Annotated in this window: 105 protein-coding genes, 1 tRNA gene, 1 other RNA gene and 1 riboswitch (1 of these 108 only partly in view); of the genes, 51 read left to right on the top strand and 56 right to left on the bottom strand. The window is 72.6% G+C overall.

Translation table 11 applies throughout. From position 1 onward, the window contains the following. Window positions 1–469: 469 nt before the first annotated feature. The gene (locus tag ABVB68_RS05825; RefSeq protein WP_353599774.1) at window positions 470–1651 is read right to left on the bottom strand and encodes a serine hydrolase domain-containing protein; all 1182 of its coding nucleotides are present in this window, start codon (window positions 1649–1651) and stop codon (window positions 470–472) included. After that, complete coding sequence (locus ABVB68_RS05830; RefSeq protein ID WP_353599775.1) at window positions 1591–3030, bottom strand: multidrug effflux MFS transporter; 1440 nt, start codon at window positions 3028–3030, stop codon at window positions 1591–1593. The genes ABVB68_RS05825 and ABVB68_RS05830 overlap by 61 nt, the downstream gene beginning before the upstream one ends. Before the next feature lie 85 nt (window positions 3031–3115). Between ABVB68_RS05830 and ABVB68_RS05835 the strand changes: the two genes are divergently transcribed. Together ABVB68_RS05835 and ABVB68_RS05840 are read left to right on the top strand one after the other, a co-directional pair. After that, a complete protein-coding gene (locus tag ABVB68_RS05835; RefSeq protein ID WP_353599776.1) occupies window positions 3116–4138 on the top strand; it encodes a Gfo/Idh/MocA family protein in 1023 nt (340 codons plus the stop codon). A 245-nt stretch (window positions 4139–4383) separates the two neighbouring features. Further along, a complete protein-coding gene (locus ABVB68_RS05840) occupies window positions 4384–5289 on the top strand; it encodes an SDR family oxidoreductase (protein WP_353599777.1) in 906 nt (301 codons plus the stop codon). A 305-nt stretch (window positions 5290–5594) separates the two neighbouring features. Here the strand turns inward: ABVB68_RS05840 and ABVB68_RS05845 are convergent, their stop codons facing one another. Then, window positions 5595–6911: a D-alanyl-D-alanine carboxypeptidase family protein gene (locus ABVB68_RS05845; protein ID WP_353599778.1), complete on the bottom strand. Its 1317-nt coding sequence runs from the start codon at window positions 6909–6911 to the stop codon at window positions 5595–5597. A gap of 387 nt (window positions 6912–7298) precedes the next feature. Continuing rightward, complete coding sequence (locus tag ABVB68_RS05850) at window positions 7299–7625, bottom strand: nuclear transport factor 2 family protein (protein WP_353599779.1); 327 nt, start codon at window positions 7623–7625, stop codon at window positions 7299–7301. 147 nt (window positions 7626–7772) lie between these two features. Here ABVB68_RS05850 and ABVB68_RS05855 point away from each other — a divergent pair, with 147 nt between their 5' ends. Both ABVB68_RS05855 and ABVB68_RS36855 read left to right on the top strand, forming a co-directional pair. Further along, a complete protein-coding gene (locus ABVB68_RS05855; protein ID WP_353599780.1) occupies window positions 7773–8327 on the top strand; it encodes a DoxX family protein in 555 nt (184 codons plus the stop codon). A 285-nt stretch (window positions 8328–8612) separates the two neighbouring features. Further along, on the top strand, window positions 8613–9095 hold the full coding sequence (locus ABVB68_RS36855; RefSeq protein ID WP_503006021.1) for a MazG-like family protein: 483 nt from the start codon (window positions 8613–8615) through the stop codon (window positions 9093–9095). Window positions 9096–9104: 9 nt separating this feature from the next. Here the strand turns inward: ABVB68_RS36855 and ABVB68_RS05865 are convergent, their stop codons facing one another. From ABVB68_RS05865 to ABVB68_RS05875, 3 genes are all read right to left on the bottom strand, one after another. Continuing rightward, entirely contained in the window at window positions 9105–9695 is a 591-nt protein-coding gene (locus ABVB68_RS05865; protein ID WP_353599781.1) for a DsbA family protein, read from the bottom strand. 228 nt (window positions 9696–9923) lie between these two features. Beyond that, the gene (locus tag ABVB68_RS05870) at window positions 9924–10286 is read right to left on the bottom strand and encodes a DUF2267 domain-containing protein (RefSeq protein ID WP_353599782.1); all 363 of its coding nucleotides are present in this window, start codon (window positions 10284–10286) and stop codon (window positions 9924–9926) included. A 104-nt stretch (window positions 10287–10390) separates the two neighbouring features. Further along, a complete protein-coding gene (locus tag ABVB68_RS05875; RefSeq protein WP_353599783.1) occupies window positions 10391–10603 on the bottom strand; it encodes a hypothetical protein in 213 nt (70 codons plus the stop codon). A 462-nt stretch (window positions 10604–11065) separates the two neighbouring features. Here ABVB68_RS05875 and ABVB68_RS05880 point away from each other — a divergent pair, with 462 nt between their 5' ends. After that, entirely contained in the window at window positions 11066–11317 is a 252-nt protein-coding gene (locus tag ABVB68_RS05880) for a hypothetical protein (protein ID WP_353599784.1), read from the top strand. A 26-nt stretch (window positions 11318–11343) separates the two neighbouring features. Here ABVB68_RS05880 and rnpB read toward each other — a convergent pair. Both rnpB and ABVB68_RS05890 read right to left on the bottom strand, forming a co-directional pair. After that, window positions 11344–11748, bottom strand: an RNA gene (rnpB, locus tag ABVB68_RS05885) — RNase P RNA component class A. An 88-nt stretch (window positions 11749–11836) separates the two neighbouring features. Beyond that, the gene (locus ABVB68_RS05890; RefSeq protein WP_503006022.1) at window positions 11837–11998 is read right to left on the bottom strand and encodes a hypothetical protein; all 162 of its coding nucleotides are present in this window, start codon (window positions 11996–11998) and stop codon (window positions 11837–11839) included. A gap of 223 nt (window positions 11999–12221) precedes the next feature. On the opposite strand from ABVB68_RS05890, the gene yaaA reads away from it, so the two are divergent. Both yaaA and eda read left to right on the top strand, forming a co-directional pair. Further along, window positions 12222–13004: a peroxide stress protein YaaA gene (yaaA, locus tag ABVB68_RS05895; protein WP_353599785.1), complete on the top strand. Its 783-nt coding sequence runs from the start codon at window positions 12222–12224 to the stop codon at window positions 13002–13004. 75 nt (window positions 13005–13079) lie between these two features. Next, window positions 13080–13739, top strand: coding sequence for a bifunctional 4-hydroxy-2-oxoglutarate aldolase/2-dehydro-3-deoxy-phosphogluconate aldolase (eda, locus tag ABVB68_RS05900; RefSeq protein WP_353599786.1), 660 nt, complete (start codon window positions 13080–13082; stop codon window positions 13737–13739). Between the two features lie 123 nt (window positions 13740–13862). Here the strand turns inward: eda and ABVB68_RS05905 are convergent, their stop codons facing one another. Genes ABVB68_RS05905 through ABVB68_RS05915 form a run of 3 tightly spaced genes read right to left on the bottom strand, consistent with a single transcriptional unit; the run spans window position 13863 to window position 16988 of the window. Continuing rightward, window positions 13863–15377 (bottom strand): bifunctional RNase H/acid phosphatase, encoded by a 1515-nt coding sequence (locus tag ABVB68_RS05905; RefSeq protein ID WP_353599787.1) that lies wholly within the window; start codon window positions 15375–15377, stop codon window positions 13863–13865. Window positions 15378–15390: 13 nt separating this feature from the next. Continuing rightward, the gene (locus tag ABVB68_RS05910; protein WP_353600038.1) at window positions 15391–16134 is read right to left on the bottom strand and encodes a zinc ribbon domain-containing protein; all 744 of its coding nucleotides are present in this window, start codon (window positions 16132–16134) and stop codon (window positions 15391–15393) included. Continuing rightward, a complete protein-coding gene (locus tag ABVB68_RS05915) occupies window positions 16131–16988 on the bottom strand; it encodes a Nif3-like dinuclear metal center hexameric protein (protein ID WP_353599788.1) in 858 nt (285 codons plus the stop codon). Before ABVB68_RS05915 ends, ABVB68_RS05910 begins: the two co-directional genes overlap by 4 nt. A gap of 265 nt (window positions 16989–17253) precedes the next feature. Between ABVB68_RS05915 and ABVB68_RS05920 the strand changes: the two genes are divergently transcribed. After that, window positions 17254–18633 carry a hypothetical protein gene (locus ABVB68_RS05920; protein WP_353599789.1) on the top strand — a complete coding sequence of 460 codons (1380 nt, stop codon included), beginning with the start codon at window positions 17254–17256 and terminating at the stop codon, window positions 18631–18633. Window positions 18634–18729: 96 nt separating this feature from the next. Next, window positions 18730–18897 carry a hypothetical protein gene (locus tag ABVB68_RS05925; RefSeq protein ID WP_353599790.1) on the top strand — a complete coding sequence of 56 codons (168 nt, stop codon included), beginning with the start codon at window positions 18730–18732 and terminating at the stop codon, window positions 18895–18897. Window positions 18898–19110: 213 nt separating this feature from the next. Here ABVB68_RS05925 and ABVB68_RS05930 read toward each other — a convergent pair whose 3' ends face one another. The 4 genes from ABVB68_RS05930 to ABVB68_RS05945 form a co-directional block, all read right to left on the bottom strand. Next, entirely contained in the window at window positions 19111–20049 is a 939-nt protein-coding gene (locus ABVB68_RS05930) for a 3-oxoacyl-ACP reductase (protein ID WP_353599791.1), read from the bottom strand. Window positions 20050–20059: 10 nt separating this feature from the next. Continuing rightward, on the bottom strand, window positions 20060–21136 hold the full coding sequence (locus ABVB68_RS05935) for a Zn-dependent alcohol dehydrogenase (RefSeq protein ID WP_353599792.1): 1077 nt from the start codon (window positions 21134–21136) through the stop codon (window positions 20060–20062). Window positions 21137–21167: 31 nt separating this feature from the next. Then, a complete protein-coding gene (chsH3, locus tag ABVB68_RS05940; protein WP_353599793.1) occupies window positions 21168–22025 on the bottom strand; it encodes an enoyl-CoA hydratase ChsH3 in 858 nt (285 codons plus the stop codon). Window positions 22026–22304: 279 nt separating this feature from the next. Then, window positions 22305–23174, bottom strand: a complete 870-nt coding sequence (locus tag ABVB68_RS05945; RefSeq protein ID WP_353599794.1) for an alpha/beta fold hydrolase — start codon at window positions 23172–23174, stop codon at window positions 22305–22307. A gap of 611 nt (window positions 23175–23785) precedes the next feature. Between ABVB68_RS05945 and ABVB68_RS05950 the strand changes: the two genes are divergently transcribed. The 5 genes from ABVB68_RS05950 (at window position 23786) to ABVB68_RS05970 (ending at window position 30060) form a co-directional block, all read left to right on the top strand. Further along, window positions 23786–25528, top strand: coding sequence for an MFS transporter (locus ABVB68_RS05950; protein ID WP_353599795.1), 1743 nt, complete (start codon window positions 23786–23788; stop codon window positions 25526–25528). A gap of 549 nt (window positions 25529–26077) precedes the next feature. Then, window positions 26078–26764 carry a class I SAM-dependent methyltransferase gene (locus ABVB68_RS05955; RefSeq protein ID WP_353599796.1) on the top strand — a complete coding sequence of 229 codons (687 nt, stop codon included), beginning with the start codon at window positions 26078–26080 and terminating at the stop codon, window positions 26762–26764. A gap of 343 nt (window positions 26765–27107) precedes the next feature. Then, entirely contained in the window at window positions 27108–28049 is a 942-nt protein-coding gene (locus ABVB68_RS05960) for an N-acetylmuramoyl-L-alanine amidase (RefSeq protein ID WP_353599797.1), read from the top strand. Between the two features lie 83 nt (window positions 28050–28132). Further along, window positions 28133–28945, top strand: a complete 813-nt coding sequence (locus tag ABVB68_RS05965; protein WP_353599798.1) for a DUF5336 domain-containing protein — start codon at window positions 28133–28135, stop codon at window positions 28943–28945. A 104-nt stretch (window positions 28946–29049) separates the two neighbouring features. Then, complete coding sequence (locus tag ABVB68_RS05970; RefSeq protein ID WP_353599799.1) at window positions 29050–30060, top strand: LLM class F420-dependent oxidoreductase; 1011 nt, start codon at window positions 29050–29052, stop codon at window positions 30058–30060. Here ABVB68_RS05970 and ABVB68_RS05975 read toward each other — a convergent pair. Beyond that, window positions 30057–30632 (bottom strand): hypothetical protein, encoded by a 576-nt coding sequence (locus tag ABVB68_RS05975; RefSeq protein ID WP_353599800.1) that lies wholly within the window; start codon window positions 30630–30632, stop codon window positions 30057–30059. The two genes, ABVB68_RS05970 and ABVB68_RS05975, sit on opposite strands and share 4 nt — an antisense overlap. 171 nt (window positions 30633–30803) lie before the next feature. Here ABVB68_RS05975 and ABVB68_RS05980 point away from each other — a divergent pair, with 171 nt between their 5' ends. Continuing rightward, a complete protein-coding gene (locus tag ABVB68_RS05980; protein WP_345046988.1) occupies window positions 30804–31094 on the top strand; it encodes a hypothetical protein in 291 nt (96 codons plus the stop codon). Window positions 31095–31143: 49 nt separating this feature from the next. On the opposite strand, the gene ABVB68_RS05985 is transcribed toward ABVB68_RS05980, so the two are convergent. The 3 genes from ABVB68_RS05985 to ABVB68_RS05995 are packed head-to-tail and all read right to left on the bottom strand — an operon-like array spanning window position 31144 to window position 34444. Continuing rightward, a complete protein-coding gene (locus ABVB68_RS05985) occupies window positions 31144–32214 on the bottom strand; it encodes a prenyltransferase/squalene oxidase repeat-containing protein (protein WP_353599801.1) in 1071 nt (356 codons plus the stop codon). Further along, entirely contained in the window at window positions 32211–32990 is a 780-nt protein-coding gene (locus tag ABVB68_RS05990; RefSeq protein ID WP_353599802.1) for a class I SAM-dependent methyltransferase, read from the bottom strand. The genes ABVB68_RS05985 and ABVB68_RS05990 overlap by 4 nt, the downstream gene beginning before the upstream one ends. Further along, window positions 32984–34444, bottom strand: coding sequence for a glycosyltransferase family 4 protein (locus ABVB68_RS05995; RefSeq protein ID WP_353599803.1), 1461 nt, complete (start codon window positions 34442–34444; stop codon window positions 32984–32986). The genes ABVB68_RS05990 and ABVB68_RS05995 overlap by 7 nt, the downstream gene beginning before the upstream one ends. A gap of 220 nt (window positions 34445–34664) precedes the next feature. Between ABVB68_RS05995 and ABVB68_RS06000 the strand changes: the two genes are divergently transcribed. Then, window positions 34665–35306: a TetR family transcriptional regulator gene (locus ABVB68_RS06000; protein WP_353599804.1), complete on the top strand. Its 642-nt coding sequence runs from the start codon at window positions 34665–34667 to the stop codon at window positions 35304–35306. Between the two features lie 286 nt (window positions 35307–35592). On the opposite strand, the gene ABVB68_RS06005 is transcribed toward ABVB68_RS06000, so the two are convergent. Both ABVB68_RS06005 and ABVB68_RS06010 read right to left on the bottom strand, forming a co-directional pair. Continuing rightward, on the bottom strand, window positions 35593–35826 hold the full coding sequence (locus tag ABVB68_RS06005; protein ID WP_353599805.1) for a ferredoxin: 234 nt from the start codon (window positions 35824–35826) through the stop codon (window positions 35593–35595). Window positions 35827–35828: 2 nt separating this feature from the next. Beyond that, entirely contained in the window at window positions 35829–37280 is a 1452-nt protein-coding gene (locus ABVB68_RS06010) for an aldehyde dehydrogenase (RefSeq protein ID WP_353599806.1), read from the bottom strand. Between the two features lie 808 nt (window positions 37281–38088). Between ABVB68_RS06010 and ABVB68_RS06020 the strand changes: the two genes are divergently transcribed. The 7 genes from ABVB68_RS06020 (at window position 38089) to ABVB68_RS06050 (ending at window position 45821) form a co-directional block, all read left to right on the top strand. Beyond that, entirely contained in the window at window positions 38089–38358 is a 270-nt protein-coding gene (locus ABVB68_RS06020) for an acyl carrier protein (RefSeq protein ID WP_353599807.1), read from the top strand. After that, entirely contained in the window at window positions 38348–39571 is a 1224-nt protein-coding gene (locus tag ABVB68_RS06025) for a beta-ketoacyl-[acyl-carrier-protein] synthase family protein (RefSeq protein ID WP_353599808.1), read from the top strand. The genes ABVB68_RS06020 and ABVB68_RS06025 overlap by 11 nt, the downstream gene beginning before the upstream one ends. A gap of 47 nt (window positions 39572–39618) precedes the next feature. Then, window positions 39619–41730 carry an MMPL family transporter gene (locus ABVB68_RS06030; protein ID WP_353599809.1) on the top strand — a complete coding sequence of 704 codons (2112 nt, stop codon included), beginning with the start codon at window positions 39619–39621 and terminating at the stop codon, window positions 41728–41730. 5 nt (window positions 41731–41735) lie between these two features. After that, the gene (locus tag ABVB68_RS06035) at window positions 41736–42848 is read left to right on the top strand and encodes a type III polyketide synthase (RefSeq protein WP_353599810.1); all 1113 of its coding nucleotides are present in this window, start codon (window positions 41736–41738) and stop codon (window positions 42846–42848) included. Between the two features lie 55 nt (window positions 42849–42903). Further along, window positions 42904–43836 carry an acyl-ACP desaturase gene (locus tag ABVB68_RS06040; protein ID WP_353599811.1) on the top strand — a complete coding sequence of 311 codons (933 nt, stop codon included), beginning with the start codon at window positions 42904–42906 and terminating at the stop codon, window positions 43834–43836. A 41-nt stretch (window positions 43837–43877) separates the two neighbouring features. Further along, window positions 43878–44507, top strand: a complete 630-nt coding sequence (locus ABVB68_RS06045; RefSeq protein WP_353599812.1) for an isoprenylcysteine carboxyl methyltransferase family protein — start codon at window positions 43878–43880, stop codon at window positions 44505–44507. Window positions 44508–44792: 285 nt separating this feature from the next. Then, window positions 44793–45821 carry a Strvi_7410 family MBL fold metallo-hydrolase gene (locus ABVB68_RS06050; protein WP_353599813.1) on the top strand — a complete coding sequence of 343 codons (1029 nt, stop codon included), beginning with the start codon at window positions 44793–44795 and terminating at the stop codon, window positions 45819–45821. 320 nt (window positions 45822–46141) lie between these two features. Here the strand turns inward: ABVB68_RS06050 and ABVB68_RS06055 are convergent, their stop codons facing one another. Genes ABVB68_RS06055 through ABVB68_RS06070 form a run of 4 tightly spaced genes read right to left on the bottom strand, consistent with a single transcriptional unit; the run spans window position 46142 to window position 50503 of the window. After that, complete coding sequence (locus ABVB68_RS06055) at window positions 46142–47590, bottom strand: FAD-dependent oxidoreductase (protein WP_353599814.1); 1449 nt, start codon at window positions 47588–47590, stop codon at window positions 46142–46144. A gap of 15 nt (window positions 47591–47605) precedes the next feature. Continuing rightward, the gene (locus ABVB68_RS06060; RefSeq protein WP_353599815.1) at window positions 47606–48787 is read right to left on the bottom strand and encodes an MAB_1171c family putative transporter; all 1182 of its coding nucleotides are present in this window, start codon (window positions 48785–48787) and stop codon (window positions 47606–47608) included. Between the two features lie 16 nt (window positions 48788–48803). Further along, window positions 48804–49955, bottom strand: coding sequence for a DUF6545 domain-containing protein (locus tag ABVB68_RS06065; RefSeq protein WP_353599816.1), 1152 nt, complete (start codon window positions 49953–49955; stop codon window positions 48804–48806). Further along, on the bottom strand, window positions 49952–50503 hold the full coding sequence (locus ABVB68_RS06070) for a toxin (protein WP_503006023.1): 552 nt from the start codon (window positions 50501–50503) through the stop codon (window positions 49952–49954). Before ABVB68_RS06070 ends, ABVB68_RS06065 begins: the two co-directional genes overlap by 4 nt. 676 nt (window positions 50504–51179) lie before the next feature. Then, window positions 51180–51335, top strand: a riboswitch (cobalamin riboswitch). Window positions 51336–51450: 115 nt separating this feature from the next. On the opposite strand from ABVB68_RS06070, the gene ABVB68_RS06075 reads away from it, so the two are divergent. The 7 genes from ABVB68_RS06075 to ABVB68_RS06105 all read left to right on the top strand — a co-directional run bounded on the left by ABVB68_RS06075 (window position 51451) and on the right by ABVB68_RS06105 (window position 58954). After that, window positions 51451–52662 (top strand): SCO2321 family membrane protein, encoded by a 1212-nt coding sequence (locus tag ABVB68_RS06075; RefSeq protein ID WP_353599817.1) that lies wholly within the window; start codon window positions 51451–51453, stop codon window positions 52660–52662. Further along, entirely contained in the window at window positions 52659–53306 is a 648-nt protein-coding gene (locus ABVB68_RS06080) for an SCO2322 family protein (protein ID WP_353599818.1), read from the top strand. The genes ABVB68_RS06075 and ABVB68_RS06080 overlap by 4 nt, the downstream gene beginning before the upstream one ends. 223 nt (window positions 53307–53529) lie before the next feature. Beyond that, window positions 53530–54681, top strand: coding sequence for an energy-coupling factor transporter transmembrane component T (locus tag ABVB68_RS06085; protein WP_353600040.1), 1152 nt, complete (start codon window positions 53530–53532; stop codon window positions 54679–54681). After that, window positions 54678–56483 carry an ABC transporter ATP-binding protein gene (locus tag ABVB68_RS06090; protein WP_353599819.1) on the top strand — a complete coding sequence of 602 codons (1806 nt, stop codon included), beginning with the start codon at window positions 54678–54680 and terminating at the stop codon, window positions 56481–56483. The genes ABVB68_RS06085 and ABVB68_RS06090 overlap by 4 nt, the downstream gene beginning before the upstream one ends. Next, window positions 56480–57349, top strand: a complete 870-nt coding sequence (locus ABVB68_RS06095; RefSeq protein WP_353599820.1) for an ECF transporter S component — start codon at window positions 56480–56482, stop codon at window positions 57347–57349. Before ABVB68_RS06090 ends, ABVB68_RS06095 begins: the two co-directional genes overlap by 4 nt. Before the next feature lie 365 nt (window positions 57350–57714). Then, window positions 57715–58128: an aggregation-promoting factor C-terminal-like domain-containing protein gene (locus ABVB68_RS06100; RefSeq protein ID WP_353599821.1), complete on the top strand. Its 414-nt coding sequence runs from the start codon at window positions 57715–57717 to the stop codon at window positions 58126–58128. Window positions 58129–58258: 130 nt separating this feature from the next. Further along, the gene (locus ABVB68_RS06105; RefSeq protein WP_353600041.1) at window positions 58259–58954 is read left to right on the top strand and encodes a YoaK family protein; all 696 of its coding nucleotides are present in this window, start codon (window positions 58259–58261) and stop codon (window positions 58952–58954) included. Between the two features lie 27 nt (window positions 58955–58981). Here ABVB68_RS06105 and ABVB68_RS06110 read toward each other — a convergent pair whose 3' ends face one another. Beyond that, complete coding sequence (locus ABVB68_RS06110; RefSeq protein ID WP_353599822.1) at window positions 58982–60217, bottom strand: cytochrome P450; 1236 nt, start codon at window positions 60215–60217, stop codon at window positions 58982–58984. A 230-nt stretch (window positions 60218–60447) separates the two neighbouring features. Between ABVB68_RS06110 and ABVB68_RS06115 the strand changes: the two genes are divergently transcribed. After that, on the top strand, window positions 60448–61617 hold the full coding sequence (locus ABVB68_RS06115; protein WP_353599823.1) for a steroid 3-ketoacyl-CoA thiolase: 1170 nt from the start codon (window positions 60448–60450) through the stop codon (window positions 61615–61617). Here ABVB68_RS06115 and ABVB68_RS06120 read toward each other — a convergent pair. Next, entirely contained in the window at window positions 61601–61861 is a 261-nt protein-coding gene (locus ABVB68_RS06120) for a DUF397 domain-containing protein (protein WP_353599824.1), read from the bottom strand. The two genes, ABVB68_RS06115 and ABVB68_RS06120, sit on opposite strands and share 17 nt — an antisense overlap. Next, on the bottom strand, window positions 61842–62669 hold the full coding sequence (locus ABVB68_RS06125) for a helix-turn-helix domain-containing protein (RefSeq protein ID WP_353599825.1): 828 nt from the start codon (window positions 62667–62669) through the stop codon (window positions 61842–61844). Before ABVB68_RS06125 ends, ABVB68_RS06120 begins: the two co-directional genes overlap by 20 nt. A gap of 92 nt (window positions 62670–62761) precedes the next feature. Between ABVB68_RS06125 and ABVB68_RS06130 the strand changes: the two genes are divergently transcribed. After that, entirely contained in the window at window positions 62762–63160 is a 399-nt protein-coding gene (locus ABVB68_RS06130) for an ATP-binding protein (RefSeq protein WP_353599826.1), read from the top strand. 63 nt (window positions 63161–63223) lie between these two features. On the opposite strand, the gene ABVB68_RS06135 is transcribed toward ABVB68_RS06130, so the two are convergent. After that, entirely contained in the window at window positions 63224–65254 is a 2031-nt protein-coding gene (locus tag ABVB68_RS06135; protein WP_353599827.1) for a bifunctional glycosyltransferase 87/phosphatase PAP2 family protein, read from the bottom strand. Window positions 65255–65645: 391 nt separating this feature from the next. Between ABVB68_RS06135 and proP the strand changes: the two genes are divergently transcribed. Both proP and ABVB68_RS06145 read left to right on the top strand, forming a co-directional pair. Then, complete coding sequence (gene proP, locus ABVB68_RS06140; RefSeq protein ID WP_353599828.1) at window positions 65646–67016, top strand: glycine betaine/L-proline transporter ProP; 1371 nt, start codon at window positions 65646–65648, stop codon at window positions 67014–67016. 296 nt (window positions 67017–67312) lie between these two features. Next, the gene (locus ABVB68_RS06145; RefSeq protein ID WP_353599829.1) at window positions 67313–67984 is read left to right on the top strand and encodes an O-methyltransferase; all 672 of its coding nucleotides are present in this window, start codon (window positions 67313–67315) and stop codon (window positions 67982–67984) included. Window positions 67985–68138: 154 nt separating this feature from the next. Here the strand turns inward: ABVB68_RS06145 and ABVB68_RS06150 are convergent, their stop codons facing one another. After that, window positions 68139–68531 (bottom strand): hypothetical protein, encoded by a 393-nt coding sequence (locus ABVB68_RS06150; protein ID WP_353599830.1) that lies wholly within the window; start codon window positions 68529–68531, stop codon window positions 68139–68141. Between the two features lie 121 nt (window positions 68532–68652). Here ABVB68_RS06150 and ABVB68_RS06155 point away from each other — a divergent pair, with 121 nt between their 5' ends. Further along, window positions 68653–69087 carry a DnaJ family domain-containing protein gene (locus tag ABVB68_RS06155; RefSeq protein WP_353599831.1) on the top strand — a complete coding sequence of 145 codons (435 nt, stop codon included), beginning with the start codon at window positions 68653–68655 and terminating at the stop codon, window positions 69085–69087. Here ABVB68_RS06155 and ABVB68_RS36860 read toward each other — a convergent pair. After that, the gene (locus ABVB68_RS36860) at window positions 69076–70263 is read right to left on the bottom strand and encodes a hypothetical protein (protein ID WP_503006024.1); all 1188 of its coding nucleotides are present in this window, start codon (window positions 70261–70263) and stop codon (window positions 69076–69078) included. The genes ABVB68_RS06155 and ABVB68_RS36860 overlap by 12 nt on opposite strands. Before the next feature lie 4 nt (window positions 70264–70267). Next, entirely contained in the window at window positions 70268–70975 is a 708-nt protein-coding gene (locus ABVB68_RS06165) for a hypothetical protein (protein WP_353599832.1), read from the bottom strand. A 156-nt stretch (window positions 70976–71131) separates the two neighbouring features. On the opposite strand from ABVB68_RS06165, the gene ABVB68_RS06170 reads away from it, so the two are divergent. Beyond that, window positions 71132–71650, top strand: coding sequence for a GNAT family N-acetyltransferase (locus ABVB68_RS06170; protein ID WP_353599833.1), 519 nt, complete (start codon window positions 71132–71134; stop codon window positions 71648–71650). Here ABVB68_RS06170 and ABVB68_RS06175 read toward each other — a convergent pair. Next, the gene (locus ABVB68_RS06175) at window positions 71634–73673 is read right to left on the bottom strand and encodes an MFS transporter (protein ID WP_503006030.1); all 2040 of its coding nucleotides are present in this window, start codon (window positions 73671–73673) and stop codon (window positions 71634–71636) included. The genes ABVB68_RS06170 and ABVB68_RS06175 overlap by 17 nt on opposite strands. Window positions 73674–74713: 1040 nt before the next feature. Between ABVB68_RS06175 and ABVB68_RS06180 the strand changes: the two genes are divergently transcribed. Further along, on the top strand, window positions 74714–75352 hold the full coding sequence (locus ABVB68_RS06180; protein ID WP_353599835.1) for a peptidoglycan-binding domain-containing protein: 639 nt from the start codon (window positions 74714–74716) through the stop codon (window positions 75350–75352). 297 nt (window positions 75353–75649) lie between these two features. On the opposite strand, the gene ABVB68_RS06185 is transcribed toward ABVB68_RS06180, so the two are convergent. Together ABVB68_RS06185 and ABVB68_RS06190 are read right to left on the bottom strand one after the other, a co-directional pair. Beyond that, on the bottom strand, window positions 75650–76315 hold the full coding sequence (locus ABVB68_RS06185; RefSeq protein ID WP_353599836.1) for an HAD-IA family hydrolase: 666 nt from the start codon (window positions 76313–76315) through the stop codon (window positions 75650–75652). A 169-nt stretch (window positions 76316–76484) separates the two neighbouring features. After that, window positions 76485–77066 (bottom strand): TMEM165/GDT1 family protein, encoded by a 582-nt coding sequence (locus ABVB68_RS06190; RefSeq protein ID WP_353599837.1) that lies wholly within the window; start codon window positions 77064–77066, stop codon window positions 76485–76487. Between the two features lie 384 nt (window positions 77067–77450). Between ABVB68_RS06190 and ABVB68_RS06195 the strand changes: the two genes are divergently transcribed. Beyond that, window positions 77451–78095: an HNH endonuclease family protein gene (locus tag ABVB68_RS06195; protein WP_353599838.1), complete on the top strand. Its 645-nt coding sequence runs from the start codon at window positions 77451–77453 to the stop codon at window positions 78093–78095. Window positions 78096–78736: 641 nt separating this feature from the next. Here ABVB68_RS06195 and ABVB68_RS06200 read toward each other — a convergent pair. From ABVB68_RS06200 to ABVB68_RS06210, 3 genes are all read right to left on the bottom strand, one after another. Next, window positions 78737–79348: a DedA family protein gene (locus ABVB68_RS06200; RefSeq protein ID WP_353599839.1), complete on the bottom strand. Its 612-nt coding sequence runs from the start codon at window positions 79346–79348 to the stop codon at window positions 78737–78739. A gap of 368 nt (window positions 79349–79716) precedes the next feature. Then, window positions 79717–80061, bottom strand: a complete 345-nt coding sequence (locus ABVB68_RS06205; protein WP_353599840.1) for a DUF8825 domain-containing protein — start codon at window positions 80059–80061, stop codon at window positions 79717–79719. A 129-nt stretch (window positions 80062–80190) separates the two neighbouring features. Beyond that, the gene (locus ABVB68_RS06210; RefSeq protein ID WP_353599841.1) at window positions 80191–81102 is read right to left on the bottom strand and encodes a ketopantoate reductase family protein; all 912 of its coding nucleotides are present in this window, start codon (window positions 81100–81102) and stop codon (window positions 80191–80193) included. Between the two features lie 93 nt (window positions 81103–81195). Here ABVB68_RS06210 and ABVB68_RS06215 point away from each other — a divergent pair, with 93 nt between their 5' ends. Beyond that, window positions 81196–81438 carry a DUF2277 domain-containing protein gene (locus ABVB68_RS06215; RefSeq protein WP_353599842.1) on the top strand — a complete coding sequence of 81 codons (243 nt, stop codon included), beginning with the start codon at window positions 81196–81198 and terminating at the stop codon, window positions 81436–81438. A gap of 371 nt (window positions 81439–81809) precedes the next feature. Then, a complete protein-coding gene (locus ABVB68_RS06220) occupies window positions 81810–82265 on the top strand; it encodes a DoxX family protein (protein ID WP_353599843.1) in 456 nt (151 codons plus the stop codon). An 80-nt stretch (window positions 82266–82345) separates the two neighbouring features. On the opposite strand, the gene ABVB68_RS06225 is transcribed toward ABVB68_RS06220, so the two are convergent. Beyond that, window positions 82346–82417, bottom strand: a tRNA-Val gene (locus tag ABVB68_RS06225). A 229-nt stretch (window positions 82418–82646) separates the two neighbouring features. On the opposite strand from ABVB68_RS06225, the gene ABVB68_RS06230 reads away from it, so the two are divergent. After that, window positions 82647–84041, top strand: a complete 1395-nt coding sequence (locus tag ABVB68_RS06230) for a hypothetical protein (RefSeq protein WP_353599844.1) — start codon at window positions 82647–82649, stop codon at window positions 84039–84041. Between the two features lie 131 nt (window positions 84042–84172). Continuing rightward, window positions 84173–84745, top strand: a complete 573-nt coding sequence (locus ABVB68_RS06235; protein WP_353599845.1) for a DUF4383 domain-containing protein — start codon at window positions 84173–84175, stop codon at window positions 84743–84745. Here ABVB68_RS06235 and ABVB68_RS06240 read toward each other — a convergent pair. From ABVB68_RS06240 to ABVB68_RS06250, 3 genes are all read right to left on the bottom strand, one after another. After that, window positions 84733–85845 (bottom strand): amidase domain-containing protein, encoded by a 1113-nt coding sequence (locus ABVB68_RS06240; RefSeq protein WP_353600043.1) that lies wholly within the window; start codon window positions 85843–85845, stop codon window positions 84733–84735. The genes ABVB68_RS06235 and ABVB68_RS06240 overlap by 13 nt on opposite strands. A gap of 174 nt (window positions 85846–86019) precedes the next feature. Next, the gene (locus tag ABVB68_RS06245; protein WP_353599846.1) at window positions 86020–87309 is read right to left on the bottom strand and encodes a polysaccharide deacetylase family protein; all 1290 of its coding nucleotides are present in this window, start codon (window positions 87307–87309) and stop codon (window positions 86020–86022) included. A 47-nt stretch (window positions 87310–87356) separates the two neighbouring features. Further along, window positions 87357–89456 (bottom strand): transglycosylase domain-containing protein, encoded by a 2100-nt coding sequence (locus ABVB68_RS06250; RefSeq protein WP_353600044.1) that lies wholly within the window; start codon window positions 89454–89456, stop codon window positions 87357–87359. A gap of 297 nt (window positions 89457–89753) precedes the next feature. Here ABVB68_RS06250 and ABVB68_RS06255 point away from each other — a divergent pair, with 297 nt between their 5' ends. Beyond that, a complete protein-coding gene (locus ABVB68_RS06255) occupies window positions 89754–89975 on the top strand; it encodes an FmdB family zinc ribbon protein (RefSeq protein WP_353599847.1) in 222 nt (73 codons plus the stop codon). Between the two features lies 1 nt (window position 89976). Here ABVB68_RS06255 and ABVB68_RS06260 read toward each other — a convergent pair whose 3' ends face one another. Genes ABVB68_RS06260 through ABVB68_RS06270 form a run of 3 tightly spaced genes read right to left on the bottom strand, consistent with a single transcriptional unit; the run spans window position 89977 to window position 94537 of the window. Further along, a complete protein-coding gene (locus ABVB68_RS06260) occupies window positions 89977–90807 on the bottom strand; it encodes an HAD family hydrolase (protein ID WP_353599848.1) in 831 nt (276 codons plus the stop codon). Next, on the bottom strand, window positions 90807–93326 hold the full coding sequence (locus tag ABVB68_RS06265) for a phosphoribosyltransferase (RefSeq protein ID WP_353599849.1): 2520 nt from the start codon (window positions 93324–93326) through the stop codon (window positions 90807–90809). The genes ABVB68_RS06260 and ABVB68_RS06265 overlap by 1 nt, the downstream gene beginning before the upstream one ends. A gap of 44 nt (window positions 93327–93370) precedes the next feature. Continuing rightward, a complete protein-coding gene (locus tag ABVB68_RS06270; RefSeq protein ID WP_353599850.1) occupies window positions 93371–94537 on the bottom strand; it encodes an HpcH/HpaI aldolase/citrate lyase family protein in 1167 nt (388 codons plus the stop codon). A gap of 173 nt (window positions 94538–94710) precedes the next feature. On the opposite strand from ABVB68_RS06270, the gene ABVB68_RS06275 reads away from it, so the two are divergent. Further along, window positions 94711–95520, top strand: coding sequence for a TerD family protein (locus ABVB68_RS06275; protein ID WP_353599851.1), 810 nt, complete (start codon window positions 94711–94713; stop codon window positions 95518–95520). A 42-nt stretch (window positions 95521–95562) separates the two neighbouring features. Here ABVB68_RS06275 and ABVB68_RS06280 read toward each other — a convergent pair whose 3' ends face one another. The 6 genes from ABVB68_RS06280 to ABVB68_RS06305 all read right to left on the bottom strand — a co-directional run bounded on the left by ABVB68_RS06280 (window position 95563) and on the right by ABVB68_RS06305 (window position 100209). Beyond that, window positions 95563–96300: a TerD family protein gene (locus tag ABVB68_RS06280; protein WP_353599852.1), complete on the bottom strand. Its 738-nt coding sequence runs from the start codon at window positions 96298–96300 to the stop codon at window positions 95563–95565. A 147-nt stretch (window positions 96301–96447) separates the two neighbouring features. Further along, on the bottom strand, window positions 96448–97593 hold the full coding sequence (locus tag ABVB68_RS06285) for a DUF475 domain-containing protein (protein WP_353599853.1): 1146 nt from the start codon (window positions 97591–97593) through the stop codon (window positions 96448–96450). Between the two features lie 181 nt (window positions 97594–97774). Continuing rightward, entirely contained in the window at window positions 97775–98353 is a 579-nt protein-coding gene (locus tag ABVB68_RS06290; protein ID WP_353599854.1) for a TerD family protein, read from the bottom strand. 106 nt (window positions 98354–98459) lie between these two features. Continuing rightward, on the bottom strand, window positions 98460–99035 hold the full coding sequence (locus ABVB68_RS06295; protein WP_353599855.1) for a TerD family protein: 576 nt from the start codon (window positions 99033–99035) through the stop codon (window positions 98460–98462). A 138-nt stretch (window positions 99036–99173) separates the two neighbouring features. Continuing rightward, window positions 99174–99632: a peroxiredoxin gene (locus tag ABVB68_RS06300; protein WP_353599856.1), complete on the bottom strand. Its 459-nt coding sequence runs from the start codon at window positions 99630–99632 to the stop codon at window positions 99174–99176. A 136-nt stretch (window positions 99633–99768) separates the two neighbouring features. Then, window positions 99769–100209, bottom strand: a complete 441-nt coding sequence (locus tag ABVB68_RS06305) for a DUF3052 domain-containing protein (protein WP_353599857.1) — start codon at window positions 100207–100209, stop codon at window positions 99769–99771. Window positions 100210–100616: 407 nt separating this feature from the next. Here ABVB68_RS06305 and aceE point away from each other — a divergent pair, with 407 nt between their 5' ends. Together aceE and ABVB68_RS06315 are read left to right on the top strand one after the other, a co-directional pair. Then, entirely contained in the window at window positions 100617–103364 is a 2748-nt protein-coding gene (aceE, locus tag ABVB68_RS06310; protein ID WP_353599858.1) for a pyruvate dehydrogenase (acetyl-transferring), homodimeric type, read from the top strand. 646 nt (window positions 103365–104010) lie between these two features. After that, window positions 104011–104754, top strand: a complete 744-nt coding sequence (locus ABVB68_RS06315) for a potassium channel family protein (RefSeq protein WP_353599859.1) — start codon at window positions 104011–104013, stop codon at window positions 104752–104754. A 403-nt stretch (window positions 104755–105157) separates the two neighbouring features. On the opposite strand, the gene ABVB68_RS06320 is transcribed toward ABVB68_RS06315, so the two are convergent. Next, window positions 105158–105463, bottom strand: a complete 306-nt coding sequence (locus ABVB68_RS06320; RefSeq protein WP_353600045.1) for a small hydrophobic protein — start codon at window positions 105461–105463, stop codon at window positions 105158–105160. A 235-nt stretch (window positions 105464–105698) separates the two neighbouring features. Next, entirely contained in the window at window positions 105699–107318 is a 1620-nt protein-coding gene (locus tag ABVB68_RS06325) for an MFS transporter (RefSeq protein ID WP_353599860.1), read from the bottom strand. 114 nt (window positions 107319–107432) lie between these two features. Here ABVB68_RS06325 and ABVB68_RS06330 point away from each other — a divergent pair, with 114 nt between their 5' ends. The 3 genes from ABVB68_RS06330 to ABVB68_RS06340 all read left to right on the top strand — a co-directional run bounded on the left by ABVB68_RS06330 (window position 107433) and on the right by ABVB68_RS06340 (window position 110331). Then, entirely contained in the window at window positions 107433–108059 is a 627-nt protein-coding gene (locus ABVB68_RS06330; protein ID WP_353599861.1) for a TetR family transcriptional regulator, read from the top strand. Window positions 108060–108198: 139 nt separating this feature from the next. Further along, window positions 108199–109416 carry an alpha/beta hydrolase gene (locus tag ABVB68_RS06335; RefSeq protein ID WP_353599862.1) on the top strand — a complete coding sequence of 406 codons (1218 nt, stop codon included), beginning with the start codon at window positions 108199–108201 and terminating at the stop codon, window positions 109414–109416. 66 nt (window positions 109417–109482) lie between these two features. Continuing rightward, entirely contained in the window at window positions 109483–110331 is an 849-nt protein-coding gene (locus ABVB68_RS06340) for a DUF4429 domain-containing protein (RefSeq protein ID WP_353599863.1), read from the top strand. Between the two features lie 80 nt (window positions 110332–110411). Here ABVB68_RS06340 and ABVB68_RS06345 read toward each other — a convergent pair whose 3' ends face one another. Further along, window positions 110412–110873, bottom strand: a complete 462-nt coding sequence (locus ABVB68_RS06345; RefSeq protein ID WP_353599864.1) for a MerR family transcriptional regulator — start codon at window positions 110871–110873, stop codon at window positions 110412–110414. 95 nt (window positions 110874–110968) lie between these two features. Here ABVB68_RS06345 and ABVB68_RS06350 point away from each other — a divergent pair, with 95 nt between their 5' ends. Together ABVB68_RS06350 and ABVB68_RS06355 are read left to right on the top strand one after the other, a co-directional pair. Then, a complete protein-coding gene (locus tag ABVB68_RS06350) occupies window positions 110969–111445 on the top strand; it encodes a GNAT family N-acetyltransferase (protein ID WP_353599865.1) in 477 nt (158 codons plus the stop codon). A gap of 19 nt (window positions 111446–111464) precedes the next feature. Further along, the gene (locus ABVB68_RS06355) at window positions 111465–112292 is read left to right on the top strand and encodes a serine hydrolase domain-containing protein (protein WP_353599866.1); all 828 of its coding nucleotides are present in this window, start codon (window positions 111465–111467) and stop codon (window positions 112290–112292) included. Between the two features lie 66 nt (window positions 112293–112358). Here ABVB68_RS06355 and ABVB68_RS06360 read toward each other — a convergent pair whose 3' ends face one another. Then, window positions 112359–112734: the 3' portion of a pirin family protein gene (locus ABVB68_RS06360; protein WP_353600046.1), read on the bottom strand. It continues 278 nt past the right edge of the window; only the last 376 of its 654 coding nucleotides appear in the window; its start codon lies beyond the right edge, outside the window — the gene reads right to left on this strand; its stop codon occupies window positions 112359–112361.

Here is a 112734-nt window from a genome sequence, read left to right on the forward strand (position 1 = left end):
CGTGGCTGAACTTCTACAACACTCGACGCCGACACACCGCGCTCGCAGGCCAGCCCCCGATCAGCCGACTGTCACCAACGTCATGACCGAGTACATCTAGGTCCTGGCGCCGGCCCCGCCCCCGCCTGCCCCGGCCCGTTCCCGGCCGCCCGGCCGGGTCGGCCGGGTTCGGCCGGGTCGGCCGGGTTCGGCCCGGTCGGCCAGGTTGGCCCGGTCGGCCAGGTTGGCCCGGTCGGCCTCTGGGGAGAGCACCGGCCTGGGACGGGGTCGGCCGGTGGGACGGGGTCAGGCGGTGGGACGGGGGCGGGGTCGGCCGGTGGGACGGGGTCAGGCGGTGGGACGGGGCGGGGTCGACCGGTGGGACCGGGTCAGGCGGGGGGACGGCGCGGGTCGGCCAGTGGAACGGGGTCGGCCGCTGGGACAGGGTCAGCCGGTGGGACGGGAGGACGGGGTCGGCCGGTGGGGCGGGTCAGATCACCGCCCTCGCCAGATGGGTGGCCAGGGCCGCCCTGGGACCGCTGTCCGGTGGCCGGCGTCTGGGGTGGACGGTGTTGGCCAGCAGGATGAGGAAGGTGTCCGTGGCGGGGTCCAGGACCAGCGAGGTACCGGTGAAGCCGGTGTGGCCGGCGGCGCCCCGGCCCGCCAGCTCCCCCATGAACCAGGGCTGGTCCACGGCGAAGCCGAGCCCCGGCGGGGTGAGCAGCAGCTCCACGAAGTCGGGGCCGAGGATGCGCGCGGGGCCGTAGGAGCCGCCCGCGAGCAGCGCCCGGCAGAAGACCGCCAGGTCGGGCGCGGTGGAGAAGAGGCCGGCGTGCCCGGCGACCCCGCCGAGCGCCCAGGCGTTCTCGTCGTGGACCACGCCGCGCAGCATGCCCCGGTGGGCCTTGGCCCAGGGCCGCCGCTGGTCCTCGGTGGCCGCCGCGCCCGGACAGGGCCCGAAGGTGGTGGCGGTCATGCCGAGCGGCCGGGTGATGCCTTCCTGGACGAGGAGGTCGAGGGTGCGGCCGGTGATGCGCTCCAGCACGAACTGCAGCAGGATCATGTTCAGGTCCGAGTACCGGTGGGCGCCCGGTTCCGCGGTCGGCGCCTCCGCCCGCAGCATGGCCAGTGCGGCCCGGTCGTCCGGGCAGTCGTACAGGGGGAGGTCGGGGCGCAGCCCGGAGGTGTGGGTGAGCAGCTGCCGCACGGTGACGCCGTGGGCGGCCGCGGCGCGGAAGTCGGGCAGGTAGTCACCGATCCGGGCGTCCATGCCGAGGGTGCCGCGCTCGATCTGCTGCACGGCGGCGACCGCCGTGAACAGCTTGGTGAGCGAGGCCAGGTCGAAGGGCGTGCCGACGGTGGCCGGGACCCGGGCGGCGGCCGGCAGTTCGGCGCCGGAGTCGGTCTCGGGGTCGTAGGAGGCGTAGCGCACCGCCCAGCCCGCGGCCTCGGCCACGGCGATCACGGGGCCGCGGCCGGCCACCGCGACGGCCCCGGCCGCCCAGGGGCGGTCCGAGGAGGTGAGGGCGTGCACCGCGCCGGCCAGATGACCGAGTTCCACCGGGTCGAGTCCGGCCCGTTCCGGTGTGTCGGCGCGCAGTCTCGGTGCGCTCAGTTCCCGTCTCCCTCCGACCGCGCACGTGTGTTCCCGCGCGTACTCCAGGGACGGCACATTCCCACGAAGCAGGCCGCCGCGACCAGTGATCCGGAAAGTTGGACGACGGCCATGGGTACGGCGGTGTCCTCGCCGGCGATGCCGACCAGCGGGGAGGCGACCGCGCCGACGAGGAAGGAGCAGGTGCCGAGCAGCGCGGAGGCGGATCCTGCGGCCTGCCGGGTGCGCAGCAGGGCGAGCGACTGGGCGTTGGGCAGGGTGACGCCCATCGCGGACATCAGGACGAAGAGGGCGGCGGCGACCGGCGGGAGTCCGACCTCGCCGAAGGCACCGGCGGTCATCAGCAGCAGGGCGGCCGCGGCGAGGACGGTCACCGCGAGGCCCGCGGCGAGCACCTTGTCCAGGCCGACCCGGCCGACCAGCACCTTGCCGTTGAGCTGCCCGGCGGCGACCAGGCCGACGGAGTTGAGGCCGAACAGCAGGCTGAAGGTCTGCGGGGAGGCGCCGTAGATCTCCTGGACGACGAACGGGGAGGCGGCCACGTAGGCGAACAGCGCGGCGAAGGCGAAGCCGCCGGCCAGCATGTAGCCGGTGAAGGGCAGGTCGGCGAGGAGGCCGCGCATGGCGCGCAGGGTCTGGGCCGTTCCCCCGCTGTGCCGTGCGGCGGGCGGCAGCGTCTCCGGCAGCCGCACCCAGACCAGGGCGGCGAGTACGGCACCGACGACCGTGAGGACGACGAAGACCCCCCGCCAGTCCGTGACCCGCAGGATCTGCCCGCCGACGAGCGGCGCCACGATGGGGGCGGCCCCCGAGATCAGCATCAGCGTGGAGAAGAAGCGGGCCATGGCGACCCCGTCGTACAGGTCGCGTACGACGGCCCGGGCGATGACGACGCCGGCCGCGCCGGCGAGGCCCTGCACGAGCCGGCAGGCGATCAGGGTCTCGACGGTGGGCGCGAGGGCGCACAGGGCGGTGGCGGTGAGGTAGCCGGCCAGGCCCGCGAGCAGCGGGCGGCGGCGGCCCCAGCCGTCGCTGAGGGGGCCCACGATCAGCTGTCCGAGCGCCAGTCCGGCCATGCAGGCGGTGAGGGTGAGCTGGACGGCGGCGGCGGGGGCGTCCAGGGCCCGCGTGACCTGAGGGAGGGACGGGAGGTACATGTCCATCGCGAGCGGGGTCGTCGCGGTGAGGCAGCCCAGCAGCAGGGTGACGAGGGGGCCGGTGCGGTACGCGGGCCGGCCCGCCGCCGGTGCGGGTTCCGACCTCGGTGACGGAACCGCCGACGGCGCTGCGGAGGACACCCGCTCCGACCCCGGTGCCGGAACCGCCGACGGCACTGCGGAGGACACCCGCTCCGACCCCGGTGCCGGAACCGCCGACGGCGCTGCGGAGGACGCCCGCTCCGGCCTCGGTGGCGGTGCCGCCGCGTGCTCGGGCATGTGCCCCTCCCTCTCCCGCTGAACCGCCACCTATGCTCTCAGCTCGTACGGGCTGCCGGGGAACACTTGAGCGAGGGGGGGCGGGATGGCGGAGCGGAGCGTGCGCTGGGGGATCCTGGCGACGGGCGGGATCGCGGCGGCGTTCGCGGCCGACCTGGTCGATCTGCCGGACGCGGAGATCGTGGCGGTGGCCTCGCGCCGGCCGGAGTCGGCGCGGGCGTTCGCGGAGCGGTTCGGGGCGGAGCGTGCCTACGGGGACTGGGAGTCGCTGGCGGCGGACGCGGAGGTCGACGTCGTCTACGTGGCCACCCCCCACTCGGCGCACCGGGCCGCGGCCGGACTGTGCCTGACGGCCGGGCGGAACGTGCTGTGCGAGAAGGCGTTCACGCTCAACGCCCGTGAGGCCGCGGAACTGGTGGCGCTGGCCGAGGAGCACGACCGCTTCCTGATGGAGGCGATGTGGATGTACTGCAATCCGCTGATCCGGCGGCTGAAGGCGCTGGTCGAGGACGGGGCGATCGGCGAGGTGCGGACCGTGCAGGCGGACTTCGGGCTCGCCGGGCCGTTCCCGCCCGCACACCGGCTGCGGGATCCGGCGCTGGGCGGCGGGGCGCTGCTGGACCTCGGGGTCTACCCGGTGTCGTTCGCACAGCTGCTGCTGGGTGAGCCGGACGGCGTCGCGGCGCACGCGGTGCTCTCGGCGGAGGGCGTCGACCTGCAGACGGGAGCACTGCTGTCCTGGGCGAGCGGGGCGCTGGCCTCGGTGCACTGCTCGATCGTCGGCGGTACGGCGGTGACCGCGTCGGTGACGGGCTCGCGCGGCCGGATCGACATCCCCGCCGGCTTCTTCCACCCGGACCGGTTCGTGCTGCACCGCGACGGCCGGGACCCCGAGGAGTTCGCAGCCCGCCCCGCCGACGGGCCGCGCACCACGCTGCGGCACGAGGCCGTCGAGGTGATGCGGGCCCTGCGGGCGGGCGAGAGGCAGTCCCCGCTGGTCCCGCTGGAGGGCACCCTGGCCGTGATGCGGACGCTCGACGCGATCCGGGACCGTGTCGGCGTCCGCTACCCCGGTGACCTGGGCGAGCCGCGGCTCACCCCGGCTTGAGCCCCGGCTCCCCGGCCTCCGTCGCGAAGGACGCGGCCGTGGCGAGCGGCGCCCCGGGCCTGGTCGCACGGAGTTCGGGGGGCCGCCGTGACGGTCGGGTGCCGGAAGTCATCCGGCCCTCCCCGCCTCGTGGACGCGCAGGCGACGGGAGCGGCCGGGGAAGGCTGCCCGGTTGGCGTGTACGCAATGTCCGGATGGCGGATGAGTGAGTTCCGGATGCTGGACCCCCCGTACGCTGCCGGTCCATGAACGCCATGCGAACTGCCAGGGATTCGAGGGTCGCGGTGGTGACCGGTGCCGGTTCCGGCATCGGACGGGCCGTCGCCGTGGAACTGCTGCGCGCCGGCTGGTCGGTGGTCCTGGCCGGCCGGCACACCGAGACGCTGGAGGAGACGGCGGCACTGGCACCACGGGGCGCCGCGGCCGGGCCGGAGGAGACGGCGGCGCGGAAAGCGCAGGGTGCCGCGCCCGGGGTGGAGGAGACGGCGGCGCGGAAAGCGCAGGGTGCCGCGCCCGGGGTGGAGGAGACGGCGGTGCGGGCGTCGCCGGGTGCCGCGCTCGCCGTGCGCACCGACGTGTCCCGGCCCGAGGACGTGGAGGCGCTGTTCACCGCGACCGTGGAGCGGTTCGGGCGGGTGGATCTGCTGTTCAACAACGCGGGGACGTTCGGCCCGGGCGGGGTGGCCGTCGAGGACCTGTCCTACGACGCCTGGCGGCATGTGGTGGACACCAACCTCAACGGGGCGTTCCTGTGCGCCCAGGCGGCCTACCGGAGGATGAAGGAGCAGGAGCCGCGCGGCGGCCGGATCATCAACAACGGTTCCATCTCGGCGCACACCCCCCGCCCCCACTCGGTCGCCTACACCGCGACCAAGCACGCGCTGACCGGCCTGACCAAGTCACTGTCGCTGGACGGGCGCCGGTACGGCATCGCGGTCGGCCAGATCGACATCGGCAACGCGGCCACCGACATGACGGCCCGGATGCAGACCGGCGCGCTGCAGGCGAACGGCGAGGTGGCCCCGGAACCGGTGATGGACGTGGCCGACGTGGCACGCACCGTACGGCACATGGCGGAACTGCCGCTGGAGGCGAACGTGCAGTTCGCGACGGTGCTGGCGACGGCGATGCCGTACATCGGGCGGGGCTGACCCGACTCTCACATACGGAATTCAGGCATCCGCGGTATTGCGGCCGGTCGGACGCATATGCTCAACTCTCCTCCACGAGAGCTTCACAGTTGGAGCACATGCGTCCCATGGCCACACCGAGGGGGGAGGCGGCGGCTGTTCCACCGGACCGGAGTCAGGGGTGTACCTCGCGCAAGCCCGCGAGGCACACACGGCCCGGCGGAACGGCCGCCGCACCACTCAACTCCGCCGCCTGCCACCAAGCTCCGCACGCTCGCGCAAGCCCGTGGGGCACACACGGCCCGGCGGAACGGTCGCCGCACCCCTCAGCGCCGCCGCCTGCCACCGGGCGCCGCGCGCTCCGGCCGCGTCTCGGGCGGGCCGGCCGGCCTGCCCGTGCCGGCCCCACCCGGCTTCCCGCCCGCATCGGCCGCATCCGCCGCCTTGCCGAGTCCGGGCGTACCGGGTGCCTTGCCCGGTCCCGGCGTACCCGTCGCGCCCGCCGCGCCGGTCGCCCTGCGCCGCCGGCGTAGCGCCCAGGCCCCGGCTCCGAGGAGTGCGAGCGTCCCGGCGGCGCCCTCCGCGAGGTGCCATGGCGAGTCGCGTTCGGACGCCGAGCCCGCGGGACCGGCCGCTGCCCGGGCCTCCCTGTGCCCAGGCGCCGGGCTCGCGCCCGCGCCGCCCTCGCTGAGCGGATCGACGAGCTGCCCCACGGCCTGTGCCGAACGCCCCGCCCCGAAGCCCCAGTCGAGCAGCGCGGCGGCCTGCTCGTAGACGGCGTTGCTGCCGTCGGCCGGATGCATCACGGTGACCAGCAGGGTGCGTCCGCCCCGGACGGCCGCACCGGTGTAGGTGTTGCCGGCGTGGCTGGTGTAACCGTTCTTGACGCCGATGAGGCCGTCGTACGCCTTCAGGCCCCACGCCCCGGTCAGCAGGCGGTCGGTGTTCTGGATCTGGAAGGTCTTCTTGCCGTCCGCCGGGAAGTCGGCGGTCCGCGTGGCGCAGTAGCCGCGGAAGTCGGCGTCCTTCAGGCCGTGCCGGGCGAAGAGCGTGAGGTCGTACGCCGAGGAGATCTGCCCCTTGTGGTCGAAGCCGTCGGGGCTCACCACCTGGGTGTCCAGGGCCTGCAGGTCCTGCGCCATGGCCTGCATCTCGGCGACCGTCCGGGCGATGCCGCCGTTCATGTGGGACAGCACGTGCACGGCGTCGTTGCCGGAGCGCAGGAACACCCCCTGCCACAACTGCTCGACGGTGTAGGTGATGCCGGGCTTGATGCCGACGAGGCTGGAGCCGGCCGGGATGTCGGCGAGGTCGGCGTCGGTGACCGTGTACCGCTCGGTGCGGCCGAACTTCTTCAGCACCGTGTCCGCGAAGAGCATCTTCAGCGTGGAAGCGGGCGCCAGGCGCCGGTGCGCGCCGAACGAGGCGAGAACCTCGCCGCTCGCCCAGTCGGCGACCAGCCAGGAGCGGGCGGTGAGTTGCTTGGGCAGTCCGGAGGCGCCGCGCACCTGGACGCCGCTGCGGGCCAGACGCTCGCCACCGATCACCGTCGCCGCGGAGGCGTCGGTGGCCGTGGACAGGGAAAGGGCGGCTGCCGTCAACCCGAGGGCGGCACGCCGGCTGATCCGGGAACATTCACGCACCCGGGGACCGTACACCGCTTCAAGCTGCGGTTTCCTTATCGCAGGGCAGGCACGGGTCGGAATTTGCCGCGTTATGAAAATCCGATGAACCGGTGGGGTTTCTGTGGCCGACGCCCACGCGTGAGGCGCTCGGCCGGGCCGCGGAGTGGGGGGGCGGTCGTACTCGTCCGAGGGCGCGGGTGGTGGGGCGGTCGTGCTCGTCCGGGCCGCGGGTGGTGGGGTGGTCGTACTGGGCTGGGCCGCCAAAGACCCCGTGACGGCCGTACTCGTCGGGGCCGCAGGGTGCCGGATGTCGTACTCGTCCGGGCCGCAGGGGGCCTGTGACGGCCGTACTCGTCACGGCCGCGCGCGGGGTGCCGGAACGGCCGTACCGGGTGCCGGAACGGTTCAGGCCTGGCTGGTCTCGAAGCGGGAGATCCGGCCGTCGTCCTCGACGGTGAAGCGCCACTTGGTGCGCATCTCGCCCCAGGTGTCGTTGCTGTAGCGGGCGAGGAGGACACGGCCGCCGCCGGACTCGTTGTCGACCTCCATGTGACCGTGGGACGAGAAGATCTCCCGGTCGGCCCAGTCGGCGAGGTCGCGGTCGGAGCCGTCGTCGGACATGGTCGCGCCGGGTGTGAGGAGCGACATGAACTCCTCGCGGTCGTGGGCGTTGACGGCGCCGACGAAGGCCCGGACGGCCGGGTCGCTGAGCTTGGCTGGCTGGATCGTCATGGCGTCAGGCTCACACCGCCGTCCCGCACCCGCCACCCGAACGCCCGCCAGGACGGGCCCGGTGGTGTCAGAGCTGCGACGGTGGAACGGCGGAGGGAACCGTTCGTCCGTCCGCATGTCCTCGCACATGTCTGCTTGGGAGCCGCCGTGACGTGTTACGACCGACGTGATCTGGGCCTACTGCTACTCCGGCTGTCGACCGGCGGGGTGCTGGCCGCGCACGGTGCGCAGAAGCTGTTCGGCTGGTTCGGCGGACACGGCCTGGAGGGAACCGGCCAGTTCATGGAGTCCGTCGGCTATGTGCCCGGCAAGGTGAGCGCCGCGGCGGCCGGTCTCGCGGAGATGGGCGGCGGCACGCTGCTGGCGCTGGGCCTGGCGACCCCGGCGGCGGGCGCGGCGGCGGCCGGCGCGATGGCCGGGGCGGCGGCGGTACACGCCCCCAACGGCTTCTTCGCCCAGGAGGGCGGCTACGAGCACCCGGCGACCATGGGCCTGACCGCGGCCGGCCTCGCCGTCACCGGCCCCGGCCGGCTCTCCCTCGACCAGGCCCTCGGCAACGTCCTCAACCGCGACTGGATGGTCCCGGCGGCACTGGGGGTCGCCGCGGTGGCCACGGCACTGGTCGTGGGGGCGCGGAACCGACGGGTGCGGCGGGGGATGGAGGGTGAACAGGAGGCCCTGTTCGAGGAGTTCGACGAGTAGCCGGTACGCGGTCGCTGTCACGGGCGCGGTGCGCGGGGGCTCTCACGGGCCTGGTGCGCGGGCGCGGTTCGGGCCCGGTGCGCGGTCGCCGTCACGGGCGTGCGCGGACGCTGTCACGGGCGCGGTGCACGGGGGGAGCTGTCACGGGTGTGGTGCGGGCACGGTCCGGACCCAGTGCGTGGGCGCCGCCACGGTTCTTCTGCGCGGGCGCGGTCCCGGCCCGGTGCGCGGGCGCTGTCACGGGCCCGGTGCGCGGGCGCCGTAGGCCGTGGCAGGCTGCGCTGCATGACCGACCACCCCGACCGGAGCGACCACGACGACCGGACCGACCGGACCGACCGGACCGACCGGCCCGAGCAGAGCCACCGGACCGCCCAGAACGCCACCACCGCCACTACGGCCAGCGCCGCCACCGCCACCGCTTCCAGTGCCCGCACCGCCGCCGACCTCTGGCCCGCCATCGACGAGCTCTTCTCCCGCCTGGAGGCGGCCCGCACCCACACCGGCACCGAGGGCGTCCTGCTGCGCGTCCTCAAACTGTCGGAGGAGGTCGGCGAGGTCGCGGAGGCGATCATCGGGGCCACGGGGCAGAACCCGCGCAAGGGCGTCACCCACAGCTGGGAGGACGTCCAGGCGGAACTGTGCGACGTGGCCGTCACCGCACTGGTGGCCCTGCGGACACTCACACCGCGGGCACAGGAGGTCTTCGACCGGCACGTGACGAGAGTGCGCGCCCGCCCCCTCGAACCGGGGCCGGTCCAGGGCTGACCGGGCGCCTCACCCTCCGACGCCGGCGAGGGCGGCACGGACCGCGGCGAGGATGGTCGCGGGGTTGGCCGGCACCGCGACCCCCTGGACCGCCACGGTCGGTGTTCCGCCCACGCCCCGCTGGATGGCCGTCGCCGTCACGTAGGCGCTCCAGTCCAGGTAGACGCCCTGCCGGACGCACTCGGCGAACGAGCTGTCCGTCAGTCCCACCGCGCGGCCGAGTTCGATCAGTTCGTCATCGGACAGGCCCGGCCCGCCCTCGGGGGGCTGGTTGGCGAACAACGCGTACAGGTACTCCATGAAGTGACCGCCGTCGGACGCGCAGCCGGAGGCCGCCGAGGCGCGGGAGGAGTACCGGGTGGTGGACAGGTCGTCGAGGAAGCCCATCGGGTGGTAGACGAGACTGATCGCCTTGTCGGCCACCAGCTCGTCGAGGAGTGGCCCGCTCTTCCCTTCGAACTGCTTGCAGAACGGGCACAGAAAGTCGATGAAGGCATCGACCTGTACCGGGCCGGCTCCGACGACGATGCCGTCCCCCGTCGGCGAGGCGCCGGCCGGAACCCGGGAGGGCGAGCTGATGTGGGGCGTCTGAGAACTCATGCCAGGTCCCCTGTCGTAAAGTCGATGGAATTCGCGTCATCACACGTGACTGGCATGGCGAACCGGCCACGTGCGCCGGGCCCTCGAATGCGGCACCGGAAAGGCCCACATGCCGCGCCACCGCTTCTTCCAAGCCTCCCACCGGCCCGGTGGATGTCAAAACAAGCGCTTGCGAGCGATTCTCATGGCGTGCGCGCAGCCGTGTTCCGGGCGCCGGGATGTCCGACGCTAGATGTTCTGGAACTCGTTGGGCAGTTGCGCCATCAGATCCTCGAACTCCGTGCCGGGGACGGCTTCTCTCAGAGTCATGAAAACCGCCGCAACGCCCCTGCGCGCCACGGTCTCGTCGACGCCCGCACGCTCGCTCACCCGCCGGACGAACTCGGCAACGCCGAATTTCTGGGCGACATCCTCGGGTGGGACCAGGGGCGGCGCGATCTCGGCGGGCAGGACACCGGCCAAGTGCCTGGCCTCGCCGCCGGTGATCCGCTCGGCCAGCGTCAGCATCGTGGTCCGGGTCAGCTCCCTGGCCTGCTCCTCGGGCACGTGGGCCCGCTGGCTGACGAGCCGGATGAACTCGTCGCTGTCCATGGCGCCTCCAATCCGGCAGCCCATCACGGATACCGCGCATGCACTGCCCCAAACGGTGATCGAAATGCCGGGGCGAATCCGGCGGCCGGTGCCGAAAGCGCCGGTCACCGACCGTTCTCTTCGCCTTCCTCGGTAAAGGGGCGCGCCGCCTCCAGCAGGGCCCTCAACGCGCCGGTGAGTGCCCCGACCTCGGCGAGGCACCGGGCGTAGGGATCCTCCGGGTACTGCCGCTCCGCCTGCTCGGCGGCGTTCGCCAGAATCTGCTCGGCGGCCTGAACCGCGGCGCGCAGGGTGGCACGTTCGATATTGCCGGGCATGTGGTCTCCCCTGGATTCCGCCGCCGGGCACAGGATTCTCCTGAATGCCTCGCCGTCCCCGACAGCCGGTTCCGCCGGGAACGCCATGGACGGCACGGGCCGGTACGAAGTGCCCCGGGACAACAACTGCGAAGGAGGCATTGCCTTCTGCAAGCGTACGGACGTTCTGGACGCGCTGCAGGACGTCGACTTCTCTGCGGGCGACGACGAACGGGTCCGGGCCGCCGGGAATGCCGGGGCGCCCAGGTGGCGGGGTTCTCACCGGCGGGGAGCAGACTGAGCGGCCCGCGGCCCGCGGATGCCGGCCGACAGCGTGATCGGGCGTCGGGAGACACCGTGGCACCGGCAACGGCCCGCCCGGGGCGTCGTCGGGAAAGCGGTGGACCTCGCGGTACGCACGGCGGCGGGAAGCGGACACGTGCCCAGCGGGCGCGATCCGGATCTCACGCATATGATCGCGATATGTCCGTCTTCATCAAGCTCGTAGAGGTCGGGGATCCCGACGGTTACACCAACCGCACCATCAGCGACGTCACCTACGAAGACGTGGTGGACGAACTCAGCTACGCCTACGACCTGCATCCCAGCGGCGCTCTGCGGGTGATCCGGCTGCCGGTCGGACTGCCTGCGGCAGTGGAGTCCGTGTTCAGCCCCGGAGTGTGGTTCAGGGTGCAGGGCCGCTGGCACGGGGCGGACGGCTCCGGCGCCTTGTAAGGGCGGCGGCTGAGCCGCAGGTGGGGCAGACGAGTCGGGCTGTACGCCGGGTTCTGTTCCCCGGTGTCCTTGCGGGCACCGGGGCGACGGCCATCCATCTAGGGCCGGTGTTGCCACCGGCCTCGTGCGGTCTACCCGCGGACTCGGGCGGGCAGCCCTCGAACGTCCGCGCAGAGCGCTTTTCACGGCGCTCCTTCTTGACCTTGCTCCGGGTGGGGTTTACCTAGCTGCCCAGGTCACCCTGGGCACTGGTGGTCTCTTACACCACCGTTTCACCCTTACCGAGGACCGAGGTCCCCGGCGGTCTGCTTTCTGTGGCACTGTCCCGCGGGTCACCCCGGGTGGCCGTTAGCCACCACCCTGCCCTGTGGAGCCCGGACGTTCCTCGGGAAGCCCCCTGAGGGGCTCCACGCGGCCGTCCGCCCGGCTCGTCTGCCGTACCGGACATTGTACCGGGCGTCCGCCGCACCGCGGACCGCGAGCGCCCCGCCCCCGTTCCGGCCGGGGCGGGTGGCGGGGTCAGGCCGGCAGGATCCCGGCCGTCGCCGGGTCGGCCTGTGTGAGTCGGACCCGCAGGAGCTCGCCGGGCGAAAGCCGCTCGCCCTCGATGCGGCCGATGACCGCCGGGGTCCGCACCTCTACGGTCCCGACGCTCGGCCGCTGCTCGTCGACGTCCACCACGCAGCCGTCGAAGACGTCGCCCGCTCGGCCTCCTCCTGGACCTCCGGCGGGAATCCGTCCGGGGCGCCGAGCGCGGCACGCAGTGCGGCGAACGCCTCCCTCAGGGATGCCTCGGGGGCGCCGGTCACACGGATCTTGCGGCCGGGCGTACAGCGAGCGTAGGCCGGGGGCGGACCGGGGGCACGCCGTACCCTGGCGCGGAGGTCTACGTGAGGAGTATGTGGTGCTGGTCCTGCTGCCGCCCTCGGAAGGCAAGGCGAACTCGGGCGGGGGCGCCCCGCTGGAGCCGGAGTCGCTGTCCCTGCCGGGGCTCACCGCCGCGCGCGAGGCCGTGCTCACCGAACTGGTCGAGCTGTGCTCCGGCGACGAGGAGAAGGCGCGCGAGGTGCTCGGGCTGAGCGAGGGGCTGCGCGACGAGGTCACGAAGAACGCCGCACTGCGCGCGGCCGGCGCCCGCCCGGCCGGGGAGATCTACACCGGGGTCCTGTACGACGCCCTCGGCCTGGCCACGCTGGACGCGGCGGCGAAGCGGCGCGCGGCGAAGTCGCTGCTGGTCTTCTCGGGGCTGTGGGGCGCGGTGCGGGTGACGGACCGGATCCCCTCCTACCGCTGCTCGATGGGGGTGAGGCTGCCGGGACTGGGCGGGCTGGCGGGGCACTGGCGGAAGCCGATGGCCGAGGTGCTGCCCGAGGCGGCCGGCAGCGGTCTGGTGCTGGACCTGCGCTCCTCCGCGTACGCGGCGGCCTGGCGGCCGAAGGGCGAGGTCGCGGGGCGGACGGCGACCGTACGGGTGCTGCACGCGCCGACGCGGAAGGTCGTCAGCCACTTCAACAAGGCGACCAAGGGGCGGATCGTGCGCAGCCTGCTGTCGGCCGGGGCGGCACCGAAGGATCCCGCCGGGCTGGTGACGGCGCTGCGCGAGCTGGGCTACGTCGTGGAGGCGCAGGCGCCGGGCAGGGCGGGTGCGGCGTGGTCCTTGGACGTGCTGGTGGACGAGGTCCACTGACGGAGCCGCCGCACGTACGTTGCAACATGCGCAACGCTCATTGCACGGAGTGGGGCCGCTGGGCACGATGAGGGCATGACCTCACCGCTGCCCTCCTCCCCGGCTGCCTCCGTGCTGGACCTCGCGCCCGTCGTGCCCGTGGTCGTGCTCTCCGACGCCGCCGACGCCGTACCGCTCGCGCGGGCCCTGGTGGCGGGCGGGCTGCCCGCGATCGAGGTGACGCTGCGGACCCCGGCGGCGCTGGACGCGATCCGCGCGATGGCGGAAGAGGTGCCGGAAGCGGTGGTCGGCGCGGGTACGGTGATCACGCCGGAGCAGGTGGGCGCGTGTGTGGCGGCCGGGGCACGGTTCCTGGTCAGCCCGGGCTGGACCGAGGTGCTGCTGGCGGCGATGCGCGGGTCCGGGGTGCCGTTCCTGCCCGGGGTGTCCACCACCTCGGAGGTCGTCGCCCTGCTGGAGCGCGGAGTGCGCGAGATGAAGTTCTTCCCTGCGGAGGCGGCAGGCGGCACGGCCTATCTGAAGTCCCTGGCCGGACCGCTGCCGCAGGCCCGCTTCTGCCCCACGGGCGGGATCGGCCCGGCGACCGCCCCCCAGTACCTCGCCCTGCCCAACGTCGTTTGCGTGGGCGGCAGTTGGATGATCCCCGCGGACGCGGTGGCGGCCCGGGACTGGGCCCGGATCGAGAAGCTGGCCCGGTCCGCCGCCGGACTCGGGGACGCGGGCGGGACGGCCTGACCTGCCGGGCTCCGGGGGCGCGGGCGGGACGAGGCGTGCCGGGCTCCCGGGGGTGCAGGTGGAACGCAATTGACCTGCGGGGGCGGGCGCGGGCGCGGATGGAGATGAGGCGTGCCGCCGGGCTCAGGGACGCAGGTGGCACGTGTCGTTGAAGAGCCGGAGGCTGGCGTTGCCGTCCGCGTAGTAGGCCACCGCCGACAGGGAGGCCGCCGAGAGCTCCATCCGGAACAGGGACTCGGGCGGGGCGCCCAGGGCCAGCCGCACCAAGGTCTTGATCGGCGTGACGTGGGTGACCAGCAGGACCGTGCGGCCCGCGTAGGCCGCGGCCAGCTTGTCGCGGGTCACCGCGATCCTGGCCGCCGTCTCGGCGAAGCTCTCGCCGCCGCCGGTGGGGTGGGCCTCCGGGTCGGCGAGCCAGGCGTTCAGGTCGTCCGGGTGACGCTCGCGGACCTCGCCGAAGGTCAGGCCCTCCCAGGCCCCGAAGTCGGTCTCGCGCAGGCCTTCCTCGATCGCCACGTCCAGGCCCAGCCGGTCGGCGACGATGGCGGCGGTCTGCCGGGTACGGGCGAGCGGCGAGGCGACGATCGCCTGGATCGTGCCACGCCGGGCCAGCGCCTCCGCCACCCGCCGGGCCTGCTCCCGTCCGGCGTCGGAGAGGGAGGGGTCCGTGCCGCCGCTGCCGGAGAAGCGCTTCTGCGGGGTGAGGGGGGTTTCACCGTGCCGCAGGAGCACGAACGTGGCGGGGGCACCCAGGTCCGGAGCGGCGCTCCAGCCGGGCGCCGAGGTGACCGCGGGAGCGCCGGCACGCCCGTCCGCCGGCGCCGCCGTCGAGGAGGCCGGAGTCGTGGAACGCCTGCCCGCCGGAGCCGCCGTCGCCTCGGCAGCCGGAGCCTCGGCACGACCGTCCGCCGCCGCCGCTGAAGAGCCCGAAGCCTCCGCACCACCGTCCGCCGCCGCCGAAGAGCCCGAAGCCTCCGCACCACCGTCCGCCGCCGCCGAAGAGCCCGAAGCCTCCGCACCACCGTCCGCCGCCGCCGAAGAGCCCAAAGCCTCCGCACCACCGTCCGGCCCCGTCGCCGTGGCGCCCGGAGTCGCGGTACGACCGTTCGTCAGGGCCGCGCGGGCCTTGGCCGCGCCCGCTGCCGCGTCTCCGGGCGGCCCCGTCGGCTCGGGCGCGGCGGGCGGGGTGTCCAGGGCAGCGCGGGACTGCGACGGCGACCACCGCTCCCCCTTCGCGCCCGCGTCCATCGCCTCGTTGGCCAGGCGGTCGGCGTGTTTGTTGCGCTCGCGGGGGATCCACTCGTAGGTGACCCGGTCGGGCGGGAAGAGCGCCCGCGCCTCGTTCGCCAGCGGCTTCAGATCGGGGTGCTTGATCTTCCAGCGGCCGGACATCTGCTCGACGACCAGCTTGGAGTCCATGCGGACGTGGACCGTCGCGGTGGGGTCGAGGGCATGCGCGGCGCGCAGGCCGGCGAGGAGACCGCGGTACTCGGCCACGTTGTTCGTGGCGACGCCGATGTACTCGGCCACCTCCGCCAGCGTCTGGCCCGACGCCGCGTCGCGCACCACGGCGCCGTAGCCGGCGGGCCCCGGATTGCCCCGTGAACCGCCGTCGGCCTCGACGATGAACTCCCTCACCCCGGAAAACCCCCTACAGACCGGATTCGGCCGTACGCACCAGGATGCGGCGGCAGTTCTCGCACCGGATCACCGTGTCCGGCGCCGCCGCGCGGATCTCGTTCAGCTCGGTGATGGCCAGTTCCTGACGGCAGCCCTGGCAGGTACGGGCGTACAGCTTGGCCGCGCCGATGCCGCCCTGCTGCTCGCGCAGCTTGTCGTAGAGCTTCAGCAGGTCCGCGGGGATCGAAGCCGCGATGACCTCGCGCTCCTTGGTCACGGAGGCGACCTCACGGTCGATCTCCTCGAACGCGGCGTCCCGGCGGCCACTCGCGTCGTCGATCTTCGCCTGCGCGGAGCCGACCCGCTCGGTCAGCTCGGTCACCCGCTCCTGCGCGGCCTCACGGCGCTCCATGACCTCCAGGACCACGTCCTCCAGGTCGCCCTGCCGCTTGGCGAGAGAGACGATCTCGTGCTGGAGGTTGGCCAGGTCCTTCGGCGAGGTCACCGCGCCGGAGTCCAGGCGCTGCTGGTCGCGGGCGGCACGCTGGCGCACCTGGTCGACGTCCTGCTCCGCCTTGGTCTGCTCGCGGGCGGTGTCGCTGTCCTGCGTCTGCGCGGCCACCAGCAGGTCCCGCAGCTGGGTGAGGTCCTTGGTCAGCGTCGCGATCTCGGCGTGCTCCGGCAGGGACCTCCGCCGGTGCGCGAGCTGCTGCAGGCGGACGTCGAGGTCCTGGACGTCGAGGAGTCGGATCTGGTCGGCGGGCGCGGCGTTCAGTTGGGGGCTCCCAATGGGCTAGTGGTGACGGAGGACGCCGCGTGGGCGGTCCAGGGGTCGGTGACCGTCTTCGAGACGTGCACGCGCAGGTCCCAGCCGTGACGGTCGGAGATCTCGTCGAGCTGGGCTGCGGCCAGCTCGCACCAGGGCCACTCGGTGGCCCAGTGCGCCGCGTCGAGCAGCGCGAGAGGACTGTCGGCGACGGCCTCGCTCGCCGGGTGGTGGCGCAGGTCGGCGGTGAGGAAGGCGTCGACGCCGGCCGCCCGGACCTGGTCGAAGAGGCTGTCACCGGAGCCACCGCTGACGGCGACCGTGCGGACGACGGCCTCGGGGTCGCCGGCCACCCGGATGCCCTGCGCGGTGGCCGGCAGCCGTGCGGCGGCGCGGGCGGCCAGCTCGCGCACGGTGACCGGGTGGTCGAGTGCGCAGACGCGGCCCAGGCCCCGGTGGCCCGCCGGGTCGGTGGGGTCCGGCACCAGAGGGCCGACGACCCGCAGGTCGAGGGCGCCGGCGAGGGCGTCGGAGACACCCGGGTCGGCGGTGTCGGCGTTGGTGTGGGCGACGTGCAGGGCGATGTCGTTCTTGATCAGCGTGTGCACGAGCCGGCCCTTGGCGGTGGAGGCCGCGACCGTGGTCGTCCCGCGCAGATAGAGCGGGTGATGGGTGACCAGCAGGCCGGCCCCGAGCTTCACCGCCTCGTCGACGATCTCCCGCACGGGGTCGACGGCGAACAGGACCCGGGTGACGTCCTGGTCGGGATCTCCCACCACCGTGCCGACCGCGTCCCAGGACTCGGCCCGCTCGGCGGGCCACAGGTTCTCCAGCGCGGCGATGACTTCAGACAGACGGGGCACGGGGAAAGGCTACCTGGCTGTTCGGCGGGGGTGTACCGGATCCGGCCCCGCCCGCCCCGGACCCGGCTCGCGCGAGAGATCGCCGTGGCCCCGCCCGCCCCGGGCCGGGCTCGCAGGCGGAGATCCTGACGGCCCCGTTCAGCACACCCGCCTCGATTCCCTCAGGCGAATCACCGCCGCGCCACCCTTACGTGTGAAGCGGAAGAAGGCCGGTCCCACGCCTGTGCGTACGAAAACTAGCTTCGTCGCCGGAGGTGACCGAACCATGACGGCCTGTGCGATCGAACCCTCTTCGACCGGGGAGTCCGGCGAGTACGGCGGCGCGCCGGGGACACGGTGCGCCCTCACGGCGGACGGCGCGTACGCCGCCCGGCTCGCGCTGGACGGTGAGTCCTGGTACCCCGAGCGCTGGACGCTGGACGGCCCGGAGCCGTACGCGGTGCCGCTGCCGGGCAACCAGCCGGAGGAGCCCGGCACGGAGGTGCAGCCGATGGGCGACGGCCGGGTGCTCATCCACCGGACGGCTGACCGGCGGCACCTCTTCGCGCTGCTCTACCCGACCGGTCCCGGCACCGGTGAGCTGCCGCTGGGCGCGGTGGAGTGCCCCGAGCCCGGTGCCCGGCTGACGCTGCTGCCGCCGGCGCCGGGGGGCGCGCAGGCGTACGCCCTCGCGGTGGGCCCGCGCTCCAGCGTGGTGTGGCTGGTGGCGGGCGGGGCGTTCGGGCCGGAGCGGCTCGCCGAGGTGCCGGGCCGCTGCTCGGGCGGGGTCTGGCTGGACGGCTCCCGGCGGATGCTGGCACTCGACCGTGAGCTGGGCGGGCGCACCAAGACGGTCGTGGTGGACCTGGAGCGCGGTGAGGTCACGCCGCTGCTGCAGATCGCGGAGGAGAGCGACGACCGGCTGCTGCTCGCCGACCCCGACAGCGGGCTGCTGCTCATCTCCTCCGACGCGCCGTGCTCGGGGCAGGAACGATTGGGCTGGGGCGTGCTCGGCAGCACCCTGCCGGTGCGTTTCCCGGAGTGCCTGTGCCTGCCGGACTGCGTGCTGACGCCGTTCGCGATCCAGCCGGGGCAGGTGCTGATGCCGGAGAACTGCACGGTGGCCCTGCGGATCGACGGCGCGCTCGGCACCTGGGTGGGTCTGTGGCGCCCGGCCGAGCGGCAGTTGACGCATCTCCCGGCGCCCGAGGGGTGGCTGGCGGGGGCCGGCCTGGTCACCCGGGACGGGGTGCTGCGGCTGCCGTACACGACGCCGGGCACGCCGTGCGGCGTGGCGGAGCCGACGGGGGCGACGGGGGCGACGGGGGCGACGGGGGCGACGGGGGCGACGGGGGGAACGGTAGCCCGGGGGACCGCGGGCGGCGGTGGGGTTCCGGTGGTCGCGGACGCGGGGGGAGCGGGGCACGCGGGGGCGTCGCAAGACGCGGGGGGACCGGGGATCGCGGGGGCGTCGCAAGACGCGGGGGGACCGGGGATCGCGGGCGGACCGGGGGACGCGGAGCCGGTGGGTCCGGTCCGTGCCGGCACGGCCGGCGGGGTGCCCGAGGTGTCCCGGGGACCGGCGGAACAGGGGCCTCCGAAGCCCGCGCGAACCCGTCCGGTGCCCCTGCAACAGGCCCCTCTGGGACGCCTTGTAACGAAGTAGTGGCGGTTGGCGTGTGCGCCTGGATTCGGCCCGTGGTGCGCCGGTTAGACTCGCTCGGCTGTACGAAAGATCATGTTGACGGGGTGAATACGTCCGATGAGTGACACCAGCACGATGGAGCATCCGTCCGCCGACTGCCACAGGGACACCGGCCACGGCCGGCACCGGGGTCCGGTCGCGGCGCAGGAGAACGAGACGGCTCCGCACGGCCGGCACCGCAAGCCGGCCGAGGAGACGGCCGAGGCCGCTGCCCGACGGTCGTGAAGTGGAGGAGGGGGTGCCCATCGGGCGCCCCCTCCTCCCTTCTCCTGCCGCTGGTCCCGCCACCGGCCCGACGAACGTCGGCCCCGGACGAACGCCAGTCCCCCGCTGAGCGCCAGTCCCCCGACGAACGCCAGTCCCCGACGAACGCCGGCCGACGATTGCCGCCGGCCCCCATGGACTTCGGCCGCCACTCACCGTCGGTCCCGCCCGCCGTCAGCCCCGCTTGAGTGCCAGTACCTCGGCCGCCGCGAAGGTCTCCCCCCGCGGCCGGTCCGCGTAGTGCGGGGTGAGCAGCGCGTCGAGTTCGTCGTAGCTGAACGTCTCCTGCTCGCTGTCGAACTTCGCCCGTACGCGCGGCCGTTCCATGACGGCGACCATGCCGCCGTGGACGACGAGCAGCTGGCCGTTGACGCGGGCGGCGGCCGGCGAGACCAGGTAGCCGACGAGCGGGGCCACGTGCTCGGGGGCGAGCGGGTCGAGGCCCTCGTCCGGTCGCCCGAGGCCCGCGAAGACGTCCTCGGTCATCCGGGTCCGGGCGCGCGGGCAGATCGCGTTGGCCGTGACGCCGTACTTCGCCAGGGCGAGGGCGGTGGAGGTGGTCAGGCCGACGATCCCGCCCTTCGCCGCCGCGTAGTTGGGCTGCCCGGCGGAACCGGCGAGGAACGCCTCCGAGGAGGTGTTCACGATCCGCCCGTACACCGGTGCCCCGGCCGCCTTGGAGCGCTCCCGCCAGTGCGCGGCGGCGAAGCGGGTGGTGTTGAAGTGCCCCTTGAGATGGACGCGGAGCACCGAGTCCCACTCGTCCTCGGTCATGGAGAAGACCATGCGGTCGCGCAGGATGCCGGCGTTGTTGACGAGGACGTCCAGCGCGCCGAACTCGCCGACGGCCAGGTCCACCAGGGCGCGGGCCTGTGCGAAGTCGGCGACGTCCCCGGTGTGCGCGAGCGCCCGGCCGCCCAGGTCGCGGATCTCGGCGGCGACCTGCTCGGCGGGCCCCGGCGAGGCCTCGCCGGTGCCGTCGCGGCCGGGCCGCCCGTAGTCGTTGACGACGACGGCCGCACCGAGCCGGGCCAGTTCCAGGGCCTCGGCCCGGCCGAGACCGCGTCCGGCGCCGGTGACGATCGCGGCCAGCCCCTCCAGTGGCAGTGGCATGGGCGTGTCCTCAGATCTCGATGCAGGTGCGCAGGGCGGTCCCGGTGCGCATCTGGTCCAGTGCCTCGTTGATCTCCGCCAGCCGAACCCGGTGGGTGATGAGGCCGGCGAGGTCGACGCGGCCGGCCCGCCACAGGGCGATGGTGCGCTCGTAGGAGCGCAGCACGTCGCCGCCGCCGTACATGGACGGCAGGATGCGCTTCTCGTCGAAGAACAGCTCGAACATGTTCAGTCGCAGGAAGTCGTCCATGGCGCCCGCGCCGACCACGACCAGGGTGCCGCCGCGCCGGGTGTTCTCGTAGGCGGTGCGGGCGGTGGCGGACCTGCCGACGACCTCGAAGACATAGTCGAAGCCCTCGCCGCCGGTGATCTGCTGCTTGGCGCCGGCCAGTTCCTCCGGTGCGACCGCCCTGGTGGCGCCGAACGTCAAGGCGGACTCGCGTCGGGAGGCGACCGGGTCCACGGCGACGATCTCGGCGGCGCCCCTCAGCCGCGCCCCCTGCACGGTGGAGATGCCCACTCCCCCGCAGCCGATGACGGCCACCGACGAACCCGCCTGCACGTCGGCCGTGTTGAGGGCGGCGCCGAGCCCGGTCGTCACCCCGCAGCCGATCAGGGCGGCGATGTCGAAGGGCACGTCCTCGGGGATGGGGACGGCGCACCCGGCGTCGACCACGACCTCCTCGGCGAAGGTGCCGGTGCCGGCGAAGCCGAAGACGTCACCGCCGGAGCGCTTGAAGTTGGGGGTGCCGGCGTTCATGAACCCGGCCAGGCACAGTTCGGTCTGGCCGCGTCTGCAGGCCGGGCAGGCGCCGCAGGCGGGCAGCCAGCACAGGACGACCCGGTCGCCGGGCTTGAGGTGCCGTACGCCCTCGCCGGCCTCGATGATCTCGCCCGCGCCCTCGTGGCCGGGCACGAAGGGGGCCGGCTGGGGCAGTACCCCGTTCATCGCGGACAGGTCCGAGTGGCACAGCCCGGTGGCGCGCACCCGCACCCTGACCTTGCCGGGGCCGAAGCCCACCGCCTCGACGTCGTCGAGGACCTCCAGCTTCTCCTGTCCGATCTCGTGCAGTACGGCTGCGCGCATGGTGCGGCTCTCCCCTCGAAGGCGGGTTTGCTCAGGAGTGTCGGACGACGGTGTCGGCGAGGACCGGCGCGTCGTCGCGTTCCACGGCGCTGACGGCCACCCGGCTGCTTCCCTCCCGCCGCCACATGCGGATGCGCAGCGTCTCGCCCGGGTACACCACCCCGGCGAAGCGCGTGGTGTAGGAGCGGACGCGGGTGACGTCGCCGCCGAGCAGGGTGTCGACGACCGCCTTCAGCGCGATCCCGTAGGTGCACAGTCCGTGCAGGATGGGCCGTTCGAACCCGGCGAGCGCGGCGAACTCGGGGTCGGCGTGCAACGGGTTCCAGTCGCCGCAGAGGCGGTAGAGCAGGGCCTGGTCCTCGCGCAGGGGGCGTTCGACGGTCCTGTCGGGGTCGCCGGTGGGCGCGTCGAGGCGCTGGGAGGGGCCGCGGTCGCCGCCCCAGCCGCCCTCGCCGCGTACGAAGATCGAGGCGTCGTTGGTCCACAGCGGGCCGTCGGCGTCGGCGACCTCGGTGCGCAGGACCAGGACGGCGGCCTTGCCCTTGTCGTGGACGGCGGCGAGCCGGTTGGTCGCGGTGGCCGTGCCCTCGGCCGGGATGGGGCGGTGGATCTCCAGCGTCTGCCCGCCGTGCAGGACCCGGGCGAGTTCGACCTCCACACCGGGCAGGGACAGCCCGCTGATCACCCCGGGTGCGCCGGAGCCCGCGACGGTGGCGAAGCTCGGCAGCACGTGCAGCCGGGACTCCAGGGTGTAGCGCAGTTCGCCGGGGTCGGTGGCGGGGACACCGGCGCCGATGCCGAGGTGATAGAGCTGGACGTCCTTGCTGGTCCAGGTGATCTCACTCGAGCGGGGTTCGGCCGCGAGCGCCTTGGCCGCGTCGATGGGCATAGGACTCCTGAGGGGCTCGAGACCCCGGCACGGCCGTCCGCACCGTCGGCCGCACCGAGGTCGCCACGGGCCGATCTAGAACGCGTTCCAGTCCGGCGCCCTCTGTATAGCCCAGGGCCCCGCAGTTGTGAAGGCTCCTGACGCTGCGTCAGCTCAGCGGGGCTGCGACCCGCCGGGTGAGGCTCGTGCACCGGGCACCCCGGTCAGCGGGTGGCACCCACCGCCCTCCATCGGCGTGCGTCCGCGTTCCCGGAAACCAGCCGCAGGCTCGGAGGTTTCTCACCCCGGCCCTCCGGCGAAGAAATCCGCGAGACAGGACGCGAGCTCTTCCGGAGCCTCTTCGGCCACGTGGTGCCCGGCATCGATGCCGTGGCCCCGTACGTCCGGTGCCCACTGCCGCCAGATCTTCACCGGGTCCCCGTACAGGTCCTCGAGGTCGTCCCGGAGCGACCACAGGATCAGTGCCGGGCACCGGATCCGCACCCCGGCGGCCCGGTCCTCCTCCTCGTGCCGCCGGTCGACGGTGAGGCCGGCCCGGTAGTCCTCCAGCATCGCCCGCACCACGTCGGGGTTCCTCGTTGCGGCGCGCCACTCGTCGTGATTCTCCTGTCCCATGCTCCGCGGATCGCCGCGGTACCAACTGTCCGGGTCGGCGTTGATGACCCGCTCGGGGATGTCCGGCTGGGCGAAGAAGAACCAGTGCCACCACTGCGTGGCGAACTCGGCCGTGATGCGGGACAGATGCTCGGTGACGGGCAGGCAGTCGATCAGCGCGACTCGCGAGACCGCGTCGGGGTGATCGAGCGCGAGACGCAGCGCGGCGCTGCCTCCGCGGTCGTGCCCGGCGAGTGCGAACCGGGCATGGCCGAGGGAGCGCATCACCTCGACCACGTCACCGGCGACGGCCCGCTTGGAGTACCCGGCGTGGTCCGCGGTGGGCGCCGGGCCGGTGGACCGGCCGTAACCCCGCAGATCCGGGCAGACCACGGTGAACCCGCTGCGGACCAGGAGCGGGGCGACGCGATGCCAGGTCGCGGATGTCCGGGGGTGGCCGTGCAGCAGCACCACCGGCGGCCCCTCCCCGCCGTAGCGAACGAAGATCGACGCCTCGTCGGCCCGAACCCACGTCGCCTCGAAGTCCTCGAACAAGAACTGAACCTCCCGCCGTCGTCGACGCACCGCCGGCCGCACCTGCCGGTCCGGCGACAGCCCCGCACCCACCCGCGAGGACACCGCACCGACAGGCCTCGTCGGTGGGTGCCGAACCGAGCCACCCTTCCTCTTGCCCCGCGGGTGCCGTGGACACGACCGCCCGGCCGAAGCGACAGACGGGATGGGCAAGCGGGGTCGCGCATCCGCCGCGGGCGGGTCGGGTTTTTCACCTACGAAGCGACCTCGGCGGTCGAGGACTGGAGGCGATAGCCGACGAGAACCTGTTCCACATCGGTACGGCAGAGCCCGGCACCCGCGAACGCCGCGCTCCCCGCCCTCGAACCAGGCGCCAGTACTACCCAACCCGGGCCTCGGGCTTCTCGAAGCGGGTCGTCCCGACCCCGGCCGCACAGGCCTTGACGGCGCGTGGACGAGAACGCGTTGCAGCGATCGGCCGGCCCCTGACGGTCGCTCAGTTCCCCATGGGATGGTCAAGGATTCGTTAGAGGCCCGAAGCAACGGAATAGTTGCCCGTGCATACGAGGTTCTCCCATCGCTCAGTCCGTGCGATCACAGCCGTCCCTCGTCCGGCCCGGAGGCCTCACCCAATGACCCACACGACGACCGATCAACCCAACCGGAGGGCCGGCGGGGCCGTGGTCCCGGTGCTCGCCTTCGCGGGCATCGTGGTCGCGGTGATGCAGACGCTGCTCGTGCCGGTCATCAAGGACCTGCCACAGCTGCTGGACACCGCCCCGAGCAACGCCACCTGGGTGCTCACCTCGACCCTGCTGTCCGGCGCCGTGGCCACCCCGATCATGGGCCGGCTGGGCGACCTGTACGGCAAGCGGCGCATGCTGATCCTCAGCCTCGCCGTGATGGTGGTCGGCGCCCTGGTCAGCGCGCTCACCAGCCAGCTGCTCACCATGATCCTGGGCCGTACCCTGCAGGGCTTCGCCATGGGGGCGATCCCGCTCGGCATCGGCCTGATGCGGGACATGCTGCCGCGCGAGAGGCTCGGCTCGGCCATGGCCCTGATGAGCTCCTCCATAGGCGTGGGCGGCGGCCTCGCGCTGCCCGCCGCCGCCCTGGTCGCGCAGCACTCCGACTGGCACGCCCTGTTCTACGGCGCCGCCGGCCTCGGCGTGCTCGCCATCGGCCTGGCCCTGTTCGTCGTGCCGGAGTCCCCGATGCGCGCCAAGGGCTCCTTCGACCTGCCCGGTGCGGCGGGCCTGTCCACCGGCCTGGTGCTGTTCCTGCTGCCCATCACCAAGGGCAGCGACTGGGGCTGGTCGTCGGGGACGACGCTCGGCCTGTTCGCCGCCGCCGTCGTCGTACTGCTCCTGTGGGGCCTGTACGAGCTGCGCGTCCCGGCGCCCCTGGTCGACCTGCGCACCACCGCCCGCCGCGAGGTGCTGCTCACCAACCTCGCCTCGATCATGGTCGGGGTCAGCTTCTACGTCGTCTCGCTCGTCCTGCCGCAGCTGCTCCAGCTGCCGAAGGCCACCGGCTACGGCCTCGGCCAGTCCATGGTCGTCGCGGGTCTGTGCGTGGCCCCGCTCGGCCTGACGATGATGTTCACGGCGCCGGTCTACGCCAGGCTGTCCGCCCGCTACGGGCCGAAGACGACCCTGATCACCGGCATGCTGATCATCGCGATCGGCTACGGCGGCGGGCTCGGCCTGATGGACGCCGCGTGGCAGACGATCGTCACCTCGGTGGTGCTCGGCGCGGGCATCGGACTCGCCTACTCCTCGCTGCCCGCACTGATCGTCGGCGCGGTCCCGGCCTCGGAGACCGGCGCGGCCAACGGGCTCAACACGCTGATGCGGTCCATCGGCACCTCCGTCTCCAGCGCCGTCATCGGCATGGTGCTGGCCAACACGGCGAACGACGTGGGCGGCGTCGCGGTGCCGACCATGCACGGCTTCCACGTCTCCTTCCTGATCGCCACGGGGGCCGTCGCGGCGGGCCTGCTGCTGGCCTTCTTCCTGCCGAAGCCGGTCCGCCCGGCCCAGCACACCCAGCTGCGCGCGAGCAGCGAGGAGGACGCGAACCTCGAGCGCGCCGAGGAGGCGCTGCGCGGCTTCCGCGGCCGGGTCCTGGACGCCGGCGGCGCTCCGGTGGCGCGGGCCAAGGTGACGCTGATCGACCGTCGGGGCCGGCAGGCGGGGGCGACCCTGTCCGCGGCGGACGGTTCGTACGCACTGGCCGTGCCCGCGCAGGGGGCGTACGTCCTGGCCGCGCGGGCCGCGGGGCACGGGCCGCTCGCGTCGTCCGCGACGCATTCCGGGGGGCGGCACGCGGTCGATGTGGACCTTGCGCTGCCGGGCGAGGCGGTACGAGCGTAGCGGTTCGCCGCGTTCCGTCGGCAATCGCGGGGCAGCGGGGGCGGGGCCTGGTGCCGGGTGCGGGGGCGTCGTGGCCGGTCGCGCAGTTCCCCGCGCCCCTTCCAGGGCGCCCTCCGCATCCCTTGCCATGAGGGCCCCTCCAGCCGCGCACGGGGAACCAAGGCCCGTTGCCGGGTGCCGGAGCGGCGTGGCCGGACGCGCAGTTCCCCGCGCCCCTTCCAGGGCGCCCTCCGCATCCCTTGCCATGAGGGCCCCTCCAGCCGCGCACGGGGAACCAAGGCCGGATGCCGGGTGCCGGAGCGGCGTGGCCGGACGCGCAGTTCCCCGCGCCCCTTCGGGGGCGCCCTCCGCATCCCTTGCCATCGGGGGCCCCTCCAGCCGCGCACGGGGAACCAAGGCCCATTGCCGGGTGCCGGAGCGGCGTGGTCGGTCGCGCAGTTCCCCGCGGTCCTTCGGGGGCGCCGTTCGTACCCCCTCTGGTTCGCGGTGGTGGGGGGTGCGGGAGCATGAGCGGGCCCGAGAGGGGCGTCGTGCGATCGAGAGGAACCCATGGCCGCCGTACCCAAGCCCGAGATCCTGGCCGCGTTCGAGGCGGCGAAGGGGTTCATGCCCGTGGACGAGGGGCTGGCGCTGTACGCGGCGGCGGTGGAGGCCGGGCGGCTGGGGCTGCCGTTGCTGGAGGTCGGCACGTACTGCGGCCGCTCCACCGTGCTGCTCGCCGACGCGGCGCGGGCGGCCGGGGTCACGGCGCTGACGGTCGATCACCACCGGGGCAGCGAGGAGCAGCAGCCCGGCTGGGACTACCACGATCCGGCGACGGTCGACCCGGAGATCGGCCTGATGGACACGCTCCCGGCGTTCCGGCGCACGCTGTTCCGGGCCGGACTCGAGGAGCATGTCGTCGCGCTCGTCGGCCGTTCCCCGCAGATCGCGGCGATCTGGAACTCGCCGCTCGGCTTGGTCTTCGTCGACGGCGGCCACACGGACGAGCACGCCACGGCCGACTACGAGGGCTGGGCCCCGCACGTCGCCGAGGGCGGACTGCTGGTCATCCACGACGTCTTCCCGCACCCCGAGGACGAGTTCACCGGCCAGGCCCCCTACCGGGTCTATCTGCGGGCCCTGGAGTCGGGAGCCTTCACCGAGGCCTCGGCGACGGGTTCGCTGCGGATCCTGCGGCGCACGGCAGCGGGCGTCCAGGCCGTGTCCGGCAGGTCTCGGGTGACGAAGCCGTAGGCGGATCGCCGCGCCGGGGGCCTGTCCCAAGCCCTGGTCGAAGCGGTCCGTCCCGGGCCCGAAGGTTCGGATCGTGCTGCCCAGGCCCGGAGGTTCGGACCGTCCTGCCCAGGACCGGAGGTTCGGATCGTCCATTCCGGGCCCGGAGGTGCGGATCGTCCGTCCCGGCCCCGAAGGTCCGGATCGCCCTCCTTGCAGTCCTTCTCGGGACGGACCACGAGATCCGGAAGGCGGGCCACGAGATCCGGGAGGCGGGCCGACCCGACTCGGCCGGACGTGGGAGTCCCGGGGTGTACCGGGTCGTGGCTCCGTTCCGGGGCGGACCGGCCGCTAGGGTGGCAGCGTGTCGTACGCAGGCCCGGACTCCGATTCCCCGCAGCCACGCCGGTCCCGGCGCGGCCCGATGACCGTGGCGCTGGCCGCGCTGGTACCCGGCGCGTTGCTCGGCTGGGTGGTGTACGAGGCGGTGGGCGGTGGTGGTTCCGGCGGCTCGGACCGCACGGGCTCCTCGGCCCCCCTCTCGCACACGGCCTCGGCGTCCGCGTCCCCCCGGTCCGCCTCGCCCGCCGACGACGGCAAGCGGCCCCCCGTGGCCGCCGGCTCCGGGCCGCTCGCGGGCAAGGTCGTCGTCATCGACGCCGGACACAACCCCGGCAACTTCCGGCACGTCTCCGAGATCAACCGCAAGGTGGACATCGGGACGAACTGGAAGGAGTGCGACACCACCGGCACGTCCACCGACGCCGGGTACACGGAGGCGCGGTTCACGCTCGACGTGGCGCACCGGCTGCGCACGCTCCTGCGCGAGCAGGGCGCCACGGTGAGGCTGACGCACGACGGGGACCGCCCGGCCTGGGGACCCTGCGTCGACGAGCGGGCCCGGATCGGCAACGCGGCGCACGCCGACGCCGCCGTCTCGATCCACGCGGACGGCTCCGCGCCCGGCAACCGCGGCTTCCACGTGATCCTGCCGGGGTCGGTGCACTCCGGCGGCGCGGACACCCGGAAGATCGTCGGTCCCTCGCACGACCTCGGGGTGCGCATCGCGGGCGGCTTCCTCCGGGTGACGGGCGAACCGCCCTCCAACTACCTCGGCGGGGGTACCGGTTTCGTCACACGCACGGACCTGGGTGGTCTCAATCTGTCAACGGTTCCCAAGGTGTTCATCGAGTGCGGCAACATGCGCGATAGCAAGGACGCGGCAGCGCTGACCAGCGGCGCCTGGCGGCAGAAGGCCGCGCGAGGGATCTCCGAGGGAATCGTGAGTTTCCTGCGTCGGTCGTGACCGGTGGGCGCAACCGGCCGGACAGCCGGATCTTGCGGACGATAGTGTCTACCGACGACGAGACGACCTACGAAGGACCTGAAGTGAATATCCGCTCCCTCACTAGAGGCGACGGCGTGGTGATCGGAGCAGCGGTGGTGCTGTTCATCGCGTCGTTCCTCGATACGTACGGCGGCGACGGCAGCAACATCCCCAACGCTTGGGACAACCTCGGGCTGCTGATGAGCGTGTACATCGGCGGCATCGCGGGCGCGGCCCTCATCGTGGTCGCACGCGCCCTGCCACAGCCCCGCAAGGTCGTCGGCCTCGACCTCGGTCAGTTCGGCGTGGCGCTGACCGTGTTCGCCGCGTGGACCGCACTGTGGACGATCTTCGACCCGGCGGGGTCGATCGACACGAACGGTTTCGACGTCCAGAGGGGCGCGGGTCTCATCCTCGGCCTGATCGCCGCGCTGGTCCTCGCCGGTGGCGCCGTCGCCACCCCCCTCGTGCCGCCGCTCCAGGCCGCCCTGCTCCCGGCTCCCAAGCCGGTCGCCCCGCAGCCCTACGGCGCTCACCCGCAGGGCGGTTACGGCTACCCGGGCGCCCAGCCGCAGCAGCCGTACGGTGCCCAGCCGCAGCCGGGCCAGCCGTTCGGGCAACAGCCGGCCCCGCACGGGGGTCCGGCCGCACAGGCCGCGCCCGCGCCGGCCGCCGGGGACTTCTCGCCGTTCTGGTTCGCCGTGCCGGTGCCCCGCCAGCTGTTCGCGGAGGACGGCTCGCCGAACCCCATCGCCGAACTGGCCCCCGGCACCTGGTACCTGGCCGTCGAGCAGCGCGGTGCCGCGCTGGTCGCCCAGACCCAGGACGGGCGCCGCGGCGTCCTGCAGGACACCTCCGGCATCCAGCGCGGCTGAGCCGACGCCTCGCCGTACGACGGCCCCTCGCCCTTCCGGGCGGGGGGCCGTTGCCGTACAGTCGCCTACCGCCGTTGGCTGACGCACCGTCAGGAGGCAGTGGCATGCGACTCGGTCTCGCACTCGGTTACTGGGGACGCGCTCCGGACGCCGGACAGGTGGCGCTCGCCCGGGAGGCGGAGCGGCTCGGGTACCACTCGGTGTGGACGGCGGAGTCCTGGGGCTCGGACGCCTTCACCCCGCTGACCTGGATCGCCGCGCGGACGTCAACCATCCTGCTGGGGACGGCCGTTGCCCAGATGGCCGCCCGCTCGCCGGCCGCCACCGCGATGCACGCGCTCACCCTGGACCACCTCTCCGGCGGACGGATGCTGCTCGGGCTCGGCCTGTCCGGACCGCAGGTGGTGGAGGGCTGGTACGGCCGCCCGTTCCCCGAGTCCCCGCTGACCGCGACCCGGGAGTACGTGGACGTCGTACGGCAGGTGCTGCGCCGGCAGGCGCCGGTGGAGCTGGACGGGCGGTTCCATCCGCTGCCGTACCGGGGGCCGGAGGGCACCGGGCTGGGCAGGCCGCTGAAGTCGATCACGCACCCGCTGCGGGCCGATCTGCCGGTGCTGCTCGGCGCCGAGGGGCCGAGGAACGTCGCCCAGACCGCCCGTGTCGCCGACGGCTGGCTCCCGCTGTACTGGGCGCCGAGCCGGCCCGAGGTGTACGGCGATGCGGCGCGCCGGTTGCCCGAGGGGTTCCTGGTGGCCGCGATGGCCCGGGTGAGGGTGTGCGACGACGTGGCGGAGGGGCTGCTCCCCGTGAAGGCCATGCTCGGCTTCTACATCGGCGGGATGGGACACGCGGCGCGCAACTTCCACGCCGCGCTGATGGCCCGGATGGGATACGCCGAGGAGGCGCGGCGGATCCAGGAGCTGTTCCTCGCCGGGCGGCGGGAGGAGGCCGTGCTGGCCGTGCCGGACGCCTTCGCCGACGAGATCTCCCTGGTCGGGCCGCGTGAACGCATCGCCGAGCGGCTGGAGTTGTGGCGCAGGGGCCCGGTGACGGACCTGCTGGCCCTGTCGCCGGACCCGCACACCCTCCGGGTCCTCGCGGAGCTGAACTCCTAGCCCTTGGAGAGCTGGGAGGCCGAGGGCACCTGGTTCTTGACCGGGGCGCCCGCGCTCTTCCCCGCGTCCTTCACCTGGTTGATGACGTCGTCGAAGGAGTTCACCGCGTTCCCGTCGCCCTTGCGCAGCTTGGCCGGCAGGTTCTTCAGGGAGTCGATCCCCGCGCTGAGCGGGGCGAGCGCCTTCGACAGCAGCGGGTCGCCCTTGGCGTTCTTCTGGGCCGCCTTGAGCCGGTTGTAGGCGAAGGCTCCGGCGAGTCCGGCCTTCACCAGAGCCAGCTTGCGGCCCTTGGCGCCCTTCTTGAACTTGCCCGCCTTCCAGGGTTTCACGATCCACTGGTAGGTGGCGCCGGCGGCGAGGCCCGCGTTCGCGACGAACCGGGTCTTGGCGAACTTCTGGCGTTCGGCCGATGTGCTCGGCACGGGGGTGGCCGCTTCCCGGGCGGCCGCGGCGGCGGTGGCCTTGGTGGTGTTCGTACTGGTGTCGGCGCCGTTCCCGCAGGCCGTGGTACCGGCCAGCAGGGCACAGCAGAGAGTCAGCGCCACGCAGAGACGCCGTATCGGTACAGGCACGGGGTCCTCCCGACGTGTCTTTCCGAGTGGGTGCTTCCTACGGCAGCGTCACCCGGACGGCCCACACGCGCCACTCGGGGCCGCGCCGGTCCGGCCCGGGCGCGGTTTCAGCCGCCGGCCGGTCCGGCCCCGGCGCGGTTTCAGCCGCCGGGTTGCGGCAATCCGCTTTGCATGTCTAGATACCGCACGGGAGCGAACCAGGCCGGCACCGTCATAGCGGTGGTCGCCGACATCATGGCCCTGATCCTCGGTCTGTGGATCCTGATGTACCTACTGGACGCGAACCGGGCCAACAGCCTGGTGCAGTTCGTCCATGACGCGGCCTCCTGGCTGGCAGGCTGGTCGCACGACCTGTTCACGTTCGACGAGGCCTGGGCCCGGGTCGTCGCCGGATACGGCCTCGCCGCCGTGGTCTATCTCTTCGTGGGCCACGCCATCGCCAACCGGATGCACCGGCACTGAGTCCAGGGCGTCCTCGGCGTCTTCGGGACGACCGGCGTGCCCCGCGACCTCAGTGACAGCAGTCGGGGTCCAGGCCGGACGGCAGGCGCTCCCCTCCGAACACCGCGCACGTGGCGTCGTGACCGCCGAGTGCGGCCACGGCGAGGAGGAGGGAACCCGCCGTCCAGGTGGTCAGCTCGCGGGGCCAGATCGCGCCGTCGTCGAAGACGTAGCCCGTCCAGTACAGGCCGGAGGCCGGATCGCGCAGGTGCTGGATGGACTGCAGGATCTCCAGGGCGCGGTCGGACTCGCCCACCGCCCACAGGGCCAGGGCGAGTTCGCTGGACTCGCCGCCGGTCACCCACGGGTTGGGGACCACGCAGCGCACGCCGAGGCCGGGCACGACGAACCGGTCCCAGGACTCCTCGATGCGGGTCTTGGCCTCGGCGCCGGTCAGGGCGCCGCCGAGGACCGGGTAGTACCAGTCCATCGAGTAGCGGCCCTTGTCCAGGAAGCGCTCGGGGTGCAGGCGGATCGCGTGCCGCAGCGCCCCGGCCGCCAACTCCCAGTCGGGCTGCGGCTCTTCGCGCTGCTCGGCGATCGCCAGGGCACAGCGCAGGGCGTGGTGGACGGAGGAACTGCCGGTCAGCAGCGCGTCCGCCGTCGCCGTGCCGTCGTCCTCGCGGCGCCAGCCGATCTGCCCGCCGGGCTGCTGCAGCCGCAGGACCCATTCGACGGCCGCGTACACGCACGGCCACATCCGGTCCAGGAACGTGTCGTCCCCGGTGGACAGGTAGTGGTGCCAGACGCCCACGGCTATGTAGGCGACGAAGTTGGACTCGCGGGCGCGGTCGGTGACGTCGTCGTGGGCGCCGTCGGCGTAGGCGGCGTACCAGGAGCCGTCCTCGTTCTGGTGGGCGGCCAGCCAGCCGTAGGCCCGCTCGGCGGCCTCGTACTCGCCTGCGGCGTCCAGGGCCATGGCGGCCTCGGTGTGGTCCCACGGGTCGAGGTGGTGCCCGCGGAACCACGGGATCGCGCCGTCCTCCCGCTGCGCGGCGAGGATGCCGCGGACGGTCGCGGCGGCCTGCTCGGCGGTCAGGACCCCGGGCAGGACCAGGTGCTCTGTCCGGGGGGTGGTCACTTGGCGGCCGCCTCGGCCGCAGCGGCGGTGTCCGCGCCGTGCGCGGTCCCGGGCAGGTGCGGCAGGTGCGGCTTGGTCGCGTAGACCACGAAGCTCTTGCCGATCAGCGGGTTCAGCGCCTGCTCGGCGACCCGGGTGGCGAGCGGCTTCTTCATGATGTCCCAGACCAGCAGCTTGTGGTACGCCCGCACCGGCAGCGCCTTGTCGTTGTCGACGCCGAAGGCGCACTTCAGCCACCAGTACGGCGAGTGCAGGGCGTGCGCGTGGTGGCTGCCGTAGGGCTTCAGACCCGCCTCGCGGACCTTGGCGACCAGTTCGTCGGCCTTGTAGATGCGGATGTGGCCGCCCTCGACCTCGTGGTAGGCGTCGGACAGCGCCCAGCAGACCTTCTCGGGGCCGTAGCGCGGCACGGTGACGGCGATGCGCCCGCCCGGCCGGAGCACCCGGACCATCTCGGCGAGCACGCCCTTGTCGTCGGGGATGTGCTCCATGACCTCGGAGATGATGACGACGTCGAAGGACTCGTCGGGGAAGGGCAGCGCCAGGGCGTCGCCCTCCATGGCGGTGGCGGTGGCGCCCTCGGGGGCCTCACCGGCCTCCTTCATCGCCGCGAACCACTTGGCGACCTCGCGGATCTCCTCGGCGTTCTGGTCGAGGGCCACGACCTGGGCGCCGCGCCGGTAGCACTCGAAGGCGTGCCGGCCGGCCCCGCAGCCGAGGTCCAGGACACGGTCGCCGGGGGCGAGCGGGAACCGGGAGAAGTCGACGGTCAGCACGTGGCCCTGCTTTCGGGATAGACGCCGGTGACACTGGGCGAGGTCGCGGACGGGGCGCTCTCGGACCCCGTGACCGCGGCACTCGGGGAGGCCGCGGTACGGCCGGGAGGCCGGGCCGGCGAGCCGCCGCCGTCCGCGGTGGGGCGGCTCGCGGCGGACCGTGCGATCGCCTCGCGGTAGCGGGCGACCGTGCCCTCGGCGGCGCGGGCCCAGGTGAAGTGCCGCAGCACCCGCTCACGGCCGGCGCGGCCGAGCCGGATCCGCAGGTCGCGGTCGCCGAGGAGGCGGCCGAGACCCGCGGCGAGCGCCCCCGGGTCGCCGGGGGGCACCGCGAGGCAGGTCTCGCCGTCCCGGCCGGCGACCTCCGGGATGGCGCCACCGGTGGTGGCGACCAGCGGGGTGCCGGTGGCCATGGCCTCGGCGGCCGGCAGCGAGAACCCCTCGTACAGGGACGGCACGCAGGCGACCTCGGCCGAGCGGATCAGGTCGACCAGCTCGGCGTCGGAGATGCCCTTGACGAACTCGACGGCGTCCTGGAGGCCGTAGCGCTCGACGGCCTGGGCGACCGGGCCCTCCGTCGGGCGCTTGCCGACGACGACGAGGTGGGCCGCAGGGTGCTCGGTGCGCACCTTGGCGAGCGCCTCCACGAGGAAGACCAGGCCCTTGAGGGGCACATCGGCACTGGAGGTGGTGACGATCCGGCCGGGGACCTCGGGGACGGCCGGATTCGGCGCGAACAGGTCGGTGTCGGCGCCGATGTGGACCACGTGGATGCGGTCGTCCCGGACGCCGAGGTGGTCCACGATCTCCTGCCGGGAACTGCCGGACACGGTGAGGACCGAGGGCAGACGGCGGGCGACACGCTTCTGCATGCGGGTGAAGGCGTACCAGCGGCGCACCGAGTAACGGCGGCGCCGGCCCTCGGCCGCGTCCAGCTCCAGCCGGCGGTCGACGGTGATGGGGTGGTGGATGGTGGTGACCAGGGGCGCGCCGATGTCGCCGAGCAGGCCGTAGCCGAGCGTCTGGTTGTCGTGGACGACGTCGAACTCGCCGCGGCGGGCGCGCAGATGGCGGCGGGCGCGCAGCGAGAAGGTGAGCGGTTCGGGGAAGCCGCCGGTCCACATCGTCGCCACTTCCAGGGCGTCGACCCAGTCCCGGTACTCGTCCCGTCCCGGGGTGCGGAACGGGTCGGGCTGGCGGTAGAGGTCGAGGCTGGGCAGCTCGGTCAGGGTGAGCCGGGGGTAGCCCTCGTCGAGGACGGGGTACGGCTGCGAGCCGATGACCTCCACCCGGTGGCCGAGGCGGGCCAGCTCACGGGAGAGATGCCGGACGTAGACACCCTGGCCGCCGCAGAACGGGTTTCCCTTGTAGGTGAGGAGCGCGATGTCGAGCGGTCGCTCGCCGTCGGACGCGGGGTCCTCCTGGGCACCCGCTTCCCGGGCCTCAGCGGTCACTCCGTGCCCCCTTCTGCCTACGCTGTCCCGCGAGACTACGACGGGACGCTAATCTAGAACAAGTTTCAGACTTGATCATCCAAGAGGCTCTGAATCTACCGGCAGGTAGGGGCGCTGTGAGCAGTGGATCAGGTGATTCGCGCCACGGCGCGCCGCCCTGCCATGCTGTCTGATCACGTGCCCTACAGACGCCCTCACCGACTGTCACGGAACGGGACCCATGCCTGCGCAATCCAAGGCGGAAGCCACTACGCCCAGGTCCTCGGTGTCGCCCTCGTCCCCGCTCACCGAGCGGCAGGAGGCCCGCCGCCGCAGGATCCTGCACGCGAGCGCCCAACTGGCCAGCCGGGGCGGTTTCGACGCCGTGCAGATGCGCGAGGTCGCCGAGTCCTCCCAGGTGGCCCTCGGCACGCTGTACCGCTACTTCCCGTCCAAGGTGCACCTGCTGGTGGCCACCATGCAGGACCAGTTGGAGCACCTGCACGGCACGCTGCGCAAGAAGCCGCCGGCGGGCGACCGGGCCGCCGAACGGGTGGCGGTGACCCTCATGCGCGCCTTCCGCGCGCTCCAGCGCGAGCCGCACCTGGCCGACGCGATGGTCCGCGCCCTCACCTTCGCCGACCGCAGCGTCTCGCCCGAGGTCGACCAGGTGTCCCGGCAGACCACCGCGATCATCCTGGACGCGATGGGGCTGGAGGACCCCTCCCCCGAACAGCTCTCGGCGGTCCGGGTCATCGAGCACACCTGGCACTCGGCCCTCGTCACCTGGCTCTCGGGGCGTGCCTCCATCGCCCAGGTGAAGATAGACATCGAGACGGTGTGCCGCCTGATCGACCTGACGGAGCCGGACGCGCCGCGCTGAGGCCGGGGGGCGCGGTTCGCGGGTGCGGGGCGTGGCTCGCGGCTGCGGGGCGCGGCCTCTGCCGTCACGGGGCTGGGTTCCTCCGCTACGGGGGGGCGGAGTCCACCCTCGCGGGGCGCGGTTCTCCACCACGGAGGGCGGCGTCCACCCTCGCGGGACGCGGTTCTCCACCACGGGGCGCGGCGTCAACGTCGCGGAGCACGGCGTCCACCGTCGCGGGCCGCGGCGTCCACCCTCGCGGAGCGACGCGGCTTCTCCCACCGCGGGGTTCGTCCCTCCCGGCCCGCTAGTCCTCCGGCGGGAACGCCGGCTCCTCGCCGCCCACGAGGGTGAGCGTGATGGCCTCCACGGGGCAGCCCTCGGCCGCCGCCAGGATCTGTTCGCTCGCGTCGGTGTCGGGCTCGACGGGGTGGGACTGGCGGGCGGAGTCGAGACGGAAGCCGTCCGGGGCGTGGTGGAGGCACTGGGCGGAGCCGATGCAGACGGACCGGTCGACCTCGACGTGCCAGCGGTCGCCCATCCCTAGGCTCCCGCCGGCAGGTGGATCATCTTGTGTTCGAGGTACTCGCCGTAGCCCTCGGGGCCGAACTCCCGGCCCAGGCCGGAGTTCTTGTAGCCGCCGAACGGGCCGAGCATGTCGAGGCTGAAGGTGTTCACAGAGTAGGTGCCGGTCCGGACCCGGCGGGCGATCTCGATGCCGTGCTCGACGTCGGCCGTCCACACGCTGCCGGAGAGGCCGTACTCGGAGTCGCCGGCGATGTGCACGGCCTCCTCCTCGTCGCCGTACGGCAGCAGGCAGATTACCGGGCCGAAGATCTCCTCACGGGCGATCCGCATGGAGTTGTCGACGTCGCCGAAGAGGGTCGGTTCGACGTACCAGCCCCTGTCCAGGCCCGCGGGGCGGCCGCCGCCGGTGAGGATCTTGGCGCCCTCCTCCTGGCCGAGCCGGATGTAGTCGAGACTGCGCTGCTGCTGCCGGCGGGTGACCAGCGGGCCGACCTGGGTGGCCGGGTCGAGCGGGTCGCCCACCGTGAGCGCGCCCGCGGCCTGCGCGAAGGCGTCCGCGAACTCGTCGTGGCGGGCGCGCGGGACGAGGATGCGGGTCTGGGCCACGCACGCCTGGCCGTTGTTCATCCAGGCCGCCGGGACGATGCCCGACACGGCCGTCTGCAGGTCCGCGTCCGGCAGCACCACGGCCGCCGACTTGCCGCCCAGCTCCAGCGTCACCCGGGTGAGGTTGCGGGCGGCGACCTCCATCACGCGCCGGCCGGCAGCGCCCGAACCGGTGAAGGACACCTTGTCGATGCCGGGGTGCCCGACCAGGTACTCGCTGACCTCGCGGTCGGCCGGCAGGATCGACAGCACTCCCTCGGGCAGCCCTGCCTCGCGCACGATCTCACCGAGGAGATAGGCGTCCAGCGGGGACTCCGGGGACGGCTTGAGGACGGCCGTGCAGCCGGTCAGCAGGGCGGGCGCGAGCTTGGCGGCGGTGATGAACTGCGGGACGTTCCACGGGACCACGGCGGCGACGACGCCGACCGGTTCGCGGCGGACGAGGAGCGGGCCGAGGACCCCGTCGCGGCGCTCTTCGAGGGGGACGTCCCGGGCGACCCGGATCGCCGCGTCCCACACCATCATCGCGCCGAGCGCCTGGGCGAGCACGCTCCAGGAGTACGGGGAGCCGTTCTCGGTGGAGATCACCCGGGCGATCTCCTCGTGCCGGGCGGCGATGCCGTCCTTGATGCGGGTGACGACCTCGATCCGCTCCTCCAGCGTGGCCCGCGGCCAGGGTCCCTCGTCGAAGGCGCGGCGCGCGACGGCCACGGCCCGGTCCACGTCCTCGCGGCAGGCGTGCGGCACCCGGCCGATGACCCGCTCGGTGTGCGGGGAGATCACCTCGATGACGTCCTTGCCCAGCGGATCGGTCAACTCCCCGCCGATGAACAGCTGTCCGTGTTCCACGAGCTCGGCCACGACCGACCGCCTCCCACCGCACCGCTTGTTTCTGACGCTGTTTCAGAACTGATATCAGTTCTGGTCAGAGGAGTCCACGGAGAAGACGAGAATGCGCCTGACCTGCGGTTTCCCGGCGATCAGGGCCGGAACCCGTGGGCCGTCAGGGGGCATCGGACTCCTGGGCCGTGCGGTACCTCGCGTCGACGGCCTTCCGTGAAGGGGTGGTGCACGGTCTGCCAGTAAGCGCCGGGGATCGGCGGCAGGTGCCACCAGGTGCACCCTGCGTGGCCGCTTAGATGATCGCCGAGAGCACTGCCCGAGCCTCAGCTCTTCGCCGGCCCCGGCCCTGTGGACGTACTGGAGGTGCCGGAACAACCTGCTGAAACATCCCCCACAGCCCATCGGCTACGAGACGCTCCGTTGTTCCCATCCCAGTGACAACGAACGACCACCGTCCGAGACTCGGAGTTGAAGTCCGCGTTTCTGCTGCTCGGGCGTGGGAGCGATGGTCCCGTGGAGTCGAAGACGAAACGCCTGGTTGCGCACGGCCGGCCGGCGCCAAGCGCCTCACGACCACGCAATCGGGGCTCCCGCTCGGCGCCCGCCCCTCAAGATCGGCAAGACGACGGCTTCGCATGAACACCAACGAGTGACAGACCGTTCCCTAGACCCCTCGTCGATGTTTACACGGTGACGCACAGTGAACAGGCGACGGGCAGGACAGGGGAGGCTTGAGACGCAAGCCTCCCGCGCGCGTGGCCTTCGAACGGATGAACGCGGGCAGCGCCGCAGGGCCTCTCGCAGCGAGGAAACAGGAGACCCAGGCATGACGCAGGTGGCGGAAGGCGCGGCGGAGTCGGCCCTTCCCGAGGAGTTGGTGGCCCTGCTGATCGGCCACCTCGATGTGCGGGCGGATGCCGGTGAGTTCTCCGGCAGGACGACGTTCGAGAGTCTCGGCCTGGACTCGCTGTCGCTGATGGAGTTGGTGGTGGCGGCGGAGGAGGAGTACGGGATCGTCCTGCCCGAGAACGCCCTGGACCTGCGCCCGTCTTCGACCCTGGGCGACGCGGCTCGGGCGTTCGAGCATGCGCGCTGAGATCGCGGTCACCGGGCTGGGGCTGGTGACTCCGGCCGGGCATACGGCGGAGGCGAACTGGGCGGCTTTGTGCCAGGGGCGCTCGCTGGCCACGACGGATTCCGACCTGGCGGGACTGCCGGTCGACTTCTCTTGCCGGGTGACGGACTTCGACGCCGAGACGGAGCTCGGCCGGGCGTCGGCGCGGCGCGTGGACCGCTTCATCCAGTTCGCCCTCGTCGCCGCCCGGCGGGCCGTCGCGGACGCGGGCCTCGATCGTCGTACCTGGGAAGCGGAGCGGGTCGGTGTCGTGCTGGGCGTGGGATCGAACAGTTTGAGTACGTACGTCACCGAGTTCGGTCACCTCGGCGCCGGGCGGACGGAGCGGGTCTCGCCACTCGCGCTCCCGCGCAGCGTTCCGAGCATGGCCGCGGGTGAGGTCGCCATCGACCTGGGCGTGCGCGGCCCCAACTTCACCACCGCCAGCGCCTGCGCGTCGGGCGCCACTGCGATCGGAGTGGCCCGGGACCTGCTGCGGTCCGGTACCTGTGACATCGTGCTCGCGGGCGGCAGTGAGTCGGCTCGCTCGCGCATGACGGCCACGTGCTTCACGCGGATGCGGGCGCTGTCCCGGCGCAGGGCCGAACCGGACCTGGCCAGCCGGCCGTTCGACGCGCGACGTGACGGCTTCGTCCTGGGCGAGGGTGCCGGCATCCTCGTCCTCGAACGCGCCTGCGCGGCTCGGGCCCGCCGGGCTCCCGTCCTGGCGCTGCTGCGGGGTTACGGTGCCGGCGCCGATGCGCACCATCCCATCGCCCCGCACCCGCAGGGCGACGGCGCGGTCCGCGCCATCCACGCCGCTCTCGCGGACGCCGGGTGCGGGCCGGGGAACGTCGGCCTCGTCAACGCGCACGGTACCTCCACCCCGCTGAACGACGCGGCCGAGGCACGAGCCCTCGTCCGCGTCTTCGGTGACGACGGGCCGCCGGTCACCGCGTCCAAAGGCGTGATCGGGCACGCGCTGGGGGCGGCCGGGGCGATCCAGGCGGCGTACACGGTTCTCGCGCTGCGCCGTGCGGCCGTCCCGCCGGTGGCGAACTTCGATGGCCAGGACGGGGACCACAAGCTGAACATCGTCGCCGGACGTCCCCGCCCCACACGCGGCGACGCGGGAATCAGTTGCTCCTTCGGCTTCGGCGGCCAGAACGCCGTTCTGCTGTTCACGGCTTCCTAGTGGGAGCCGGACGAAGCGCGGGTCGGATGCAGGACGGAGGCACACGGATGGATGCGGTGCGGCGCCGGGCCTGGCGGGTGGTGGTGAGTGCCCTGCTGGCGGCGGTGTGCGCGGGGGTGCTGACCCCGGTCGCCCTCTCGGCACTGAGCACGGGCGGCGCAGTCGCGACGGACACGGAGGCGACGCGCGCCAGACGGCAGGCAGAGCGGCTCGGCGTGCCCTCACCCGATCTGCTCCTGGCCGTTTCACGGCGCACCGGCGAACGCGAGGCCCGCGTCCGGGACGGCACCACAGCGGTGATCGAGAAGCTGGCTGGGCGGCGCGACGTCAAGACCGTGTGGTCGGCACAGACCACCGGTGACACGTGGCTGCGCTCCAGGGACGGACGGACCCAGCTGATCGCCGTACGGCTGAAGGGGACGGACAAGGAACGTAAACGGGTGGCGCCCGATGTGGTGGCGGCGGCCCGCTCGGCCGCCCCGGGGATGCGGACGGAGCCCAGCGGCGAGGTGTGGGCCGACCGGGAGATCGACGAGACCGTCGAGCGCGATCTGAGCCGGGCCGAACTGCTGGCCGCGCCGGTCCTCTTCGTCGTCCTGGTCTTCGCCTACGGGTCCATGGTGTCCGCGCTGCTGCCCGTGGTCGTGGCTGCGCTGGCCATCGGCTGCACCATCCCGGTCCTGGGCCTGCTGGCGCAGGTGGCGGACGTTTCACGGGTCGCGGTGAACGCCGCCTCGGCGATCGGTTTCGGCCTGGCCGTCGACTACAGCCTCTTCCTGCTGGCCCGCGTACGGGAGGAGACCTCGCGGGGCGCGGACCTGCACACGGCGCTGGCGGCCGCCCGCCGCTCCAGCGGCCGTTCGGTCGCGTTCTCCGCCGCCGCCGTCACCGTATGCCTCGCCGGCGCCTTGCTGGTTCCGGTGCCGATGCTGCGCGCACTGTCCCTGGCGGGCATGATCGTCACCGTGCTCGCGGCGTTGGTCGCCCTGACCGTGCTGCCCGCCTGTCTGCTGCTGCTCGGCCCCCGGGCCCAGGTTTGGGACCCGCTGGCGCGGTGGCGGCGTGCCCATAGCGGGGACGGGAGCCGCTTCTGGCATCGCACGACGTCCACGGTCACCGCACGGCCCCTCCTGACGGGCGGCCTGGCGGTCCTGTTGCTGGCCCTGCTGGCCCTGCCCTTCACCCACGCACGGCTCGGCATCGTGGACGAACGCACGCTGCCTTCGTCGGCTCCGGCTGCCGCCGCGGCCGAGCGTGTACGCGCCGAGTTCACCGCGCCACCGGAGCGGCTCCTCACCGTGGTCGTCACCGGACCGCGGGCGACGGACGGCGCACCCGCTTACGGCGACCGACTCGCCCGTGTCCCGGGTATCACCGGTGTCCGCGTGGTGCGTGCGGCTCCGTCCGGTGAGGCGGTCGTGCTACTGGCGGCCACGTCCGCCGCCCCCGGCACGCCGGAGGCAGACGTCGTGGTGCGCAAGGTACGGCAGACCCCCGCCCCGGGAAGCGTGGCGGTGGGCGGGCGAGCCGCGGACGCCGTCGACACGGCGGACGCCGTCCTCGGCGCCCTCCCGTGGTGCCTGTTTCTGCTGGCCGCGGGGCTCCTGGCCCTCCTCAGCGCCTTCACCCGTACCCTGGTCGCCCCCCTGAAGGCTTTGATCGTGGCCGCCGCCAGCCTCGGGGCGAGCCTCGGCGCGCTCGTCGTTCTCTTCCAGGACGGCCACGGCAGCTCGGTACTCGGCCACTTCACGGCGACGGGAACGCTGGACGCCTCGACGCTGCTGTTCGTCCTGTTCATCGCGCTCGCCCTGTCGGTGGACTACGAGGTCTTCCTGCTCGGCCGTATCCGGGAGGAGTACGACCGCTGCGGAGACAGCCGCACCTCGATCATCGAGGGCGTCGCCCGCACCGGCCGGCTGATGACGTCCGCTGCGGCGGCCGTGGCGATTTCGACCGCGGCCATGGCCACCTCCCACGTCGCCCTGCTCAAGTTCATCGGCATCGGCGTCGCGCTCGGCGCGCTCGTGGACGCCGTCCTGGTGCGGGGAGTTCTGGTGCCCGCCGTCATGGCGGCCCTCGGTCCGGCGAATTGGTGGGCTCCGGCCCGCATCAGGCCTCCGTTGTTGCTCACCACCCCTGTGAAGAAAGGCGGAAGCTGATGTCGATGCGTCAGGCGACACATGACCGCACCCGGCAGTCGGGGGCCGCCGGCCCACAGGTGGCGGCGATCCAGACGGCCTTCCCCCCGTATCGCTACCGGCAGGAGGAGATCCTGGCCGCCCTGGCCCGCACAACGCTGCGGGAGTCCGAAATGGGCGCACTGGTCCTCCGTAAGATCCAGGCCAACTCGGGTGTGGAGACCCGCTCGCTGTCCCTGCCGTTGGACAAGCTCGTCGATCTCGCCCGCCGGGAGGACTTCACCGAGCAGAACCGCGTCTGGCTCGACACCGCCATGGACCTGGGCGAACGGGCGCTGATCGGCGCGCTGCGCACCGCAGGCGTCCGGCCGGAGGAGGTCGACGCGGTGATCAGCACCACCGTCACCGGGCTGGCCGTGCCATCGCTGGAGGCTCGGCTCGCCCGCCGGATCGGGCTACGGCTGGACGTCAAACGCATCCCTCTGTTCGGCAACGGCTGCGCCGGCGGCGCCGCAGGTTTGGCCCGGCTCCATGACTACCTCCTGGCCCACCCCGACCAAGTGGCCGTCCTGCTCGCCGTGGAACTGTGCACACTGGCGTACCAGCTCAAGGACGGCTCCGTGGCGAACATCGTCGCCGGCAGCCTCTTCGGGGACGGCGCGGCCGCCGTCGTCGCCTTCGGAGCTCAGCGGGACGGCCGCCCCGCCGGGCCTGCGCTGGTGGACACGCACAGCCTGCTCGTCCCCGGCACCGAGGACGTCCTAGGCTGGGACATCGGCTCCCACGGCTTCCGGATCCTGCTGTCGCCCGAGGTCCCGACGCTCACAGAGAAGCACCTGCCCACGGCCGTCCAAGGGCTCCTCGCGCGGCACGCACTGTCGCCGCACCAGATCGCGAGCTGGATCATCCACGGTGGCGGACCCAAGGTCTTCACCGCTGTACAGCAGGCCCTGAACCTGCAGCCTGGCGCCTTGGAGCTCACCCGGCGCTCCGTGGCCGAGCGGGGCAACCTCTCGTCCGTCTCCGTGCTGGACATCCTGCACGCGGCCATGGAGACACCACCCCCCGCGGACACACCAGGCCTGGTCGCCGCCATGGGGCCGGGGTTCGCCATCGAATTGGTCCTCCTCCGCTGGTAGGGGCCACCCGCCACCGAAACCCGCCGACCGCATGACAAGAAAGGCGACACGGACCGTGCCCGCCATCCCCGCAGACGTACGCATCCTGATCGACCTCGAACCGGTGGTCACCGACGCTCTCGACACGCACTTCCGGACTACCGTCGACTGGTACCCGCACCAGTACGTCCCCTGGAGCCAGGGCCGTGACTACGACGGTCCCCTGGAAGGGGAGCCATGGGACCCCTCCCAGCGGAAACTGAAGGCGGCCGCTCGGGACGGCCTCCTCTACAGTCTGCTCACCGAGGAGAACCTGCCCAGTTACCACCGGGTGATCGGGGAGATGCTGTCACTCGACGGCCCTTGGGGTGTCTGGGTCAATCGATGGACCGTGGAGGAGGCCAGACACGGCACCGCCATCCGCGACTACCTCGTGGTCACCCGCAGTGCCGATCCGGTGCTTTTGGAGGACGCTCGCGCCACGCACGTGCAGCACGGCTACGAGATCGACTACCGCGGCGACCTCATCGCCTCCCTGGTCTACGTCACCATCCAGGAACTCGGCACCCGCGTCAGCTACCAGGGAATCCGCCGGCTGTGCGACGAACCGGTGTGCGGGGCTCTGATGCAGCGCATCGCCCACGACGAGAACCGGCACATGCTCTTCTACCGGACCACCCTCCAGGCGTGTATGCGAATGCACCCCGACCGAACGCTCCAGGCTGTGGCCAAAGTCCTCAGCACATTCCGTCCCCCCGGCCACGCCGCACCCGGCTTCGGCCGGCTGATCAGCTCCATGGCCAGGTCGGGCATCCTCTCACCGGAGACCTACCACAAGGACATCGCCCTTCCCTTCGTCCGCATGCTCGGCGCCCTCGAGACCACCGGACTCACACCGGTCGGACAGCGCGCCCAGGAGGAGATCGCCGCGCACATGGAGACATCAGCGGACCGTGCGGGCAGATACCGCACCCTGGCCGAACGGCTCAACCGACTCGCGACCGCTTAAGCCAAGGATTCCGCCGCCGGGAGCGAGAAGGACGGTCCGACATGTCCCTGGGCTGCGTAACGATCCCCGTAAGTCTGTTCGTTCTCGTGACCGCAGTGGCCGTCGTGCGCCTGGTCGAACTGACAACCGCCCGTCGCAACGCGCGATGGGCCGTCGACCGCGGCGGCCTCGAGTACGGGCAACGCCACCACCCCGTCATGATCGCCCTTCATGTCTGCCTGCTCGTCGGGACCGTTGCAGAGGTCGCCCTCACCGGACGCGCCTTCGTCCCTTCGATCGGCTGGCCGGCGCTCGCCGTCCTCATGCTCGTGCAGGCAGGCCGAGCATGGTGCATGAGGGCGCTCGGCCCCCGATGGAACACCCGCGTCATCGTCGTGCCCGGGCTACCACCGGTCACCAGCGGGCCATACCGTTGGATGCGGCACCCCAACTACCTCATCGTCCTGTTCGAAGGCATCGCCCTGCCCCTCGTCCATACCGCATGGATCACCGCCGTGCTCTTCACCATCGCCAACACGCCCTGGCTCGCCGTCCGCGTCCGCACGGAGAACGCGGTGCTGTGGCCTCAGGTGGGACCAGCGGCGCGGGGCGGTTCGGGGAGCCGTTCGCCGACCTCGTCGACGGAACCCCGCTGTTCGCGCTGCGCGTCGCCTCCCCGCACATCGTCGTGAGCCTCGATCGGCGAGGCCCCCGCGCGTGGACCAGTGGGATGCCGTCGGCCACTGCGCGCAGGCCGAACCGAGGACGCGCAAGTCGGGGCACGGGTCTTGGTCCGTCCGGCAGTGGACCAGCGTCGACCAGCGGCTACCAGGCAGTGCGCACATCAACGCAGGTCAGCCCAACGCCCCACGGAGAAAGTCGACTTGAGCGGCAACTGAAACCAGTTCTAGTTATAGTGGGCAATGGGCGAGGCCGAGGGCCGTGGGGTGTGGGTGGCGGTGAGGGGTGGAGGGCCGATGGCGGAGACGTTCGATCACGGTGGGGGCGTGCGGTCCGTCCGGGTTCCCATTCCGGACAATCCCCTGGGCCACACCCTGGTGTACGTCGTGGACACCGATCGCGGACCGGTGCTGATCGACACGGGGTGGGACGATCCCGCCTCCTGGGACGCGCTCACGGCGGGTCTGGTGGCCTGCGGTACGACGGTGGCGGAGGTGTACGGGGTCGTCGTCACGCACCACCACCCGGACCACCACGGCCTGTCGGCGCGGGTGCGCGAGGCCTCCGGCGCCTGGGTGGCGATGCACGCGGCCGACGCGGCGATCGTGCGGCGGGCGCGGGAGACCCGACCGGAGCACTGGTACGCGTACATGGCGGCCAAGCTGACCGCGGCGGGGGCGCCCGCCGAGCACGTCGCCCCGCTGCGCGCCGCCCGGGGCCGCCGCGCCCTGCCCGGCCTCTCCCCCGCCCTCCCTGACCGGGAGATCCTCCCCGGCGAGCTGCTCGACCTGCCCGGCCGCCGGCTGCGCGCCGTCTGGACGCCGGGCCACACCCCGGGCCACGTCTGCCTGCACCTGGAGGAGACGCATCCGGCGCAACCGCGGGGCACGGGCCGCCTGTTCAGCGGCGACCACGTGCTGCCGGAGATCACCCCGCACATCGGTCTGTACGAGGATCCCGACGACGCCACCGTGACCGATCCGCTCGGTGACTACCTCGACTCACTGGAGCGGGTGGGCCGGCTCGCCCCCGCCGAGGTGCTCCCCGCCCACCAGTACCCCTTCACCGACGCGGCCGCGCGGGTGCGGGAGCTGCTCGGCCATCACGAGGACCGGCTGGCCGGGCTGCTCACCCTGCTCCGCGAGCCCCTCACCCCCTGGCAGCTCGCCGAGCGCATGGAGTGGAACCGCCCCTGGGCCGACATCCCCTACGGCTCCCGCAACATCGCCGTCTCCGAGGCCGAGGCCCATCTGCGCCGCCTGGTGAAGCAGGGCCGGGCGGAACCGGTGCCCGGGAGCGAGCCGGTGACGTACGTGGCGGTGTGAACCCGCCAACGACGGCCTGCAGTCGAGAAGAAGGCGATGTGGCGGGGTGAATGAACCCCCCGACCACAGACACCGGCCACGACGAAACTCACGTGACGACGAGACCACACCCAGCCCAGCCGACCAGCCACGACGAAGCCGGCTGACGGCGTGACCGCCTGACCGCGTAACGGCGTAACGGCGTAACGGCGAGACCACGCCCACCCCAGCCGACCAGCCACTACGAAGCCGACGTGACGGCATGACCGCGTGACCGCGTGACGGCATGACGGCGTGACCGCCTGACCCCGCAACGGCGTAACCCCATACCCGCGCCCGCCTCAGTCGACCGTCGCGAGGAACGCTCGTTCCGTGCTGGTCAGTGGCGGTCCCGGCAGCGGGGGCAGCAGGGGGCCGGTGAGTGCGGCCAGGACGGCGTCCGGGCGCAGCAGGCGGGTCGGGCCCGTGCGCAGGGTGGTGATGTCCCACAGGACGGACGCCGCCGTGTAGGAACCGGTGGCCGCGCTCGTCAGGCGGCGCGCATACCTCGCGGTGAGCCGGTCGGCGACGGTCGGCGTGCCGCCTTCGACGCCCGGATACAGCACGTCCGTACTGACGGCCGTGGTCCAGGCCGCCTCGACGGACCGGGCCATCGCACGCTGGACGCCGCGGGCCAGTCCGGGCGTGTCGATGCCGCGCCGGCCGAGCGCCTCGGCCAGCGCCCCGGCCCCGATCGCCGCGACCGACATGCCCTGCCCGTAGAGCGGGTTGAAGGTGGCCGCGGCGTCGCCGAGGGCGACGAAACCGTCGGGCCAGACCCGGGCCTTCTCCAGGTACCGGCGCGCGTTGCTGGTGCTGCGGCTGGTGAAGACCGGGGTGAGCGGCTCGGCGCCGGCGATGAGCCGGCCCACCAGCGGGCTGGGCAGGCCGAGGGCGTACCGGAGGAAGGCGTCGGGGTCCTTCGGGGGCTCGCTGCCGCGCATCCCGCCGAGGCTGACCATCCACTGGTCGCTCTCGATGGGCACGATCATGCCGCTGCGCCCGGGCCGGCCGCTGTACGGGTCGGGCTGGACCAGGGTGAGGGGCCAGTCCCGCGCGCCGGGCGGTGTGCGGTAGACGCGGGTGGCGTTGGCCAGACCGCAGTCGACGTTCTTCTCGCCGATGTCGTGGATCCCGAGAGCCGCGAGCCACGGCACCACCCGGGTTCCCCGGCCACTGGCGTCCACCACCCAGTCGGCGTCGAGTTCGCCGTGCCGGCCGTCGGCGGACAGGCGGACGCCGTGGCCCGTCACGAAGCGGGGGTCGAAGCCGGCGTTCGTACCGGCCTCGAGGCGTACGCCGAGAACCCGCCGCGAACCGCCGAGCAGCCCGGTGACCTGGGCCCGGTGGATCTCCACGTTGCCGTGGCTGCGCAGCACCGCACGGCGCACGCCCCAGTCCAGCAGGGGCCTGCTGCAGCTGATGGTGACGAAGGTGTGGTGCCGCCAGCGGCGGAACCAGCCCGCCGGGGTCAGGGCCAGCATGCCGGAACTCAGCGCGACTTCCCTGGCGCCCGCGGCCAGCAGGTGCTTGCGCAGCTCCGCCTGGGGCAGCAACCGCTCGATCGCCTCCAGGCCACCGGGCATGAGCAGGTGGGCGTGGTGGCCCTGGGGGACACCCCGGCGGTGCCCGGGTGTGTCGGGCAGCTCGTCGCGGTCGAGCACGACCACGTGATCGACGGCCCGCGACAATGCCGCGGCGGCGAGCATGCCGGCCGGACCGGCACCGATGACAACGGCTCTGGGCGACATCACGGCTCTCTTCCTTCAGCTGCGGGCGGCTCTCGCCGCGCCCTCGCGAGCTGCTCTGACGACGGGTGACTTGGCCAACGCACGTGATAATTGGACCAGTTCACCGGTGTCCGAGAACACAGTGGTGTGCAGGCGGGAGGTTCCGGCCGGCTCGGGGCACAGGGACGGGTGGGGCTGCCGGGCCTGGTGCGCGGCGTCGACGACCATGGCGGCGGCCGCCACGAAGTGGGCTTCGCCGGGTGCGCTTCCCTGGGTTCGGGCCTGCCGGTACGCCGTCTCCCGGACCCGGCCGTCGCAGTGGGACTGCAGCACGAGCAGGGCGTCGAGGATGCGCACCTCGCGGTAGTACAGCCGGCCGCGGGGCAGTTGCCAGCGCGGGGGCGCGGGCTTGGGAGCGGTGGGGACCTTGCGCAGTTCGGCCCAGAGCGGGGACAGTGCCCGGTAGTCCCAGATGCTGTGCCACTGGTCCAGGGCCGCGGGCAGGAGCCGGGGAAGCGCGAAACCCGCGCTGAAGATCAGGGCGGCCAGGGCGGATGCCGGCGGAGCGAGGTCGGTGGAGAGCCGGTCCAGGTCGTGCGCCGTCCACCTGGCGACGACCGCCGCGGCCTTCGCGCACTCGAAACCGATCATGTCGATCACCAGCCCCGTCATGATGAGCCGCAGGCCCACCCGCAGGATGCCGGTCACCTCCCGCGACCACCTCAGGCACACCCACGACGTGATCAGCACGCAGGCGCCGTGCCCGAAGAGGTACAGGACGATCATCTCGCGCATGTACGGCGTGTTGGCGTAGTAGGTGTCGAGATCCCGGAGCCGCTCGACCGGCGCGCTCGCCAGGGTGAACAGCGTGATGATGGCGGCGATCAGCACGCTGTACAGGATGGCGACCCCCACGACCCAGCGCCGGACCTGCCCGGCGGGGCCACCGCGCCAGTTGATCAGCAGGATCAGCAGGGAGGCGCTGTACGCGGAGATGACGCTGTAGGTCATCGGGGCACCGAAGTTGGGCGTGCCGGTGATCCCGTTGACCGCGGCCAGGGTGACGGGGGCCGAGCAGAAGAAGCAGAGTCCGCCGAGGAAGATCGAGACGCAGGTGGAGGCGGTGAGGGGATCGCGCAGGGCGGCACGCGGCCTGCGGAAGAGGAGCAGGGCGGTCATGGCGAACAGACACGCCGCCGAGTACACGACAAGGCTCATGGGTCGGTAGCTCCGTTCAGCACATGGCCAGGGCACGTTCGCCGCGGCTCTCGGCCAGCGCGTCGGCGATGCGGAGGAGAGCCGGGAGGTCGGGGCGTTCCGGTAGCGGCACCGGTTCACCGGCGACCGCGAGGCGGGGCCGGCCGCCGGTCACGGTCCGGGCCGCGTCGGTGATGGCCCGGGCCCAGGCGGCGGCCTCCGCCTGGCGCCGGTCGCCCGTCGTGCGCAGCCGGTCGGCGTACGCCTGCCGGTACAGCCCCTCGTCGAAGTACCGCTCGAGGTAGTGCAGTCCGTTGTAGATGGTGCTCTGCCGCCAGGTCAGCCAGCGGCTGGGCGAGGGCCACAAGGGGCGCGGCACGCTCAGGTACTCGCGCCGCAGCAGCTCGACCAGCTCCTGCTCCAGCGGGCCGAGGCGCGTGTAGGCCCGCCAGCACCGCGCGCGGGCCGCCAGGAAGGGCCCGATCAGCGGGGTCACGGTGCCCACGGCGGTGAGCACCGCCCCCAGACCGGCGCAGGCCGGCGAGAGCGTCGTACCGAGGGCGGACCAGTCGCGGCCGAACCAGCGGGCGACCACGGCGACGAGTTTCGAGGCGCTGTACCCCGCACCGATGACGGTCCCGGCGCCCATGGTCAGGAGTCCCGCCCGCAGGGCGCCGCGCAGCTGCCGGGCCCAGGTGAGCGACCGGTACGCGGTGAACACGACGGAGGTGAAGTGCCCGACCAGGTACAGCACGATCATCTCGGCGACGTACGGCGTGCCGGCGTAGTAGGTGTCGAAGTCCGTCCGGCGCTCCACCGAGGTGTCGCCCAGGGCGAACAGGATCGCGATGCAGCCGAGGACGCCCGCGTATCCGAGGACCCAGCGCCGGACGGCGCGGGCGGTGCCCGGCCCCCCGCGCCAGCTCACGACGAGGACGAGGGAGGAGGCGCCGTAGGCGGTCACGGCCGCGTAGGTAAGGGGGGCGGCGAGGTTGGGCACGCCGCTGACGTCGTTGATGAAGCCGACCGTGTGCGGGGCGCCGAAGAGGAAGCACAGCGAGGCGAAGGCCAGGACGCTGCTGATGGCCAGCAGGAACGGGTCGCGCCAGCTGCGGACGAGGTCCGGCGCCTTGGCCAGCAGCCCGAGCCAGAGCAGCCCGCAGCTGGCGTAGTTGATGAGGTCACTCACCGCCCGGCCCCGCGGTAGTTGAGGGCCGCACCGATGCGTCCCGCGAGGTCGTCGTTGTAGGCGGTCTGCGCCGCGTACACGGAGTCGGGTGCCGCTTTCAGCCACGGCCGCAGTCGGTCGCCGATCAGCATGCCGAACAGATCGGCCCGCTGCTCCGCGGCTTCGTGGAACCGGGTGCGGGCGGCGGCCGGGGTGGCGCCGGCGCCGGCGGCGGTGGGGATCGCGTCCATGGCGTGCGCGGCCGGATGGGACGGGTCGTCGTCGGCCATGTGCCACAACTCGTGGCCGAGGATGACCAGTTTCATCCAGGGCGGGGCATCCGCCTCGATGACGATGTCGTCGCGTGTGCCGCGGTCGATCCACAGCCCGGTGGCGGAGGTGTGCGGCGGGAAGTTGGACAGGTGGACGACGATGGGGCGGCCGCGCCACCGGGACGCCGACTCCACCAGGGCGGCCAGCAGATCGCCGGGGTCCGCGGGGATCGGGACCCTGAGGGGATCGATGAGCGCGTCGGCGAACCGGCGCATCTTCCGGGTTGTGCGCACCATTCCCCCGAGGGCCTTCGGCTGACGTGGAAGGAGCGGCGGTGTGGTCGGCGTGCCGCTGCCCGACGCGACCGGAGGGTCACGCCTGATCGCCAATATGCCAACTCCCCGTCCCTTCGGCCACCTTCGGCATCGGCGCACGCACGGGAGGAAAGGGACGTTCGACGGAAACGGGGTGCGGCGGTCCCCGAGGGGTGACCGAAAGCCGTACCCGGGTCCGGGGCGCCGCTCCCTCGCCGGCACCACGCAGGCGGTGCCGGCGTCGGCGGGTGCGGGTGCGGGTGCGGGTGCGGGTGCGGGTGCGGGTGCGGGTGTGGACTCTCTGATGCTCACGATGCGGGCGGTGTCCCACCGTCGGCTGGCGGGTGTGGGACTCCCTGATGCTCACCGTGCGGGCGGTGTCCCACCGTCGGCGGGCAGGACTGGGCCCTCTCGTGCACACCGCGCGGGCCGTGCCCCACCGTCGGCGGACGGGTCTGGTCCCTCTCGTGCACACCGTGCGGGCCGTGCCCCACCGTCGGCGGACGGGTCTGGTCCCTCTCGTGCGCACCGTGCGCGCGGTGTCCTCCGGCGGGGCGGGAGCGGGCGCTCCGACCCCGCCGCGCGGGGCGGGTGCGGGCGCTGCGACCCCGCCGCGCGGGCAGTGACCCCCGTCACCGGCGGGGTGTGCCCACGGCCACTGGTCGGGGCTGGTGGGGGTGCCGGTAAGGTGGCGGGGTCGTCATCACACTCGTACGGGGGGAAGCCGGTGCAATTCCGGCGCTGACCCGCAACCGTGAGCCGTACCGGATCCGTTCCGGGCGGTGAGCCGGACCGCCCCGACGAGACGTTGACCGGCTCACGTGCGCCGGCGGTCCGCCGCGCACGGCACCGTCGAGGTTTACGGAGCCGAGCCGCCCGGGGTCTTCCGGTGCGCCACCGGCTCCCCGCAGGAGAGGCTGTCGCCGATCATGAACGTACGCCGCAGTGCCGCGGTGCTGGCCGCCGTGGGCGTGCTGGCCGCCGCCGCACCCGCCACGGCCGCCGATCCGTCCCCGTCCCCGAAGGTGACGGTCCCGTCCGGCCTGTACGGCAAGGCGGACCCGACGTACGACGGCGTGTGGCGCCAGTCGCTGACCCTCGTCGCCCAGCGCACGCTCGGCTACCGCCCGGCCACCGAGGCCGTGGACTGGCTCGCCGGGCAGCAGTGCGCGAACGGCGCCTTCGCCGCCTTCCGCGCCGACCCCGCCAAGGCGTGCGACGGCAAGGTCGTACCGGACACCAACAGCACGGCCGCCGCCGTCCAGGCCCTGCAGGCGGCCGGCGGGCGCGGCGCCGCGGTCGGCAAGGCGGTCGCCTGGCTGAAGTCGGTGCAGAACAAGGACGGTGGCTGGGGCTACAACGCGGGCGGCCCGAGCGACACCAACTCCACCTCCGTCGTCATCGGCGCGCTCGCCGCCGTCGGCACGGACCCGGCGGCCGTCAGGAAGGCGGGCCGGTCCCCGTACGACGCGCTGCCCGGCTGGGTCATCCCCTGCGGCCAGGACGGCGGCGGCGCCCTCGCGTTCCAGCCGGACAAGAAGGGCAAGCTGCTCGCCAACGCGGACGCGACGGCGGCCGGTGTGCTCGGCGCGCTCGGCAAGGGGTTCGCCGTGACGGCCGGCAAGGCCCCCGCGAAGGCCGGCTGCGTCAAGGCCGACCACCCGGCTCCGGCCCAGGTGGCGGACAACGCCGGCGCCTACCTGGCGTCGGCCGTCGCCAGGACCGGCCATCTGAAGTCCGCGCTGGCCGGCGCCGAGGACCAGCCCGACTTCGGCAACACCGCGGACACGGTCGTCGCGCTCGCCGCGGACGGCCGCACCGAGCAGGCGAAGAAGACGTACGCCTGGCTGGAGAAGAACGCGACCCAGTGGGCGGCGCAGAGCGGTCCGGCCGCGTACGCGCAGCTGATCCTGGCCGCGCACGCCGTCGGCGCGCAGCCGGGCGACTTCGGCGGCACCAGCCTGGTCGACTCCCTCAACGCGCAGGGTCCGGCCCCGCACATGGAGAAGTCCGCCGGGCACGGGGCCAAGGCGTCCGACGGCGACTCCGGCACCGGCGTGTGGTGGATCGTCGGTGTCGGCCTCGTCGCGGGCATCGGCATCGGGTTCCTGCTCAGCGGCCGGAAGAAGCGGCAGCGGTGACCGCCGTCCGCCGTGCCGCGCCCGTGCTGCTCGCCGTGTCGGTCCTGCTGCTGGTCGCCGCCCGGGCGCATGCCACCGGCTACCGGTACTGGTCCTTCTGGGAGAGCACCGGCGGCCGCTGGACGTACGCCACCCAGGGACCGTCGATGGTGCGCCCGGACGACGGCGCCGTCGAGGGCTTCCGCTTCGCGGTGAGCGCGGACTCGGCGGACGCGAGCCGGCCGCGCGGCACGGCGGACTTCACCGCGATCTGCGCGGGTACGGCGGCGAAGCCGGGCAGCAAGCGGGTCGCGCTGGTGCTCGACTTCGGCACGTCCGCGGACGCGCCCTCCGGCGAGCGGCCGCCCGCGCACCGCACGGCGTGCGCGCGCGTGTCGCCGGACGCGACGAGTGCCGACGCGCTGGCCGCCGTCGCCAAGCCGCTCCGCTACGACGCCAACGCCCTGCTGTGCGCGATCTCCGGGTATCCGCACCAGGGGTGCGGCGAGCAGGTGGCGTCCGGCCGGACGCCGACGACCACCGCGAAGGAGAAGAGCGAGCCGGGCAGCGGGCCCTCGCTGGGTCTGCCGATCGGCGCCGGAGTGGTGGCGGTGCTGGCGGGAGCGGCGCTCTGGCAGGCACGGCGGCGACGCGGGCATGAATAGCGGGGGGGACGGCGCGTGCGAGTGCGGGCCGGGCGACGCGTGCACCTGCGGGCCGGCCCTGGCCGGGCGCGCAGTTCCCCGCGCCCCTGAGGAGTCGGCGGCGCCGGTGGCTGTGACGGAACCGGCCTGCCAGCGCGGGCCGGGCGACGCGTGCACCTGCGGGCCGTCCCTGGCCGAGCGCGCAGTTCCCCGCGCCCCTGAGGAGTTGACGGCACCTGTGGGTGTGAGGGGCTCGGCGGGCCGTCGGCGGCCTGGGGGGCGGGGGGCTTATCGGGGGGCGGTGCATCCTGGGGCCTGGTGGGTCTGGGCTGTGGGGCTCGGTGTCGCGGCCAGCCGTACCACCAATCCCCTGCTCCTCGCCCTCCTTGTCGCCGCCTCCGGTTACGTCGTGGCGATCCACCGCTCCCCCGCCCCCTGGGCGCGTTCCTACGCGGCCTTCGTCCGACTCGCCCTCGCCGTCATCCTCGTCCGCGTCGTCTTCGCGGTGGCGCTGGGCTCGCCCATCCCCGGCACGCACACCCTGTTCGCCCTTCCGGAAGTCCCGCTCCCCCGCTGGGCGCAGGGCATCCGCCTGGGCGGCAAGGTGACCGCCGAGGCGCTCGTCTTCGCCGCCTACGACGGCCTGAAACTGGCCACTCTGCTGATCTGCGTGGGTGCGGCGAACGCCCTCGCCAGCCCCTCACGGCTGCTGAAGTCCCTGCCCGGCGCGCTGTACGAGACGGGCGTGGCCGTCGTCGTCGCGCTCACCTTCGCGCCCCACCTCGTCGCCGACGTCCAGCGACTGCGCGCCGCCCGCCGGCTGCGCGGCCGTCCGGACCGGGGCGTACGGGGCCTGCTCCAGGTCGGGTTGCCGGTCCTGGAGGGCGCGCTGGAACGCTCGGTCGCGCTCGCCGCCGCGATGGAGTCCCGCGGTTACGGCCGCACCGCCGACGTCCCCGCCCGGGTCCGCCGTACGACGGCCACGCTCACCCTCGGCGGGTTGCTCGGCGTGTGCGCGGGCACGTACGGGCTGCTCACCGCGGAGGGCGGTACGTACGGGCTGCCGGTGCTGTTCGCCGGGGTGGCCGCCGCGCTCGCGGGTCTGCGGCTGGGCGGCCGCCGTTCCCTGCGCAGCCGCTACCGTCCGGACCCGTGGGGTGTACGGGCCTGGCTGGTCGCGGGCTCGGGCGTCGTGGTCGCCGGGCTGCTCGCGCTCGCCTCCGCGCGGGATCCGCAAGCGCTGCACCCGGGTGTCGTACCGCTGGTCGCGCCCACGCTTCCGCTGTGGCCCGCCGCAGCGGTCCTGCTCGCCCTGCTGCCCGCCTTCGTCGTACCGCGGCCCCTCGCGCCGGCCAGGACCGCCGAGGCGTCCCCCCACACCGAGGAGCCGTCGTGATCCGCTTCGAGAACGTCGGCGTGACCTACGAGGGCGCGGCCGAACCCACCGTCCGGGGTGTCGACTTCGAGGTGCCGGAGGGTGAACTGGTGCTGCTGATCGGCCCGTCCGGGGTCGGCAAGTCGACCGTGCTCGGCGCGGTCAGCGGGCTGGTCCCGCACTTCACGGGCGGCACCCTGAGCGGCCGGGTCACGGTGGCCGGCCGGGACACCCGTACCCACAAGCCGCGTGAACTGGCCGACGTGGTCGGCACGGTGGGGCAGGACCCGCTCGCCCACTTCGTGACGGACACCGTCGAGGACGAACTGGCCTACGGCATGGAGTCGCTGGGTCTCGCTCCCGGGGTGATGCGGCGCCGGGTGGAGGAGACCCTGGACCTGCTGGGCCTGGCCGGACTCCGGGACCGACCGATATCCACGCTGTCCGGCGGGCAGCGGCAGCGGGTCGCGATCGGCTCGGTCCTCACCCCGCACCCCGAGGTGCTCGTGCTGGACGAGCCGACGTCGGCACTGGACCCGGCCGCGGCGGAGGAGGTGCTGGCCGTGCTGCAGCGGCTGGTGCACGACCTGGGGACGACCGTCCTGATGGCCGAGCACCGCCTGGAGCGGGTGCTCCACTACGCGGACCGGGTCGTGCTGCTGCCCGCACCCGGCGCCGCCCCGGTCGTCGGCACCCCGGCCGAGGTGATGGCGGTGTCCCCGGTGTACCCGCCGGTCGTGGACCTGGGCCGGCTCGCGGGCTGGTCCCCCCTCCCCCTGACCGTGCGCGACGCCCGCCGCCGAGCCACCCCCCTGCGCGACCGCCTGACCACCCACGCCACGGCCGGTCACGACAACGACTCGGCTGCGGGCAGTCGTGCCGCTGGGCCGGCACGGGTGGGCGCGGCGGCCCCCCGCCGGCGCGGGCAGGCGACCCCGTCCACCCCCGCACCAGCAGCCGCCGCCCCGGGGAAACGCCCCCGTCACCCCCTCGCCCTCTTCCGGCGCCGACCCTCCGCCACCCCGCAGACCGCACACCCGAAGGCCGCGCGGGCGGATACCGCCGCCGCCCCGCACGTCGCCGAAGTTCACGCCCTCGCCGTTCGCCGGGACCGGGTCGACGCGCTGCGGCACGTGGACCTGACCGTGTCCCCGGGCGAGACGGTCGCGCTCATGGGACGCAACGGGGCCGGGAAGTCCACCCTGCTCGGCGCGCTCGTCGGACTGGTGCGGCCGAGCGCCGGCTCGGTCCGCGTCGGCGGAGCCGTCCCGCACCGCACCCCGCCCCGCGAGCTGGTGCGCCATGCCGGACTCGTCCCGCAGGACCCGCGCGACCTGCTGTACGCCGACACGGTGGGCGCCGAGTGCGCGGCCGCCGACCGGGACGCGGGCGCCGAGCCCGGTACCTGCCGGGCCCTGGTGTCCGAACTGCTGCCGGGGATCAGCGACGGCACCCACCCCCGTGACCTGTCCGAGGGCCAGTGCCTGGCGCTGGCGCTGGCCGTCGTGCTCACCGCCCGGCCGCCCCTGCTCCTGCTGGACGAGCCGACGCGCGGCCTGGACTACGCGGCGAAGGCCCGGCTGGCGGCCGTACTGCGCGACCTGGCCGGGCGGGGGCACGCGATCGTGCTGGCCACGCACGACGTGGAGCTGGCGGCCGAGATCGCCCACCGCGTGGTGCTGCTCGCCGAGGGCGAGGTGATCGCCGACGGCCCGACGGCCGAGACGGTGGTGTCGTCGCCCTCCTTCGCCCCGCAGGTGACGAAGATCCTGGCCCCGCAGCGATGGCTGACGGTGGCCGAGGTACGAAGGGCACTGGCATGAGCGCCGCCCCCGCACCCGACCCCGCCCCTGTCCCCGCTCCCGCTCCCGCCGCCTCGCGGATCCGGGCGGTGCGCCTGCGCCCCCGTTCCCTCGCCGCCCTCGTGCTGGTCAGCGCGGTCGGCGTGGTGGCCTTCGGCTGGCCCTTCCTCGCCCCGCCCAGCACCCGGCTGAGCGCCCACGCCCAGGACGCGCCCTGGCTCTTCGCGGGCCTGCTGGTGCTGCTGGTCGCGGTCGTGGCGGCGACGATCTCCGAGTCGGACCTGGGCCCGAAGGCCGTGGCGATGCTGGGGGTGCTGGCCGCGACGGGGGCCGCGCTGCGCCCGATCGGCGCGGGCACGGCCGGGATCGAGCCGATGTTCTTCCTGATGGTGCTCAGCGGGCGGGTGCTCGGCCCCGGCTTCGGCTTCGTGCTCGGCTCGGTGACGATGTTCGCGTCCGCGCTGCTCACGGGCGGGGTCGGGCCGTGGCTGCCGTTCCAGATGCTGTCGATGGGCTGGTTCACGATGGGCGCCGGCCTGCTGCCGGGCCCGGTGCGGCTGCGCGGGCGGGGCGAGTTGCTGCTGCTGGCGGCGTACGGCTTCCTGGCGGCCTTCGCCTACGGAACGATCATGAACATGGCCGGCTGGCCCTTCCTCGGTAGGGCGGCCACGAACATCTCCTTCGACCCGCATGCCGCACTCCCCGCGAACCTGGCCCGCTTCGTCGCCTACTGCGTGGCCACCTCCCTCGGCTGGGATCTCGGCCGGGCGGTGTGCACGGTGCTGCTGACCCTGGCCCTCGGCCCGGCCGTGCTGCGCGCGCTGCGCCGGGCCACCCGCCGGGCCGCGTTCGAGACCGCGGTCACCTTCGAGGACCCCACCGTGTGACCGGCGTCTCGGTCAGCCGCGCCTCCGCGTGAGGACTCGCCTCCCGTCCGTGCGCGGGGTGGTGAAGCGCCCCACATGACGCAGGTCACCTACGACGGAGGGCCGTAGTCTGATTTGTCCGATACGCACCACATGACACCCTTCCTGACCTGCACTTTGAGAGCCACGCCACATCGGCGACGCTTCCCCTGGATCCGGCCACAACTAGTAAAAGGGGTCATTGCGGACAGGTCGCGAGCCTGTTTCTCTGGACGACGTCGCCAGGCACCCCGAGCCCTTCCGGGTCGAGGAGCCGACGCATACGGCCACAGCGCGTGGTCCATGCCATGCGGGCGACCCCCTGTCCCCGACGCAAGAGGTTCTCCGTGTCCGTCTCCTTCATCCGCCGCATCGCTTCCCCGAAGAAGGCCCTCACCACCGTCGCCGTGGCCGCCGCCACCGCCGGTATGGCTCTGGCCGCGGCGCCCGCCCAGGCCGCTCCCACCGCGGCCACCTCCGCTCAGGCGATCGCGCACAAGATGATCCCGGACTCCGCGCAGTACAACGCCTTCAGCAGGATCGTCGAGCACGAGAGCGGCTGGAACGCCTCCGCCACCAACAGCTCCTCCGGTGCCTACGGCCTGGTCCAGGCGCTGCCGGGCGCCAAGATGGCCTCGGCCGGCGCCGACTGGAAGACCAACCCGGCCACCCAGATCAAGTGGGGCCTGGACTACATGAACTCCCGCTACGGCAGCCCGACCCAGGCCTGGAACTTCTGGCAGGCCAACGGCTGGTACTGAGCCGCATCCCCAAAACGCCCGCGCACCCTCGCCTTTCGCTCGGCGAGGGTGCGCGCGCATGTCCGGGCACGGCCCGGTGGCCCGTGGTGGAGTGGTCGTGGACCTGTCCGTCCGGCACCACGGAGGATTCATGACGACGGCACCGAGCGAGGCGGCACCCGCACCCGACCCGGAACTGCGCGGGCTGCGGCTGGTGGTCGTGCTGCTGGTCCTCACCGTGGTCAGCGGACTGATCGACGCCGTCAGCTACCTGGGCCTCGGCCGGGTCTTCACGGCCAACATGACCGGGAACGTGGTCGTCCTGGGCTTCGCGGCGGCCGGTGCGCCCGGCTTCTCGGTGCCGCACACGGCCACCTCGCTGGCGTGCTTCCTGCTCGGCGCGGTGGTGGGCGGCCGGGTGGCGGCACACGCCGGGAGCGGCTCCCGGCGCCGCTGGACCCGGCTGACGCTGACGGCGGAGGCGGTCCTGGTCGGCGCGTCGGCGGCGGTCGCCTTCGCCTGGCCGGACACGACCGGCACCCGCTACGCGCTCATCGCGCTCACCGCCTTCGCGATGGGCCTGCGCAACGCCACGGTACGCAAACTGGGGGTCGCCGACCTGACGACCACGGTCCTGACGATGACCCTGACCGGCCTGGCCTCCGAGTCCCGGCTGGGCGACGGCACCGGCCGCCGCTCGCCGCGCCGCACGGCCTCCGTGATCGCCATGCTCGCCGGCGCCTTCCTGGGTGCCTGGCTGGTCCTCCATCACGGCCTCGGCATCCCGCTGCTGGTGGCGGCGGTGGCCTCGGCCGTGCTGGCGGTGGTGGCGTCGGGCCGCGAGTGAGCGGCACCGTCGGGCCCGGTCGGTGCGTCAGCCGGCGGTGACCCGCAGTTCCTTGACTCCGTTGATCCAGGCCGAGCGCAGGCGGCGCGGGGGCTCGGCGAGGCGGAGGCCGGGCATCGCCTCGGCGATCGCGTGGAAGATCAGGTCGATCTCCAGGATCGCGAGGGACTTGCCGAGGCAGAAGTGGGGGCCGCCGCCGCCGAACCCCAGGTGGGGATTGGGGTCGCGGGTGATGTCGAAGGCGTCGGGGTCGGTGAAGACCTCGGGGTCGTGGTTGGCGGAGGCGTAGAAGAGCCCGACCCGGTCCCCCGCCCTGATCTCGACCCCGCCCAGCTCGGTGTCCTGGGTGGCGGTCCGCTGGAAGGAGTTCACCGGGGTCGCCCAGCGCACGATCTCCTCGGCCGTGGTCGGCGGACGCTCGCGCGTGAACAGGTCCCACTGCCCGGGATGGGTCAGGAACGCGTGCATGCCGTGGGTGATGGCGTTCCGTGTCGTCTCGTTTCCGGCCACCGCCAGCATCAGCACGAAGAAGCCGAACTCGTCGGAGTTCAGGTTGCCCTCGTCCTCCGCCGCCACCAGCGTCGTCACGATGTCCTGAGCGGGGCACCGCTTGCGCTCGGCGGCCATGTTCATCGCATAGGCGATGATCTCGGCGGCCGACTGCGCGCCGACCTCCTCCGTGATCGCGTACTCGGGATCGTCGTAGGCGATCATCTTGTTCGACCAGTCGAAGATCTTGGTCCGGTCCTCCTGCGGGACGCCTATCAGCTCGGCGATGGCCTGCAGGGGCAGTTCGCAGGCGACCTCGGTGACGAAGTCGAAGGGGCCGGTGCGGGCGCGGGCGGCGGCGGCGATCGCCTCGGCGCGGGCGCGCAGCCGGTCCTCCAGGGCGCGGATGGAGCGTGGCGTGAAGCCCCGCTGCACGATCTGGCGCACCCGCGTATGTTCCGGAGGGTCCATGTTGAGCAGGATCAGCCGTTGCGCGTCGATCGCGTCGCGCCGGATGTGCTCGTTGAAGCGGATGATCGCCGTGTTGAGGGTGGAGGAGAACAGCTCCGGGTGCGTGGAGACGTACTTGACGTCGGCGTGCCTGGTCACGGCCCAGTAGCCGGTGTCGGCGAAGCCCGCGACCCCGTGCTGCTGCGGGATCCGGCGGACCGGCTCGGTACGGCGCAGCTCGGCGAACTCCGGGAGGGGCACACGGTGGTGCAGCAGATCGGGGTCGGTGAAGTCGAACCCGTCGGGCAGCGCGGGGCAGTGCATGGGTGACTCCCAGCCATCTGACGGACCATCAGCAAGTGCCGTGAACGTAATAACGGGTTCTAGAACCCGCAAGGGGTACGACCCTTCCAATCGGTGTGGAGTTCGCGCAGATCACGGCTTCGAGACCTGCAAGACTCTTGCGGTGACGGACATCACGTCCGCAGACTGCACGGAGAACTAGAACGCGTACCAGTTCTGGAGGAGAGCCCTCTCGGAGAGGACCAGCACCCATGGCCGCCGAACCCGTGATCGTCGAAGCCGTACGCACCCCGATCGGCAAGCGCGGCGGCGCGCTCGCCAACCTGCATCCCGCCTATCTCCTGGGCGAGACCTACCGTGAACTCCTCGGGCGCACCCGCATTCCCGCCGACGCGGTCGAGCAGATCGTCGGCGGCACGGTGACCCACGCCGGCGAGCAGTCCATGAACCCCGCGCGCACGTCCTGGCTGGCGATGGGGCTGCCGTACGAGACGGCGGCCACGACGGTCGACGCCCAGTGCGGTTCCTCCCAGCAGGCCTCGCACATGGTGGCCAACATGGTCGCCGCGGGCGTCATCGACGTCGGGGTCAGCTGCGGCGTCGAGGCGATGTCCCGGGTGCCGCTCGGTTCCGGCTCCAAGCACGGTCCGGGCAAGCCGTTCCCCGACGAGTGGAACGTCGACCTGCCCAACCAGTTCGAGGCGGCCGAGCGCATCGCCCGGCACCGTGGCCTGACGCGCGCGGACGTCGACGCGCTGGGCCTGCGGTCCCAGGAGCGGGCGGCCCACGCCTGGGCGGAGGAACGCTTCAAGCGCGAGACCTTCGCCGTGCAGGTGCCCACCACGGAGGAGGAGCAGCACGCCGGGCAGGGCATGTGGCGGCTGGTCGACAAGGACGAGGGGCTGCGGGACACGTCCCCGGAGGCGCTGGCGGGGCTGAAGACCGTGATGCCGAACGCCATCCACACCGCGGGCAACTCGTCCCAGATCTCCGACGGCGCGGCGGCGATCATGTGGGCGTCGAAGCGGATGGCTCGCGCCCTGAAGCTGAAGCCGAGGGCACGGATCGTCGCCCAGGCGCTGGTGGGTGCCGACCCGCACTTCCACCTGGACGGCCCGATCGACGCGACCAACGCGGTGCTCGGCAAGGCGGGCATGTCCCTGAGTGACATCGACCTCGTGGAGATCAACGAGGCGTTCGCGTCCGTGGTGCTGAGCTGGGCCCAGGTCTTCGAGCAGGACCTGGAGAAGGTCAACGTCAACGGCGGTGCGATCGCGCTGGGCCACCCGGTGGGGGCGACGGGCGCCCGCCTGATCACCACCGCCCTGCACGAACTGGAGCGCGCGGACAAGGAGTTCGCGCTCATCACCATGTGCGCGGGCGGTGGCCTGGCGACCGGGACGATCATCCAGCGGCTGTAGCCGACGTCCAGGACAGGAAGCGGGTGAAGGTGGCGGGGCCGACGGTGAGCATCGGTCCCGCGGGGGTCTTGGAGTCGCGGATCGCGATGGCGGCGCAGGGGGATTCGGCGATCTCTACGCATTCGCCGCCCTGGTCACTGCTGTAGGACGACTTCTGCCAGCTCAGCCGACCGAGGGGCGCGCATTCGATGCAGTCGCCGCCCTGGTCCCCGCTGTAGCTGGACTTACGCCACTTGCTCCCCATAGCGGTCCTCCATCACCCGTCGGATCATCCCCGCCGAGTCCTTGATCGAGAGCGCGGCGGCTCGGAGGTGATCGTAACGGAGCGAGCAATCCCTGACGGTGTCTGGATTCGCGGTCGGGTGCCCACTGCCATAGCCCTCGGTATAGACGATGGCCGGGTCGCTGGCGAAGCGGTAGACATTGAACGCGCCTTGCAGCCCCGCGTGTTCCCCCACGGAATACGGCAGGATCTGGATATTGATCCGGGAGTCATCCGCGAAAGTCAACAGGTGGGCGAGTTGTTCGCGCATGACTTCACGACCGCCGATCTCCTGGTGCAGCGCGGCCTCACTGAGGACCATCCAGAAGACCGGCGGCTCCCCCTTCTCGAAGATGCACTGGCGAGCCAGTCGTGCAGCGGCACGGTCGTCGAGCTTGTCCCGGTCTAGCACTCCGAGCACCGAGCGCATGTAGAGCTTGCTCTGTAACAGGCCGTGAACCATGTGGGTTTGGAAGGTGCTGATCTCAGTCGCCCGCACCTCCAGCTCGGCCACCTGCTGGAACCACGCCGGAAGTTGGCTGCGCATCACCAGGCCCACGAGTCGGGACAGTAGGCCGCCCGTGCCCAGTGCCGCGTCCACCCGTTCGCTGAACTCCTGCGTCGGCAGCTTTCTGGCCGTCTCCACCTGGCCGACCAGCGACCCCGTGTAGTTGACGATGTCGCCCAGTTGCCGCTGGGTCAGGCCGGCCGCCTCCCGGTGGCGACGCAGCTCGAAGCCGTAGTAGTCGAGCGGTGAGGCGCCCGGGTCGAGGGTGTTGATGTGGGCCACGGTCGGTCCCCTCTCAGGCAACTCGGTCCACGGCGGGACCCGTTGTATCCGTCCTGTAGCCGAGAGTAGTTGCGAGGGATCAGCCTCGTACCGTGAACCTGAACATTCCCCACACCCCCCAGTACCGCGTGCAGCTCACCGCCGGAGAGCACTCGGTACGCCACATCCGCCGGATCGTCCGCTCCCTGCTGGACGAATGGGGCCTGCCCGAACTGGTCTTCGCCGTGGAGCTGGGCGTCAGCGAGCTGGTCTCCAACGTCGTCCGGCACGTGCCCGACCGCCGCTGCACCCTCGTCGTGGCGCGGCGGACGGCGGGCGTGCGGGTCGAGGTGAGCGACGGGTGCGGCCGGCTCCCCCGGTGCTCGGAGCCGGCTCCGGAGGCGGAGAGCGGGCGGGGGCTCGCGCTGCTCGACGTCGTGGTCGGCAAATGGGGCGTGACCCGGCGGACCGAGGGCGGAAAGACGGTCTGGTTCGAGTGCGGCGGGCGGTGACCGTCCCTGCGGCGAGCGGGGACCGTCGGGCCGGTGCGCGGTGACCGTGGGCCGGCCGGGCCGTCAGCCGCTGCCGACGGCCACCTCGCGGGGCTCTCTCGCACCCGCCGCCGTCATCGTCCTGGCCCGCGGGCCCTGGAAGACGTACGACAGGCCGAAGCCCGCGCCCACGACCACCGCGCCGCCGACCGCGTCCAGCACCCAGTGGTTGCCGGTGGCGACGATGGCCGAGACGGTGAAGAGGGGGTGCAGGAGGCCGAGGGCCTTCATCCACCACTTCTTGGCGATCACCGCGATGACCACGCCGCACCACAGGGACCAGCCGAAGTGCAGGGACGGCATCGCCGCGTACTGGTTGGTGAGCGCGGTCAGGGTGCCGTAGTCCGGCTGGGAGAAGTCCTGGACGCCGTGGACGGTGTCGATCATGCCGAGGGACGGCATCAGGCGCGGCGGGGCGAGCGGGAAGAGCCAGAAGCCGATCAGGGCGAGGAAGGTGGCGAAGCCGAGGGAGGCGCGGGCCCAGCGGTAGTCGACGGGGCGGCGCCAGTACAGGACGGCGAGGACGCTCAGCGGGACGACGAAGTGGAAGGACTCGTAGTAGAAGTCGAAGAACTCCCGCAGCCGGCCGATCCTCGCGACGGCGTGGTTGACGGCGTGCTCGATGTCGATGTGCAGGAACCGCTCGGCGTTCAGGACCAGGTGCCCGTGGTGTTCGGCGGTCGCCCGGCCCCCGGAGTTGGTGCCGCCGGTCGCGGCCAGGCGTACCTGCTGGTAGGCCGCGTACGTGACGCGGAGCAGGAGCAGTTCCAGGAGCAGGTTCGGGCGGGTGAGGACGCGGCGCAGGAAGGGCAGGAGCGGGACGCGACGGAAGCGGGCCGGCACCCGCGGGGCGCTCTCCGCGGGGACCGGGACCTGGTAGTACGGCGAGGTGCGGGAAAGGAAGGGGACGGCCGTGGCGGCGGCGACGGCCGCGAGCAGGACGAGGTTGTCCCGCAGCGGGTACATGGCCGGCATGTTCGGCAGCATCATCTTCGCCGGGAGCGTGGTCACCAGCAGGACGGCCACCGGCCAGACGTAGCGGTCGGAGGCGCGCCTGCCGACCCGGCCGACCACCGCGAGCGACAGCCACAGCAGCTGGTGCTGCCAGGCGGTGGGAGAGGCGACGATCGCCGCACAGCCGGTGAGGGCGACGGCGAGCAGCAGCTGGCCGTCGTGGGCGTAGCGGACCGCCCGGCGCAGGGCGAGGACGGCGACGCAGGCCGCCAGGAGCAGGAAGAGGCCGATCTCCAGCGGGCCGGTCAGGTCCAGGCGGAGCAGGGCGCCGTGCAGGGACTGGTTGCCGAGGGCGTCGGCCTGGCCGCCGAGGCCCACGCCGGCCACGTGGTGCACCCAGTAGGTGTGGGAGTCGTGCGGCATCGCCGCCCAGGCGAGCGCGGTGCAGGCGGCGAAGGTGCCGGCGGTGCCGAGCGCGGCCCTGCGGCGGCCGGTGAACCACAGCAGCGGGGCGAACAGCAGCAGTGGCGGCTGCAGGGCCGCGGCCAGGCCGGTGCACAGGCCGCTCGCCCGTTCCCCGCGCACGGCGAAGCAGCCGAGCAGGACGAGCAGCACGGGCATGATGCTGGTCTGTCCGAGCCACAGGGTGTCGCGGACCGGCAGCGAGAGCATGAGCAGGCTGACGGCGACCGGGGCGGCCAGCAGGGAGGTGCGGCGGCTGACCGGCTTGGGCAGCGCGCGGGCGGCGATCAGGCCGAGGGCGACGACCAGCAGCAGCGTGCCGAACGTCCAGCCCCAGCCGAGGGCCGCCTGCGCCGAGCGCGTGAGCGGCTTGAGGACCAGCCCGGCGAAGGGGGTGCCGGTGAACCGCGGCGAGTCGTAGAGCGAGCCCTTCACGTGCAGGACGCCCTGGGGGCCGACCCAGGTCTCGAGGTCGGTGAGCCGCTCGCCGCTCGGGGTGGTCAGGACGACGGCGCACTGCCGCACCGCGAGGATCGCGGCCACCGCCCACAGCCCGAGACGGGCCGCCCGCAGGCGCGCTCCGGCCGCGGCCGGTGCCAGGACATCCGTAGGTCGCCCGCTGTGCTCCACGTTCGCCACGCCCCGCCGGCCTCCCGCCCCGCTCGCCCCCCGGCACGACGTGTGCCGGGTTCCCTGCGCGAACCCCGAGAGGCGCGCAGACCCTCTTGGAGGGACGCAGGCCATCCCCGCGCCACCTGACATCCGCCCGCTTTTGTCCGAAAGAAGATGGTCGAAAAGGGGCGCGGTTGCGCCGGAGGGGGGCGAGAAGCATCACACCGAGCTGCAGGAATGGCGCCGCGTGAGTGGGCAGACATGCCTGCTTAGGCGCCATTTAGCTGCACTATGCATCGACTCGCGTACGGGACGTAGGCAGCCGAACGGCACCTATGGTCGTTTTTCGGCCCGATTCTCGGCAGCGCCGTCGCCGGGCCGCGTACCTGTCCCCGTCGAAAGGTAGGCGAGCCTCGTTTTGGCGACCGTCACTGCCGTCACCCCGCCCCTGAAGGCCCACCGGGCCACCAGGTCCCGCGACGTCACCGTCACCGACCCCGCGCTGGTCAAGCGCGCTGTGAAGGCGGCGGCGCTCGGCAACGCGATGGAATGGTTCGACTTCGGCGTCTACAGCTACATCGCGGTCACCCTGGGCAAGGTCTTCTTCCCCTCCGGCAACCCCACCGCGCAGTTGCTGTCGACCTTCGGCGCCTTCGCCGCGGCCTTCCTGGTCCGGCCCGTCGGCGGCATGGTCTTCGGCCCGCTGGGCGACCGCGTGGGCCGCCAGAAGGTCCTCGCCATCACGATGATCATGATGGCGGTGGGCACGTTCGCGATCGGCCTGATTCCGTCGTACACCACCATCGGCGTCGGCGCGCCGCTGCTCCTGCTCGCCGCCCGACTGGTGCAGGGCTTCTCCACCGGCGGTGAGTACGCGGGCGCGTCCACGTTCATCGCCGAGTACGCGCCGGACAAGAAGCGCGGCTTCTTCGGCAGCTGGCTGGAGTTCGGCACGCTCGCCGGTTACATCGGCGGCGCGGGCCTGGTCACCCTGATGACGGCGCTGCTCTCCTCGGACGACCTCACCTCCTGGGGCTGGCGCATCCCGTTCCTGATCGCGGGCCCGATGGGCATCATCGGCCTGTATCTGCGGATGCGCCTGGAGGAGACCCCGGCGTTCGCCGCCGAGGTCGAGAAGGCGGAGGCCAGCCGCCCGAAGGTGCCGCTGCGCGAGATGATCTCGGGCCAGTGGAGGGCGCTGCTGCTGTGCATGGGGCTGGTGCTGGTCTTCAACGTCACCGACTACATGCTGCTGTCGTACATGCCGAGCTACCTCACCAGTGAGCTGAAGTACGACGAGACGCACGGTCTGCTGGTCGTGCTCGGTGTGATGGCCCTGATGATGATCGTCCAGCCGTTCGCCGGTGCGCTGACCGACCGGGTCGGCCGCCGTCCGGTGATCGCCGCGGGCTGCGCGGGCTTCCTCTTCCTCTCCGTCCCCGCGCTGCTGCTGATCCGCCAGGGCAGCCTGCTCGCGGTGGGGCTGGGCATGGGGGCGCTGGGCATGCTGCTGGTCTGCTTCACGGCGGCCATGCCGGCCGCGCTGCCCGCGCTGTTCCCGACCCGGGTGCGCTACGGCTCCCTGTCCATCGGCTTCAACGTGTCCGTGTCCCTGTTCGGCGGTACGACTCCGCTGGTCGTGACCGCGCTGATCGGGGTGACCGGGAACATGATGATGCCCGCGTACTACATGATGGCCGCGGCTGTCGTGGGCGGTTTCGCGGTGTGGCGGATGACCGAGTGCGCGGGTCGGCCGCTGCCGGGCTCCGCGCCTGCGGTCGAGCGGTAGGCGACGCCCTCTGTGCGGACGGCTCGCGCCCTGTCGGGTGCGGGCCGTCCGCCGGGTACGGCGCCGTCGTGGCCGTTCGCGCGGCTCCCGCGTCCCCAGGGGGTTGCCGGGTCGCCGGGCCGCATACCCCGGCCGCGCCACCGGCCTGCGTGGGCCGTTGAGCGGTTCCGCGCGCCCCGGGGTCGCCGACGGCCGGAATGGTGTGCGTTCTGCACGTCTTCGGTGTTCGACTGAGATGATCGGCGTGGGCAGGGCCGAGAAGCCTCGGGAAGACATTCGGGAAAGGCAGCAGGCGCATGAGCGGGTCGCAGCTCTGGCACGACGTCGACGACTACTTCATCACCCGGCTCTCCCCGGACGACGAGGCGCTTCGAGCGGCGCTGCGGGAGAGCGAGGCCGCCGGGCTGCCACCCATCGCCGTCACGGCCGCGCAGGGCAAGTTCCTGCAGCTGCTCGCGCAGCTGCAGGGCGCCCGGACGATCCTGGAGATCGGCACCCTCGGCGGCTACAGCACGATCTGGATGGCCCGCGCGCTGCCCGAGGACGGCAGGCTGGTCTCGCTGGAGTACAGCGCCAAGCACGCCGAGGTGGCCACCCGGAACATCGCCCGGGCGGGCCTGGAGCGGATCGCGGAGGTGCGGGTGGGCCCGGCCCTGGAGTCGCTGCCCAAGCTCGCCGACGAGAACCCGGCCCCCTTCGACCTGGTCTTCATCGACGCCGACAAGGCCAACAACGGGCACTACGTGGAGTGGGCGCTGCGGCTCACCCGCGCGGGCAGCGTCATCGTCCTGGACAACGTGGTGCGCGAGGGCCGGGTCGCCGACGCGAGCAGCACCGCGCCGGACGTGGCCGGGACGCGTGCCGCCATCGACCTCATCGCCACCCACCCGCGGTTGGACGGCACGGCGATCCAGACGGTCGGCGGGAAGGGCTACGACGGCTTCGCGCTGGCCCGGGTGCTCGGCTGAACCGGCCGAACCCTCCCCGGGGCCCGCGGGACACCTCCCGCGGCTCACACCTCGGCGCCTGTCCCATGGGCTCACGGCTCGGCTCCTGCCTGCCGAGACCTCGGGGGCTCACACCTCGGCCCATACCCCGCGGCTCACACCTCGGCCTCGGGGCTCACACCTCGTGGAAGAAGCCCACGTTGACGCTGCGCGGTGCGGTGCGGTCCTGGACGAGGATCTCGCCGGACCCGCCGTGCGGCAACGGCACGGTGGCGCCGTAGGCGAGGGGCTGCGTGTACTGCCCGACGATCAACCGCACTTCGGACGCCGGGTCGGCCTGCGAGCCGCGCAGCCAGGTCAGTTGCCAGCCGCCGTCGGGGCCGCACCGGAACTCCAGGTGGACCCGGGAGAGGAAGAGCCAGTCCTCGGGGGTGGCCAGCCGGCACAGCGCGGCGTCCCGGCCGACCCGCAGGACGGCGCCGGGCTCGCTGGGCTCCTCGGCCATCGTCATGCCGGCCGTGGCGCCCGCGTCGGGACCCGAGACGGTGGCCATGGTGAGTTCGAGCACGCGTGTTCCCCCTGAAGCAGTGCTGCGCCGGGCATCCGGACGTGACGGTGCGGTGACCGGATCACCCACCGCCGCCGCATGATAAAACGCCCGGCCGGGTCGTGTCCGGCACAATGGGTTCATGACCGAGCGAAAGCCACCCGGTGTCCCGTTCGAGTCCTGGGTCGACAAGCAGATCCGCGACGCGCAGGCGCGCGGTGAGTTCGAGCGGCTGCCGGGGGCGGGCCGTCCGCTGCCGGCGGATCTCGACAGCGGCTACGACGAACTGTGGTGGATCAAGCGGAAGATGGCGCGCGAGGGCCTGGCCGTGCTGCCGCCCGCGCTGGCCCTGCGCAAGGAGGCCGAGGACGCGCTGCAGGCGGCGTACGCGGCGCCCTCGGAGCGGATCGCCCGGAAGATCGTCGAGGACGTCAACGTCAAGATCCGCGACATGATGTTCAAGCCGCCGCCGGGCCCCCCGCTGGGCAGGAAGCCCTACGACGTCGAGGACGTCCTACGCGAATGGCGGCAGCGCAGGGCTGCCGCCATGGGGGACGGGCCGGAGTCAGCCGTGTAGCAGACGCCCGGCCAGCTCCCGGTAGTCGCGCAGGGCGAGACGCAGTTGCTCGGTGTCGGCGCCGGCACCGACACCGCTCTCCTCGGCGCTCTCCCAGGACCTGCGCAGGGTGCGTCGCCGCTGGGTCACGGCCTCGGTGAACCGTACGGTGATCTCCTCCAGCGCCCGGTCGGCCTCCTCGACCGCGCCCCTGGGCTCGTCCACGAAGCCGGCGACCACCTGCCGCATCCGCTGCTCCCACTGGTCCGCCTCCTCGTGCGGCAGCAGCGGCGCACCGGTTTCCGAGGCGGCGGAACCGGCACCCGTGCCCGCGGCGGCGGAACCGACACCCGTGCCTGCCGTGGCGGAATCGGTGCCCGTGCCTGCCGTGGCGGAATCGGTGCCCGTGCCCGCCGTGGCGGAATCGGTGCCCGTGCCCCGGGCGGTGGTTCGGCCGATGCCGCCGGGGACGCTTCCGTCGTCGGCCGCGTACGCGCTGCCCTCACCGGTGTACGCGGCACCGAGCCCGTCGTCCGGCATCCGCCGCTCCTCGTACGTGTCCGCTCCCCTGGCGGGCGCGGACGGTGTGTCCGGCCCCAGATCCTCCGTTCCCGGGCGCAGGCCCTCGGAGCCGTGCGGCCGGCCCTGCGTGCCGGAGCCCGGCCCCCCGGCGTCCCCGGAGACGGGCATGCCCGCCGGTCCCGGCGGTGGCGGCGGCTGCGCCGCGTCCGCCGGCGTGCGGTCGCCGGCAGTGCGCCCGGCCCGCGGCATGTGGTCGTCCGCACCCAGACCGTCCCGCGACATCCGCTCGTCCGCCCTCAGGCGGTCGCCCTGCATGCGGTCGTCATCCGTCAGGCCGTCGCGCTGTATGCGGTCGGCGGCCGTCGAGCCCTCGCGCGGTATCCGGTCGGCGGCCGTCGAGCCGTCGCGCGGCACGCGGTCGTCGGCTGTCAGGCCCTCGCGGCCGGGGCCCGTCGAACCCGGCAGCCGGCCGCTGGTGCCCTCGCCCCGCAGCCGGTCTGTGTTTCCGGCGTTCCCGGCGTTCCCGATGTTTCCGGCCGGTACACCCTCACCCGGCTCCCCGGGAAGCCGGCGGCCCGGTGCCGCCTCCCCCTGAGCCCACTCGTCGTCCGGTGTCCGCGCGGAGCGCCCGGAGGCGTAGCGCTCGTCGCCGGAGTCGTTCGTCCTGTCCTTCATGACGTCAGCTCTCCTTCGGTCGGCTCCTGTGGAGGGCCCACGGCGCATGGGAGCGGGCGTGGGAGCGGTCACCGGCGGTGTCGGCGACCGAGGCACCGGTGGTGTCCGCGGTCCCGGCCGTCCCGGAGGCCGCGTGGTGCCGGCCGGCGTCCGTGCCGGGGCCGGTGAGGGCGTCGAAGAGGGCGCGGGCCCCGATCAGGGCCGTCCGCATCTCCTCGGTACCGGCGCCGGCCTCGCTCGCGCCGCCGCTCGTCCCGGCGCGGGACACCCGGTGCACCTGCCGGTAGCCGTCGACGTGGTCGGCGTGGTGCACGGACAGCGCGGCGAACTGCTCCTCGTAGTGGGCCCCGTCGGGGTAGCCGCGAACGCCGGCCAGCTCGGCGAGCAGCCGGTCGGCCTCGGCCACCGCCTCCCGGGGCGAGTCGACGAAGCGCTCCTGAACGGCCGTCCAGCGGGCCGCGTACCGCTCCCTGCTCTCGCTGTCCAGCGGACGTTCCCTCAGGTCGCCGTGGCGTTCGACGCGTGCGGTCAGCTCCCGTTCGGCGGCCTTGGCGTCCCCGTCGTGCCGGGCCACGGTCCGCTCGTACTCGGGTCCGAAGCGCCGCTTCAGGCTCGGCCCACCGCGCCGCGTGCGGCGGAACGCCAGGGCGGCCGCACCGACGACCACGACCGCCGCGATCACGATCAACAGAATGATCAGGCCTGTGGACATGGTTGCCTTCCCCTCGGACCGGCCCCGCTGGCCGGCTCACCTTCCGTGTGACCCGGAAGTCAGGCCACAAACGGCGCCCGCGGCGGCCGGCGGACCGGGCGGCGAGCCGGATATCCGGTTGCGCGGGGGGTGCGCCGGCCGCCGAGAATGGCCGGCATGACGTGGACGGTCGCCCCGGAGCCGTACGACTCCCGGGCCGCACTCGCGCTGTGGCGGGCGTACTACACGGAGGTCAGCGACCGCTGGTACCTCCTCCACCACGGCCACCGCACCGACCCCGGCGAACTGGAGCGGGGGATCGCGGCCAGGCCGGGGTCCGAACTCGCCCCGCCCGGCGGCCGGTTGCTGATCGGCCGGTACGACGGTGAGCCGGCCGGCTCGGCGGGCGTACGGCTGCTGGAGCCGGACACCGCCGAACTCACCCGGGTGTTCGTGGTCCGGCACCGGCGCGGCACCGGCGGGGCCGCGCTCCTGGTGGCGGCCGCGGAGGAGGCCGCCCGTGTCCTGGGGGCCCGCCGCGTCGTCCTCGACACCCGCTCCGACCTGGTCGAGGCCCGTGCCCTGTACGCCAGGCTCGGCTACACCGAGACCGGCCCGCACAATGACGACGTCTACGCGGAGCACTGGTACCGCAAGGAGCTGGTGGCGGCGCAGCGCGTCAATCCGTCCTCGTGACCGTGCTGTCGAGCGGGCGTTCGCGTGCGGAGCCGCACAGCTCGCCGGTCAGTTCCTTGACCAGTCGTCCCAGGTCGGACGAGCGGTCCGGCTGCCACCAGTCGCCGAGCAGTTCGGCCAGCGAGTCCTCACGCGCGGCCGCCAGCCGTTCGGCGACCTCGCGGCCGGACTCGGTCAGCACCAGGTCCGGCCCCCTTCGTTCGGCCAGGCGCCGCTCCTCGACCTGGCGGGCGGCGGCCATGACCACCTGGAGCGGTACGGGGCTGCGCTCGGCGAGCTCGCCGGGCTCGACCGAGCCGTGCTTGCGGACGCGCAGCAGCAGCCAGCTGGCCGCGGGCTGCAGGTCGTAGCCCGCTCGCTCGGTGATCTTCCGGTAGATCTCGCGGCGGCCCGCCCGGGTGGCGAGCACCGACAGGGAGCGGCGCACCTCGTCGTAGGAGGAGCGCTGCACCGGATTGGGCGGGATGGTCTCGGAGGCCTCGGGCGCGGTGACCGAGCCGCGCAGCGGGTCCTCCTGGAGGAACCAGGCCAGCAGGAAGCCGAGCAGGGCGACGGGGGCGGCGTAGAGGAAGACGTCGGTGATGGCGGACGCGTAGGCGTGCAGGGCCACCGGGCGCAGCGGCGGCGGCAGCGCGGAGATGCCCCGGGGGTCGGCCTTGAGCGCGTCGGTCGTGGCGCCGGGCGGCAGGCTCAGTCCGCGGAAGGCGGCGGTGAGCTTGTCTCCGAGGCGGCTCGCGAAGACCGTCCCGAAGACCGCGACGCCGAAGGAGGCGCCGATGGAGCGGAAGAAGGTCGCGCCCGAGGTGGCGACGCCGAGATCCTCGTAGGCGACCGCGTTCTGCACGATGAGCACCAGGACCTGCATCACCAGGCCCAGTCCGAGCCCGAAGACGAGGAAGTAGACGCTCATCCGGGCGGTGGAGCTGTGCTCGTCGAGCCGGTGCAGCAGGAGCAGGCCGATGGCGGTGACGGCCGTGCCGGTCACCGGGAAGACCTTCCAGCGGCCGGTGCGGCTGACGATCTGCCCGGACACCGTGGACGACAGCAGCAGTCCGACCACCATGGGCAGCATGTGCACGCCGGACAGGGTCGGGGAGATGCCGTGCACGACCTGCAGGAAGGTGGGCAGGTAGGTCATCGCGCCGAACATGGCGAAGCCGACGATGAAGCTGATGAGGGCGGCGAGCGTGAAGGTGCGGATGCCGAACAGCTTCAGTGGCAGCACGGGTTCGGCGGCCCGGCGCTCCACGGCGACGAACGCCACGGCGAGCAGGACGCCCAGCACGGCCAGCCCGACGATCTGTGCCGAGCCCCAGGCCCAGGTCGTGCCGCCGAGTGAGGCGACGAGGACCAGGCAGGTGGCGACGGCGGCGATCAGGAAGGTGCCGAGGTAGTCGATGACGTGGCGGGCGGTGTGGCGCGGGATGCGCAGGGCGGTGGCGATCACGGCGAGCGCGACGATGCCGACCGGCAGGTTGACGTAGAACACCCAGCGCCAGCTCAGGTGCTCGGTGAACACCCCGCCGAGCAGCGGTCCGAGCACGCTGGCAGCGCCGAAGACGGCACCGAACAGCCCCTGGTAGCGGCCGCGTTCGCGGGGCGGCACGATGTCGCCGACGATCGCCATGGACAGCACGATCAGCCCGCCGCCGCCCAGGCCCTGCAGCGCCCGGAAGCCGATCAGCTGCGGCATGTTCTGCGCCATGCCGCACAGCGCCGAGCCGATCAGGAAGATCACGATGGCGGCCTGGAACAACCGCTTGCGGCCGTACTGGTCTCCGAGCTTGCCCCAGAGCGGGGTCGCGGCGGTCGAGGCCAGCAGATAGGCGGTGACCACCCAGGACAGGTGCTCCAGGCCGCCGAGGTCGCTGACGATGGTGGGCAGCGCGGTCGACACGATCGTCTGGTCGAGCGCGGCGAGCAGCAGGCCGAGCAGAAGGGCACCGATCGAGACGTACACATCTCCGGTGACGTGTTCTCCGCCGCTCAGGTCCTTCGCCGCGCCGTGCGTGTCCAGGGCCATGAAGACCTCCCGGGGCTCGGGTCCACCTTCCATCGTGATCGGTCTCACCGCTTACGGCCTCCCGAGCCCTTCGGATGTGAAGGAGATGCGCATAGTCTCGGTAGTTCTCAAGGGGGCCGAGTGACCGAAGGGGGCCGAGTGACTCCGGGGGGCCGGGGTCGCGGGGTTCCCAGGAGGCCCGGAGGGCCGGAGTTCTGGAGTTCCGGGGATTTCGGGGGTGCGGGGATTCCGGGGCGGCGAGTGCCTCAGGGGTCCGGGGCGACGACGGGCTCTCCCGGAGTCGTGGGACTCCGGGGGCGTCAGGCTCCGGAGTCGTGGGGCTCCGGGGCGTGGGGCTCCGGGGGCGTCAGGCTCTGGGGGCTGGGGCTCCGGGGGCGTCAGGCTCCGGAGTCGTGGGGCTCCGGGGCGTGGTGTTCCGGGGGCGTCAGGCTCTGGGGGCTGGGGCTCCGGGGGCGTCAGGCTCCGGAGCGTGGAGCTCCGGAGTCGTGGGGCTCCGGGGGCGTGGGGCTCCGGGGGCGTCAGGCTCCGGAGCGTGGAGCTCCGGGGGCGTGGGGCTCCGGGGGCGTGGGGCTCCAAGGGTTCAAGAGTGTCAGGGTGCGACGGGAGGGGACGAACGCGTGAGCGAGTCCGAGGGGCGCGGCTGTCCGGAGTGCGGGGCGCCGCGGGGGCCTGACCTCAGCCCGACGTGCGACTGTACGGAACGTGCCTCCGAGACCCTGCGCGAGACGCGCACGGCCGAGGCCGCAGCGGCGGAGGACTTCGATCCGCTGCGGATCCGCCCGTACGTCGACGTGCCGGAGCCCGGCCCCGCCTTGTCGGCACCCGGCACACCCTCCGCGCCCGGCACACCGTCCGCACCGGGCACACCGTCGGCGCCGGGCACACCGTCGGCGCCGGGCACACCGTCCGCACCGTCCGCACCCAGCACACCGTCCGCACCAGGCACGCCGTCCGCACCGGGAACGGAGCCCGCGCCGGCCGGGCCGGAGAGCGTCGGCCGGGAGACGTTGGAGTCCGGAGACCCCGGAGACCCCGGAGACATGGACGGGCCCGGTTCGCCGGAGTCGGCCGCCGCCGACCGGTTCCGCCGCCCGTCGCGGCGGGCGGTCCTGCTGTCCACCGCGGGTGCGGGGGCGGCGGTCGTGGCGGTGGCCGGCTTCGCGGGCGGTCTGTTCTCGTACCACGCCCCGGCCCGGGACCGGGCGGCCGTGGAGGTCAGGCAGAGCGTCCCGGACGCCACCTCGCCGGGCCCGGCGTCGCCGACGGCACCGGAGCCCCCGGCCGCGCCCAGGTCGCCCGGCCGGTCCCCCTCCACGCCGGCCGCCCCCAGCCCGTCTCCCTCGCCGTCATCGTCGTCTCCGAGCCCGTCGGCGTCGCACAGCGCGGCCGGTTCCCCCTCCCCCGCCCGGCCGTCCGCACCGTCCTCCGCGGCCCCGATCACCAGCCCGGCCCCCGCCCCGGTGCTGCGACGCGGCGACTCGGGCCCAGAGGTCCGCGAACTCCAGCTACGGCTACGGCAGTTGAATCTCTACGGCGGCCCGGTCGACAGCGTCTTCAGCCGCTCGGTCGAGGACGGCGTACGCGTCTACCAGCTGGCCCGGGGCGTCCGGGGCGACGAACCGGGGGTGTACGGCCCGGCGACCCGGGCGAGCCTGGAGGCGGAGACGTCAGAGCCGTAGCGCACCGTCGGCTGCGGAAGGGGGGCGCCGTCACGGCCCTAGCGCACCGTCGGCTGCGGAAGGGGGGCGTCGTCACGGCCGTAGCGCACCGTCGGTTACGGAAGGGGGGCGCCGTCACGGCCCTAGCGCACCGTCGGCTGCGAAAGCTGGGGCATCGTCACGGCCCTAGCGCACCGTCGGCTGCGGGGGACGTGACGTCACGGCCGCAGGGCGCCGTCGGCCGCGGGGCCCCCAGCCGACGCGGGGCGCGCCGTCGGCGGGCGCGGGGCCTGTCGCCGGCCGAGGCTGGGCGGGCCGTCAGCCGATGTGCAGCCGGATCCTTCCGTCGGGCAGTGTGTCGACGGCGATCCGGGTCAGATCCGGCACGGTGACGTCGGGGCCGTGCAGGTCGGCGCGGGGGCCGACGCCGACGACCCGCATGCCCGCGGCGCGCCCCGCCGCGATGCCCGCGCCGGAGTCCTCGAAGACGACGCAGTCGGCCGGGTCGACGCCCAGTTCGGCCGCGCCCTTGAGGAAGCCCTCGGGGTCGGGCTTGCTCGCCCCCACCGACTCGGCGGTGACGCGGATGCCGGGCAGCGGCAGCCCGGCGGCGTTCATGCGGGCGGTGGCCAGGGCGACGTCGGCGGAGGTCACCAGGGCGTGCGGGAGACCGCGCAGGGAGGCGAGGAAGGCACGCGCGCCGGCGATCTCGACCACGCCGTCGGTGTCGGCGGTCTCCTCGGCGAGCATGCGGGCGTTGTCCGCCAGGTTCTGCTCCACCGGCCGGTCGGGCAGCAGGACGGCCATGGAGGCGTGCCCCTGCCTGCCGTGCACGACCTTCATCACCTCGTCACCGTCCAGCCCGTGCCGCTCCGCCCAGCGCCGCCAGATGCGCTCGACCACGGCGTCCGAGTTGACGAGGGTGCCGTCCATGTCGAGCAGAAGGGCACGGGCGGTCAGGACGGTGGGCGAGGCGGTGGCCATCGGCAGCTCCAGTAGCGAGAGATCCCGAGGTCGGAAGGGACTCGGAAGGGACAAGGCGGCCCCGCCCGCCGGTCAGGGAAAACGGGCGGGAGCCACTTTGTTTCTTCACGGTACAAAACCGGGCGCCGACCCGCCACCACCTCCGGCGTACGTTCACCCGCCGTTCAGCTCAGCCCGCCACGGCCTCGTACAGACTCCACACGCCGAGCCCCAGCATCAGCAGCGCCGCGATCTGCGTGATCAGCCGCAGCGGCACCCGCCTCATCAGGGCCTTTCCGCCCACGATGCCCAGCCCGGCGACGGCCCACAGTCCGAGCACGGCGCCGAGACCGACGGAGATCGGGTCGTCGTAGCGAGCGGCGAGGTTGGCGGTCATGATCTGGGTGAGATCGCCGAACTCGGCGACCAGGATGAGCATGAAGCCCGTGCCGGCGACCTTCCAGAAGGACTGGTCGGCGGGCTTCCTGATCTCCTCCTCGTCCTCGTCCTTCTTCAGCAGCAGTATCGCGGCCCCGCCGAGGAAGAGAACGCCGGTGAGGGCGTGCACGATCTGCTGCGGCAGCAGGGTCAGCACGCTGCCGGCGGCGACGGCGAGCACGGCGTGCAGCAGGAAGGCGGCGGCGACGCCCGCGAAGACGTACGAGGCGCGGTAGCGGGTGCCGAGGACGAGGCCGGCGAGCGCGGTCTTGTCCGGCAGTTCGGCGAGGAAGATGACGCCGAAGACGAGCGCCGTCACGGTGATGCTGATCAAAATCCCTCAATCGGTCGGGCCACCCCGCCGAGAGTGCGGTACATCACGCGATGACACCTCGGCACGGCAGCGCACTCGACGCCCGCGCCGGGGGGCACGGGCGTGCACTGCTTGCCGAAGGTCTCGCTGGCGGGCCTCACCGGAAATCCGATGGCCGCCTCCGGGCGCCGGCTCAGGCTCGCTGAGCAGTATGTCGACGGTCCGGCGAAGAGCTACTCCCCTTCTGCGCCGCCCATCGTACGGGATGTGAAAGTTCGGCGTCGAACCTTGTCGTGTCATGAACGCGTCACTAACTTCTTACCGGGCGCTCATCCGCCGGCCACGCGGCCCCGCGAGCATTCCTTCGCTCGCGCTCCAACACCGCCACCCCACAAGGGAGTTCGCATGCCCAGATTCTACGCGCGTCGACGGCTGAGCATACTCACCACCCTCACCGGACTGATAGCCTCCGCCGCCCTGTTCAACTCCCCGAACGCCTCCGCCGCCCTGCCCACGCCGGTCAGCGGCGCCACCGCCCGCAGCTACCTCTCCCAGCTCACCGTGGCCACCGAGAACCGGACCGGCTACAGCCGCGACCTCTTCCCGCTCTGGATCACCATCTCCGGCTCCTGCAACACCCGCGAGTGGATCCTCAAGCGGGACGGCTCGAACGTCGTCACCGACTCCTCCTGCGCGGCGACCAGCGGCAGTTGGTACTCCCCCTACGACGGCGCCACCTGGACCGCCGCGTCCGACCTCGACATCGACCACCTCGTGCCGCTCGCCGAGGCCTGGGACTCCGGGGCGAGCAAGTGGACCACGGCCCAGCGCCAGGCCTTCGCCAACGACATCACCCGCCCGCAGCTCCTCGCGGTCACCGACAACGTCAACCAGGCCAAGGGCGACCAGGACCCGGCCACCTGGATCCCGTCCCGCTCGGCGTACGTCTGCACGTACGTCCGCGCCTGGGTGCAGGTGAAGTACTACTACAACCTCTCGGTCGACTCAGCCGAGAAGACGGCGCTGACGAAGGACCTGGCCAGCTGCTGACACCGGCACGGCGAGCGGCCGGCGAACTGCCGGTGTGACCGGGAAGCGTCCGGCGGGCCGCCGCGCCGCCACCAGAGGCAGCCGGCGAGCGGCCGACCCGCGCACGGACGCCGGACAAGCGGTGAACAGCCGCTTTCGCACGGACCCCGGGAAAACGGTGAGCAGCCGCTTTCGCACGGACCCCGGGAAAACGGTGAGCAGCCGCTTTCGCACGGACGCCGGGCGGGCGGTGAGTGACCGGCCGCCCTCGCACGGACGCCCGGCGGGCGGTGAGTGACCGGCCGCCCTCGCACCCACGCCCGGCGGGCGGAGCCGGCCGTCGGGCTCGGCTCGACGGACGCTCGGCGGGCGGTGAGTGACCGGCCGCCCTCGCACGGACGCCCGGCGGTCGGAGCCGGCCGTCGGGCTCGGCTCGACGGACGCTCGGCGGGCGGTGAGTGACCGGCCGCCCTCGCACGGACGCCGGGCGAGCGGTGAGTGACCGGCCGCCTCGCACCCACGCCCGGCGGGCGGAGCCGGCCGTCGGGCTCGACCCCGCCGTCCTCGATGGACGCTCAGGAGCTCGGCTCCGCCGTCCTCGGAGGACGGTCCGGAACTCGGCTCCGCCGTCCTCGGAGGACGACGGTCCGGTCGGTGCCGGGTCAGCCGGCCGGCCGGCGGCGCACCAGGAAGCCCGCCGCCGCGCCCACCGCGAACAGTGCGGCCACGGAGACCCCGCCGGCTACCCAGGTCGCCCCCAGCCACTGGGCACCGAAGTACCCGAGAGCGACGCTGTAGGCGGCCCAGGACAGTCCGGCGAGGGCGGACCAGGGCAGGAAGTCGCGGACGCGGCGGTGTGCGGCGCCCGCGCAGAACGAGACGACCGAGCGGCCGGCCGGAGCGAAGCGGGCCAGGACCACCAGTGCGCCGCCACCCCGGGTGAGCGCGTCGCCGAGACGTTCCTGCGCAGTGGTCAGCCGGCGGGAGCGGGCTATCGCCCGGTCCAGGCGCTCACCGCCCCGCCAGGCCAGACGGTAGGCCACCAGGTCACCGAGGACCGAGGCCGTCGCCGCGGAGAGGATCAGGGCGAGGATGTCCGGCACCTGGTGCGGGACCTGGCCCGCCGCTTCGGAACCCGCGGCCGCTGCCGTAGCGGCCGTGATGACCAGCACGCCGCTCGGCAGCACCGGTACGAACACGTCGAGGAGCACGGACAGCGCCACGACGGCATAGATCCACGGCCCGGCCGCAAGCGACCCCACACTCTCGAACACGACGACTCCCCCATGATTCCCCCGTTGACAGCCATACAGCGTACGCCGGGGGTCCGACAGCGCGTCCTCCGGGGCCTCCCGGCGCCGCCACGGCACACCGGACACCGGGGAAGCCGAAGGGGAGGGGGAAGCCCGGTGAAGGCGCGAGGGAAGCCGAGAGGGGGCCCGGAGGGACCCGAGTGAGCGGAGGGAGCCCGGAGGCGGGCCCAGTGAGCGGCGGGAGCCCGGAGGTGGGCCGGAGCCAGGGAAGGACTTCCGGACCAGACCCCGCTCCCGCGCCCCTTGCCCCTCGCCCTCCCGCGCCCCTTGCCCCTCGCCCTCCCGCGCCCCTTGCCCCTCGCCCTCCCGCGCCCCTTACCCCTCGCCCGTCAGGCCTCGTCCCGTGCCGGTTCCTCGCGGGCGTGCTTGAGTCGCGAGCGGGTCTCCACGCGGTCCGCCGCCGCGACCTCGCCCCAGAAGCGGTGCGTGCTGACGAACACCGCGAGTTCATGCTCACGGCGCCGCAGCTTCTCCACCTCGGCCTGTTCGTCGGCCGACCAGCCGGGGGAGGCGGGCCGCTCCACCTTGCGCCAGCCCGTGTGGTCGCTGAAGCCCTCTCTCGGCTCGACCGACCAGGGCAGCCGCTTGAGCAGGGCCGACAGCTCGGCCCGGACCTGATGCAGCTCCTCCTGACCGGCGAGGAGGTCACTGGGGAATTCGTAGGTCGTAGCCACACGGCAATGGTACGCCTGTTCGATTTTGAGGTGCGAGCTCGTTCGCGGGATCGGAGGGAGATTCAGTCGAACGGGTTGCCACCGCCCCGGTAAGCCGGTCGGCCGGCCCGGGGTGGTGGCGGCGGCGCGTCAGTGACCGGCGTCCCGCAGTTCGCGTACGAGCCGCGCCGCCACCGGCACGGACACCCCGTGCCGCTCGGCCGCGCGCAGCAACGCCCCGCCGACGGCGTCGAGTTCGAGGGGGCGGCCCGCCTCGGCGTCGCGCTGCATGGACGATTTGGCGCCGGGCGGGAAGGCGTCGTACCGGGCCAGGGCCTGGGCGGGATCGGCGGGCGCGCCGCAGGCGGCGCCGACGGCCGCGACCTCGGCGACCAGCGCCCGCAGTTCGTCCCGGTGGTGGGTACGGACCTCGCCGAGCGGCAGGCCGTACCGGGTGGTGAGGAGGGCGAACGGGGCGAGGAACGCCATCTTGGCCCACAGGGCCGCCGTCTCGTCCCCGGCCACGCGGACGGTCGCGCCGGTGGCGGTGAGGACGGCGGCCAGCGCGTCGAGGCGCGCGCGGGGGACGCCGTCCCCGGCGAGGTCGATCTCCGTGAACGGGCTGCCGTGCTCGATCACGCCCGGCGTCAGGCGCGTGGACTCCACGCGGATCACGGCCGGTGCCACGCGGTCGGCACGGTAGCGGGAACGCAGCGCGGCGGGGTGCTCGACACCGTTCAGCAGCGGCACGACGAGCGCGTCGCCGAGGGCCGTGGCCGGGGTCCGGGTGAGCGCGGCGTCGAGCGCGGTGTGCTTGACGGTGACCAGGCAGGCGTCCACCGGTTCGCGCAGCTCGGTGTCCGCCTCGACGGGGGCGGTGAAATCGCCGAACTGGGCGCTGCGGACGGTGATCCCGGAGCTGCGCAGGGTCTGCGCCGTACTGTCCCCGGCCAGGCAGACGACGCGGTGGCCGGAGCGGGAGAGGAGGGCGGCGAGGAGGCCGCCGATACCGCCCGGACCGAGGACGGCCACGGTGTGCCGTGGTGTGCTCTGTGGCGCCATGAGGCTCTTCCTTTCGACGGTCGGCCCCGGGCACCGGTGGCCGCCTTCGACGGGATCATGGCAGAGGCGCGGGGAGCGCGTGAGACTGGGGGCATGTGCCGGAGTATCAAGACGCTACGACCGCCCGCGCTGCCCGACGAGGCCACCGACGAGGACATCCACGCCGCCGCGCTGCAGTACGTGCGCAAGGTGTCGGGCTTCCGGGCTCCCGCGGCCCACAATCGCGAGGCCTTCGACCGCGCGGTGGACGCCGTGGCCCGGGCCACCGCGGAACTGCTCGGCGAACTGGAGGTACGGGGCCGTCCCGCCCGGGCTCACTCCGCGAACGAGGCCTGACGACCGGGGCGCCCCACCCGCCCCCGCGGCGGGCCCACCCCTCTCTCCGTGACGACGCACCCGTGACGCCCCCCGTGGGGGCGCGTCCTCCGGAATCCCCCAGCGAGCCCGGCGACCAGGCCCCCTGATCCGCCGTCACCTCGCCTCGACGCAGGGAGGTTGGCTTCTCGCTGCCCCGATACGGGCGCGGGCCGCAAGACCGCCGGCCCCGCCCGGGGCGGAGGAGCGGACGGAACCGGCATCGCGGATGTTGAAGTTGCAAGCACTGATTAGGTTCCCCTAACCTTGGCCTCTCGTTCGGTACCGCCCCCCACGACCGGCCGTCACGTCCCCGGCCGGTCCGACCGACACCGAAGAGGAGACCCCCCTTCATGTCCGCACGTCTCGACGCCGCTCAGCCCTACGTCATCGGGCTCTTCCGCATCGTCATCGGCCTGCTCTTCGCCGCGCACGGCGCCGCCTCGCTCTTCGGCGTGCTGGGCGGGGCCGCGGGCACGAACGGCGGCACGATCGAGGCCGGCACCTGGCCCGGCTGGTACGCCGCCGTGATCCAGCTCGTCGCGGGCGGCCTGGTGCTCCTCGGTCTCGGCACCCGCGGGGCCGCGCTGATCGCCTCGGGCTCGATGGCGTACGCCTACTTCGACGTCCACCAGCAGGCCGCCCTGTGGCCCATCCAGAACGGCGGCGAGCTGCCGGCCGTGTTCTGCTGGGCGTTCCTCCTGCTGGTCTTCACCGGCTCCGGCGCCCTGGGAGTCGACCGGCTCCTCGGCCGGCGTACGGCGGCGAACGGCGAGCCGGCCGCGGAGCGGACCCCGATAGCGGCCTGATCGCGCCCACCGCGAAGCGGCCCCCCGGAGATCCTCCGGGGGGCCGCTGTCCTGCCGATGACCTCGGCTTGTGAGGTCGGTGGGCGCGGACGGTTTCGAACCGCCGACATCCTGCTTGTAAGGCAGGCGCTCTACCCCTGAGCTACGCACCCCGGACAGGTCGACAGCCTACATTGCCCCCCGGGCCGCACGGCAAACAGTTCGCCGCCGGACCGGCACGCCCGGGGCGCGGCGCGTCGGACTCCCCGGTCCCCCGACCCGCCGCATGCCGCCGGTCCGGCGAAATCACGGGTGCGCGATGCGAACTGACCGGCTCGTGTGTTCGTCTACAACGGGTGGGAGAATGACAGCACCCAGGGCACCACAGCACAGGAGAGGGATGTGACGGCGACACCGGGCACGCCATCGACGCAGCCGTACCCGCCGCCGTCCACCGCGCGAGCCCGGTCCGGGCCCACGGTCCTGCGGGACACGCTCACCTTGATGGGGCTGCCGCTGCTGGCCGCGCTCGGGGTGTCCGCCGCGTTCGCCGGGGGTGGCACCCGGCGCTGGTTCGGGGGGCGGTCGGAGAGCCAGCGCGCGGAGGCGCAGAGCGCGAAGGACGCCGCCGCGGCGGCGTTCTACGAACTCGACTCCGCGCAGCGGGACCTGAGGATCTCCATCGAGACCATCACGGCCGTGGACGACTCCCCCGCCGCCCGCCGCGCCGTGGCCGACTTCGACGCGCTGGGCCGGCGCATCGACGAGGTCAGTCAGCGTTATATCCAGGCCGTCGACGCCCACGACCTCGACCGGGACGGCCTGGAGGCCGCGGCCGCGGCCCGGGCGCGTACGGAGCTGACCGCCGCCAGGGACGAGCTGGTCGCGGTCAAGCAGGAGCTGGACCGGTTCGGCAGCTCGCTCGGACCGCTGCTCGGCACGGCGGAGACGCGGCTCGCCCGGCTCGCGCCCGCGGTGGAGCGGGCCCGGCAGTCGCTGCTGGCCGCGAGCAACGCCCTGGACGCCGTGCGGGAAAAGGGCCTTGCGGCCGACGACCTGGCCGCCCGGCTGGCCGCCCTCTCCCCGGAGCTGACCAGGCTGAACCAGGGCGCCGGTCAGCACGGCGTCACGCCGACGCTGGAGCGGGCGGAGCGGGTGCAGCGGGAGGCCGGGGCGATCCGGGCCGAGGCCGAGCGGCTGCCGGAGAAGGCGGCCGAGATCGACCACCGGCTGGTGTCCCTGCGGACCAGGGCGCAGGCGCTGACCACACGCGCGGAGCAGGTGGATCCGGTGCTCAGCGAGCTGCGGCGCCGGTTCGTGGCCGCCTGCTGGCAGGACCTGCAGCAGGTGCCGCAGCAGGCCGCGGAGAACGTACGGCAGGCCGAGCGGAAGCTGCGCGAGGCGCAGACGGCCAGAGACGCCCAGCGCTGGCCGGACGCGACCTCGCTGCTGTCGACGGTGCGGGCCCTGCTGAACACCACCGACGATGCCGTCTCGGCGGCCGGGGAGCGGCTGCGGCGGCTGAACGCCGTGCAGAAGGACCCGCAGGCGGAGATCGAGCGCAGCCGGTTCGCGATCCGGGACGCCCAGCGGCTGGCCATGACGGGCCGTACGACCCCGGACCCGCGGCACGCCCGGCCGCTGGACGACGCGGTGGCCCGGCTGGAGCGGGCGATCGGCACGCTGGAGGGCCGGCACCCCGACTACTGGCACTTCCTGACCGAGACGGACGCGGTACGGCAGGCGGCCGCCCGCGTGGTGAGTCAGATCCGCGAGGAGCGCGGAACCACCCACTGAACCGCGCCCCCGCCTCCCGCGCGGGACCGGGCGCGGCGGCACGGATGAGGTGCGCGTGTTGCCGGGTGGGGTGGGACGGGCGGACTATTTAGTGGACGGATGGCCTCCGCTAGCGCCCGAGGGAGGCGGACATGGCCACACACGCAGTGCACACGAGGGACACCGGGGAAGACCAGAAGTTCCGGCTGGACGACCACCTGCCCGTGGACCACCGGCTGAACAGGGTCTACCGGATCGGCGCCGGCCTGATCGGCGCGTTCCTGATCATCTTCGGCATCCTCGGCCTGATCAACCACATCGGCTTCTTCGACACCGGCGGCAACTCGATCACCGGGCTGAACACCAACGGCACGCTCAGCGTGCTGTCGATCTGCATCGGCGTGCTGCTGATGGCCGGCATGGTGATCGGCGGGAACTTCGCCTCGACACTGAACATGGTCCTCGGCGTGCTGTTCCTGCTGAACGGCTTCCTGTTCCTCGGCCTGCTGGACACGCCCAACAACTTCCTGGCCTTCAAGATCCAGAACGTGCTCTTCAGCTTCGTCGTGGGTCTGCTGCTGATGACCTTCGGCATGTACGGCCGGGTCGGCTCGTCCCTGCCGCACGACAACCCCTACTGGCGGGCCCGCCACCCCGAGCCCTCCCCGCACGAGCGGCGGGAGGAGCCGGGGCAGCGGACACCGCCGCGCGATCAGGTGCGGTAGGCGTAGAACGCCGCGGTCGGGTACGACGCGACGAGGCTGGCCACCGACCTGTTGTAGGTGTTGGTGGAGTGGTAGCTCACGTACGGCACGCCCGACCGGTCACGGTTGGTGACGATCATGGAGTGGTCCTTGGACCCGTCCTTGTTGAAGTCCATCTGCAGTACGTCACCGATGTCCATCTGGTAGACGTTGGCGAGGCTGGTGACGCGCTTGGAGGACAGGGCGAACCAGGAGAACTCGTTGACACCGACGAACGAGTCCGACTGGATGTCGGCGGTGCCGAACCACTTGTGGAAGTCGTCCGTGTAACCGGGGACGTGCTTCCAGCCGCCCGCCTTCAGGGCCTGGCTGACGAAGTTGGTGCAGTCGCCGCCGGCTCCCTGCCCGTTGAAGTCCGGGTAGGCCGGGTTGTAGTTCTTCCAGTACTTGGCCGCGTACGCGACCATCGCCTTGTAGTCGTAGCCGGTGCCGGAGAGCGTCTTCGGCTTGGCCGGCGCGGGCCAGCTGGTGGCCGAGCGGGCAGCCTCCGGCGGGCCGTCGTCCGCCGCGGTCTTCACCGTGGCGACGGCGGGCTTGGCGACCTGGTTCACGGCGAGGTAGCCGTCGTCGGTGTCGCGGATGCCCGTCAGCTGCCAGGTGCCGTGGCGGTCGGCCTTGAAGGTCAGCTCGTGGTGGGCCTGGAACCCGGTGGTCCTCTGGTCCTTGGCCACGGGCTTCGCGTAGGTCAGCGAGGTGGTCTCGGTCACGTCCACCGTGGCCTTCCGGCCCTTCACCTGGGTGGCGTCCAGGGTGACCTGGGTGCTGCCCCGGCTGTACTTCTCGCCGAGCTTGGCGAGCACGGACCTGCGGGTGCGCAGCTGCCCCAGGGCCGAGTCCTGCTCGCGCGTCTGCCCGCCGGACATGCGCACCGAACCGGAGAAGCCGGCGGCATGCCGGGTCCTGGTGCTTCCGGCGCCGTCCACCAGGGCCTGCGTACGGTCGGTGAAGACCGCGTCGGCGAGTCGCTGGAAGGTCGCCTTGGTGGCCGCGTTCACCGTCGGGTCATCGGTGACCGCTGCGCCCGCGCTCCAGTTGGGCACGAGGGCCACACCGGCGACCACCGCGGCGGCGGAAGCGGTGACTATGGAGGCGCGTCGCCCCTTACGGCTCAGTCTTCTCGATTTCAATGGTGTTCCCCTTCACTCCGGTACACCTACCGGGGAGGGGCATCCTCGCATGGCCGGTGCGTCGGTTGTGAAGGGGGTTGCACAAGTGGAACCGCCTGCCGCCACCGCTCACTTGACGATCGTCGACCATGCCGGCGACTGGGCGGGGTCGAGGCTGCGCAGCGCGGCGAGCGTCTGGGGCTTCTGCACGTCGAGCCAGTCGGCGAGTTCCCTGAAGGACACGCACTTCACGCCCTTCTTGGTGCAGACGTTCTTGACGACCTGGTCGATGGACTTCATGTAGATGCCGCCGTTCCAGTCCTCGAAGTGGTTGCCGATGAACAGGGGCGCGCGGCTGCCGTAGTAGACGCGGTTGAAGCCGGCCATGTACGAGTCGACGGTCTGCTGCTCCCACTGCGCGTACCGGGCCGGGTCACCCTTGGTCTCGCCGTCGGACTGGTTGTAGAGGAAGTTGAAGTCCATCGACAGGCCCTGGTACTTGCCGTCCTCGTACGGCAGCATCTGCAGCGGGAAGTCCCAGATGCCGTCCTTCTTCCTCGGCCATATCTGGAAGTCGCCCGGTGAACTGGCGTCGTAGCGCCAGCCGTAGCTCTTGATGGCCTTCAGCAGGTTCGGCTGGCCCTCCAGGCAGGGCGCGCGGCCGCCGGTGACCTCCTTCTTGAAGTCGAAGGGCAGGGCCGGGACGTCCTTGAAGCCGGTGTTGGTCTTCCAGTGCTCCACGAAGGAGAAGAACTGGTCGATCTCGCTCTTCCACTGCTCGACGCTCCAGTCGCCGCCGCCCTTGGCGCCGCAGAAGTGGCCGTTGAAGTGGGTGCCGATCTCGTTGCCCTGCTTGTAGGCCTCGCCGAGCTGTCCCAGCGTCGTGCGGATGTGGTCGTCGGTGGCGTAGTCGATCGCGGCGTCGCCGGGCGAGTGCATCGGGCCGTGGTACTGGCTCTTCTCGCTCTTGGGCAGCAGGTAGATGCCCGTGAGGAAGAAGGTCATGTGGGCGTTGTACTGCTTGGCCAGTTCCCGGTAGTGCGAGAAGAGGTGGTCACTGCCCTCCAGGGCGCCGTCCCAGGAGAAGACGACGAACTGTGGCGGCTTTTCACCGGGTTTGAGCGGCTCGGCCTTCAACTGGCCCGTCGGCGGCCCGGTGTAGGAGGTGGACCCGTCCCCGAGGACCTGGACCTTGCCGTCCCACTGTGGGCTGGGGGCGGTCTTCGGAGCGCTCGTGGGGTTCTTGCCCGCGGAGGCGGCCGCAGTGGTGTCGTCCTGGCCGCTCAGGGCCAGGAAGCCCGCCACCAGCGAGGCCACGACCAGCAGCGCGGCCAGCGCCAGGACCTGCGGGCGGGTGGCCGCGGGCAGGCGGCGGGAGGCGGTGGCTCGACGGCGGCCGGTCGGCTTCTTGCTGGGCATGCGCGGCTCATTCTCCGAGGGGGGCGAGGGTGGTGCGGGGTCCGACGTCAGTCAAGACCCATCGCGGCCGACCAGAGGTTGTAAGGCACGTTTTCGGCGCCGCTTCCGGCCAGTCCCTGGAGGGGCAGGGGCTCCAGGGACTTCGCCAGGTCGATCCGGTAGACGACGACCGCCGTGGAGACGGAGTCGGCCGTGCCGGCGTACCAGGCGGCGGTGCCCTTCTCGTCGGTGCCGGCCTTGCCACCCGCCCCCGGCTTCGCGGCGGCCGCGGCCGGGTGCCCGGCGCGGAAGGAGTCGGCGAGCGCCTCGCTGACGTCCGCGGCGACCTGGGCGCCCACCGCACGTCTGGGCCGCGGGGTGGACAGGGCGACCGGGGCGCCGTTGCGGGTGATCCGGCGGATCGAGTAGGGCTCGGTGTGACTGCCCTTGGCCGCGAAGGTGGCGTACCCGCTCGCCATCCGGATCGCGCTGGGCGTGGAGTTGCCCAGTGACAGGGCGGGCACCTGGGGGCCGATGCTGGACGGCAGCAGTCCGGACGCCTCGGCGGTCTGCCGGACCGTGGCCAGGCCGGTGTCCATGCCGAGCTGCATGAACGGCGTGTTCACCGACTGGGCGAGCGCCTGGCTCAGGGTGATGCTCCCGTACGACCTGCCGCCGTCGTTGTGCGCGGCGACCTTCTTCCCGCTGCGGTCCCAGTACGGCCCCTCGGGGGTGGTGACGGGCACGCCGTCGTCGCCGTCGTAGACGCTCTGGGGGGTGACGGGGGTGGCGGGCCCGCCGCGCGTCTTGTGGACGCCGTGCTCGAGGCCGGCGGCGTAGACGAACGGCAGGAACGCGGTCCCGGCCGGGACGGTGGTGGCGTTGGACTCGTTGTATCCCTGTCTACGGTGGTCGGGACCGCCGTAGACGGCGAGGATCCGGCCGTCGGTCGCCACCGAGGCGGCACCGTAGTGCCCGTTCTCCGCGGCCTTCGGATCATCGTGCCGGGCCTGCTTGCGGGCCTTGGTGACGGCGCTGGTGAGGGCCTTCTCGCGGTTGCGGTCGAAGGTCGTGTAGATCTGGTAGCCGCCCAGGTCGAACTGCTTGTCGGTGAGGTGCCCGGCCTTCTTGGCGTACTGCGACGCCAGCTCGACCAGGTAGTCGCTCTGCTCACCGGTGTCGTACAGCGGGTTGACCTTCAGCGGCTCGGGAAACGTCCCGTAGGACTCCCGCTCGGCCCTGGACAGCTTGCCGATCTTGACCATGCGGTCCAGGATCCAGTTCCAGCGGTCCACGGCCCGCCTGTGGTTGGCCTGGCCGAGGGTCGGGTCGTAGAGGCCGGCGCCTTTGAGCAGCGAGGCGAGCATGGCCGCCTCGGAGGCGTTGAGCTTGCTGACGTCCTTGCCGTAGTAGGCCTGGGCGGCGCGCTGGATGCCGTAGGTGCCCCGGCCGAACCAGCTGGTGTTGAGATACCCCTCCAGGATCTCGTCCTTGCTCATCTTGTTGTCGAGCTTGAGGGAGATCATCGCCTCGGTGAACTTGCGGCCGATGGTCCGGTTCTGACTGAGATAGACGTTTTTGACGTACTGCTGGGTGATGGTGGACCCGCCCTCGGTGTCCCCCGAACCCACCGTGCGGTAGAGCGCCCTGGTGATGCCCTTGGCGGATATGCCCGGGTCCGAGTAGAAGCTCTCGTTCTCCGCCGCCAGCACCGCCCAGCGCACGTCCTGGGGTATCTCCTTCAGCGGCATGGCCTGCCGCTGCACCCAGCCCGTCCGGGCCATGGGGGTGCCGTCGGACCAGAAGTAGACGTTGTCCTGCTGGGTGGCGTAGGAGTTCAGGTTGTCCGGTATGTCGGTGAGCGCGTACGCGGTGACCAGGAAGGCGCCGAGCAGACCGAACGAGGTGAGGACACCGCCGAGCCACTGGCGCCAGGACGGCATCCAGCGGCGCCAGCCGGTCCGGCCGGGCCGCGGGTAGACGGGCTTCAGGCGGCGCGCGTAGGGGGCGAGTCTGCGGGTATACGGAGCCAGCGGCGCGGCCAGCCGGCCGAGGTCGGCCCGCACACCCGCCACGCGCTCCCCCACGGAGGGACGCGCACTGCGCCGGCGTTCGGCCCGGCCGCCCGCGGCGGGTGGCTCGGGCGGCGGAGGCACGCGCAGCTGCATGGTCTCGTCCGCCTTGGGAGCGCCGACCCTCAGGAACAGGGTCGCGTCGGAGTCGAACGACTCCTCCTCACGACCACTGTCCTGCCCGGACCGGCCCTCCCCTCGCGACGCATCGGTCACGCCTGCGTCTCCCTCCGCACTCGATCCTGCTCGCGCGGGTGAGCTGAGCAACCTCGCAACGGCGTTCACAAGTTATCAGCGAAGTTTTCGATTCCTCCGTACGACTGTCGGATGGAATGCAACACTCATGAAACATTGAGGGGCCGCTCAGCGGCGGCCGCCGACTAATGTGGGCCTATGCCTCGCTATGAGTACCGTTGCCGGACCTGCGGCGACACCTTCGAACTGAGCCGCCCGATGGCGGAGTCCGCCGCCCCCGCCGACTGCCCGGCCGGCCACGGCGACACGGTCAAACTGCTCTCGACCGTGGCCGTGGGCGGCAGGTCCGGCGCCGCCCCGGCCCCCGCCCCGCAGGGCGGCGGTGGCGGCGGCTGCTGCGGCGGGGGCTGCTGCGGCTGACCTACGCCTGCCGGTCCGCGGCCGCCGGCCCCCGGGCCGCGCTCAGGAACTCGCGTACGATCCGCTCCCCCGCCAGCACGCCCCGCTCCGGCAGCGCGCTGATCGCCGGGGCGGTCCAGTCGGCGTCGGCCAGTTCGCCGTGGCCCGGACGCCAGCCGCGGTCGGCGGCCAGCAGCAGGTCGGCGTCGAGCAGGGAGTCCCCCGCGGCCAGTGTCAGCTCGGCACCGGTACGGCGGGCGACCTCGCGCACGGCCGCGCTCTTGGTGAGCGGCTTCGGAACGGCGTAGATCTTGCGTCCCTGCAGGGACACCGTCCAGCCGCGGTCCTCGGCCCACACCGCCAGCTCCTTGACCCACTCCTCGGGCAGCAGCTCGCGCTCGACGACGAGATAGGCGAACAGGTCCTCGGCGTCCCGGTGCTTGCGCACCCAGACCGGATCGGCGGACCTCAGCAGATGCCCGCGGACCTCGTCCAGCGGCGCGCACTCGTCGGCGAGCCTCGCCTGCACGCCCGCGTGCCAGCCGGCGTCGGTGGCCCCGTCGACCAGGAGATGGCCGCCGTTGGCGCAGATCGCGTACTTCGGGGGCGGGCCCGGCAGGTTGATCCGCTGGTACTGCTTGCGGGTCCGGGTCGTGGTCGGCACGAAGAGCGCCGTGTCGCCGAGGTCGGTGAGCAACCGCGCCGCCGTCTCCGTCATGTAGGACAGCGGCCTGGCCTCGTGCACCTCCACGCACAGCAGCCGGGGTGCGCGCGCGTCGGGCATGGCCAGCGCGAGGGCCGCCGCGGAGTAGATCAGCGTACGGTCGAGGTCGCTCGCCACCATCACCGGCATCAGAGGGTCACCGCCTTGCCGTCGGCGCCCGTGGCGCCGCGCGTGTACTTGGGGTGGATCAGCCCGACGCAGGTGTAGGGCAGTTCGCCGACCTCCTCGACGGGCACCCCGCGCTGCCCGGCGAGCAGCCGCACATGGTCCAGATCGGCGCCGGCGCCGGCGCGCGCGAGGATCTTCCACGGCACCCGGCGCAGCAGCACCCGGGTGGTCTCGCCGACGCCGGGCTTGACGAGGTTCACGTCGTGGATGCCGTACTCCTCGCTGATCCGCTCGACGGCCCGCCAGCCCTCCCAGGTGGGCGAACGGTCCTGCGTCAGCAGCTCCTTGACCGCCGTGCCGACGGTCTCGGCGACCTCCGGGAAGCGGGCGGAGACGGCGTCCAGGAAGGCCACGGAGACATCGCTCCCGGCGAGTTCGCGGTAGAACTTGGCGCCGTGGAAGTCGTCCGGCCCGACCAGGTCGGCGCGCAGCACAGTGCGGGATATCAGGCCGGAGACGGTGGAGTTGAGGCAGGCGGAGGGGATGAGGAAGTCCTCGCGGGTGCCGTAGGTGCGCACGCAGGAGCCCGGGTCGGCGAGGACGGCGATCTCCGGGTCGAAGCCGCTGATCCCCTCCTCCGCTTCGAACTTGGCCACGGCCTGGGCGAGTTCGCGGGTGATGGCGCCCTTGCCGGTCCAGCCGTCGACGAAGACGACGTCCCGGGGGTCGTGGTGGGCGGCGAGCCAGCGCAGCGCGTTGGCGTCGATGCCCCGGCCGCGCACGATCGACACGGCGTAGTGCGGGAGTTCCAGGCCGTGCCGGAACCGCGCCCAGCGGCGCATGAGCACGCCGACCGGGGTGCCCGCGCGGGCGAGCGAGACCAGCACCGGGCGGGGCGAGCGCTCGGTGATGACGGTCTCGGTCACGACGCCCACGGCCCGCGCGATGCGGGCGGCGGAGGCGTCCAGGGCCGCGTGGAACAGTTCCTGGTACTGCTCGCTGGGCTGGTACTCCACCGGCAGCGACTCGGCGTAGTGCGCGCCGCCGCTCTGGATGGCCTCCTCGCGCTCCTCGGTCGGCGCCTCCAGGGTGACGTCGGAGAGGTCCTGCAGCAGCCAGCCGACCTCCTCGGGGGCGTACGAGGAGAACGCGGGGCCGCGGAGGGGCTCGGGCAGCATGGGCGGCCTTTCGGGAATCTGCGGGGGCTCGGGGACGTGGGACGGGACGACCGCGAGCAGGACGTGCGGGATGTGCGCGGCGAGACGGTCCAGCAGGCCGCCGGGCGCGTGCAGGGCGGCGGTGTCGGCGACCGAGTCGACGACGGCGACGACCGTGTCGAAGCCGCCGCCGGCGACGTTGTAGGCGTAGCGCTCGCCGGGGCCGTCGGCCGGGTCGTCGTGGGCGGGGAAGACCAGGCGGGTGCGTATCGCGTAGCCGGGGTCGTCGACCGCGAGGACGGGTGAGCGGGTGGTGGTGGAGAAGCGCACCTCGGCGTCCGTGACCCGCTCCAGTTCGTGCGCGAGGCGCAGCGGGGCGTACATCAGCTCCTCGAAGCCGAGGACCAGGACGCGGCCGGCGCCTGCGGGCAGCGCCCCGGCGATCCGGTCGGCCATCGCCGGCAACGCCGCCTCCAGGCGGGCGCGGTGGGCGGGCGTGAAGCCGTGCCGGCCGCCGTCGGGGAGGCCGGGGGGCCAGCGGAGGTCGACGCGCCGGACCTCCCCGGCCGCCCCGCGCGCGGACCCCGGCGCGGTGCCGTCCGGCCGGTGCGCCGTGACGGAGGCGCCGGCGAGCGCGGGGCCGGCCGTGCCGGGGCCACCGCCGGGCTCGTACCGCGCCACCAGCTCCTGACCCTTCTTCAGGACGCCTTCCGGCAGCCGCACCGTGCCGGACGCGGTGGCGATCACGTCCACCCGGGCCCCGATGCCCGCCGCGAACCGCGTCAGGCGCTCGGTGTCGCCGGGCGAGCGCATGTCGACCAGCGCGACCACCACGTACCGTCGCCGCGGATGACGTGCGTGCAGGTCACGGATGGTGTTCAGGATCGTGTTGCCGGTGGAGAACTCGTCGTCCACCAGCACCAGCGGGCCGTCGCCCGACAGCAGCGCGGGGTCCTCGGGCAGCAGCAGGTGGGACGTGGCGTGCGAGTGGGACTCCTCGAAGCCGCCCGCCCGGGCGACGGTGGCGACCGGGCGGCGCGTGGAGTGCAGATACGGCGCCGTGCCCAGGCCGTCGGCGACGGCGTGCCCCAGCCCGGTCGCGGTCTCCGCGTAGCCGAGGACGACGGCCGTGGCCCGCTCCGCCTCGCCGAGCAGGGCGGCGACCCGGCGGCCCAGACGCAGACCGTGCCCGTAGACCACGGCCGGCGACTGGGGTACGTGCTTGCCGAGCACGTGCGAGACCAGCAGGTGGGCCCGCTTGGGGTTGCGGCGCAGCGCCAGCCCGAGCAGGGCCGGCAGCCCGTCGTCGCCCACGAGTTCGACCCCGAGTCGCTCGGCGACCCAGCTGCCGGACCAGACCCCGTCGTTCACTGCGTTCTTCATGCGTTCCTTGGATGTGGGAAGGCCGGCCGGAGGTTCCGGCGGCATCAGCCGGGTATTCCGGCGGCGAGCAGCTCCACGAAGCCGACGTCCTCGCCCGCGACGCCGAAGACCTCGGCGCGCAGCAGGGTCCGCTCGGCCCAGGCGCGGTGCGGTTTCACCTCGTTCATCTTGTTCGTGTAGGCCGACCGGAGTACACCCCCGCCACCGCGTTCGGGCCGGAGGATGTCCTGGGCGTCGCTGAACTCCTCATGGCTGACCACGGACAGCGCGTGCACGGGCAGGACGTGGGAGGGGTGGATGCAGGTCTTGCCGAGCAGGCCGTTGGCCTGGTCGAGGGAGATCTCCCGCAGCAGCCCGTCCATGGCGTGTTCGATGAGCTTCTCGCGCAGCTCGGCGGCCTGCACCTGCAGGAAGGGGCTCTGCCTCAGCTGCGGCTTGAACATGCGCTCGGGGACGCGGAAGTACTCCCACACCGGACCGGTGACGGTGAACCCGGTGCCGTCGGCCCGGCCCAGCATGTTCACCACGTCCGCGATCACCGAGGCGACGACATGGACGTCGTAGGCGGTCATGTCGGGGGCCCGGCGCAGGCCGTAGGAGGAGCAGAAGTCGGTGACGCCGAGGCGGAGCGCGAGGACCCGGTCGCGGTACTTGCCGACGGCGCGGGAGATGCCCTCCAGCGTGTCCACGCGGCTCTCGCGGTACAGCAGCTCGGGGGATTCGAGCACCGGCATCGCGAAGAGCCGCCGGCCGCTCGCGGCCTCGGCGAGGGTCAGCGCCTCCAGGAAGGGGACGCCGCGTTCCTCGGTGAACTTCGGCAGCACGAAGCCGGACAGCAGCCGCACGCTCGCGCCGAGGCGCCGGACCAGGTCGGGGATCTGCTCGGGGGTGCGGACCCGGATGAAGAGCAGCGGGGGTTCGGCCGAGGAGCGCGAGGCGAGGTCGGCGAACTGCCGGACGAGGTTCTCCTCGCCCGCCGAGACCTCCGCGTCGGAGATCGAGTCCTCCAGGCACAGCACCATCGAGACCACGCCGTTCGCGGCCTGCCTGACTATGTCGTCGGCCAGCCGGGGCCGGGTGGCCGGACTGTACAGCGTGGCGCCCAGGGCCGCGGAGAGCAGCCGGGACGGGGAGTCGGCGGTGAACGCGCACGGCTCCTGGTGGAAGAGGCGCTCTCGCAACTCGGGGGCGATGTGCCCGAAATGACGCATGGGACTCCCTCGGGGTCGCGCCGAGTCTGTTGGTTCGGTAAAGGGTGGCCGGTAATAGTACGTAGGGATCCGTGTCCGGGGTTCCCCGCGGGCATGAATTCCCGGTAACCCGCCTGTGTCGGCGCACACCCCCCGCATTGTCGTGACCAGGACCGAGAGGGCAGGATGACCGCATGACGCACGCGATGCTGAAGGGGTCGAACGTCCCGCTGGAGGCCACCACGGTGCGCGCCGTGCTGCATTGGACCCCCGGGCAGGAGGTTCCGGACGTGGACGTCTCGGCGCTGCTGCTGGGCGCCGACGGCCGTGTGCGCTCCGACGAGGACTTCGTCTTCTACAACCAGCCCCGGCACCCTTCGGGGAAGGTGTGGCGGCTCGGCAAGAAGCGTGTCGCCGAGAGCCTCACCGACACGATCCAGACAGACCTCGCGGGGGTCGAGCCCGGGGTCGGCCGCATCCTGCTGGTGGCCTCCGCCGACGGCGTCTCCTTCGACCGGGTACCGGCCCTGGGCATCCTGCTGTACGACGCGGCCGTGGCCGACGGGGAGCCGCTGGCCCGGTTCGACATCAAGCCGGAGACCGGCGCGGAGACGGCGCTGATCTGCGGCGAGCTGTACCGGCGCGGGGAGGGGTGGAAGTTCCGCGCGCTGGGCGAGGGCTACTCGAACGGCCTGAGGGGCCTCGCCACGGACTTCGGCATCTCGGTCGACGAGTCGGAGGCGGAGCAGGAGCGGGGTGGGCCGGAGACGACGGCGTCCCAGCCGCTGCCCCCGGAGCAGCCGACGTCGGCACTGCCGCAGCAGCCCGCCTACGGCTACCCGGAGCCGGCCTCGGCCCAGCCGGCGTACGGCTACCCGCAGGCTCCGCCCGCCACCGCCCAGCCGGCGTACGGCTACCCCCAGCCTCAGCCGGTTCCGGTGCCGGTGGCCGTGGATCCGGATTTCCGGCTGCCGCCGCAGGGGCCGCAGTTCATCGGGCGGTAGGAGGGCCCGCCCGCCGGCGCCGGGCCGCGGGCCGGGCGCCGGCTACCGCTCCGCCTTGGTCTTGTAGCCCCGGCCCCACTGCAGGCCCCAGCCGTACAGCCGGTCCAGTTCGCCCTGGAAGCCGTAGACGAACTTGACCTCGCGGCGGACGATCAGCTCGTCCTTGACGTTCTCCACCATGACCACCGCGCAGGAGCGGGCCTGGGGGTGGCGTTCGTCGAGGCTTATCTCGATGCGCGGGCCGTTGCTCGGGTAGAGCGTGACGATGGCGTGGGTACGGTCGAAGGCCGGCGTCTGGTCGTAGATGTAGACGAAGACCAGCAGCCGTTTGATGGCGTCCCGGTGGTCGAGGTTGACGTACATGGTCTCGCCGGACGCGGAGCCGAACCGGTCGTCGCCGCTGAGTTTGATGTACGGCGGCGCGTTGACGTCGCCCAGATAGCCGCCCAGTGGCTGGACGACCCCCTTGGTGCCGTCCATCAGCTCGTACAGGCAGCCCAGGTCGAGGTCGACGTTGACCATGCTCTGCCCGTGTCCGAGCACCTCCGGCGGCCTCAGGGCCTTGAAGGGATGGCGCAGCAGGCTGGTGCGCCGGGCTCCGTCGAAGTCGGAGGTCCGCATCCGCCAGGCGAGGTTGACGCGCAGATGGCCGGTGGCCGCGTCCTGTTTGGTGAGGGACACCGTGTGGTGCCGTTTGGTGAGCTCGATGGCGTTGGACGAGGCGCTGCCCGAGTCGAAGTCGGCAGCGCGCCCGCCCAGCAGCCCGTCGAAGAAACCCATTCCCGCCCCCGGGGGTACTCGTCCGCGAAACACCGTCGGGGCGGCCGACCACGTCGGCCGCCCCGGTCGAAGCGTTCCCTCACCGGACGGGGCGCCACACCCCGTCCTGTCCCTGATCTCGCCCGTAGGGGCGCGCAGGGGCCGGGGTCAGACCCCGGAGGAGATCTCGGCCTTCTCGTCCGAGCCCGCGTCCCCGCCCGCGGCGGCCAGCGCGCGGTTGCGGCGGACGGAGGACCAGAACGACCAGGCGATCAGCACCACGCCGACGAGGCCGGTGATGACCTCGTTGATCTGGTACTGGATGGTGATCATGAGGATGACGGCCAGGGCGCCGATGGCGTAGTGGGCGCCGTGCTCCAGGTAGACGTAGTCGTCGAGGGTGCCCTGGCGGACCAGGTACACGGTCAGCGACCGGACGTACATGGCGCCGATGCCGAGGCCGAGGGCCATCAGGACGATGTCGTTGGTGATGGCGAAGGCGCCGATCACGCCGTCGAAGGAGAAGGACGCGTCCAGGACCTCCAGGTAGAGGAACATGAAGAACGCGGCCTGGCCCGCCAGGACGACGGCCGAGCGCTGCTTGCCGGAGCGGGCGGCCTCTTCCTCCTGCTCGTGCTCGCGCTCCTCCTCTTCCTCGAGTTTGTCCTCGAAGTAGCCGGACAGGCCGCCGACGACCATGTAGGTGATCAGGCCGGCGATGCCGGCGATCAGGACCGTCTGCGCCTTGTCGGCGTGGGCGCCGCCGTGCTGGTGGGCGTGGGTGGCGAAGGTGAAGGAGGTGATGAGCAGGACGATCAGGGCGATGCAGACCGACAGCATGTCGACCTTGCCGAGCTTGGCCAGGGGCCGCTCGATCCAGCGCAGCCACTGGATGTCCCGGTCCTCGAAGATGAAGTCGAGGAAGATCATCAGCAGGAACATGCCACCGAACGCGGCGATCGCGGGGTGGGCGTCGGTGACCAGCTGCTGGTAGCGGTCCTTGTTGGTGAAGGCCAGGTCGACGGCGTCGATCGGACTCTTCTTGGCGGTGATGGCCACGATGACGACGGGGAAGACCAGCCGCATGCCGAAGACCGCGATCAGGACGCCTACCGTGAGGAAGATCTTCTGCCAGAAGGCGCTCATCTTCTTCAGGATTCCGGCGTTGACGACCGCGTTGTCGAAGGACAGCGAGATCTCCAGGACGGCGAGGATCGCCACGATGCCGAAGGCGGTCCACCCCCCGTAGAACGCCGCAGCGACCAGACCGAGCGCGGTGACCGCGAACGACCAGCCGAAGGTTTTCAGAAGCACTGGCTACCCAATCGTGTGTTGAGCGCACCCCCCAGACGGAGTCTGAGGCAGGGTCTCCCCCGCGCCGCACTCGGCTTTGCTAAATGTTGACCACGAGTCTAGAGGGGTACCCCGCCGGCGGTACCGGTCGGGGCGACCCTCACCGAAAAGCCACAGCGCGGGTCCTCGCCGGGACGGCCGGCTAGGAGACGTTCACCCCGAAGTCGAGGGCGATGCCCCGCAGTCCCGACGCGTACCCCTGTCCGACGGCGCGGAACTTCCACTCGCCCTGGTAGCGGTACAGCTCTCCGAAGATCATGGCGGTCTCGGTGGAGGCGTCCTCGCTCAGGTCGTAGCGGGCGAGCTCCTGGCCGTCGGCCTGGTTGACGACGCGGATGAAGGCGTTGGAGACCTGCCCGAAGGTCTGGCCGCGCTCGTCCGCCATGTGGATCGAGACCGGGAAGATGATCTTCTCGCACTGCGCCGGCACCGCGGTGAGGTCCACCAGGATGGACTCGTCGTCGCCCTCGCCCTCACCGGTCAGGTTGTCGCCGGTGTGCTCCACCGAGCCGTCGGGGCTCTTGAGCTGGTTGTAGAACACGAACCACTCGTCGCCCATCACCCGGTTCCCGGCACCGCACAGCAGCGCGCTGGCGTCGAGGTCGAAAGGGGCTCCCGTGGTGGACCGGGCATCCCAGCCGAGTCCGATCATGACGTTGGTGAGGTTCGGTGCGGCCTTGGAGAGGGAGACATTGCCCCCCTTGGCGAGCGTGACGCCCATGATGCTGGTCCTCCCCTGATGGTGCTTTCCTGGTTGTCCTGCGCGTCCGGCGCCGCCCCCAAACGGGACGGCGCCGGACGGTGGGGGCGTCGGAACCCTGCCGGGATCAGACGTTGACGCCGAAGTCCTGCGCGATGCCGCGCAGGCCCGAGGCGTAGCCCTGGCCGATGGCACGGAACTTCCACTCCGGCCCGTTGCGGTACAGCTCGCCGAAGACCATGGCGGTCTCGGTGGAGGCGTCCTCGCTCAGGTCGTAGCGGGCGACCTCCTTCTGGTCGGCCTGGTTCACGACGCGGATGAAGGCGTTGCGGACCTGACCGAAGGACTGCTGGCGGTTCTCGGCGTCGTAGATCGACACCGGGAACACGATCTTGTCCACGTCGGCCGGGACGCCGGCCAGGTTGACCTTGATCTGCTCGTCGTCGCCCTCGCCCTCACCGGTGATGTTGTCACCGGTGTGCTCGACCGAGCCGTCGGGGCTCTTGAGGTTGTTGAAGAAGACGAAGTGCTGGTCGCTCGCGACCTTGCCGGAGTTGTTCAGCAGCAGCGCGCTGGCGTCGAGGTCGAAGTCCGTGCCGGTCGTGGTGCGCACGTCCCAGCCCAGACCGACGATGACGGCGGTCAGGCCCGGGGCCTCCTTCGTCAGCGATACGTTGCCGCCCTTGCTGAGGCTGACTCCCACGGGTCCTCCATGTGGTGTCCAGGGGCGGGGAGCCCCGTGTGCTTCGGATATGGGATCAACGTGCCGATCCTAGTGACGGGTTCCCGCGCCTCGCAGACCCTGGAACCGGAGAGTCACCGGTGTCGGCCCACGCTCGGCCTACAGGGTGTCGAGCGCCTTCACGTAGTCGTTCAGGTCGCGGGCGTCCGGCAGGCCGTTGACCACGGTCCACCGCACGACACCCTCCTTGTCGATGACGAAGGTGCCGCGGACGGCGCAGCCCTTGTCCTCGTCGAAGACGCCGTACGCGCGCGAGACGTTGCCGTGCGGCCAGAAGTCGCTCAGCAGCGGGTACTCCAGGCCCTCCTGCTCGGCGAAGACGCGCAGGGTGTGGATGGAGTCGTTGGAGACGGCGAGCAGCTGCGTGTCGCGGTCGGCGAACCTGGGCAGGTTGTCGCGCAGCTCGCACAGCTCGCCGGTGCAGACGCCGGTGAAGGCGAAGGGGTAGAAGAGGAGGACCACGTTCTTCTCGCCGCGGAAGTCCGCGAGCCTCACGGTGCGGCCGTGGTTGTCCTTGAGCTCGAAGTCGGGCGCCTTGTCGCCGGCCTGGATCGCCATCGTCGTACATCCCTTCGGTGGGCTGTTCGGGGTGGGAACGGAGCAGAACGCTCGGCTCCACCCTACGCAGCGATCAGCACAGCCCGACGGACGGACCGAGTGTTCTCGGCCCGTCCGTGCTGAGGGACGAGGCGGCTTACCTCTTGCCGGACTTCGCGGCCTTCGGCGTCGCCAGGCGCGAGCCGCTCCAGTCCTTGCCCACGCTGACGCTCTTCGCCGCCGTCAGGCCGGCCGTCGTCGCGGCGTCCTGGATGTCGCTGGGCTCCACGTACCCCGAACGGCCGGTCTTCGGCGTCAGGAGCAGGATCGCGCCACCCTCTTCGATGTACGTGGTGGCATCCACCAGCGCATCCGTCAGGTCGCCGTCATCGTCACGGAACCACAAGACGACGGCGTCGGCCACGTCGTCGTAGTCCTCGTCCATGAGGTCGCCCTGGATGACTTCCTCGATGACCTCGCGGAGCTCCTGATCGACGTCGTCGTCGTAGCCGATCTCCTGGACCACCTGCCCGGGCTGGAAACCCAGCCTGGCGGCAGGGTTGGTCCGCTCCTCCGCGTGGTCCGCGGTCGCGCTCACGGGTTGCCTCCTGATCATGTCTTGATGAATATCTCAGCCACGCGCGTGCGCGAAGCATTGGCCGTAGTCCACACGTGCGGGACGGATCGCGCAAGTACCCGGCCGTCGGGACCGCCGAAACGGTGACGATCCCCGCCGTGTCGCCGCAACCCCTGGCACCGTATCCCGATTCCGCGTGACCCACATCACACCGATGTGCCCGGTTTGCGCCATTCGGAATCATCCGGAGTCGCACGCCTCGAACAACTTTGCCATGCGCGTCACACCCCGGGCGTATCGTTGCGTTTTGACCGGCCCTGGGATCGGGTTACCCCACGGTAGAGATGACGTACGTCTTCCCGAGGTAGACGATGGGGAACGGTGTAGGCACGAGTAGAACAGTGGCCCTCCGACAGGTAAGGAACAGCGTGGCTTCCGGATCCGATCGCAATCCGATCATCATTGGCGGCCTTCCGAGTCAGGTTCCTGACTTCGATCCCGAAGAGACCCAGGAGTGGCTCGACTCCCTGGACGCAGCCGTCGACGAGCGCGGCCGGGAGCGGGCCCGCTTTCTCATGCTCCGGCTGATCGAGCGGGCCCGCGAGAGGCGCGTGGCCGTGCCCGAGATGCGCAGCACGGACTACGTCAACACGATCCCCACCAAGAGCGAGCCGTTCTTCCCCGGCAACGAGGAGATCGAGCGCCGGATCCTGAACGCGACCCGCTGGAACGCGGCCGTGATGGTGTCGCGCGCCCAGCGCCCCGGTATCGGGGTGGGCGGCCACATCGCCACCTTCGCCTCCTCCGCCTCGCTGTACGACGTCGGCTTCAACCACTTCTTCCGGGGCAAGGACGAGGGCGACGGCGGCGACCAGGTCTTCTTCCAGGGCCACGCCTCCCCCGGCATCTACGCCCGCGCCTTCATGCTCGACCGGCTCACCTCCGAGCAGCTCGACGGCTTCCGCCAGGAGAAGTCGAAGTACCCGGACGGCCTGTCCAGCTACCCGCACCCGCGCTCCATGCCGGACTTCTGGGAGTTCCCGACCGTCTCCATGGGCCTCGGCCCGCTCGGCGCGATCTACCAGGCGCGGATGAACCGCTACATGCAGGCGCGCGGCATCGCGGACACCAGCAGGTCGCACGTGTGGGCGTTCCTCGGCGACGGCGAGATGGACGAGCCCGAGTCGCTCGGCCAGCTCACCCTGGCCGCCCGGGAGGGCCTGGACAACCTGACCTTCGTGGTCAACTGCAACCTGCAGCGCCTGGACGGCCCGGTGCGCGGCAACGGCAAGATCATCCAGGAGCTGGAGTCGGTCTTCCGGGGTGCCGGCTGGAACGTGATCAAGCTGATCTGGGACCGCTCCTGGGACCCGCTGCTGGCGCAGGACCGGGACGGCATCCTCGTCAACAAGATGAACACGACGCCGGACGGCCAGTTCCAGACCTACGCCACCGAGTCCGGCGCCTACATCCGCGAGCACTTCTTCGGCGACGACCACCGGCTGCGCGCGATGGTCGAGAACATGACCGACGACCAGATCCTGCACCTGGGCCGCGGCGGTCACGACCACCGCAAGATCTACGCGGCCTTCAAGGCGGCCAAGGAGCACAAGGGCCAGCCGACGGTCATCCTGGCCAAGACGATCAAGGGCTGGACGCTGGGGCCGAACTTCGAGGGCCGCAACGCCACCCACCAGATGAAGAAGCTGACGGTCGACGACCTCAAGCGCTTCCGGGACCGCCTGCACCTGCCGATCTCCGACAAGGAGCTGGAGTCCGGCGCGCCTCCGTACTACCACCCGGGCCGGGACACGGAGGAGATCCAGTACATGCACGACATGCGCAAGCAGTGCGGCGGGTACGTCCCGTCGCGCGTCGTGCGCTCCCAGCCGCTCGCGCTGCCGGACGACAAGGCGTACGCGAGTGTGAAGAAGGGCTCCGGACAGCAGTCCATCGCCACGACGATGGCGTTCGTCCGGCTGCTCAAGGACCTCATGCGGGACAAGGAGATCGGCAAGCGGTTCGTGCTGATCGCGCCGGACGAGTACCGCACGTTCGGCATGGACTCGTTCTTCCCGAGCGCGAAGATCTACAACCCGCTCGGCCAGCAGTACGAGGCGGTCGACCGCGAGCTGCTGCTCGCGTACAAGGAGTCCCCGACCGGTCAGATGCTGCACGACGGCATCTCCGAGGCGGGCTGCACGGCCTCGCTGATCGCCGCCGGCTCGGCGTACGCCACGCACGGCGAGCCGCTGATCCCGGTCTATGTCTTCTACTCGATGTTCGGTTTCCAGCGCACCGGCGACCAGTTCTGGCAGATGGCCGACCAGCTGGCGCGCGGTTTCGTCCTGGGCGCGACCGCCGGCCGCACGACCCTGACCGGTGAGGGCCTGCAGCACGCGGACGGCCACTCCCAGCTGCTGGCCTCGACCAACCCGGCGTGCGTGGCGTACGACCCGGCGTACGCGTACGAGATCGCGCACATCGTCCAGGACGGCCTGCGGCGCATGTACGGCAGCTCGCCCGAGCACCCGCACGGCGAGGACGTCTTCTACTACCTGACCGTCTACAACGAGCCCATCCAGCACCCGGCCGAGCCGGCGAACGTGGACGTCGAGGGCATCGTCAAGGGCGTCCACCGGATCGGCGAGGCCACCGGCGGCTCGATCCCGGCGCAGATCATGGCGTCCGGTGTCGCGGTGCCGTGGGCTCTGGAGGCGCAGAAGATCCTCGCGGAGGACTGGAACGTCAAGGCGGACGTGTGGTCCGCGACCTCCTGGAACGAGCTGCGCCGCGAGGCCGTGGCGTGCGAGGAGCACAACCTGCTGCATCCGGAGGAGGAGCAGCGGGTGCCGTTCGTGACGCGCAAGCTCAGCGGCGCCGAGGGTCCCTTCGTGGCCGTGTCCGACTGGATGCGGTCGGTTCCGGACCAGATCGCGCGCTGGGTGCCGGGCACCTACCAGTCCCTCGGCGCCGACGGCTTCGGCTTCGCCGACACGCGGGGCGCCGCGCGCCGCTTCTTCCACATCGACGCCCAGTCGATCGTGCTCGCGGTGCTGACCGAGCTGGCGCGCGAGGGCAAGGTCGACCGCTCCGCGCTGAAGCAGGCCATCGACCGGTACCAGCTGCTGGACGTCTCGGCGGCCGACCCGGGCGCGGCGGGCGGCGACGCGTAGCCGCTGCGCTCGGCTGGGCCGACGAGAGGCCGGGGGCTGCGGGCCGGTGGGGGCGGTGAGCAGCCCCGGGCGGCGAGACGCTGCGAACCCGCTAGGGCGGCGGGCAGCCGCCCGGCCGAGGGTGGCAGCCGTCGGCCGAGGGCGGTGAGCAGCCGCCGGCCGGGGGCGGTGAGCAGCCGTCGGCCGGGGGCGGTGAGCAGCCGTCGGCCGAGGGCGGTGAGCAGCCACGAGCGGCGGGACGCTGCGGACCCGCTAGGGCGGGGACGCTGCGGACCCGCGAGAGCGGTGGGCAGCCGCCCGGTCGAGGGTGGTGGGCAGCCACGGGCGGCGGGACGCTGCGGCCCCGAGGGCGGGGAGCCGCAGGCCGGTGGGGCGGTGGGCAGCCGCGGACCGAGGGCCGTGGGAAGCTACGGGCCGGCGAGGACCGGCCGCGTGGTTCCCCGCGCCCCATAGGCGCGCAGCACCCGCGCCCCATCGGCCCAGTACCCGCGCCCCTCGGAGCGGGCCCCGCGCCCCGCGGGGCAGGCCTCGCATCCCCTCGGGGCAGGCCCCGCATCCCGGGGGCAGGTCTCGCGTCCCCTGAGGTGGCCGCCGGACGGTGGGCTCGGTTGCCCACCGTCCTTACTTTCTCTTTACGATTGTGCTCATGGAGCGACGGTCGGCGCAGACGCGGTGGGAACAGCACACGGAACGGCCGCTGTTGGCGCTCGCGATGGCCTTCGCCCTCGCGTACGCCGTGCCGATCGTGAACGCTTCCGCAGGTCACTCCCTCACCACCCTGTGCACGGCGGTGGAATGGGTGGTGTGGGGCGCGTTCGCCCTCGACTACGTCGTCCGGCTGGCGCTCGCCCCGCGACGCAGACCGTTCGTCCGGCAGCACTGGCCGGACCTGTGCGCGGTCGTGCTGCCGGTCCTGCAGCCGCTGCGGCTGCTGCGGCTGGTGGCGACGCTGCTGCTGGTCGGGCGGCGGGCCCGGATGGCTCCGCAGATCCGGCTGACCACCTATGTGGTCGGCTCCGTGGTCGGGCTGCTGATGTTCGGCTCGCTGGCGGTGCTGTCCGTGGAGCGGGACTCGCCGAACGGGAACATCCGGACACTGGGTGACGCGGTGTGGTGGTCGTTCACGACGATGACGACCGTGGGATACGGGGACCACGCGCCGACGACCGGACTGGGGCGGATGATCGCGGTCGGACTGATGCTGTCCGGGATCGCCCTGCTGGGTGTGGTGACCGCGAACATCGCCGCGTGGTTCATCGCACGGTTCGAGAAGGACGACGTCGAGGAACGCCGGCAGACGGAGGCGATCGCGTCCCTGACCGAGGAGGTCCGCCTGCTGCGCGCCGAGGTCTCCCGCCTGACCGTCGACCGCGAGGAACAGCCACGCTGAGCCCCGGAGGACCGCAGCGCCTGCGCCCCCTCGAAGGACCACGGGGCCTGACCCCCCGGAAGGACCATGAGTGCCCACGCCCGCGAAGAACCGCGGGAGTCCGCGCCCGAAGGGGCGCGGGGAACCGTGCGACCAGCCCCCGCGCACCCGCGGACGGTCGACGCCCCTGGCCCACGCGGCGCCGTACCGCCGACGCGCCGGGCACTGGAGCGCCCAGCCGCCGAAGCCCGGGGCACCGCAGCGCCACACCGCCGACGCGCCGGGCACTGGAGCGCCCAGCCGCCGAAGCCCGGGGCACCGCAGCGCCACATCGCCGACGCGCGGGGCACCGCGGCGCCCAGCCGCCGAAGCCCGGGGCACCGCGGCGCCGCACCGCCGGCACCGCAGCGACGCGGAAGGCCGGCTACAGCAGCCCGTGGCCCCAAGTCGCCGCGCCCGCCAGGGCGATGATGGCCAGCAACGTGTCGATCGCACCGAGGATCAGGGCCACCAGGGCCGGGACGTTCCGGTCGTTCGACCACGTGCGGCCCATGGACTGCCAGCCGCAGAACATCGCCACCGGCCCGAGGACGATACCCAGTGCGAAGAAACCGGCCACCGCGCAGATGGATCCGATGATCCCGAGCGTCGCGCGGTCCGGCCCGGTCCGTTGCCACGTCCGGCCACGTGACCGGGGGTACCCGCGCGTTCCATGCCCGAAGCCAGCCATCATCAACTCCCTGAGGCCTATGGACAGTTCGGCTTCGATGGGCGGGTACCCCGGTTCCGCCGGGGCAGACCTGCGCGCGCTGCCCCCCTCCGGCAGCGCGCGCCGCGGCCCGGCCGTCCTCCCATGCCCTGCGGAGGACTTGACCCACTGTGACCTGCGGCGCGCGCCCGAGGCGAGGAATCTTTAGCGACGTCACCCTGATAGGCGAAACTCCGCCCGGAGACGGAGAACGGGGTCAGATGTGGCCCACGCCCGCGCCCGCCTCCGCGTTGGCACCCCGCTTGGTGAACAGGGCGACCAGGACGGCGACCGCCGCCACGCCCGCCGCGACCAGGGAGGCCAGGCTCATCCCGGAGACGAAGGTGTCGTGGGCGACCTGGGTGATCTTCGCGACGATCGGCTCCGGTGTGCCCTTCGCCACCGGGGCCACACCGACCTGGACCGCCTCGGAGGCCTGGTCCAGCTGCGCCGGGGTGAGCTTCGGCAGACCCGCGCCCGCCCAGTTGCCCGGCAGGTCGCCGTCGACCTTGGAGGCCATCACGGCGCCCAGCACGGCCGTACCGAGGCTGCCGCCGATCTGCATGGCCGCCTGCTGGAGGCCGCCCGCCACACCGGACAGCTCCATGGGCGCGTTGCCGACGATGACCTCCGTGGCGCCGACCATGACCGGCGCCAGGCCGAGGCCGAGCAGGGCGAACCAGAGCGACATCACGCCGCTGCCGGAGCCCGCGTCGAGCGTCGACATGCCGTACATGGCGATCGCGGTCGCGGCCATGCCGCCGGCCAGCGGGACGCGCGGGCCGAGGCGGGTGATCGCGGCTCCCGCGAGCGGGGAGCCGACGATCATCATGCCGGTCAGCGGGAGCAGGTGCAGGCCGGCGTCGATGGGGCTCATGCCGTGCACGTTCTGGAGGTAGAACGTCACGAAGAACAGGCCGCCCATGAAGGCGATGGCCATCAGGACCATGAGCACGACACCCGCGGACAGCGGGACGGAGCGGAACAGGCCCAGCGGGATCAGCGGTTCGGCGACCCTCGTCTCCCAGAAGGCGAAGAGGGCGAAGAGCACGACGGAGACGACGATGAAGAGCCAGGTCCTGCCGTCGCCCCAGCCCCAGGCCGGCGCCTTGATGAGCGCCCACACCAGGCAGAACATCGCGCCGGAGAGCAGCACGATGCCGGGGATGTCGAAGGAGCGCGGGGCGTTCTCGGCGCGGTGGTCCAGCAGGATCAGCAGGCCGAGGACGAGTGCGAGCAGGCCGACCGGCACGTTGACGAAGAACACCGACTGCCAGTTGACGTGCTCGACGAGGACCCCGCCGAGGATCGGGCCGCCGGCGGTGGACGCGCCGATCACCATGCCCCAGATGCCGATCGCCATGTTGAGCTTCTCGGCCGGGAAGGTGGCCCGCAGCAGGCCGAGCGCGGCCGGCATCAGCAGCGCGCCGAACAGGCCCTGGAAGACGCGGAAGGCGACGACCGCGGCGATGCTGTGGGACAGGCCGATGGCCCCGGACGCCAGGGCGAAGCCGGTGACGCCGACGAGGAAGGTCTGCCGGTGGCCGAAGCGGTCACCGAGCTTGCCCGCGGTGATCAGCGTGACCGCGAGGGCGAGGAAGTAGGCGTTGGTGATCCACTGCACGTCGGCGAAGGTCGCGTGCAGGTCGTCCCGGATCGCCGGGTTGGCGATCGCCACGATGGTGCCGTCGAGGGCCACCATCATGACCCCTACGGCGACGGTGAGAAGGGTGAGCCACGGGTGGCCGCGCAGCCCCGCCGCCGGAGTCGGCTCCGACGAGGATGCCGGTGCTTTGCCTCCCGGCCCGGTGGCGTCGATCGCGGTCTGACTAGTCATACCTTCGAGGCTAGTGACAGCCACTGACAGTTGACAAACCAATTCACAAGTCGGTAACTGACATGACACCGGCACATAGGCTGAGCTGGAGGGACGTTCACCGGGGAGAGGTCATTGGAGACGCTGCGCGAGCGCAAGAAACGACGTACCCGGGAAGCACTGCTGCGGTCCGCGCTCGAACTGTTCACCACCCAGGGGTACGAGAACACGACGGTCGACGAGATCGCCGAGGCCGTCGACGTCTCGCAGCGCACCTTCTTCCGCTACTTCGCCGGCAAGGAGGACGCCGCCTTCGCGGTCCAGGCGATGACGGAGGCGCACTTTGTGTCGGCCGTCCGCGCGCGGCCGGCGCACGAGGCGCCGATGGAGGCGCTGCGGCAGGCGATCCTGCAGGGCTGGGACGCGATACGCGAGACCGTCGAGTCGGCAGTCCCGGTCGAGCTGTATCTGCGCATGTACCGGACGATCGAGTCGACGCCCGCGCTGCTCGCGGCGCATCTGCGGCGCTCGGCCGCCACGGAGGAGACGATCGCGCGCCTGCTGGCCGAGCGGGAGGGCGTCGACGTGGAGACCGACCCGCGACCGCGGCTCGCGGTGGCCGTGTTCGGCGGGGTGATGAGAGTCACCGAACGGCAGTGGAGCACGGGTGAGGACGTCAGCCTGGAGGCGATCCGCGCGCTCACCGCGTCGTCCCTCGATCAGGTGGGTTCGGCTCTGACCGGGAACTGGCGTAGCACCTGAGATCGTTGGCGGGACGTTCCCGAGATCGTCCGGTACGGCGTCCGGCGGTTCGTCGGCAAAGCGTTCGGCGTATGCCAAAACGTGATCCCTGTCACTCGGTTACCGCGAGACCCTCCCGTTCTCCTAGTGTGTCCTCCCAGTGACTTCCTTCGACACCTCACCGCAACTCAACGTCTGGCGCGCGCTGCTTGCCCTGGCCGTGGTGTTCGTGATGCTCGCGACCACCGGCTGGACCGCTCTGCGCACCCACCGGGAGTCGTCGGCGCTGCAGACCTCCCTCGCCAAGTGGGAGCACGGCAGCCTGCACGGCCTCCGGCTGCCGGACCCCGAGAGCGACCCGGCGCGCCTGACCCGCTTCTTCGTCTCGCTCGACCACAAGGACCGCGACCGCCTCGCCCACCGCTACGCACTCGCGGTGGGCAACATGAACGGCGCCCCGGTCGCCCTGCGCTACCAGGCCAACCGCATCGCGCTGGACAAGGCGCGCCGGGCCGAGAAGAAACGCATGCACGACAACCGGCTCAGCACGGCCGGACAGCAGGACGCGGGCCGCCGTATGCACCGGTACGAGTCCCTGCTGGACCCGGGCCGGCAGATCCTGTCCTTCGACCCGCAGGGCTCGGGCCGGATCGCGGAGGTGTTCGGAAGTCTCGACCGGGCGCAGCGGATCTCGGTCGTCGTCCCCGGCGTCGACACCGACCTGCTCACCTTCCAGAGGACGGACCGCAGGTACAGCGCCCCGGTCGGCATGGCCAAGGCGCTGTACGCGGCCGAGCGCGCGGCGAGTCCCGCGACGCGTACGGCCGTCATCGCCTGGGCCGACTACACCGCTCCGGAGGGGCTCGGTGTGGACGCGGCCACCGGGCTGCGCGCCGAGGAGGGCGCCGTACGGCTGAACGGCATGCTGCGGGCCCTGCCCGGCCGCGCCCCGGTGGCGATGGTCTGCCACAGCTACGGCTCCGTGGTCTGCGGGGTGGCCGCGCACGCCATGCCGCGCCGGGTGAGCGACATAGCGGTGGCCGCGAGCCCCGGCATGCGGGTCACCAAGGCCGCCCGGCTGGGCACCACGGCCCGGCTGTGGGCGATGCGGGACGCCACCGACTGGGTGCAGGACGTTCCGTACCTGGAGCTCGGCGGCCTCGGCCACGGCGCCGATCCGGTGTCCTCGGCGTTCGGCGCGCGGGTGCTGTCCGCGCGGGACGCGCAGGGGCACGCCGGTTATTTCCAGCCGGGCACGGACAGTCTGCGCAATCTCGCCGACGTCGGGGTGGGCGCCTACGACGAGGTGACGTGCGCACGGGAGAACGATGCGTGCCGGGCCGGTCTGCCCGGCACCGCGACGGCCGAACGCGCGTAGAAACAGCAGGAAGTGCGGTCTGCGCGGGTGGCGACGGAGGAGCACGTGCCGCATACGATGAGCCGCATGGGTGACGTACTGGCGGGTTTTCATGCCGTCTGGGAGTTCGAGTCCGACTCCGTGCTCATCCGCTACGAACGGGGGATTCGAACACCGAAACTCTTCCAGGCGCTCGGGGAACGACGCGTGCCGCTGTCGGCGATCGAGGAAGTGACGCTCTCGCCCGGCAAACGCGGCACCGTGGCCCTGCGCCTGGTGCCCCGCGCCGGCGCCGACCCGCTGACGGAGGCGGCGGCCGGTCAGCTCAAGGAGGGCTCGGACCCCTACCGGCTGGTCCTGCCCGCCGAGCGGGAGACCCTCGCCGAGTACTACGCCGACGAACTGAAGGGGCTGCTGACGGAGTCCGGCCCCAGCGAACGGCATCTGGTCACGGCCCCCGAGGCGCCGCTGCAGTTCAAGGCGTACGACGGGAAGGCGTCCTTCGACGGGACGTGCGTGCAGTTCCGCTGGTCGTGGACCGGTGCGTCCTCGGCGAAGTGGAAAGCCGGGGACCAGAGTTTCCCGGTCACCGGCCTCAGCGGAGTGGAGTGGCGCTCGCCGGAACTCTTCGAGGGGCATCTGCGGCTGCTGCCCCGGGAGCCCGGCACCGAACGGCAGGCCCAGCCCGACCAGGACCCGGCCTCGGTGGTCTTCGGGCTCGGGTACGGGCCGGTGCACGAGTCGCTGCCGTTCGCGGCGGCCGTGCTGGCCGCGGTGCGGGCACGGGGAGCCGTGGCGGCGGTACCGGCACCGTGCCGGCGCGACCCGGCCGACATCGCCGAGCGGATCCGGCACCTGGGCGAGCTGCACCAGGCCGGTCTGGTCACCGACGAGGAGTTCTCCTTCAAGAAGGCGGAGTTGCTCGCCCAGCTCTAGCGCGCCCGCGGCCCGGGGCGGCACCGTCTGCCACGGCGCCCGCGGCCCGGGGCGGCACCGCCCGCCACGGCGCCCGCGGCCTAGGACGTCCCCGACTCCGCGGCGTAGAAGCCGATCTTCCGGTCGAGGACGGCGAGGGTGTCGTGCAGTTCCGCGATGCGGGTCAGCACGTCACGGCGGGTCGACTCCAGCAGTTCCCGGCGCTCCGCGTAGGTGGTCTCGCCCGCCCTCACCAGCTCCGCGTACCGGACCATGTCCGCCACCGGCATGCCGGTCAGCCGCAGCTTGGTCACGAAGTTCAGCCAGTCCAGATCGCGGTTGGTGTAGCGGCGCTGGCCGGTGTGCGAGCGGTCGACGTGCGGCATCAGCCCGATCCGCTCGTACCAGCGCAGGGTGTGCGCGGTCAGACCGGTGAACGCGACGACCTCGCTGATCGTGTAGCGGTCCTGGCCGTCGGGGCGTGGATGGCGCCGGGGCGGGGCGGAGCAGATGTCGGCGGCTGTGGTCGCGGCCTCCGCTGGCGTGGTCTGCATCACCGTCATGGCCCCACGCTATGACCTTCGAGTGCACTCCAGGCAAGCGGGGCCGGGAGAAATCCGCAGGACGGGACGCGGGGCGGCCGATTACCGTGCGGCGCATGAGTCTCGCACGCCGGGCCGGACCCGAGGACGCCGCCGAAGTGCTGCGGCTGCGCCAGGTGATGATCGATTCCCTGTGGAGCGAGGGAGGCGCCGGGCCGACCGACTGGCACGCCGAGTCCCTGCCCACGCTGGGCGAGCGGCTCGCCGCGCCGGACGGGGACTTCGCGGCCTTCGTCGTCGACCACCCCGGCCGGCCCGGGGCACTGGCCGCGCTGGCGGCGGGGACTCTGGAGTACCGGATCGGCAAGGCGGGCAATCCGCACGGGCGGGTGGGACACGTCTTCAGCGTCGCCACCGATCCCGGCGCCCGGCGCCGTGGCCACGCGCGCGCGTGCATGGAGGAGCTGCTGCGGTGGTTCCGCGCACGGGGTGCCGGACACGTGCTGCTCAACGCCTCCCCGGAGGCCGAGCCGCTCTACGCCTCGCTCGGCTTCACCCGCGACCCGGACCCGTCGATGCGGCTGCTGCTGTGAGCCGCATAGGCTCGGCCCCATGTCGTTGCAGAGCCTGGCGCTGATCGATAACTGGCCCGTCCCCACCGCCGCGGCGGGCGTCGTACGAGCCGACGGGACCGTCCTGGGGACGCACGGCCCCGTCGGGCACCGCTTCCCGCTCGCCTCGGTCACCAAGCCGCTGGCGGCCTACGCGGCGCTCGTCGCGTACGAGGAGGGTGCCGTCGAGCTGGACGAGCCGGCCGGTCCCGCCGGGTCCACGGTGCGCCATCTGCTCGCCCACACCTCGGGGCTGGCCTTCGACGAGCACCGGGTGACGGCCCCGCCCGGGGAGCGCCGGCTGTACTCCAACGCCGGGTTCGAGCAGCTCGGCGACCACATCGCCAAGGCGACGGACATCCCGTTCGCGGAGTACCTGCGCCAGGCGGTGCTGGAGCCGCTGGGGATGACCGCGACGTCGCTGGACGGCTCGCCGGCCAAGGACGGCGTCTCGACGGTGACGGACCTGCTGCGCTTCGCCGCCGAGGTGCAGGCGCCCCGGCTGCTGGACCCGCGCACGGTCGCGGAGGCGATGACCGTGCAGTACCCGGGGACCAAGGGCGTGCTGCCGGGGTACGGGCACCAGAACCCGAACGACTGGGGACTCGGCTTCGAGATCCGGGACGCCAAGTCGCCGCACTGGACCGGCACTTCGTCCTCCGCGCGCACCTTCGGGCACTTCGGGCAGTCCGGCACGTTCCTGTGGATCGACCCCGAAGCCGGGCTGGCCCAGGTCGCGCTGACGGACCGGGCGTTCGGGAACTGGGCGATCGAGGCGTGGCCGGTCCTCACCGACGCGGTGCTCCAGGAGTCCCGCGGCGCGCACTGAACACCGCCCGGCGGCCTGCGCACGCCGTCCAGGCCTGCGCACACCGTGCGGCGGTCGCCGCCGCGGTCACCGGGACAGCTCCCACAGCAGCAGCTCGGCGGCCGTGACCGCCTCCACCTCCAGGCCGCTCGCCCCGGTGATCCGTGCCGAGTCACCGGGGTGCAGCTCCTCGCCGGCCAGCCGCACCCGCCCGCGCACGACGTGCGCGTACACGTGGGCGGCGTCCGGTACGGCGGTGCGCTCCCCCGCCGCCGGGCGGCGCACGTGCAGCAGGGCGCCGGCCCCGGGGACGGCGTACGGCGTGGAGTCGGCGATGCCGGCGATCCGCTCGTAGGACGGGGTGCCGCCCGGGGTCAGCGGGGCCAGCCAGGTCTGGACGAAGGTCAGCGGGGTGCCGCCGTCGTTGCGTTCGACGTGCCGGACGCCGGCCGCCGCGCTGAGG

The sequence above is a fragment of the Streptomyces sp. NPDC096012 genome (assembly GCF_040426375.1).
Taxonomy (GTDB): Bacteria; Actinomycetota; Actinomycetes; order Streptomycetales; family Streptomycetaceae; genus Streptomyces.

Coding starts and splice junctions, on each gene's coding strand:
- eda (WP_353599786.1), top strand. CDS start 13,080: ATGACCTCACCGCTGCCCTCCTCCCCGGCTGCCTCCGTGCTGGACCTC.
- ABVB68_RS05870 (WP_353599782.1), bottom strand. CDS start 10,286: ATGGACAGCGACGAGTTCATCCGGCTCGTCAGCCAGCGGGCCCACGTG.
- ABVB68_RS05950 (WP_353599795.1), top strand. CDS start 23,786: ATGACCCACACGACGACCGATCAACCCAACCGGAGGGCCGGCGGGGCC.
- ABVB68_RS05930 (WP_353599791.1), bottom strand. CDS start 20,049: ATGCCACTGCCACTGGAGGGGCTGGCCGCGATCGTCACCGGCGCCGGA.
- ABVB68_RS06030 (WP_353599809.1), top strand. CDS start 39,619: ATGGATGCGGTGCGGCGCCGGGCCTGGCGGGTGGTGGTGAGTGCCCTG.
- ABVB68_RS06195 (WP_353599838.1), top strand. CDS start 77,451: ATGCCCAGATTCTACGCGCGTCGACGGCTGAGCATACTCACCACCCTC.
- ABVB68_RS06075 (WP_353599817.1), top strand. CDS start 51,451: ATGAACGTACGCCGCAGTGCCGCGGTGCTGGCCGCCGTGGGCGTGCTG.
- ABVB68_RS06120 (WP_353599824.1), bottom strand. CDS start 61,861: ATGGGGAGCAAGTGGCGTAAGTCCAGCTACAGCGGGGACCAGGGCGGC.
- ABVB68_RS06275 (WP_353599851.1), top strand. CDS start 94,711: ATGACGCACGCGATGCTGAAGGGGTCGAACGTCCCGCTGGAGGCCACC.
- ABVB68_RS05880 (WP_353599784.1), top strand. CDS start 11,066: ATGTCCGTCTTCATCAAGCTCGTAGAGGTCGGGGATCCCGACGGTTAC.
- ABVB68_RS06245 (WP_353599846.1), bottom strand. CDS start 87,309: ATGCCCAGCAAGAAGCCGACCGGCCGCCGTCGAGCCACCGCCTCCCGC.
- ABVB68_RS06165 (WP_353599832.1), bottom strand. CDS start 70,975: ATGTCCACAGGCCTGATCATTCTGTTGATCGTGATCGCGGCGGTCGTG.
- ABVB68_RS05830 (WP_353599775.1), bottom strand. CDS start 3,030: ATGCCCGAGCACGCGGCGGCACCGCCACCGAGGCCGGAGCGGGCGTCC.
- ABVB68_RS06145 (WP_353599829.1), top strand. CDS start 67,313: ATGAGCGGGTCGCAGCTCTGGCACGACGTCGACGACTACTTCATCACC.
- ABVB68_RS06055 (WP_353599814.1), bottom strand. CDS start 47,590: ATGTCGCCCAGAGCCGTTGTCATCGGTGCCGGTCCGGCCGGCATGCTC.
- ABVB68_RS36855 (WP_503006021.1), top strand. CDS start 8,613: ATGACCGACCACCCCGACCGGAGCGACCACGACGACCGGACCGACCGG.
- ABVB68_RS06005 (WP_353599805.1), bottom strand. CDS start 35,826: ATGGGCGACCGCTGGCACGTCGAGGTCGACCGGTCCGTCTGCATCGGC.
- ABVB68_RS06050 (WP_353599813.1), top strand. CDS start 44,793: ATGGCGGAGACGTTCGATCACGGTGGGGGCGTGCGGTCCGTCCGGGTT.
- ABVB68_RS06265 (WP_353599849.1), bottom strand. CDS start 93,326: ATGAAGAACGCAGTGAACGACGGGGTCTGGTCCGGCAGCTGGGTCGCC.
- ABVB68_RS06215 (WP_353599842.1), top strand. CDS start 81,196: ATGTGCCGGAGTATCAAGACGCTACGACCGCCCGCGCTGCCCGACGAG.
- ABVB68_RS06175 (WP_503006030.1), bottom strand. CDS start 73,673: ATGGCCCTGGACACGCACGGCGCGGCGAAGGACCTGAGCGGCGGAGAA.
- ABVB68_RS06180 (WP_353599835.1), top strand. CDS start 74,714: ATGGACGGGCCCGGTTCGCCGGAGTCGGCCGCCGCCGACCGGTTCCGC.
- ABVB68_RS06260 (WP_353599848.1), bottom strand. CDS start 90,807: ATGCCGGTGATGGTGGCGAGCGACCTCGACCGTACGCTGATCTACTCC.
- ABVB68_RS05840 (WP_353599777.1), top strand. CDS start 4,384: ATGAACGCCATGCGAACTGCCAGGGATTCGAGGGTCGCGGTGGTGACC.
- ABVB68_RS06115 (WP_353599823.1), top strand. CDS start 60,448: ATGGCCGCCGAACCCGTGATCGTCGAAGCCGTACGCACCCCGATCGGC.
- ABVB68_RS06250 (WP_353600044.1), bottom strand. CDS start 89,456: ATGCAGCTGCGCGTGCCTCCGCCGCCCGAGCCACCCGCCGCGGGCGGC.
- ABVB68_RS06070 (WP_503006023.1), bottom strand. CDS start 50,503: ATGGTGCGCACAACCCGGAAGATGCGCCGGTTCGCCGACGCGCTCATC.
- ABVB68_RS06105 (WP_353600041.1), top strand. CDS start 58,259: ATGACGACGGCACCGAGCGAGGCGGCACCCGCACCCGACCCGGAACTG.
- ABVB68_RS05875 (WP_353599783.1), bottom strand. CDS start 10,603: ATGCCCGGCAATATCGAACGTGCCACCCTGCGCGCCGCGGTTCAGGCC.
- ABVB68_RS06095 (WP_353599820.1), top strand. CDS start 56,480: ATGAGCGCCGCCCCCGCACCCGACCCCGCCCCTGTCCCCGCTCCCGCT.
- ABVB68_RS06220 (WP_353599843.1), top strand. CDS start 81,810: ATGTCCGCACGTCTCGACGCCGCTCAGCCCTACGTCATCGGGCTCTTC.
- ABVB68_RS06060 (WP_353599815.1), bottom strand. CDS start 48,787: ATGAGCCTTGTCGTGTACTCGGCGGCGTGTCTGTTCGCCATGACCGCC.
- ABVB68_RS06280 (WP_353599852.1), bottom strand. CDS start 96,300: ATGGGTTTCTTCGACGGGCTGCTGGGCGGGCGCGCTGCCGACTTCGAC.
- ABVB68_RS06235 (WP_353599845.1), top strand. CDS start 84,173: ATGGCCACACACGCAGTGCACACGAGGGACACCGGGGAAGACCAGAAG.
- ABVB68_RS05980 (WP_345046988.1), top strand. CDS start 30,804: ATGTCTAGATACCGCACGGGAGCGAACCAGGCCGGCACCGTCATAGCG.
- ABVB68_RS06340 (WP_353599863.1), top strand. CDS start 109,483: ATGGGTGACGTACTGGCGGGTTTTCATGCCGTCTGGGAGTTCGAGTCC.
- ABVB68_RS06185 (WP_353599836.1), bottom strand. CDS start 76,315: ATGGCCACCGCCTCGCCCACCGTCCTGACCGCCCGTGCCCTTCTGCTC.
- ABVB68_RS06025 (WP_353599808.1), top strand. CDS start 38,348: ATGCGCGCTGAGATCGCGGTCACCGGGCTGGGGCTGGTGACTCCGGCC.
- ABVB68_RS06255 (WP_353599847.1), top strand. CDS start 89,754: ATGCCTCGCTATGAGTACCGTTGCCGGACCTGCGGCGACACCTTCGAA.
- ABVB68_RS06210 (WP_353599841.1), bottom strand. CDS start 81,102: ATGGCGCCACAGAGCACACCACGGCACACCGTGGCCGTCCTCGGTCCG.
- ABVB68_RS05835 (WP_353599776.1), top strand. CDS start 3,116: ATGGCGGAGCGGAGCGTGCGCTGGGGGATCCTGGCGACGGGCGGGATC.
- ABVB68_RS06270 (WP_353599850.1), bottom strand. CDS start 94,537: ATGCGTCATTTCGGGCACATCGCCCCCGAGTTGCGAGAGCGCCTCTTC.
- ABVB68_RS06045 (WP_353599812.1), top strand. CDS start 43,878: ATGTCCCTGGGCTGCGTAACGATCCCCGTAAGTCTGTTCGTTCTCGTG.
- ABVB68_RS06170 (WP_353599833.1), top strand. CDS start 71,132: ATGACGTGGACGGTCGCCCCGGAGCCGTACGACTCCCGGGCCGCACTC.
- ABVB68_RS05935 (WP_353599792.1), bottom strand. CDS start 21,136: ATGCGCGCAGCCGTACTGCACGAGATCGGACAGGAGAAGCTGGAGGTC.
- ABVB68_RS06035 (WP_353599810.1), top strand. CDS start 41,736: ATGCGTCAGGCGACACATGACCGCACCCGGCAGTCGGGGGCCGCCGGC.
- ABVB68_RS05865 (WP_353599781.1), bottom strand. CDS start 9,695: ATGAGTTCTCAGACGCCCCACATCAGCTCGCCCTCCCGGGTTCCGGCC.
- ABVB68_RS06300 (WP_353599856.1), bottom strand. CDS start 99,632: ATGGCGATCCAGGCCGGCGACAAGGCGCCCGACTTCGAGCTCAAGGAC.
- ABVB68_RS05955 (WP_353599796.1), top strand. CDS start 26,078: ATGGCCGCCGTACCCAAGCCCGAGATCCTGGCCGCGTTCGAGGCGGCG.
- ABVB68_RS05925 (WP_353599790.1), top strand. CDS start 18,730: ATGAGTGACACCAGCACGATGGAGCATCCGTCCGCCGACTGCCACAGG.
- ABVB68_RS06320 (WP_353600045.1), bottom strand. CDS start 105,463: ATGGCTGGCTTCGGGCATGGAACGCGCGGGTACCCCCGGTCACGTGGC.
- ABVB68_RS06290 (WP_353599854.1), bottom strand. CDS start 98,353: ATGGGCGTCACGCTCGCCAAGGGGGGCAATGTCTCCCTCTCCAAGGCC.
- ABVB68_RS05850 (WP_353599779.1), bottom strand. CDS start 7,625: ATGACGATCCAGCCAGCCAAGCTCAGCGACCCGGCCGTCCGGGCCTTC.
- ABVB68_RS06355 (WP_353599866.1), top strand. CDS start 111,465: ATGTCGTTGCAGAGCCTGGCGCTGATCGATAACTGGCCCGTCCCCACC.
- ABVB68_RS06325 (WP_353599860.1), bottom strand. CDS start 107,318: ATGACTAGTCAGACCGCGATCGACGCCACCGGGCCGGGAGGCAAAGCA.
- ABVB68_RS06020 (WP_353599807.1), top strand. CDS start 38,089: ATGACGCAGGTGGCGGAAGGCGCGGCGGAGTCGGCCCTTCCCGAGGAG.
- ABVB68_RS06155 (WP_353599831.1), top strand. CDS start 68,653: ATGACCGAGCGAAAGCCACCCGGTGTCCCGTTCGAGTCCTGGGTCGAC.
- ABVB68_RS05920 (WP_353599789.1), top strand. CDS start 17,254: ATGACGGCCTGTGCGATCGAACCCTCTTCGACCGGGGAGTCCGGCGAG.
- ABVB68_RS05970 (WP_353599799.1), top strand. CDS start 29,050: ATGCGACTCGGTCTCGCACTCGGTTACTGGGGACGCGCTCCGGACGCC.
- ABVB68_RS06315 (WP_353599859.1), top strand. CDS start 104,011: ATGGAGCGACGGTCGGCGCAGACGCGGTGGGAACAGCACACGGAACGG.
- chsH3 (WP_353599793.1), bottom strand. CDS start 22,025: ATGCCCATCGACGCGGCCAAGGCGCTCGCGGCCGAACCCCGCTCGAGT.
- ABVB68_RS06000 (WP_353599804.1), top strand. CDS start 34,665: ATGCCTGCGCAATCCAAGGCGGAAGCCACTACGCCCAGGTCCTCGGTG.
- ABVB68_RS06350 (WP_353599865.1), top strand. CDS start 110,969: ATGAGTCTCGCACGCCGGGCCGGACCCGAGGACGCCGCCGAAGTGCTG.
- ABVB68_RS06110 (WP_353599822.1), bottom strand. CDS start 60,217: ATGCACTGCCCCGCGCTGCCCGACGGGTTCGACTTCACCGACCCCGAT.
- ABVB68_RS36860 (WP_503006024.1), bottom strand. CDS start 70,263: ATGAAGGACAGGACGAACGACTCCGGCGACGAGCGCTACGCCTCCGGG.
- ABVB68_RS06345 (WP_353599864.1), bottom strand. CDS start 110,873: ATGACGGTGATGCAGACCACGCCAGCGGAGGCCGCGACCACAGCCGCC.